Origin of the sequence: Nonomuraea sp. NPDC050643 (assembly GCF_040654715.1) — a bacterium.
Classification (GTDB): Bacteria; Actinomycetota; Actinomycetes; order Streptosporangiales; family Streptosporangiaceae; genus Nonomuraea.
In genome coordinates, this window is sequence record NZ_JBFAIM010000031.1 from 1 (window position 1) to 112219 (window position 112219).

Genomic DNA, 112219 nt, shown 5'->3' on the forward strand with positions numbered 1-112219 from the left:
CGGATGTGGGTGAACGATCCGGCACCCGCAATGGCGGCCAGGACGAGGACCGGGCGCTCGTCCGCCCCGGCCTTGGCCAGCGCGGCGAGCAGCCGCACGTACTCGGCGGCCACGAGATCCTCCGGTGCCCCCGCCTTCAGCGGCGCTCCGGGAACGCGGCTGAGCAGCAGGTACGGCGGCTCGCCCGGCCCGCTCTCCCCCAGCGGCCGAGGAGTCGCGAAGCCGAGATCGAGTTCGGCGAGCACGCGCAGCACCGCCGCCCGCTCCGGCAGCCGGGCCGCCGCCGCGTCGGTACGAGGCAGGCACACGACCGATTCCGCGCCGATCACCACCTGGTGGAACTGACCCTGGTGAACCGTGACGTCCTCCGGCAGCAGCCGGTCCAGCAACGCCTGGTACGTCCGCGGAATCCCCATGTGCCCCGTCTCCCCTCAGCCGGTCCAATCGACGTGAGCGTAGTGAGCCGCCGCCGCGCCGGCCGTAAAGGCCCAGTAGCGGTCGCCGCGGGACCAGTGCCACCACTCGGTCGGATAGTTGACGAACCCGGCCGCCGTCATCGCGTCGGAGAGCAGCCCCCGGTTGGCCCTGACCGTGCCGTCCAGCGACGGGTGGTGGGTGTAGCAGGCCCCGTCGCTCTCCTCGGGGCCGGCGTTGACCGGCGTACCCATGTCCAGTTCGGCGCCGTCGTCCCCGACGAGCGTCAGATCGACGGCGGCGCCGGCGACGTGCGGGGCCACCTCGGGCGGCGCCAGCGAGCGGCTGGCCTGGATGTGCACGAACTCCTCGCTCCACGCCGGGTTGGCGGCGCGGAGCTCATCGGCGTACCGGGAGAAGTAGTGACGTTGCAGCGACAGCGGCCGGTAGCCCTCCACGACCAGCAGCCGCAACCCGTCGGGGAGCATCGCCTGGGCGGTCAGCAACCGATCGACGAGCCCGACGCGCAACTGGGCGTAGGCACCCCGTTCGTCGGCCAGGCGCTGGTCGATCCGCAGGTCCGGCACCTTGCGCAGGTCGAACAGCGGCTCCCCGCAGTCGATCGCCGGGATCGCGGACACCCGCCGGTCGGACATCAGCACGATCGGGGCACCGGTCATTTTCTCCCCACCTCTTCAAAACGGATTCCTCGTGTCCGATCCTGAGGGCGGCTGCTGTAAGTTCTCTGCAATCCCCGTGTAAGAGGTGGCGGTGGAATTTCGGCTGCTCGGCCCGGTCGAGGTCTGGCACGCCGGCCGGCGGCTGCCGGTGGGCGGTCCCAAACCGCGCGCGCTGCTGGCGGCGCTGCTGCTCGGCTCCGGCCGGGTGGTGCCGGTCGATCGGCTGGTGCACCTCATCTGGGGCGACCACGCGCCGGGCACGGCTCGCGCGCTGATCCAGACGTACGTCTCGGCGCTGCGACGCGGCCTGCCGTCCCCCGAGTCGATCGAGACCCGGCCGCCCGGCTACCTGCTGGCGGTGGAGGAGGGGCGGCTGGACCTCACGGTGTTCGAGCGGCTGCTGGCCGAGGGCCGCCGCGCGGCGGGCGCGGGGCGGCACGACGAGGCCGTACGGTCGCTGCGGTCGGCGGAGGCGCTGTGGCGCGGGCCGGCGCTGGGCGGGATCGGCGAGGCGCTGTCGGTGGAGGCCGCCCGCCTCGACGAGCTGCGCCTGGCCGCGATCGAGGAGCGGGTCGCGGGCGAGCTGCTCCTGGACCGGCACGCCGAGCTGGTGCCCGAACTGACCGCCCTGGTCGGCGCCCATCCCACCCGGGAACGGGTACGCGGGCACCTCATGATGGCGCTGTACCGGGAGGGGCGTTCGGCCGAGGCGCTGGCTGTGTACCGGGAGGGGCGGGCGAAGCTGGCCGACGAGCTGGGCATCGACCCGGGGGCGCACTTACAGGAGCTGCACCAGGCGATCCTGCGCGGCGACGCCGCCCTCCTCATCACCCAACCTCCCACCGTCCCACCCCCTCCGCCCGGCACCCGGTACGGCGCACCTCCCCCACCCGGCATTCGGTACGGCGCACCTCCCCCACCCAGCCCGCAGTACGACCCTCCTCCTCCGGCAGGTGTGCGGCTTGACGCGCATTCCCCCACTGCCGACCCGCACGCCGACCCGCACTCACCGCCCCCGGCGCCGCACGACACGCAACCGCCGCCCGCCGTCCCACTTGGCACGCACCCATCGGCCCCAGCTCCGCATCCACCGACCGCCGCCCCGCTTGGCACCGATACCCCGGCCCCCAACCCACACAGCACCCATTCCCGGACCTCCACCCCACCCGGCACGCGTCCCCCAACCCCGGCCGCGCACAGCACGGACCCCTCGATCTCCACCCCAGAGGGCACAAGTCCAGCCCCACACAGCGCGTATCCCCCACGCTCCACCCATTTCTCGACCCTCGCCCAGCACGGGACGCATCCCCCGACCTCCACCCCGCCCGGTACGCGCCCTCCATCCCCCGCACTGCTTGGTGTGCATCCGTCGGTCACCGCATCGGAGAGCGGTCACCCGGTCATGCCCGCCCAACTTCCGCCCGACATATCGGACTTCGCCGGGCGCACCGAGGTAGTCGCGGACCTGGTCCCGCTGCTCACCTCGACGGGCGCCGCCCCACCGGTGCTGGTGGTGTCGGGCAAGGGCGGCGTCGGCAAGAGCACGCTGGCCGTACACGTCGCCCACCGGGCGGCCGGCCACTATCCCGACGGCCAGCTCTACGCCGACCTCCGAGGCACCAGCGACACCCCGGCCACCGCCCACGAGATCCTCGGCCGCTTCCTGCGCTCGCTGGGCATCGAGTCCGCGGCGCTGCCCGAGCAGCCGCAGGACCGGGCCGACCTCTACCGCAGCCTGCTGGCGCAGCGGCGCGTACTGCTGGTCCTCGACGACGCCCGCGCGGAGTGGCAGATCCGCCCGCTGCTGCCCGGCGGCGGGGGTTGCGCGGTGCTCGTCACCTCGCGCGGGCGGCTCGCGGGGCTGGCCGGCGCCCACCTGACCGACCTCGACGTGCTCGACGCCGAGGCCGCGCTCACGCTGCTCGGCTCCATCGCCGGAGCCGACCGGGTGGCCGCCGAGCCCGAGGCGGCACGGGAGATCGTCGATTTGTGCGGGCTGCTGCCCCTCGCTGTCCGTACGGCCGGAGCCCGCCTGGCCACCCGCAGGCACTGGACGCTGGCCACCATGACCGGCCGGCTCGCCGACGAACACCGCCGGCTGGACGAGCTGGCCGCGGGCGACCTGGAGGTGCGGGCCAGCGTCAGCCTGAGCTACCGGCTGCTCGACGAGCAGGCCAAGGCGGCCTTCCGCAGGCTGGGGCTGCTGGGAGTGCCCGACTTCACGTCCTGGATCGTCGCCCCGCTGCTGGACGTGCCCGCCGCCGACGCCGACGACGTGATCGAGCGGCTCGTCGACGCCCAGCTCGTGGACTTCGCCGCGGTGGACGCGACCCGGCAGGCGCGGTATCGGCTGCACGACCTTCTGCGGGTGTTCGCGGCCGAGTGCGCGCAGGCGTACGACAGCGGTCAGGAGCGGAACGAGGCGCTCTCTCGTACGCTCGGGAGCTGGTTGTGGCTGATCACGCAGGCGGGGGCGGCCAGGCCGTCGGGTGAGGTCGAGCTGCGCGGCGAGTACGCCTCGGCCTGCCCGGTGGACGGTCGTGTGGCCGCGCGGGTGCTGGCCGATCCCGGCGCGTGGCTGGAGGCGGAGACGCCCGCGCTGATCGTGGCCGTCGAGCGCGCCGCGGCTTTCGGGCTCGACGTGGCCGCCTGCGACCTGGCGGCGGCGCTGTCGTTCTCGCACGTGTTCGTGGCCAACCGGCTGAACGAGTGGCGTACCAGCCATGACGCCGCGCTGGCGGCCGCGCGCAAGGCGGGCAACCGGCTCGGCGAGGCGGCCCTGCTCGCGGGCCTCGGCCAGATCCATTACAAGCTCGACCGGTTCGAGCAGGTGTACGCGCATCTGTCCCAGGCGCTGCCGCTGTTCACGGAGATGGGTGACGTACGGGGTGAGGCGGTCGTACAGGCCGGGATGGGCAGCGCCTGCCGGGAGCACTGCCGTCTGCGCGAGGGGCTGGACCACCTTGCCAGCTCCGCGGCGATCTTCGACACCCTGGGCGACGACTCGGCCATCGGCTACACCGCCCGGACCTCCGCCGCGATCCACCTCGAACTGGGCGAGTACGACGTCACCTGGCCGCTGCTCGACCGGGCCCTCAAGGCGTACCGTCGGGTGGGCAGCAGACGCGGCGAGGCGCTCACACTACGCACCATCGGCCTCGTCCACCGGGCGCTCGGCAACTACGCGGAGGCCGAACAGCTCAGCGAAGAAGCACTCGCCATCCTGTACGAGACCGGCGACCGGCTGATGATGGCCTTCGGCATACAGGCGCTGGTCAAGGCCCAGATCCGGCAGGGACGCGGCGCCCGCGCACTGCCACTGCTGGTGGACGCGCTGGAGGTCTGCCGACGACATTTCGACCGGTACGGCGAGGCCCTGATGCAGCGCACCATCGGCGAACTGCACCTCGCACACGGCCGGCTCGAGCTCGCCGAGGCCCACCTGACGCGCGCGATCACGATCTCCGAGTCCCTGCACACGCCACTTCCCGCCGCCAGGGCCAGACGCGACCTGGCAGCGGTACGCGCGGCCAGCGGCGACACCGCCGGGGCCGCTGCCCTGACCGCCGCCGCTCTGGCCGTCTTCGTCCGCCATGACGCTCGCGAACAGGACGAACTCACCATCCCCCGCCCCGGCACACCCACCTGAAGCAACCGCTCGAACCCTTCGAGCCCTCCCGCCACCCCTCCGGCTTCCCACCACCACGGCACCTCGCCACGTAAGCCATATCCCCCAGCTCCACGCACGCCTCCCCGCCCCGCCACACCCCCGCGTCGGGCGTCGGGCGTCGGGCGTCGGGCGTCGGGCGTCGGGCGTCGGGCGTCGGGCGTCGGGCGTCGGGCGTCGGGCGTCGGGCGTCGGGCGTCGGCGAAGGATAATAGCCCTCAAGCCACCGCGTCCCACGCAAGCGCCCTCAACCCCCACGCGCGTTCTTCGCCTCTTCAGCCCGGTCCTTCGAAAACTGGAATTCGCAGCCGCATGATCGGACCGCGAAAGGCGAGGTCCGGCCCTCAATAAATGCAGCCCGCCCCGCAGAGACCATGGTGGCCTCGGCAGGGCGGAGTTTGTGATGAAGCGGATTTGTGGCCCCGGGAACTCACTTCACCAGGCGCACCGTGAGCGGATAACGGAAGTTGCCCTCCCCCAGAGCCGACGCGCCGCCAACGATCGCCAGAACGATGGCCGCGACCCAGATGACCGGCACCAGCAGAATGCCGATGAAGGTGAACGGCAGCAGCACTGACGCCCCCACCACCGTGAGCTGGAAGTTCAGCGCTTCCACCGCGTGCTTGCGAATGTAGGGCGAGGTCTTGCCGCCGGTGAGCATGAGGAGCAGCGGGCCGACGATCGGGATGCCGAGGGCCAGCAACGCATGGCCGAGGGCGGCGCCCAGCCGTTCGTTGCTCTCCGGTAGGCGTTCGTCGCGGACCGGACGTGGGAGCGGGGCGAGCTGAGGAACGGACTGGGTGCCGTACAGCTCGGTCATGATGGGCATCAGATCGCCGTGGGTGCGCGCCGTCATGGCCCGCTCCAACCGGTCGTCGAACTCGAACTTGTCGAAGCGGCCCTCCGCGTAAGCCGACTTGACGTGCTCGACCACGTGCTCTCGGTCCTGGGTGGTGACGCGCAGATGAGCTGGCGGCACCTGTCCCGGCCCGGGGGTTTTCGGTACCCCAGCCATAATCGTCATGCCTCTCCTTGGAGAATCGGGCAGTCACCACTCATACTGCGTCGCCGGCGGCTCGAGTGCTATCGGGAGAATCCCGGATCTGTCCCCTAGATCATCCCCGACGCGCGGGCTCCAGACGGTATAAAAAGGATTCATGAGATGGCGAGACCGCTACGGCATTCGTCGACTTCGCGGCCGCAAGATCGCGAAGTTCGACCGTGAGGCGACAGACGCCGACATCGAGGCGCTCATCGCCTTTGCCCGTTCGCGGCGGGGCGTCGAGTTTTATGTCGAACCGGAAACTTTTGCCACCGACACGACCGCAGTGGCGGTGGCCGACGACGGCGAGTGGACCAGGCGAAGGGTCGGCTCACCCGCAGTGATCCACAAGGTTGCCCGCGATCTTGCCCTGCCGGTGTACGACGTTCAACTCACCGGCTACCCGCAACGCATGCGCGCCTACAACGAACGCCGCCGCAGGGAAGAAGGCAGCCTTTGATCTGATCCCCCGTTCACATAATTCCGCCTGCTGGAGCCACCACCGTCGTCACCCAAGTGGCCGCCACCAACGGCCATGACCGACGGTGGCGGCCGGCGGCCGACAACGTGACCCAACGGTCGAGCCCACCGGCTGAGATCGCTGGGCGAGGTCACTGGGCGAGGCAGCCAATGAGGGCCAGTGGTGGAGGTCCTGCGCTCTGGCGGGTGCGGACCCAGACTTGGACGCCCAACCGTGCAGGCTGAGCCGTGCGGGCCGACCGTGCGGGCCGACCGTGCGGGCCGACTGTGATGAGCGGTGGTGGAGGACCAACGGTAGGGCGGGTGCGGCCCAGAATTGGATGCCGAGCCGCACATACCCAACCGTGCAGGCTCAACTGTGCAGGCCCAACCGTGCAGGCCCAACCGTGCACGTAAAGGATCAACCGTGCTTGGTCCGGTGTGGTGCGCGGTGGTGGGCTGCGGTCGGTGGGGGCTGGGCTGCGGGGTCAGGGGCTTCTCGTTGAGCGGGTTGGGTGACGACGGAGCCTGAGTGGTGTTCAGCGAACTCACGGGGGCCTCCGTCTTGGTTGGTGTCGCCGGCCGCCTTACGAGGGTCGAGTGAGATCAGCATGGGGGTTCGGGGACCGACCGAAAATCCTCCTCGTCGAGCAAATTGACCAAGGGCAGGAGCCACGCCGCGTTGACCGGGCCCATGGCGGAGTCCAGTTCGGCGGGGGTTGGTAGGCGGTCTCGGAGGATGGTCGGGGAGAGCAGGTTCTGCAGGGCGTGCATGAGGAGATTGGCCATCGAGTAGTCGGGGTCGGTGGACAGGGCGCGTTCGAGGGCGATGGTGGCCTGGACGTTGTTGCCTGCTCGCCACGCCGCCATGGCCATGAGGGATGCGGCTGGAGGCATGAAACGGGGCTCCAGTCTGCGGGTCAGGTCTTTCCAGAGTGCTGCGTGGGATTCGTGCATGAGGGTCCAGGCCTCGTCGCGGACCCTCATGATCGCCAGATCGAGGCCCAGGCGGGCTGCTTCGGCGTCGTCCAGGCGGCCGCCCTCGGCGTGGGTTCGCAGGGCTGATCGGACTCTGGCGATGCCTTCCGCGACGAATTCCGCTGTGAAGGCGTCCAGGTCTGTCGTGGTCATGAGCCGGGCTCGGACGTCGGCGATGGCGTCCGCTGTGGCGCGGCGCATCGCCATTCGTACGGGGCCGGTGACCGGGGAGACCGTGCGTTCCAGGGCCTCTCGGTCGGGGAGCGCGACAAGGCCGTGCACCGTGGCCTCCGCTGATATCTGGCTGGTGGACAGGTCGTAGGGGGTGCCTTCCGCAGGGCAGCAGGTTGCCAGGTCGCAGACGTACGACCAGTAGCGGCCTTCGTGGGCTCTCAAGGCCTCGCCCACCCGGACTTGGGTCTTGGCCGCCAGCAGTCGTGCCGCGTCCACTGCCGGGGTGACCACGTCGCCGGGTCCGTAGCCGACGATGACCATGTCTGTGACGCCTTCTCGGTCGAAGAGGGGCACCAAAGGGTCGAGGGTGCCGGTTGGGAACGGCAGGCTCCATCGCGCCACCATCTTGGCCTGACCTCGGTCGAGCCCGATGACGATGAGGCTGCGGTGAGGGTGGAACCCGACCAAATAGGGCACGGCGGCCAGGATGTCGGTGGGGGTGCTCAGGGTCAGGCAGGGCTCAGGGGGAAGCTCGGGAATGGGGGCCGAGGAGGTGGCGGTCAACGCCGTGCCAGCCGATGCCGTGCCAGTCGAGGTGGTGACGGGCGAGGGGATGGCGGGCGACGCGGTGGCAGCCGAGGGGGTGGCGGGCGAAGGGGTGGCGGGCGAAGGGGCGACGTCAGTGGAGTGGGCGGCGGTAGCGGCGCACATGGGACTGGCGGCGGGGGTCGGCGTTGAGACTGCCCCGGGGCCAGGGCTGGGAGCCGGCGTTGAGAGGGAGCCGGGACCGGGCGCGGGGATGCCGCTGGCAGAGGGGGTGCGGGAGGGAGTGGAGGTGTCGGCTAGGGCGGGCCTGGGACCAGAGGTGCGAGCGGAGGTGAGGCTGGGACCAGAGGCACCGCTGGGAGTGGGGGCGGGATCCGAGATGCGGGTGGCGGTAGGACTGGACGTGCGAACGGGAGCGGGGCTGAGTCCAGAAGCACCGCTGGAGGTGGGGGCGGGATCCGAGATGCGGGTGGCGGTGGGACTGGAGGGGCGGGTGAGGGTGGGGGGAGGGGTGATGAGGGGCTTGGGGGTGAGGGGAGGTGGCGGGGTGGGGCGGGGGTGGTTGGTCGTCATGGCCCATAGGGTGCCGGGGAGTGAGGTGGCGATTTGGGGCCGAACGGGGTTCTGTGGATGAGCTGGGCGGAGGGCTTGGGGTTGTGGATAAGTGACTCTGGGTGAAACTCGGGGCGCGGTGGGTGCTCTTATGGTGAACGATTCGGCGGACGAGCGATCGGGCGGGGTTCTCTGAGGGTTCACCCCTAGGGGATCCGAGTTGCTCGGGTCGGCGCAGGTGGCCGGATGAGGGCTTCGGCCCGGGGCGATGGCTCAGTTACCGGTCTGGGGAGGGTGCGGCCGGTCCGGGGTGGGAGAGGCAGGAGAGAGGCGGGTGCGTACGAGGAGGGCGGCGCCCGCCACGGCGGCCGGCATGGCGATGACGGCCACGAACGGCACCAGGAACAGCAGGAACGCCGCCACCCCGAACCCCAGCGCGCTCGCCCTGTTGGCGCGCAGCAGGCGGAAGCGGTCCTTGCGGGCCAGCCCGCGGCGTTCCAGGGCCAGGGTGGTGAGCTCAACGGTCAGGAAGAACCCGGACACGGCCGCCCCCAGCACCGGCACCACCGTCTGGCCCACCACGGGCACGAATCCCAGGAAGAACAGCGGGATCGTGAACAGCAGCACGTAGAAGAGGGTGACGAGGCTGTCTCTGATCGAGCGGGGCAGCGTACGCCACCACGGCTGCTCGTGCTCGTTGTCCAGCGGATCGGCCGCCGCCGACAGCTTCTCGTAGAACGGCTCCCCGATCGCCAGCGTCACGGCCACGAACGTCACGACCGCCAGCACCAGCCCCGCGAGGAACAGCACGATGCCCGCCAATGTACGGAACGTCTCCCGCCAGCTCCACGAGTCCGCGAACGGCGTCAGGAACTCGGCCAGCGCGGTGGCGTTCGTACCGAGGAAGATCAGCGCCGCCACGTAGAGGGCGAACGCGATCAGCGCCGGGATCAGCCCGAACAGCCACCAGCGGGTGTTCTTGGCGACCCAGCCGAACCCCTGGAAGAAGAAGCCGACACCGGCCGTGAAGTCGCGCAGTGCTCGCATGCTCGGCAGGCTAGCGCCAGAACGACGTGACCGCGTAGCCGAGATCGGCGAACAGCTCGCGCAGCAGCGGCAGTGAGATGCCCAGCACGTTGCCGTGGTCGCCGTCGATGCCCTCGACGAACCAGCCCCCGCGCCCCTCGATGCTGAACGCCCCGGCCAGGCTGAGCGGCTCTTCGGTGGCGGCGTAGGCGGCGACCTCCTCCTCCGACGGCTGGCCGAAGTGGATCACGGTGGTGGCCACCTCCGCCACCTGCCGGCCGGCGGCCACGTCGATCACGCAGTGGCCGGTGACGAGACGCCCTGTGCGGCCTCGCATGAGGCGCCAGCGCTCGATGGTCTCCTCGTTCGTGGCGGGCTTGCCGTAGGGACGGCCGTCGAGCTCGAGGATGGAGTCGCAGCCGATGACCAGCCCCTCGTCGAGGCCCCCGGCGACCGCCTCCGCCTTGGCCTTGGCCAGCACCAGGCTGAGCGCGGCGGGCGAGTGCGCGGAGAACGCGTCCTCGTCGACCCCACTGACGATCACCTTGGGGTCGAGACCGGCGCTGCGCAGGAGGGCCAGGCGGGCAGTGGAGGCTGAGGCCAGAACGATCACCGGCTTAGCCTACCGGTCACCAGTCGGGGTTCGACGTCCCCGGGGTCACCTCGCGCTCGGGCCGGGCCGAGCCGGGCGAAGGAGCGTACGGGCCGCCCTGTTGCGGCACGGCGCCGCCGAAGATGCCCCCCAGCAGCGCCCCGAGCAGGTCTCCCAGTCCGCCGGGCATCGATGACTGTTCGCGGTTGAGGTCGTCGGCCACGGCGCCGGCGTCCATGTCCCGGCTCACGGCCCGGTTGGCCAGCAATGACATGATCATGGGGGCGATCAGGGGCAGCAGCTTCATGATGGTCCCGGAGTCCACTCCGGCGAGCTGTGACAACCCGGCCGCGGCCTGCTCGGTGCCCTGCCCGCCGAGCACGTGGCCGAGGATGCTGTGCCCGTCGCGGGTCAGCGAGGCCACGTCGCCGTTGAACGGGTCGGCGTCCATGTGGTCGTCCAGCGCCCCGCGCAGGGCGTCGGCGCCGTCCGGGTGCTCCGCGTTACGGGCCAGGCCGCCGACAATGGTGCCCGACACGGCCTCCACGACCTTGCGGGCCGTGAGCGGGTCCGTGCCGAGCATCCCGGCGATCTGTTCCAGTCCTGAGTCTCCGAGCCCGGCGAGCAGCTCGTCAGCCAGTGTCACGACAGTCCCCCGATCGTTGTCGCGGGAGACGTTCCCCTGGTGGGCTCGAGGCAAAGTCCGGGTTGTCCTAATTCTCGGAAAAACCCACCGGCTGGCTGTCGGCGGCGACGCCCTCGGCCGGCCGGTGGCCGTTCGAGTGCGGCTGGTCGTGGACGGACGTGCGCGGGAGCCCGGCGGCGGTGTACGCCCCGGCCTCGTCGAGCGTCTCGTGCTCGAGCAGCGCCGCCACGATCGCGTCCAGCTTGTCGCGGTTGTCGGAGAGGACCTGGATCGCGCGCTCGTAGCACTCGTCCACGATCCGCCGCGCCTCCTCGTCCACCGTGGCGAGCGTGGCGGGCGAGGCCTGCGGCGGCTGGCCGTCGTTGGGCAGGATGGTCAGCGGGCCGACCTTCTCCGACATGCCCCACCGGCCGACCATGCCACGGGCGATCATGGTGACCTGCTCGAGGTCGTTCTCGGCGCCGGTGGTGATGACGCCGTACACGACCTGCTCGGCCGCCATGCCGCCGAGCGCGCCGGTGATGCGGCCGCGCAGGTATTGCTCGTCGTAGGCGTAGCGATCGGTGTCGGGGGTGGACAGCGTGACGCCGAGCGCCCGGCCGCGCGGGATGATGGAGATCTTCCTGACCGGGTCGGCGCCCGGCTGGAGCATCCCGAGCAGCGCGTGGCCGGCCTCGTGGAAGGCGGTCCTGGTGCGCTCCTCCTCCGGCATCACGATGCTGCGGGCCGCGCCGAGCTGGAGCTTCTCCAGCGCGTCGGCGAAGTCGGCCATCGCGACCTTGTCCTTGCCGCGCTTGGCGGCGAGCAGGGCGGCCTCGTTGACCAGGTTGGCCAGGTCGGCGCCGGTCATGCCGGGGGTGGTCTTGGCGAGCTGGTCGAGGCTGATGCCGTCGTCGAGGGGCACGCCGCGCGAGTGCACGGCCAGGATCGCGGTGCGCCCGGCCGCGTCGGGCAGGCCCACCTGGACCGTACGGTCGAAGCGGCCCGGCCGCAGCAGCGCGGGGTCGAGGATCTCGGGCCGGTTCGTGGCCCCGATGACGATCACGCCCTCGGCGCCGGAGAAGCCGTCCATCTCGGTGAGGATCTGGTTGAGCGTCTGCTCGCGCTCGTCGTGCCCGCCGATGCCGCCCGCGCCGCCGCGGGCCCGGCCGATGGCGTCGATCTCGTCGATGAACACGATCGAGGGCGCCACCTTGCGCGCCTCCTCGAACAGGTCGCGGACGCGCGAGGCGCCCACGCCCACGATCATCTCGATGAACTCGGAGGCGCTGGCCGAGAAGTAGGGCACCTTGGCCTCGCCCGCGACCGCCCTGGCCAGCAGCGTCTTACCGGTGCCGGGAGGGCCGGCGAGCAGCACGCCCTTGGGCAGCTTCGCGCCCAGCCTGCGGTATTTGTCGGGGTCCTTCAGGTAGTCGACGATCTCGACGAGCTCGTTCTCGACCTCGTCGATGCCCGCGACGTCCTCGAACGTGACCCGCACCTGCCCGGCCTCGACCGGCTTGGCCGCCTTGGACTTGCCGAGCCCGCCCAGGCCGCCGCCCATCATGCTGGCGCCGCGGCGCATGATCCAGATCCACAGACCGGCCAGCAGCAGCACGGGCAGCAGCGACAGCAGCAGGTTGGAGAAGAAGCCGCGGGTGATGGGCTGCGAGGTGATCTCGACCTGCCCGGTGGCGAGCTGCTGGTCGAGCTGGTCGGTGTTGGCGAAGGCCGGGATCTCGGTCGCGAACTTGCTGTAGGACTCACCGCTCTCGGGGTTCTTCGCCGCCGATCGCAGGTCGCCCTCGACCGACAGGCCCTGGGCGTAGATGTCCTTGACGTTCTTGGAGTTCACCTGCTTGGTGAACTCGGTGTACGAGATCGTCTCGACCGATCCGCTGTCGACGAACGACGACACGACGAAGAAGGCCGCGTACACGACGAGCAGGGTGACGACGAAGCGCCACCAATTGATCTTGGGACGGCCGCCGGACGTGCCGGGCAGGCCCTCCGAGCGCCAGGGCGGCTTGCCCTTGCCCTTGTCCGGTGCCTGGGGCGGTCCAGAGCGTTCCACGGCGTCACTCCCCCACATCGCCGCAATCATGATCTTTCTAGCCTAGAACACGCACCCCTGAGGCCACGCGGCCGATGTCGCGCCACTGCTTGCGCTGCGAGTCAGGCACTGTGACGAACGCCAACCCGGGCTTGCTCATTCCCCCGTCCATGATCACGACGGCCGCGCGGGACGTGTGCTTCCCGTAGGTGACGCGGTAGACGAGCATCCAGCCGCGTTTGACCGGCTGGGAGGCCAGCCAGGTGATCCGGGAGCCCTTGGGGTGGTGGTTGAGCGTCCAGCGGGCGGCCAGCAGCGCCGTGTCGCGGGGGGACTTCTGCTTCAGTATGGGCAGCGGGCAGGTGACGAAGATCCCCCGCAGGGTGGTGTCGCGCTGCCTGGGGAGCACCTGCTTGGTGGTGAACGGCGCCGCCCCGTACGCCTTCCACGGCCGCGACAGCCTCGGCACGGCCAGGCCGCTCCGCCTGTCCTTGATGATCTGCTTGGCCGGGGAGCGCAGGGCCATCCGCTTGAGGCCGCGGGTGAGCCTGGGGACGCGCGGGTCGGCGTACAGGGCCTCCATCGCCGTGTAGCCGGGGGCGAGCGACGGGCTGGGAGAGGGCGTCGCCGTCTCCACGAGGCCCGAGGAGGGCGGCGCGGTCTCCGTGAGGGCGGGCGACGGTGCGGGGCCGGACGAGGGCGGAGGGGCCGGCGGCGCGGTAACCGGCCCCGCCACCACCTCGTCCGGCTCCGACGGGAGCGCCACGGCCAGCGCCACGGCCACGGCCACGACGGCGGCGACCACGGCCAGCCCCCGATACACCACCCGCATCCGTATGTCGCCGATGCGGGAGCGTTTGGGCGGAGAAGCAGGGATCCCAGGCCTGGACGCGGTTCTCACTCCGGAACCCTTGATCTCTTCATCCCCATGGAGCACGACGGGAGCGTACGACATATCCCGCCATTGCGCTCAAGAAGCGACCGAAGTGCAATCATGGCTTCCGTGGAACAGGTTGAGCTGCGATTCGACCACGCCTCGCAAGCGTCTCAAACGCACACGAACCTCTCGGCGATCCGGCAGAGCGCCACCGGCCTCTGGGTGGCCGGCGACGAGACCGCGACCTTCGAGCACCTGACGTGGACGGGCGACCACTACGGCGCCCAGCGCACGTTCCGGCTGACCGACTACGTCAACCTCCCGGCGGGCCCCGAGGACGAGGCCGACATCGAAGGGCTGGCCCGCGCCGACGGCCACCTCTGGCTGGTCGGCTCGCACAGCCTCAAGCGCAGGCGCGGCAAGGCCAAGGACCCCGACAAGGCCGCGGACCGCCTGGCCACGGTGATCAGGGAGGAGAACCGCTACATCCTGGTACGCCTGCCGCTCGGCGACGCGGAGCTCCCCGGCCCCGGCGCGATCATGTCCGGCGGCCACAACCTGACCGCGCACCTGCGCGAGGACCGGCACCTCGCGCCGTTCCTGGCGCTGCCGGGCAAGGACAACGGGTTCGACGTCGAGGGCATCGCCGTCGTGTCCGACCGCGTCTACATCGGCCTGCGCGGTCCTGTGCTGCGGGGCTGGGCGATCGTGCTGGAGCTGCGGCTCGAGGAGAGCGGCAGGGGCCGGCTGCGCGTCCGCGACCTGCGCAAGCACTTCCTCCACCTGCGCGGTCTCGGCGTACGCGACCTGTGCCCCGACGGCGACTCGCTGCTCGTCCTGGCCGGCCCGACCATGGACCTCGACGGTCCGGTACGCGTCCTGCGCTGGCGCCCGGGCAAGAAACGGACCGTCTTCGCCGAGGACGAGCTGGAGATCGTGCGCGAGCTGCCCTACGGCGAGGGCTGCGACCATCCGGAGGGACTGGTACGGCTGTCGGACGGCCGGCTCATGGTCGTGTACGACAGCCCGTCGCCCGCCCGGATCACCCCGGCGGGCGGCGTGCTCGCCGACGTGTTCACCGTCTAGGAAACGGGCTATCGCTCGAAGACGCGCCCGCGCAACCAGGGCGCGTCCGCGACGAACGTGCACGAGCCCGGCTCGATCTCGGTGAAGCCCGCGTCGCGCACCACGGGCAGCCCGGCGGCCACCTTGGCGTCGAAGTCGTCTCGCGCGCCGGCCGTGCGCACGGCCACCGCCAGGCCGCGCTCGCGCCAGGCCGCCCGCTCGCCGTCGTCGCTGGCCCACCAGGCGAGCTGAGCGGCGTGCCCGGCCTGGGCCATGGCCTTGCCCGCGGACATCTCCAGCGACGGGTTGGCCCACAGGATCGGCGGCGGGGCGGGAGGGAGGGCGGCGGTGTCGGCCAGCTCGGTGCCGCCCACCTGCAGCCGTCGCAGGTCGCGGGGCCAGCCGTCGAGCGGCACGGGCGGGTGCACGCGCACCTCGGCCGTGCGGTGCTCGACCGTGCGGCCGGGCAGCGCGACGGCCCTGCGCCACTCGGCGCCCCTGGCCCGGCGCACGACCTTGCGGATCTTGCCGGTGGACTGCCAGGCGCTCAGCTCCTCGGCCCACTCGCCGGGGTCGGCGAGCAGGCTCAGCACGGCCGTCGCGGCCGCCTCCAGCGCGTCGGTGCGTTCGGGGGGCGCGGCCTTCTCGATCCGGACCACCAGCGGCAGGACATAGAGCTCGGAGTCGTTCATCGCCTTCTAGCATGCCCGATGGCCAGCGACATGCCGGCGGCGACGAGGCAGAGGGCTCCGGCGGCGTACCAGGCGAGGTCGTAGGCGCCCAGGTGGTCGCGGGTGAGGCCGGCGCCGACGGCGGCGATCGCGGCGCCGACCTGGTGCGAGCCGAACACCCAGCCGAACACCACGGCGCCGTCGGCCCCGTAGATCCGGCGGCACAGGGCCACCGTGGGCGGCACGGTCGCCACCCAGTCCAGGCCGTAGAAGATGATGAAGATCAGCATGCTGGGCTCGGTCGTGGCCGCGAACAGGCTGGGCAGCACCATCAGCGACAGCCCGCGCAGGCCGTAGTAGACGCCGAGCAGCACCTTGGGGTCGATCTTGTCGCTGAGCCAGCCGGAGGCGATGGTGCCGGCGATGTCGAAGATCCCGATGACCGCCAGCAGCCCGGCGGCGACCGGCTCGGCCATGCCGTGGTCGTGCGCGGCCGGGATGAAGTGGGTGCCGACCAGGCCGTTCGTACTGGCCCCGCAGATCGCGAAGCCGCCCGCGAGCAGCCAGAACGGCCGCGTCCTGGCCGCCGCGGCGAGCACGGTGAGGGCCCTGACGGCCGCGTTCACCCTGCTCGGCTCGGTACGCACCGCGCCCGGCTCCGCGCCGAGCGCCGTCGTGCCCACGTCCTCGGGGCGGTCGCGCAGTAGCCACCACACGAACGGCACCACGGCCAGCGCCGCCACGGCCACGGTCAGAGAGGCGAAGCGCCACCCCGGGCCCTCGGCGAGCTGTGCCAGCACGGGCAGGAAGATGAGCTGCCCGGTGGCGCCGCCCGCGGTGAGCACGCCGGTGACGAGCCCGCGGTGGCGGACGAACCAGCGGTCCACCACGGTCGCGGCGAACACCAGCGCCATCGACCCCGTCCCGAGCCCCACCAGCACGCCCCAGAACAGCAGCAGTTGCCAGCTCGCCGTCATCAGCATGGTCAGCCCGCTGCCCGCGGCGATGAGCAGCAGGGCGAGGGCGACCACGCGCCGCATGCCGAAGCGGTCCATGAGGGCGGCGGCGAAGGGGGCGGTGAGGCCGTAGAGCACCAGGTTGATCGAGACGGCCAGCGAGATCGTGCCCGCCGACCAGCCGAACTCCTCCCGCAGCGGGGTGATCAGCACGCCGGGGGTGGCGCGGAAGCCCGCCGCGCCCAGGATCGCGACGAAGGCCACGGCCGCGACGAACCAGGCGCGATGCAGCCGTCGGCGGGTGGGGGCGGTGGTGCTCAGCGTCATGCGCCAATCCTGCTTTATCCCCTTACAAGGTCACGAGTGGCCGGATAGCCAATATGTGAAAGAATCCGGCCATGGCCCATCGGATCGCGGTCGTCGTGCTCGACCACTTCGCCCCGCTCGACCTCGGGGTGCCCGGCCAGGTGTTCTGGACGGCGGAGACGCCGTCGGGCGAGAAACTGTACGAGGTGGTGACCTGCTCGGAAGGGCGCAGGCCCGTGCGCTGCTCGGCGGGTTACAGCGTGCTGCCCGACCACGACCTCGACGTGCTCGACACGGCCGACACGGTGCTGGTGCCCGGCATCCACGCGGGCCGGGCGCTGAAGGACGGCACGCTCTCCGACCGGCTGCGCGAAGCGCTCCAGGACAGGCCGCGCACGATGTCGATCTGCACGGGCTCGTTCGTGCTGGCGGCGGCGGGCCTGCTCGACGACCGCCCGGCCACCACGCACTGGCGTGAGGCGGCCCGCTTCGCCACGCTGTTCCCGCAGGTCAAGCTGGATCCCGACGTGCTGTTCGTGGACGACGGCGACGTGCTCACCTCGGCCGGAGTGGCGGCGGGCATGGACCTGTGCCTGCACGTGATCCGGCGCGACCACGGCAGCGAGGTGGCCAACCGGGCGGCACGGCGCTGCGTCATGCCGCCGTGGCGCGAGGGCGGCCAGGCCCAGTACATCGACCGCCCCCTCCCGTACGGTGGCGGCGGGGGCACGGCGGCCACCCGCGACTGGATGCTCACCCACCTCGACGCCCCGCTCGACCTGACCGCGCTGGCCGGGCACGCGAGGATGAGCGTGCGCACGTTCACCAGGCGCTTCCGGGAGGAGACCGGCGTGAGCCCGGCCAAGTGGCTGACCGGGCAGCGGGTGCAGCACGCCAGGCGCCTGCTGGAGACGACGGAGCTCGGCGTGGAGGAGGTGGCCAGGCGGGCGGGCTTCGGCACGGCGGTCTCGCTGCGCCAGCACCTGCACGCGGCCGTCGGGGTGTCGCCGCTCGCCTACCGGCACACCTTCCGCCGCACCTGATCGGCCGCTCGTCGCATGACTTGCGGCATCGGTCCCTTTCCTGGCCTAGACTCCGCTCTAAAAGATCAAGGAAAGGGTCGTGACATGACGGAGGCGGACCGCGTACCCGCCGGGGTCAACCCGAACGTGCCCAGCGTCGCCCGCATGTACGACTACTACCTCGGCGGCCGGGACAACTTCGCGGCGGATCGCGAGGCGGCCGAGAAGATGATCGAGATCGGCCGGCGGATGGGCAACGACGCGCGCCAGATCGCCCTGGCCAACCGCGGTTTCCTGGGCCGGGCCGTACGCATGCTCGCCGAGGCGGGCGTGCGCCAGTTCGTGGACATCGGCGCCGGGCTGCCCACACAGGACAACGTGCACCAGGTGGCCAGGCGGCACGCGCCCGGCTCACGCGTCGTCTACGTGGACAACGACCCGATCGTGCTCACCCACGCCCGCGCCCTGCTGGCCCGGGAGCGGGACGTCATCGCGATGGAGGGCGACCTGCGCGACCCCGACGCGATCCTGGACGACCCGCGCGTCACCGCGCACCTCGACCTCAGCCGGCCGTACGCGGTCCTGCTGGTGGCGGTGCTGCACTTCATCCCCGACGACGCCGAGGCCGCCCGCATCACCGCCCGCGTCCGCGAGCGCCTGCGCCCCGGCGGCCACCTGGTGCTCTCCCACCTGTACGCCGGCGACGCCGCCGACGACGTGACCCACGCCGGCCAGCGGGTCTACTCCGGCACCACCTCCGGTGGCCTGGCCCGGCGCGACTACGACCAGATCGCCTCCTTCCTCGACGGCCTCGAACTGCTCGGCCCCGGCGTCGTGCCGGTCGCGGACTGGACCCCCGACGCCTCCCCCGACGGCAAGTACGACCTGATCAGGTCGGGCATCCTCGCCGGCGTCGGCCGCGCGCCGAATTCTCACGGGTAAAGGACTCCCAGGCGTTAGATTGGGAGGATGCCCTCCTCCCTGACCTTGGAATTCGCCGGCACGATCAGGGCCGATCGGTCCGGGCCGATCGACACCCTGGCCGACGCCGACGGCCTGACGCGCTGGGCCCGCGAGCACGCGGCCGCGCTGGGCACCGGTCCGGGTTTCACGGCCTCGGAGGACCTGTGGCGCCAGACGGTACGCCTGCGCCAGGCCGTACGCGCCCTGCTCGCCGAGGCCGTGGCCCCGGAGCCGCCGAGCCGGGCCGACGCGGCCGGCCTGCCCGGCTTCGCGCCGTCGCTGGCCCTGGTCAACGCCACGGCCCTGGCGGCCCCCACGGCCCCGCAGCTCTCCTGGGACGGCACACCCGTCCTCGTCACCGTGCCCGCCCTCGAAACGGACGAGTCCGTACGACTGCGCGCCCGGCTCGCCACGGCGGCCGTCGAGTTCCTCGCGGGCCCGGACCTGGCCCTGCTGCGCACCTGCCAGGCCCCGCGCTGCGTGCTCTATTTCGTCAAGGAACACCCGCGCCAGGAGTGGTGCTCGACCGCCTGCGGCAACCGCGCGCGGGCCGCCAGGCACTACCAGGAGCACAAGAAATGACCACCATCTAACGCCAAGAGAACTGGTTTGCCGTTATAGTCTTTTCTAACGGCAAACCAGTCATGCAAGCGTTAGAGGAGAGCAGGATGTCCTTCCGGACCGGACACGTCGGGCTCAACGTCACCGATCTCGACATCTCCAAGGAGTTCTACGAGCGCGTCTTCGGGTTCACGGTGGCGGGCGAGTCACGGGAGGACGGGCGGCACTACGCGTTCCTGACGCAGGACGGCACGCTGATGCTGACGCTGTGGCAGCAGAGCGAGGGCCGCTTCCCCGGCGGCCTGCCGGGATTGCACCACCTGTCGTTCCAGGTGGCCGACCTGGAGGCGGTGCGACGGGCGGAGGCGGTGATCAGGGAGCTCGGCGCGACCCTGCACCACGACGGCGTCGTACCGCATCGTGAGGGCGCCTCGTCGGGCGGCGTGTTCTTCGAGGACCCCGACGGCATCCGGCTGGAGATCTTCGCCCCGGACGCCGCCGGCGACCGGCCCGCGCCCACCTCGGGCGCGCCGACCTGCGGGTTCTTCTAAATGCGACGGCATCCGGGAGAGGTCGCCGTGCAGCGGCGGCTGGGCGTCCGCCAGGAGGACCACGGCAGCTCCCGCACCCGGCCGGAGATCCCCGAGGTGGCGGCCGGGTTCCTGCGCGCGCAGCGCATGATCGTCGCGGGCGCCGCCGACGACCACGGGCGCCTCTGGGCGGGCGTGCTCACCGGCGCCCCGGGCTTCGCCGACCCGGAGGACGACCGCACGATCGTGCTGCACGCTCTGCCCGCCCCCGCCGATCCGCTGCACGGGCTGTTCGAGCGGGAGCGGGATCTCGCCCTGCTGGCCATCGAGCCGCACACGCGCCGCCGGATGCGCGTGAACGGCACCGCCACCCGGGCCGGGGACGCGCTGGTGGTCTGGACGGAGCAGGTCTACTCCAACTGCCCCAAGTACATCCAGACCCGCGAACCCACCTCCGCCCCCGGCACGCCCACCGGCCTCGGACGTGGCGCCGCGCTGACGGAGCGGCACCGGGAGTGGATCGGCGCGGCGGACACGTTCTTCATCGCCACACGCGCCGAGGGCCACGGTGCCGACGTGTCGCACCGGGGCGGCAACCCCGGCTTCGTCCGGGTCACCGGCCCGCGCTCGCTGGAGTGGCCCGACTACGAGGGCAACGCGATGTACATGACGCTGGGCAACCTGGAGCTGGACCCGGCGGCCGGGCTGCTGTTCGTGGACTGGGAACGCGGCCAGACCCTGCAGCTCACCGGCCGGGCCCGGGTGGAGTGGGGCGCCGGGCGCATGGTGCGGTTCGAGCTGGAGGAGTACGCGCACCTCGCCGGCACCGTCCCCGCCGGCTGGACGGCCCCCGGCTTCCACCGCTTCAATCCGCCCGTGTAGCGACTCAACCGGCGGACGGGCCGGCGTGTCCTTGGGGGGCGGAGGTGGGAGTGAACGATCCAACATTCGAGACCTTCGTCTCGCAGCGTCTGCCGGCGCTGTACCGATACGCCATGGTCCTGACCCAGAACCGGCACGACGCCGAGGACCTGGTGCAGGAGGCGCTCACCCGCACCGGCCTGCGCTGGGCCGGGGTCAAGAACAAGGCCGACCCCGAGGGGTACGTCCGCACCGCCATGATCCGCATCATGGCCAACCGCTGGCGGCGGCCGAAACGCGAGGTGAGCGTCGCGGCGCCCCCTGAACCGGCGGCGCAGGACCTCGGCCTGGAGCGCCTGCTGGACGACGCCGGCGTGCGCTCCAGGATCGCCGAGCTGCCACCGCGCACGCGGGCCGTCCTGGTGCTGCGTTACGTCGAGGAGCGCAGCGACGAGGAGATCGCCCGGCTGCTGGGCTGCAGCCGCGGAAGCGTCAAGAGCCAGGCGTCGCGGGGGCTCGCCCGGCTGCGTGAGGCCGTCACGAACGCGGAGGTTGAGCATGGATGACCTGGAGCACCGCCTGTCCACGCTGCTGAGCGAGCCGCAGGAGGGCGACCCGCCGCCCGGCCTGGCCGGCCGGATCCACCGGTCGGTGGCCGTCCGGCGCAGGAACCGCCGGACGGCATGGCTGGGCCTGGCGGCCTGCGCGACCGCGGTGACGGTGGGGGTGGCGGTGGGGGTGCCGCTCGGCCTGGGCGGCCGTGACGCCGCCACGACGGCCGACCTCAAGCCCGACCCGGCCGTAGTCACCCTGACGGCGACCTCGGACCCGAGCCCTCACCGGCCGACGGCGATGCCCGAACCCACGAGGACGGTGACGGTCACCCCGGCTGAGACGGGCGGCTCGCCCACCGAGAGGATGCTGCGGAGCCTCAACGCCCTCACCGGTGTCACGACCATCGCCGGCCGCACGTCGTCGGGCGAGAGGTTCACCCCGGCCGCGCTGGGCGCCGACGGCACGGTCCTCGGCACCACGGCCGACGGCGCGGTGGCGGAGGTCTCGGCCGGCGGCGGGACCCCTCAGCCGCTGGACGTCACGGCCGGCTCCGGCCTGGGCGTGGACGCGGGGTTCCGCACGTGGACGGAGGACGGGGAGCAGCGGTGCCGTACGACGGACGGGGCCACGCACACGGTCAGCCCGCAGGGGGCCGATCCCCAGGCGCCCGTGTGGGTGGACGGCGGTGTGATCGTGGGCAGCGACGTCATGCGGCAGCCGTACGTGGCCCAGGGCTGCGCGGGGCCCGGCCGGGTCGTCACGGACGGGCAACCGGCGGCCGGGCGGGCGGTGGCGCTGGCCTACCCGTACCTGTTCACCGCGGAGCGGGCCAACGCCGGGAGGCTGCGCCTGGTGGACGTGCGCACGGGGGCGATCGCGGCCGAGCACCCGCTGCCCGAAGGGGTACGCCGCCAGCTCATCGGCGACCCCGACCAGAAGTGGTACGCCGGCGCGTCCGGCACGTGGTTCGCCTGGGTGGCCGACGGGGTGCTGCGTACCGTGGCGCGCGACTCCTGGCGGCCGGCGAGCACACGGGCCGGCATGCCCGCGCCGAGGAAGGGCGAAGCGGCGCGGCTCACCGTGGGCGACAGGTTCGTGGCCTACACCACGGGAACCCTGTCGATCGTGCACGACCCGGTCACGGGCACGACGTTCAAGAGCCCCGGCGTCGTGCTCGCCAAGGGAGACCGGCTGCTGTGGCGGCAGGGCGGGCACTACCGGCTGGCCACGCTCACCGGGTGAGGCGCTTGTCGAACCAGTGATGCGCGTACGGCTCGTCGTTGAAGGCCGCCACCTCCCGGTAGCCGGCGGCGCGGTAGAGGGCGATGGCCTCGGTGAGCGCCCGGTTGGTCTCCAGCCGGAGCGTGCGCACGCCGCCGTCCGCGGCCCGCGCCTCGGCCTCGGCGAGCAGCCGGCGCCCGAGCCCCAGCCCGCGGACGGCGGGATCGACCCACATGCGCTTGATCTCCGCCGTCGCGGCCTCGGGGTGCAGCTTGAGCGCCACGCACCCCACGGGCTCGGCGTGCAGCGTGGCGACCAGCAACCTCCCGGCCGGCGGCCGCAGCTCCTGGTCGCCGGCCGGGAGGCTGCGCGCCGGATCGAAGCCGCCGTCGAAGCGGCGGGCCAGCTCGCCGACGTATGCCTGGAGGCAGTGCCGGGCGCTGGGGTGGCGCGGGTCGAGCACGTCGATGCGCACCATGGAGGCCAGCAGCAGCCGCTCGACCTCGGTCATGGCGCTCACCAGGCGGTCGCGCTGGGGGCCGGAGAGCGGTTCGAGGATCGAGGCCGCCGCCTCGTCGGAGCGGCGGTCGAGCTCCGCGCGCTCGGCGAGCCCGGCCGGGGTGAGCCGGGCCGTGCGGACCCGGCCGTCGGGGCCGTCGCCGTCGACGACGACCAGCCCGTCGGCCTCCAGCGAGCGCAGCAGCCTGCTCAGGTAGCCGGAGTCGAGGTCGAGCCGGGCCCGCAGCGCGCGCACCTCGCTGCCCGCCGCGCCGATCTCCCAGAGCACCCGCGCCTGCCCGAGAGGCCGGTCCCTGGCCAGGAACCTGTCGTCGAGCGCCCCGATCCGCTGGGTCACGGTCCGCTGGAAGCGGCGTACGTGACCGATCGCCGTGCCGTCCATTCTCTGACTTTAGTCAGACAATGGACGGCACGGAAGGGCCGTCACATCAGCGGGTCCGCGAGCGGGACCGTGCTGTAGTCCTCGCCGGCGACGGGACGGATGTCCTCCCAGTGCACCCAGCGCGCGCTCCCCTCGCGCGCCGGCCAGAGCAGATAGCCCCACCGCGCCCCACGGGCGTCATCGCCCCAGGCCAGCAGGTAGCGGGCCGCGCCACCGGGATCGACCGGGGCGTGCTCGACGATCGGCGGCCTCCAGAGCTCGGGCAGTTCCTCAGGCTTGAGATCCATGTCTCCATTATACGAACTGACGTTCGACATCTCCAGCCGACACGCCGAACGCAAAAAAGCCACCCCCGAAGAACGAGAGCGGCTTTGCGATGCTGTGGAGCTATGGGGATTCGAACCCCAGACCTCCTCCATGCCATGGAGGCGCGCTACCAACTGCGCCATAGCCCCTTGTTGCGTGTACGAGTGTAGCCGACTTCCAGGACCCCTACGCACACGTTAAATCCGTCCCACCGGGCGTCAAAGCATTCGCGCAGGTGGCGCCTCAGCCGAAGAGGGTGCGCAGGATGGGCCCGGTGTGCGTCCACAGCAGCGCTCCGCCCACGCCCGGCACGAGGTGCCGGCGCGCCCCGGGGATGCGCCGGCACCTCGTGCCGCACCCCGCAGGCCCCTGCGCGAAAGCCTCTTCCATGGCCCGCCGATATGCGCGCGAGAATTCCGGCTGCTCGTAAATGACGCGATCGGCATAAGGGCTGCCGGCCACGATCGCCATCCGCCGCGCTATCGAGGCGCACGCCAGCGCGAACGGCGCCCCCGGCGCCGAACCCCAGCCACCGGCTCGTGCCCGCCCCCGGGCAGAGCACGACCGGTGTCCCCGTGGGAGACCCCCACTCGGCCCAGCCGAGCGACCGGCCGCCGGGTCTCTCCGAGGCGAGCGGGGGGTTCGATCTCGATGGTCATACCGGCACCCTGCCAGAACGGTCAGCCCACCGACTTGGCCTGCTCGATGAGCTTGGCCAGCTCGGTGACCATGGGATCCTCCGCCGCGTTGACCAGCCGGTCGGCTTGCTCCCGCAACTGGGGCAGGTCCATGCCGAACGCCTGCCGGTCCCGCATGTAGAGCGCGAACGCGGCCACCACCACGTCCACCTGGAGCCGGACCGGCGCCTTTCCCCACATCGTGGGGGCCAGCTCGCCGGCGGTCAGCGACTTGCTCGCCTCGGACGCGCTCCTGGTGTCGGGGTCCTGCCAGCGCACGGTGGCCTGGGCGAGCTGGCCGGTGGCGCCGGGCTTGAGCTTGATGGCGTACAGGGCGGTCACGGAGTGGCCGGGGCCGATCTCCCCGCCGTCCTTGCTGTCGTCGCGGAACTCCTCGGTGGTCAGGGCGCGGTTCTCGTACCCGATGAGCTGGTAGCTCTCCACGACCGACGGGTTGAAGACGACCTGTGCCTTGGCGTCGCGGGCGCGCAGTTCGATGGTGGCGGGAAGCTGGGTGGTGAAGATCTTGGCGGCCTCCTCCTCGGTGCTGACGTACACGGCCATGCCGTCGCCGTTGTCGGCGAGCTGCTCCATCAGCTCGTCGCCGTAGTCGCGGCCGACGCCCACCGTGAGCAGCGTGACCTGCCGGCCCGCGTACTCCTTGGCCTGGGCGAGGATGGCCTGCCACTCGGTGTTGCCCTGGTTGGCCAGGCCGTCGGAGAGCAGGATGACCCGGTTCGTGGCGGCGGCGCGGAACGCCTTCGACGCCTCCTGGTAGCCGGTGACCAGCCCGGCCTCGAGGTTCGTGCCGCCGTCGATCGACAGGCGGCCCACCGCCTCGCGCAGCTCCTCCCTGGCGGTCAGCGGGGTCATCGAGGCCAGCACCGTGGCCTCGTCGCTGAAGGCCACGATCGAGACCTGGTCGCCGGGCGCGAGCTGGTCGAGCAGCGTCAGCAGGGCCGACCTGACCAGGTCGAGCCTGCCGGGCTCGGCCATCGAGCCGGACACGTCCACCACGAACGTCAGGTTGGCCGGGCGCCGCGCGGCCGCCTCCGACGCACGCGTCTGCAGGCCCACGCGCAGGACGGCCTCGTCGCGCGAGGACATGCGCGCGCCGTCCACGTGCACGGTGAACCCGTCGTCGGCCGGCTGCGCGTAGTCCTGCCTGAAGGCGTTGACCCACTCCTCGGGACGGATCTCGGCGGGCGCGGGCCAGCGGCCCTCCTGAAGGGTACGGCGGGCGTAGCCGTACGAGGCGGTGTCCACGTCCAGGGCGAACGTGGAGATCTGGGCCGTGGTCGTGTCCTTCTCGCTGTCCTTGGCGCTGTCCTTGGCGCTGCCTTCCTCGGCGTCGACTTGCTTCTCGGACGACTCCTGGGGGATCACCGGTTGCTGGTTGTTGCCCGCCGCGGGCGCCCGCTCACCGCTCGTCGCGCTGGGACCGCCGCCACACGCGGCGAGGCCCAGCAACGCGGCAAGCCCGACGCCGACCACCAAAGGGCGAAATCTCATCTCAACCACCTCCGAGTCGTACGACGAAAATGCCTCGGAGATGGCCGGGCCGGTGACGCAAGCGAGCGCAAACCGCGATCGAGACGTGATCATTTGTGGCAATTGAGGTATTTGAGGGAGGCGCATTTTCGTCAATCCCCCGAAAAAGAAGTCGATCTGTTATCGACGTTGCCTTTCCCTGGCCGGGACCTCGTCCAGTGCCGCGCTCTCCACGCGAATCCGGACGGTGAGCAGCACCGCGTTCAGCGCCGTGAACACCAGGGCGGTCAGCCAGGCGGTGTGCACGAGCGGCAGCGCGAGCCCCTCCACGACGACGGCCACGTAGTTGGGATGCCGAACCCACCGGTACGGCCCCCGGTCCACCAGCGGCATTCCCGGCACCACGACGACGCGCGTGTTCCACTGCCGCCCCAGCGTGCCGATGCACCACCAGCGCAGCCCCTGGGCCAGCACGACGGCGGCGAGCATGGGCCAGCCGAGCGCGGGGATGAAGGGCCGGCCGAGCAGCCACACCTCGGTGGGCGCCGCGATCAGCAGCGCCACGTGGGCCAGGACGATGAAGGGGTAGTGGCCGGCGCCGTGCTCGACGCCGCCCCTGGACCGGGCCCAGGCGAGGTTGCGGCGGGCCACCACCAGCTCGGCCAGCCGCTCCAGCACGACCAGGCCGATCAGGACCGTGTACGCGATCACCAGTGCAGCAGGAGCAGCTCGGCGGAGAAGCCCGGCCCCAGGGCCATGAGCAGCGCGGGGGCGCCGGCCCGGCCGCGGGTCTCCTGCAGGACGTGCAGGACCGAGACCGACGACAGGTTGCCGTACTCCCGCAGCGAACGCCAGGTCACCTCCAGCGCCCGGGGATTCAGGCCCAGGGTCTCCACGATCTTGTCGATGACCTTCGGCCCTCCGGGATGGCAGATCCAGGTGGCGACCTGGTCGGGGGTCAGGCCGTAGTCCGCCAGGAACGCCCTGATGTCGGCGCCCAGCACCTGCTCCACGAAGGCCGTCAGGTCCGCGTCCAGCACGATGCGGAAGCCGTGGTCGCCCACCTCCCAGCCCATGAGGTGCTCGGTGCCGGGGTACAGGCGGCTGCGGGTGGCGACGACCTCGGGGCCGCGCCCCCGCCCGGTCGCGACGACGGCCGCCGCACCGTCGCCGAACAGGCCGCTGGCCACCAGGTTCGCGATCGAGGTGTCGTCGCGCTGGATGGTCAGCGAGCACAACTCGACGCACACCAGCGCCGCGACGTGGTCGGGCCAGCCGCGCAGGTAGTCGTACAGACGTGAGAGGCCGGCCGCGCCCGCCGCGCAGCCCAGGCCGAACACCGGCACCCGTTTCACGTCGGGACGCAGCCCCATCCGCTGGGCCAGGCGCGCGTCGATCGAGGGCGTGGCCACGCCGGTGGTCGAGCAGAACAGCAGGTGATCGACCTTCTCGGGACGCACTCCGGCCTTGTCCAGCGCGCCGCGCAGCGCCTGCTCGCCCAGGTCGAGCGCGATCTCCGCGTACGTGGTGTTGGCCTTGGCGAAGGAGTCGAGCTTGGTGTAGTCGGCGAGCTGGAGGGCCAGGTTGCGGCCCTGTACGCCCGTGGCCGCGTGGAATCGCCTGAGCTGCTCCTCGTCGCAGTCGGTCAGCCGGGAGAACGCCTCGGTGATCTCCGCCTGCTCGTAGCGGTGATCGGGCAAAACGGTCTGCACTCCCGAAATATGCATATATCTCTCCTGCCGCTGAGAGGCCCCCGCTAACATGCGAACATGCTGCTGCCGTCCCCGACCAGGCCGCATCGGGTGGTCGCGCTGGCGTTCGACGGCATGGCGCCGTTCGAGCTCGGCTGCGTGGTGGAGTTCTTCGGCCTGCCCCGCCCGGAGCTCGACGTCCCCTGGTACGACCTCACGGTGTGCGCCGAGACGCTCGGCCCGCTCAGGGTGGTGGGCGGATTCACCCTCCAGGCGGCGCACGGGCTGGAGGCGCTGGCCGGGGCCGACACGGTGATCGTGCCCGGCGTGGCCGACGTGCGCGGGCCGGTCTCCGGCGCGCTCGTCTCGGCGCTGCGGCGGGCCCACGCGGGCGGCGCGCGGATGGTGTCGATCTGCTCGGGCGCGTTCGCCTTGGCGGCGGCCGGCCTGCTCGACGGCCGCCAGGCGACCACGCACTGGAAATACGCCGAGCTGCTCCAGGAACGCTTCCCCGCCGTCCAGGTCAACCCCTCGGTCCTGTACGTGGACGACGGCGACGTGCTGACCAGCGCCGGCAGCGCCGCCGGCCTCGACCTCCTGGTCCACCTGATCCGCAACGACCACGGCCCGAACGTGGCCAACGCCGTGGCCCGCCGCCTGGTCATCCCGCCGCACCGGGAGGGCGGCCAGGCCCAGTTCATCCAGGCCGCGGTCACGCCGGTCGAGGACGACGACATGGTGGCCAGGGCGATGGCGTGGGCCCTCGACCACCTGGCCGAGCCGATCACCGTGGCCGACCTGGCCGAGGTGGCGCACATGTCGGAGCGCTCGTTCATCAGGCACTTCAAGCGCCAGACCGGGACCAGCCCGCTGCGCTGGGTGATCTCGCAGCGGGTGGCCGCCAGCCTGCCGATGCTCGAGTCGACGGCGGCGCCGGTCGAGGAGATCGGGGCGGCGGTCGGGTTCGAGAGCCCGGTGACGTTCCGGCACCACTTCACGCGCGCGATGCGTACCTCGCCGTCGGCCTACCGCAAGGCGTTCAGCGCCTGAGCCGCCACAGGGAGGTCACCTCGGCGGCGCGGGCCGCGTGCAGCGGGTCGAGCGCGTCGTCGCGGCGGGGGTGCCGCGGCGCGACGTCGAGGCGGCCGGCCACGTTCAGCCCCGCCCGCCCGAACGCCTCCAGCAGCTCGGCGCGCGTGCGCAGCCCGAGGTGCTCGGCCAGGTCGGACAGGACGAGCCAGCCTTCCCCCGCCGGCTCGAGATGCTCGGCGAGCCCGTCGAGGAAGCCGCGGAGCATCCGCCCGCCCGGGTCGTAGACGGCGTGGTCGAGGGACGAGACCGGCTTGGCGGGCAGCCACGGCGGGTTGCAGACGACCAGCGGCGCGCGGCCCGGCGGGAACAGGTCGGTGCGCACGATCTCGACCTGGTCGGCCAGCCCCAGGCGGGCCATGTTGTCGCCGGCGCAGTCGACGGCGCGCTGGTCGAGGTCGGTGGCCACGACGTGGCGGACGCCGCGCCGGGCCAGCACGGCGGCCAGCACGCCGGTGCCGGTGCCGATGTCGAAGGCCAGCCGGTCGCCGGGCAGGGGCGCGCCGGCCACCAGGTCGACGTATTCGCCCCTGATCGGGGAGAACACGCCGTGGTGCGGGTGGACGCGGGCGCCCAGCGCCGGGACGGGCACGCCCTTCGTGCGCCATTCGTGCGCGCCGATCAGGCCGAGCAGCTCGCGGAGCTGGCCGACGCCGGGCGGGGCCCCGGGGCCGTAGACCTCGGCGCAGGCCGCGCGCACGTCGGGCGCGCGGCGCAACGGGATCACGTGGTCGTCCGCGTAGGGGATGAGCAGCATGCCGAGCGTGTGGGCGCGCTGGGCCTGGGCCTGGCGGTGACGGTGGAAACCGCCGCCGGGATCGGCCGGTTTGCAGCGGCGGCCCATCGCGCTGAGGAGCTGGCGGGCGTTGTGGAAGTCACCGCGCCACAGCAGCGCGGTGCCCTCGCAGGCCAGGCGGTAGGCGAGGGCCGCCGTCATCCGGTCGTCGGCGACCAGGACCCGCTCGGGCGGCGGCACGCCCTGCGCCGAGCGCCAGAGCGCCGACCGCTCTTCTCCTGCCTCGGTCCACCTGATCATCGCCACCGACCGTTTCACGGATCGCCCCCGCACGGCCACTTGTTTACGGGCACAGGCCCCTGACGACCCAGTTTACGGGCGTAAATCCATGATGAGACGATTCACGAGCTTAGCCTTCTGACGAGTCGGTTTACGGAAGCAGGCCCTTGACGAGCGCCCGCACCCCTTTGGCGTAGGTGTCCCGCGCGGTCAGCTCCTCCCACCGGCCGCCGATCTCGCCGGCCGTGTAGTGCCAGCCACGGGCAGCCGGTCAGGGCGTCGCGCATGGCCAGGGCGACGGTCAGCCCGGCCACGCCGTCCTGCTCGATCACCCGATGGGCGGCGAGCTCTTCACGCGCCGACGGGTTCCTGATGAGGTCGAGGTCTGAGGGCGTCGAGCATGAGCCGGAAGTGGCGGCGCCACCCCCCGGGGTCCGCCTCGGCCACCCGTGAGACGGCCATCATGAAGTACGCCAGATCGATCGGCCCGACGTCGCCCCGCAGCGCCCCGGCCCGTTGCGCCCGGTCCACGAGCCGTGCGACCAGCCCGTTGACCTCGGACCGCTCGTCCAGGTGCGACAGGCAGACCAGCTCGGTGAAGGCCCGGTCCCTGGCCTGGAGGTCGCACGTCTCCTCCAGGAAGCGCACCAGCCCCTCCCAGGCGTCCCCGGCCTCCAGGGACCGCCTCGCGAGCCCGGCCCAGGCGCTCACCTTCTCCTCCAGGAGCGTGTCGATCAGATCGCCGCGCTCGGGGAAGTGCCGGTAGAGCGTCCCGATCGCGACCCCCGCCCGTTTGGCCACCGCCTCGAGCGGCGCCTCGATGCCGCGTTCGGCCAGCACCTCCCTGGCCGCCGCCACGAGGGCGTCACGGTTGCGGCGGGCGTCACGGCGAAGCGGTCGGTCCATGCCGCCATTCTAGTGAAGTCGAGGGTGGGCCTCAGGTTCGTGCTAACCTGAGGACTACCCTCGACTTAAGGAGACCTGGCATGAGGATCGCCATCATCGGCGCGGGACCCGGCATCGGCCTGGCGGTGGCCCGCCGCTTCGGCAAGGAGGGCTTCGAGGTGTCCCTCGTGGCCAGGGACCAGGACCGCCTGACCGCCCTGGCGGAGCGGCTGACGGCCGAGGGCGTCCGGGCCGGCGCCCACGCCGCCGACCTGACCGACGAGACCTCCCTCACCCGGGCGCTCGACCGGATCGGCCCCGTGGACGTCCTGGTCTACAACGGCGCGGGCACGGCCAGGGCCCGCACCGCCGCGCTCGATGTGACCAGGCAGAGCGCCCAGGACGCCTTCGACGGCGCGGTGCTGGGGGCGATCACGGCGGTCGGCGCGGTTCTGCCGGCCATGCTGGAGCGCGGCTCGGGCGCCCTGCTGTTCACCTCGGGCATCTCCGCCGTCCACCCGCTGCCGTTCCTGGGCAACATCGGCATCGCGGCGGCGGGCCTGCGCAACTACGTCCTGTCCCTGGCCGAGGTCCTGGCCGGGCGTGGCGTGCACGTGGGCCACGTGCCCATCTCCGCCGCGGTGCTGCCCGGCTCCCCCGCCTCGCCGGAGGCCGTGGCGGAGACGCACTGGAGCCTGTACGCCGGGCGCGACCGTACCGAGGTGATCCTCGGCGATCTGGCCACCGTCCAGGCGGCGATCGGGGCGCTGTGACCGTACGGTGAGGGCATGACCTTCGCCGGCACCCCCCGCCCGCGCCCCCGCTGGTACCACGCACGCACCGACCTCGACGACTTCGCCATCGTCAGCTACCGCGTGGACGCCGACGCCCTGGCCCGGCACCTGCCCTGGGGCTTCGCCCCGATGAAGATGACCTTCGCCGACGGCCCCGGCGCCCTGGTCTCCGCCGTCGCGTTCAGGGACCGGGACTTCCACTTCCGCTTCCTGCCGCAGGTGGGCATCGACTGCGGTCAGATCAACTACCGGGCCTACGTCACCGCGCACGGGCGGCCGGGCGTCTGGTTCTTCGGCACCGCCCTCGACCATCCGGTCGTCGCGATCCCTCAATACGTGTGGGGCATGCCGTGGCGCCGCGCCCGCATCCGGATCGAGGCGGACTGGGACGCCGTCCCGGCAAGCTGGCATCTGGAGGCGGGCCCCGCCCACTGCACGGCGGCCGAGCTCCCAGAGCCGCTCGCCCTCCTCGACGGGTTCGCGGGCGAGCCCGACTGGCTGGAACGGCTCACCCACCCCACCCTGGGCTGGTACCGCCGCCGTGACGGGAGGGTGGGCACGTACAGCATCTGGCATCCGGTGATGCGCCCCCGCCACCTCACCGCCACGTCCGCCCGGTTCCCGGTCTTCGAACGCCTCGGACTGATCACCCCGGACACCTCGCCCCACTCGGTCCTGGCCCAGCCCAGCCTGCACTTCGACATCCACACCCCGCCGCACCGGTTCGTCCCGGGCAGGTGAGCGCCAAGACCGTTCAGGGGCGGGCGGCGGGGTTCGGCCCGACGTCCAGGGCCGCGTAGGCGTCGTGGACCCAGTCCGTCAGCGCGGGACGGGTCTCCGCCGGGTCGATGATGTCCTCCACCAGGAACGCCTCAGCGGTTCTGAACGGCGACCTGACCGCCTCCAGGCGTTCGGCGATCTCGGCCTTCAGCGCCGCCGCCTGCGGGCCCGCCTCCGCCAGCAGGCGTTTGAAGGCCACCTCCAGCCCGCCCTCGATCGGCAGTGAGCCCCAGTCGCCGGAGGGCCAGGCCACGCGCAGTCCGTAGCGGTCGTGGGGCCGGTGGGCGGCTCCGGCGACGCCGAAGACGCGGCGGATCAGGACCGAGGCCCACGGGACCGTCGACTGGTAGACGGCCGCCAGCGCGCGGGCCCCGCGCCGGATCGTGCCCGCCCGCTCGGCCGCCGTGCCGATGACGAAGCCGGGCTGGTCCACCAGGTGGACGACGGGGAGGTGGAACGTCTCGGCCAGGTCGATGAAGCGGGCCATCTTGTCGGAGCCCTGGGCCGTCATGCCGCCGCCGTAGACGCGGGGGTCGGAGGCCAGGACCGCCACCGGGCGCCCGTCGAGGCGGGCCAGGGCGGTGATCATGGAGGCGGCGAACCTGCGGCCCAGCTCCGTGACCGTGCCCGTGTCGAAGACCAGGTCCATGATCGCCCGCATGTCGTAGGGGCGGCGGCGGTCGCGGGGGACGAGGGCGCGCAGCTCGGGCGAGGTGCGGCCAGGGTCGTCGGCCGCGGCGGTGACCGGGGGCGGTTGCCAGGCGTTCTGGGGCAGGTAGGACAGCACCCGCCCGGTCAGCTCGAACGCCTCCCGCTCCGAGGCCGCCACCAGGTCCACCGTGCCGGCCGCCGAGACCGTACGCCAGCCGCCGAGCTCCTCCTTGCCCACGCTCTCCCCCATCCCGGCCGCCACCACCGCCGGGCCGGCGATGAAGACCTGGGACAGCTCCTTCACCATGATCGAGACGTGGGAGGTGACCAGGCGGGCCGCGCCGAGACCGGCGACCGGGCCGAGGGCCAGGGCGATCACCGGGATCCGGCCCAGGTTGGCCACCACCTGGTCCCAGCCGGGGTTGTACGGCACGTACGTGCGCCCGTACTCCTCCAACTGCTTGACGCTGCCCCCGCCGCCGGTGCCGTCGATCAGCCGGACGAGCGGCACCCGCATCTCGCCCGCCATGCGCTCGGCCAGGATCTGCTTGTCGTGGATGGCGGCGTCGGCCGCCCCACCGCGCACGGTGAAGTCGTCGCCCGCCACGACCACCCGGCGACCGGCCAGGCGGGCGCGGCCGATGATGACGTTGGAGGGCGTGAAGCCGTCCTCGCCGGTGCGGCCGGTGAGGCCGCCGACCTCCTGCCAGGTGTCGGTGAGGGCCGCGAGGCGTTCGCGGATGGTGAGGCGGCCGGTCGCGTGCTGGCGGGCGACCCGTTCCTCGCCTCCCATCTGCTCGGCCAGCTTCCTGCGGCGCTGCAGTTCGGCGAGTTCGGGGTCCCACACGACGCGCTCCCTCCGACGACGTACCGGCTGGTCGGTACGTTACTGGATCACGCCGGTCAGATCAGCACCCCCGGATTGAGCAGGCCCTGCGGATCGAGCGCCGCCTTGGCGGCCCTGAGCGCGAGGGCGAACGGGTCCGGCCGCTGCCGGTCGTAGAAGGGGCGGTGGTCGCGGCCCACGGCGTGGTGATGGGTGATCGTGCCGCCCATCCGCAGGACGGTCTCCGAGAGGCGGCTCTTGAGGTCGTCCCACTGCGCCAGCTCCCCGCCAGGCACGGCGGGGGCGACGATCGTGTAGTACGGCGCCGGCCCGTCGGGATAGGCGAAGGCCAGGCGGCACGTCGCGCCCTTGTGCTCGGCCATCACGGCCTCGTGCAGGGCCGGGAAACGGTCCCAGGTGACGGCCGTCTCGACGGTCTCGGCCAGCACCCCCAGCCCCGGGTACGCGTTACGCAGGTACGGCATCCGCGTGAACGCCCCCTTCCACGCCTGGTCCTGCCGCGCCTCCCCGGCCACGCCCCCATGCCCCGCGACGATCTCCAGCGCCCGCGACACCCACGCGTCCACGGGATGGTCGGCCGACTCGAAGCCGACGATGAGCACCGCGTGCCGTCCGTCGCCGCCCGAGGTCAGCGCGGCCTCGCGGGCGTCCAGCAGCCGGCAGTTCGACGGGTGCAGACCGGACTGCGCGAGGTCGTGCACGGCGGCCACCCCGGCCGCCCACTCGGCGAACCGCACCGGCAGCGACACCTTGTGCACCGGCCGCCGGTGGACCCGGATCCAGGCGCGGGTGATCACGCCCAAAGCGCCCTCGGAGCCGAGCAGCCAGCGGTCCGGCGACGGGCCCGCGCCAGAGCCCGGCAGCCGGCGCGACTCCCACGCCCCGGCGGGCGCGACGGCCCTGACGGACTCCACCAGGTCGTCGATGTGGGTGTGCAGGGTGGCGAAATGGCCACCGGCCCGGGTGGCGATCCAGCCGCCGAGGGTGGAGAACTCGTACGACTGCGGGAAGAAGCGCAGTTGCAGCCCGCCGAGCAGCCGCGCGTTGATCTCGGGCCCCGACGCGCCCGCCTCCACCAGCGCCGCCTGCGAGGTCTCGTCCACCTCCAGGACCCGGTTCATGCGGCGCAGGTCGAGGCAGACGGAGGGGCCGTCGAAGCGGGACTCGACGCCGCCCACGACGCTCGTCCCGCCGCCCCTGGGCACCACCGCCACCCCGTGAGCCGAGGCCCACTCCAGGACCCGCTCGATCTCGTCCTCGTCGCCCGGCAGTGCCACCAGGTCGGGGGCGTGGGCGAAGTCGCCCCGGTAGGCGCGGATCAGGTCGCGGTAGGCCTGGCCGTAGGTTCGCACGGCCCGCTCGAACGGGTCGGCCGTGCAGAACGGCAGCGGCGGGACGGCGAGCCGGGGCTCGGGCACCAGCTCCGGGGAGAAGGGCACGGGCGGCTCCCACGCGGCCGGGTCGCCCAGCCCCGTGTGCTCGCTGAACAACCGGGCGATCTCCCGTAATTCGGACTCGTCCGGCTCCGGGCCCCAGGCCCAGTGACTTGTCGGCATAGGACGATTGTCAGACCGCGACCCTCCGACCGCGACTGCCTGACCGAGACCGATGGCGTCAGAGGGTGTAGTCGAAGGTGTAGGAGTGGCCGCCGTCGGGGGTGATGGCGATGCCCATCTCGCCCCGCAGCCCGCGCAGCTCCCCGGTCGCCGAGTCCGCGACCACCCTGACGCGCAGCGACTGCTCGCCGGCGTCGCTGGTGGCGTCGCTGGTGGCGTCGTGCTGGACGACGAAACTGCCCGAGCGCCCGTCCAGGGTCCCCTCGACGCGCTCGAGCGCCACGTAGGAGCGCGACGCCTCCACGGGGGTGGTCGCGATCATCATGGTGACGACGCTGGTGCCGGTCAGGTCACCGTGGAAGGTCTTGTCCAGGGTCACGAGCCCGAGCGTGACGCCGTCGCGGTCGTCGAAGGGCGGCTGGGGAGTCCAGTTGGCGGTGTCGAAGGTTCCCTTGGCGGTCATGGCGACCATCGTGGCAGGCGTACCTGTCAGGTCCTGTCAGGTACCGGCGAGCCTTTCCACGACCGGCGCGAAGTCGTCCATGAACTGGGCGTTCACCGACACGTACGAGATTCCGAGCCGCTCCCTGCGCCGGAGCAGCGTGTCGGCCATCTCCCGGGGCGTGCCGGTCAGGATGCCGACCCCGCTGCGGCCGAAGCGGCTGAGCGCCCACTCCGGGGGCTCGGCGCCGGCGCAGGCCAGGTTCAGGTTGAGCTCGAGGGTGTTGAAGCGGTCGCCGGCCAGCTCGTACAGCTCGTCCAGTTTGGCCGCGAGCTGCTCCTCGGTGTGGTGCGGCGGGACGCCGAGGGCGACCGTGCCGGCCTTCTCCGCGGCCAGCCGCAGCAGCCGGGTGCCGGCGGCGGCCACCATGACGCGCACGTCCTTGACCGCGTCGATGATCTGGGAGATCCGCTCGATGCGCTCGCCGGGCGTGCCGTAGCGCACGCCGAGCGTGGCCGCGTCCCGCTCGGCGTCCGGCCGCCCGGCGCCCAGGCCCAGCTCGAAGCGGCCGTCGGTGAGGGTCTGCAGGGTGGAGGTCTCCCACGCGACGGCCTCGGGGGTGCGGTTGGCGGCGCTCAGGACGTAGGTGCCGACGCGCAGGGTCGTCGTGGCCGTCGCGGCGACGGCGGCGGCGGTGAACGGCGACAGCGTGCCCAGCGTGTCGGGCACCAGGAGGGTCGCGTAGCCGAGGCGCTCCGCCCGGCGGGCCAGGCCGGTCCACACGCCGGCGTCGGGGGCTTGTCCGGCGACCGCGCCGAACCTGAACGGGTGATCGGTCATGCCCCCAACGATGTCCGACGTGCGGCCCCGGCACATCGTCCCCCGGACCGGTGATCCGCTACATCCGGGGGCGCAAGCCTTCGAGGGCGCCCTACTCCCCCAGCAGTATCCGGGTGAAGTCGCCGCCGAACTTGCCCTCGGGGTCGAACCGGCGCACCAGCGCGCGGAAGCGGTCGGGGCAGGCGGGCCAGCGGGTGAACAGCTTGCCCCAGTGCGGCAGCGGCTCGTACGGCGCCAGCGTCTCCTCCACCAGCCGCAGCACCGGCATCACGGTGGGGACGTCGCGCACCCAGGTGAAGTGGATGCCCACGCTGTCCCGGCCGTGGAAGGGGCTGAGCCACAGGTCGTCGGCGGCGATCGAGCGGACCTCGGAGATCTGCAGGGCCGGGCGGATGCGGTCGCCGATCGCGAACAGCTCGCGCAGCGCCTTGACCGCGTGCTCCCTGGGCAGCAGCAGCTCCGACTGCAGCTCGTCGCCCGCACCGCTGGGCGGGAAGTCGGGGCGGAAGTGCGGCAGCCGCTCGAACCACGGGCCGGGCACGCCCATCTGGACCGTGCAACTGTCGGCCGGCATGTCGGGCAGCGGGTGACGGGGGCGGTCGGCGGGGGTCGTGCCGTACCAGTCGGGGTCGGTCAGCTCCTCCTCGCGCTTCACCCAGACGCGGGTGTCGCGGTAGTCGGTGAAGAGGCTGACGCTGTAGCCGCTGGACATGATGGCGTCGAAGTCGGCCAGGGCGTCCGCGGACAGGCCCTCGCGGACGTACTGGCGCAACTCGAAGGCGGGCACCAGGTCGAGCGTGAGCGAGGTGACGATGCCGAGCGCGCCCAGCGACACCACCGCGCCGGGGAAGTCGGCGTCCCCGCGCGAGAGTGACAGGGTCGAGCCGTCGGCGGTGACCAGGTCGAGGCCGGACACGGCGGCCGCCAGGCTTCGCACGGCGTCGCCGGAGCCGTGGGTGCCCGTCGCGACGGAGCCGGCGATGGAGATGTGCGGCAGCGAGGCCATGTTGGCCAGCGCGAAGCCGGCCTGGTGCAGCAGCGGCGCGAGGCGCGCGTACGTCATGCCCGCGCCGGCCCGTACCGTGCCCGCGGCGCTGTCGATCTCCACCAGGTCCGGCATCCGGTCCAGCACCACGAGGTCGCCGGTGGTGTCGGCGACGTGGTTGAAGGAGTGCGCGCTCCCCAGCGCCCGCACCCGCGCGCTGCCCGCCACGAGCCGCCGGAGCTCGTCGAGGGAGGCCGGGTGGTGCACGTCTTCTGCGTGGAATGTGGTGTTTCCAGCCCAATTGGTCAACGTCACGGCTTTACCTTCCCACAGCTTCGCCTTGTCAGCCCGGCCGGGTACCGCTAGTTTCAGGTGCCGCTGACGGAGGTGTGCCGTGCTGTATCTGTCCCAGGTCATGGGCCTGGTCACGCTCGCGCTCTGGCTTTACTGTCTCTTCGACGTGATCACCACGCCCGAGGCGCTCTGCCGCAACCTGCCGAAGCTCGGCTGGTTGGTCGTCGTGGTGATCCTCCCATTGCTCGGGTCGCTGCTCTGGCTGGTGGCGGGGCGGCCTCAGCGTGTCCCGGGCACCGCCACCCAGCCCAGCGCGTTCCCCGAGTACGACCGTCCCGGCCGCTTCGCCGCCACCAACCCGGACGACGACGAGGAGTTCCTGCGCCGCTGCCGCGAACGCGCCGAGGAACAGCGCAGGAACGCCCCCAAGAAACCCGCCGACGAGGACTAGAAGCCGGCTAGAAACCCTGGGCCAGGCGGTAGTACGCCTGGTTCCAGCGCAGCTCCTTGGCGAAGCGCTCAGTCGTGGTGCCGGCGTCGATGACCACCAGCTCCACGCCCAGCATGTCGGCCAGGTCGGTCAGCTCCTCCCGGCCCACGGCCTGCGACAGCACCGTGTGGTGCGGCGCGCCCGCGGTCAGCCACGACTCGGTGGAGGTGCGCAGGTTGGGCCGGGGGCTCCACACGGCGCGGGCCACGGGCAGCTTGGGCAGCGGCTGGGGCGGCGACACGACGTCGATCTCGTTGGCCACCAGGCGGAACCGGTCGCCCATGTCGGCCAGGCCGACCACGATGCCGGGGCCGGGCTCGGCATCGAACACGAGCCGGACCGGGTCCTCCCGGCCGCCGATGCTCAGCGGGTGGATCTCGCACGACGGCGTCCCGGCCGCGATGGACGGGCAGACCTCCAGCATGTGCGCGCCCAGGATGAGCTCCTCGCCGGGCGTCAGGTGGTAGGTGTAGTCCTCCATGAACGAGGTGCCACCCGGCGCCATCGCCTTGAGGGTGCGCAGCAGGACCGAGGTCTTCCAGTCGCCCTCGCCGCCGAAGCCGTAGCCGTCGGCCATGAGCCGCTGCACGGCCAGGCCGGGGAGCTGGCGCAGGCCGCCGAGGTCCTCGAAGTTCGTGGTGAACGCCTTGAAGCCGCCCGCCTCCAGGAAGCCGCGCAGGCCCAGCTCGATCCGGGCCGCGTAGCGCAGCGAGTCGTTGCGCTCGCCGAGCAGCTCGGGGGCCACGGTGTACTGCTCGGCGTACTCCTTGACCAGCGCCGTCACGTCGGCGTCGGAGGCGGCGTCCACGACCTCGACCAGGTCGTTGACGCCGTAGGTGTTGACCGAGACGCCGAAACGGAGCTGCGCCTCGACCTTGTCGCCCTCGGTGACGGCCACGTCGCGCATGTTGTCGCCGAAGCGGGCCAGCTTCAGCGTGCGCACCTCGGCCAGGCCCTTGGCGGCACGCTCCCAGACCAGGATGCGCTCGCCCACGGCCGGGTCGCTGACGTGCCCGGCCACCGTCTTGCGCGGCACGCCGAGCCGGGTCTGGATGTGCCCGAACTCGCGGTCGCCGTGCGCGGCCTGGTTGAGGTTCATGAAGTCCATGTCGATGGAGCTCCACGGCAGCTCCACGTTGGCCTGCGTGTGCAGGTGCAGCAGCGGCTTGCGCAGCGCGTCGAGCCCGGCGATCCACATCTTGGCCGGGGAGAACGTGTGCATCCACGCGATCACGCCGGCGCACGAGTCGTCGGCGTTGGCCTCGAGCATGATCCGCCGGATGGCCGCGGCGTCGGTCAGCACGGGCTTCCAGTCCACGGACACGGGCAGTTGCTCCGCGATCCGCTGGGACTGCTCGGCCACCTGGCGCAGTGTGTCCTCGCCGTACAGTCCCTGGCTGCCGGTCAGAAACCAGATGTTCAACGCGGGCTCCTCTGTCCGTAGACGTTCTGATAGCGGTCGTACAGGCGGTCGATGTCGTCCTGCGCGATGGGCAGCGGGTCGCCGAGCTGGCGGGCCACGTGGACGGTACGCGCGACGTCCTCGCACATGACGGCGGCCTTCACCGCGGCCTTCGGGTCCTTGCCGATGCTGAAGACGCCGTGGTTCTGCATGAGCACGGCCTTCGAGCGGTGCCCCTTGAGCGTCTCGACGATGCCCTGGCCGATCGAGTCGTCGCCGATCAGCGCGAACGGGCCGAGCGGGATCTCGCCGCCGAACTCGTCGGCCATCGCGGTCAGCACGCACGGGATGGCCTCGCCGCGGGCCGCCCAGGCGGAGGCGTACGTCGAGTGGGTGTGCACGACGCCGCCGACGTCGGGCATGTTGCGGTAGACGTAGGCGTGCGCCGCCGTGTCGCTGGACGGCGAGTGCTCGCCCTCCACCAGGTTGCCGTCGAGGTCGCACACCACCATGTTCTCCGGCGTCAGCTCGTCGTAGGAGACCCCGGAGGGCTTGATGACGAACAGGTCCTCGCCCGGCACCCGGCCCGAGACGTTGCCCGCCGTCCAGACCACCAGGTTGTAGCGGACCAGCTCGGCGTGCAGGTCGGCGACGATCTTCCTCATGCCTGGGCCTCGTTCCTGATCGCGCGCAGCGTGTGCAGCGTCTGTCCGTCTCCGAAGAAGTCGTGGAGCCTGCGGTACTCGGCGTAGAGCCGGTCGTAGGCGTCGGCGCGTGCCTCGTCGGGCACGTACGCGTTCTCGGTGCGCTTGCCCATGGCCGCGGCGGCCTCCTCGATGGAGGGGTAGGCGCCGGCGGCGACCGCCGCGTGGATGGCCGAGCCGAGCGCGGGACCCTGGTCGGAGCCGATGACCGACAGCGGGCGGCGCAGCACGTCGGCGTAGACCTGCATGAGGAAGCGGTTCTTCAGCAGCCCGCCCGCGACGATGAACTCCTCGACCGGCACGCCCGACTTCTCGAACGTCTCCACGATCATCCGCGCGCCGAACGCCGTGGACTCGATGAGCGCCCGGTAGACGTCCTCCTGCCTGGTCGCCAGCGTCTGGCCGATGATCACGCCGGACAGGTTGTGGTCGACCAGCACCGAGCGGTTGCCGCCGAACCAGTCGAGGGCGACCAGGCCGTGCTGGCCCACCGCCTGCCGCTCGGCCTTCGCGGTGAGCTCTTCGTGCCCTTCGGAGCCGAAGGTGTCGACGAACCAGGCGAAGATGTCGCCGACCGCCGACTGCCCGGCCTCGTAGCCCCACAGGCCCGGCACGATGCCGTCGCGGACGACGCCGCACATGCCGGGCACCTCGGCGAGCTGGTCGCTGGGCATGATGTGGCAGGTGGAGGTGCCCATGATGGCCACCATCTGGCCGGGCCTGACGGCGTCGGCGGCGGCGGAGGTGACGTGGGCGTCCACGTTGCCGACGGCCACGGCCGCGCCCTCGGGCAGGCCGGTCCACGCGGCGGCCTGGGCGGTCAGGCGCCCGGCGAGGCCGCCCAGCGGGGCCAGCGTGGTGCCGTTGACGTCCTCGCCGACCTGGCCGGTGGCGAGCTTGCCGGCGAACCCGGTGAAGCCGGGGTTGAGCTCGGCCAGGAACTCCTCCGACGGGTAGCTCCCGTCCTGGAAGACGCCCTTGTAGCCGACGGTGCAGATGTTGCGGCTCTCGACGCCGGTGAGCCGCCAGATGATCCAGTCGGCGGCCTCGATCCAGCGCTCGGCCCTGGCGTACACCTCGGGGGCCTCCTCCAGGACCTGAAGGCCCTTGGCGAACTCCCACTCGGAGGAGATCTTGCCGCCGTAGCGCGGCAGCCAGCTCTCGCCGCGGCGCGCGGCCAGCTCGTTGATCCGGTCGGCGTGCGACTGGGCGGCGTGGTGCTTCCAGAGCTTGGGCCAGGCGTGCGGCTCGCCGGGCGTCTGCTCGCACAGCGGCGTGCCGTCGGCCGTGGTGGGCATCACGGTGCAGGCGGTGAAGTCGGTGCCGATGCCGACGATCTCCTCGGGCGGCACGCCCGCGGCGGCCACGGCCCGCGGCACCGCGATCTTGAGCACGTCGATCCAGTCCTGCGGCGACTGCAGGGCCCAGTCGGGGCCGAGGCGCACGTCGGAGCCGGGGAGCGTCTGCTCGATGACCCGGTGGGTGTATTCGTGGACGGCGCTGCCCAGCTCGGCGCCGTCGCTGACGCGCACGACGACGGCACGCCCAGAGAGCGTGCCGAAGTCCACTCCGACCACGTAATTGTTAGCGTTCACATTGAACTCCAGGAGGTTCCGGGGGCATGCCAATCATCTACCTGACGGGAGCCGTACTCGACCTCACCACGAAGCTGGGCCGTACGACCAGGCGCTCGTACGCGGTGACACCCCCATCGATCTGCCGCAGCAGCACCTCGATGCAGTGCCTGCCCACCACGTCGAAGTCCTGCCTGACCGTGGTGAGCGGCGGCGAGAAGAACTCCGACTCGGGGATGTCGTCGAATCCCACCACACTCATCTGCTCGGGAACGCGCACCCCCGTCTCCGACAGGGCGCGCAGCACGCCGAGCGCCATCTGGTCGTTGGCCGTGAAGACGGCCGTGACGCCGTCCATCGCGGCCAGGCTCTTGCCCGCCTCGTAGCCGGCGCGCGGGCTCCAGTCGCCGGCCAGCGGCTCGGGCACCGGCCGGCCCGCCTCCAGCAGCGCGGCCCGCCAGCCCTCGATCCTGCCCTCGGTCTCCAGCCAGTCGCTCGGGCCGCTGACGTGCCAGACGGTCTCGTGGCCCTGCTGGAGCAGGTGCCGCGTGGCCAGCCTGGCGCCCTCCACCTGGTCGATGCAGACCACCGACACGCTGGCGTTGTGCGTGCCCTCGACCGCCACCGCCGGCATGCCGGTGGGCAGCCGGTCCAGGGCGCGCGCGGCCGAGCGCTGCGGCGCGACCACCACGACCCCGTCGACGCCCTGCTCGGCGAGGTAGTCGATGGCGTCGCGCACGCCGGCCGCGTCGATGGACTTCAGGCTCACGATGCTGACGAAGTAGCCCGCGGTCCTGGCCGCCTGCTCGATGCCGTAGATCGTGCTGGCCGGGCCGTACAGCGTGGTGTCGAAGCTGACCACGCCGAGGGTCCTCGACCGCTTGGTGACCAGTGCGCGGGCGACCAGGTTGCGCCGGTAGCCCAGCCGGGTGATGGCCTCCTCCACCCGGGCCCGGGTGTCGGCCCGGACGTTCGGATGGTCGTTGAGCACCCGGGAGACCGTCTGATGCGACACGCCCGCCTCTTTGGCCACGTCGGCCATCACCGGCAGGCGGCGCTTGGGGGTGGTCACGGTCTCTCCTCTCGGCTGGGCTCTCGGGATCCTATTAGCGCGTGACGCCGGACCTGCGCTTGGTCCACACGTCGAACGCGACGGCGGCCAGGAGCACGGCGCCCTTGACGAGCATGACCCGCTCGCTGGGCGAGCCGATCAGGGACATGCCGTTGTTGATGACCGCCATGATCAGACCGCCGGTGATGGCGCCGACGACCTTGCCGACGCCGCCCTGGACGGCCGCGCCGCCGATGAAGGCCGCCGCGATGGCGTCCAACTCGAAGCTGTTACCGGCTGTGGGGCCCGCCTGGTTGAGCCGGCCGGCGAAGATGATGCCGGCGATGGCCGAGAGCACGCCCATGTTGACGAAGATCCAGAAGACCACCGACTTGACCTTCACGCCGGACATGACGGCCGCCTGGAGGTTGCCGCCGATGGCGTAGATCTGCCGGCCGAACACCGTCCGGTTGGCCATCAGCGAGTACGCCAGCACGAGGATCGCCAGCAGCACCAGCACCCACGGCAGGTTCTTGAACCGGGCGAGCTGCACGACCAGGAACAGGATCAGCGCGGCGCCCGCCGCCATCTTCAGCACGAACAGCGCCATCGGCTCGACCGCCTGGCCGTAACCCTTGCGCGCACCCCGGGTACGCCACTGGGAGGCCACCATGCCCGCGATCGCCACGATGCCGATCAGCAGGCTGAACAGGTCGGCGCCGCCGAGCGGGCCGAGGCCGATGTTGCCGAGGTAGCCGTTGGTGAAGCCGTTGGCCAGCGTACGGACCTGGTCCGGGAACGGGCCGATGCCCTGGTTGCCCAGGACGGTCAGGGTCAGCGCCCGGAACAGCAGCATGCCGGCCAGCGTCACGATGAACGCCGGGATGCCGAAGTAGGCGATCCAGTAGCCCTGCCAGGCTCCGATGAGCGCGCCGGCCACCAGCGTGGTGAGCAGGGCCAGCGGCCATGGCCAGCCCATGTTCACCATGAGCACCGCGGCCAGCGCTCCCGTGACCGCCACCACCGAGCCGACCGACAGGTCGATGTGCCCGGCGATGATGATCAGGATCATCCCGATCGCGAGGATCAGGACGTAGGAGTTCTGGACGATGATGTTCGAGATGTTCTGCGGCGTGAGCAGCGCACCGTCGGTCAGCACCGAGAACAGCACGATGATCAGCGCGAAGGCGATGTAGATGCCACTGGATCGCAGGTTGAGCGAGATGCCGCCGAGCGACACCCGGCCCGGCTGCCGTGGCCCTCCACCGTCGCCCTTGGCGCCGACCTTCACGTCGGCGGGCGTGATGCTGCTCATCAGAGCTACTCCTGTCCCTTGGTCATGAGGTGCATGAGGCGTTCCTGGGTGGCCTCCTGGCGGAGGACCTCGCCGGTGATGCGACCTTCGGAGAGTGTGTAGATGCGGTCGCACAGGCCGAGCAGCTCAGGCAACTCAGAGGAGATCACCAGCACGGCCTTGCCCTCGTCGGCCAGGCGGTTGATGATCGTGTAGATCTCGTACTTGGCGCCGACGTCGATGCCCCGGGTGGGCTCGTCGAGGATGAGCACGTCAGGCTCGGTCAGGATCCACTTCGAGAGCACGACCTTCTGCTGGTTGCCGCCGCTCAGCTTGCCGACGACGCTGTTGACGCTGGGCGCCTTGATGTTCATGCTCTTGTGGAACTGCTCGGCGACGCGATATTCCTCGTTCTCGTTCACCCAGCCGTTCTTGGCCAGGCCCTTGAGCCCGGCCGCGCTGATGTTGCGCTTGATGTCCTCAATGAGGTTGAGCCCGTAGCGCTTGCGGTCCTCGGTGGCGTAGGCGATGCCGTGCCTGATCGCGTCCTGGACGTGGTTGATCTCGATCGGCTTGCCGTCCTTGAAGACCTTGCCGGAGATGTGCACCCCGTACGCGCGCCCGAACACGCTCATCGCCAGCTCGGTGCGCCCGGCGCCCATCAGCCCCGCCAGGCCCACGATCTCGCCGCGCCGCAGCGTCAGCGCGGCCCGGTCGACCACCTTCCGGCCGGGCTGGCTCGGGCTGTAGACCGTCCAGTCCTCGATCCGCAGCGCCTCGTCGCCGATCGTCGGCTCGTGGGGCGGGAAGCGGTTGTCGAGGGCGCGCCCGACCATGCCGGCGATGATGCGGTCCTCGGTGACGTCGTCGGTGGCCATCTCCAGCGTCTCGATCGTCCGGCCGTCGCGGATGATCGTGACGGAGTCGGCGATCGCGGTCACCTCGTTGAGCTTGTGGGAGATGATCACGCAGGTGATGCCCTCGTCCCGCAGCCCGCGCAGCAGGTCGAGCAGGTGCGCCGAGTCGTCGTCGTTGAGCGCGGCGGTCGGCTCGTCGAGGATGAGCAGCTTCACCTCTTTCGACAGCGCCTTGGCGATCTCGACGAGCTGCTGCTTGCCGACGCCGATGTCGGCGATCGGCGTCGTCGGGTTCTCACGCAGCCCGACCCGCCGCATGAGCGCGGCGGCCTCGAAGTTGGTGCGGTTCCAGTCGATGATGCCGCGCTTGGCGCGCTCGTTGCCGAGGAAGATGTTCTCCGCGATCGACAGTTGCGGGCTGAGCGCCAGCTCCTGATGGATGATGACGATGCCGGCGTGCTCGCTGTCGCGGATGCCGCCGAACACGCAGCGCTCGCCCTCGAAGGTGATCTCGCCTTCGTACTCGCCGTGCGGGTAGACCCCGGACAGCACCTTCATCAGCGTCGACTTGCCAGCGCCGTTCTCACCACAAATAGCGTGGATCTCGCCCCGTCGTACCGACAGGTTGACGTCCTGCAGCGCCTTGACACCGGGGAACGTCTTGGTGATCCCGCTCATCCGCAAGATGTGCTCGGTCATATGCCCCTCGCTCAGAGCGCCCCGGGAGGACGCCTGTCCTCCCGGGGCGAGCCCTTACTTGAGCTGGTCCTCGGTGTAGTAGTTGCCGCCGACGATGACTTCCTTGTAGTTGCTCTTGTCCACGATCACCGGGTCGAGCAGGTACGAGGGCACGACCTTGTTGCCGTTGTCGTAGTCCTTGGTGTTGTTCACCTCGGGCTGGGCGCCCTTGAGCACGGCGTCGGCCATCTTCACCGTCTGCTCGGCGAGCTTGCGGGTGTCCTTGAAGATGGTGGAGTACTGCTCGTCGGCGATGATCGACTTGACCGACGCGAGCTCGGCGTCCTGGCCGGTCACGGTCGGGTACGGCTGGCCGCTGGTGCCGTAGCCGGAGCTCTTGAGCGCCGACAGGATGCCGATGGACAGACCGTCGTACGGCGACAGCACGCCGTCCACCTTGGTGCCCCCGGTGTAGGTCTTGGTGAGGATGTCCTCCATGCGCTTCTGCGCGGTGGCCGGGTCCCAGCGCAGGATGGCGGCGGTCTTGAAGTCGGTCTGGCCGCTCGCGACCTTCAGGGTGCCGTCGTCGATCTTCGGCTTCAGCACCGACATCGCGCCCTCCCAGAAGAAGGTGGCGTTGTTGTCGTCAGGCGAGCCGCCGAACAGCTCGACGTTGAACGGGCCCTTCTTGCCGTCCTCGACGCCGAGGCCCTTGAGCAGCGAGGTCGCCTGCTGCACGCCCACCTTGAAGTTGTCGAAGGTGGCGTAGTAGTCGACGTTCGGGCTGTTGCGGATCAGCCGGTCGTAGGCGATGACCGGGATCTTGGCGTCGGCGGCCTGCTGGAGCTGGGAGGTGATGGCGGTGCCGTCGATCGAGGCGATGATCAGGAGCTTGGCGCCCTTGGTGATCTGGTTCTCGATCTGGTTGGCCTGCGTCGGGATGTCGTTCTCGGCGTACTGGAGGTCCACCTTGTAGCCGAGCTTCTCGAGCTGCTGCTTGACGTTGTCACCGTCATGGATCCAGCGCTCGGAGGACTTCGTCGGCATGGTGACGCCGATGAGGGCGCCCGCGTTACCGGCGGCGGCCGAGGCGGATGCCTCGGTGTCGACGGTCTTCGTGCTCGAGCCACAGGCCGTCATGGTCGCGGCGAGCGCGATGGCGGACACCACGCCCCCGATTCGTCCCAACCTCATGTGCATCCCTTTCCATGGGGGTCGCGGCAGCGCAGGACGCGGCGGCTGCCGATAGAGCGAAAAATTCGATCACCGAACGTGACGAATCAGAACAAAGTTCGCGCGTATCCGCCGATTGTTATCGCTAACAAAGCTTATGTCAACACTCGGACATAACCGACCGGTAACTTTCCGGAAACCTGCGGCAGGCCGCCGCCACCGCGCCTACCAGGCACAACGGCGGAGTGGCAGGCCAATGGGCAGGTTTCTTGCCGATTTCGCCGAGGTCAGCGGCGCGATCGGGCCGAGAAGAGCCGCTGCAGCAGGATGAAGACGAAGAGCAACATTCCGATGAAGATCTTGGTCCACCACGAGGAGAGCGTCCCTTCGAAACTGATGATCGTCTGGATCAGCCCGAGCACGAGCACGCCGAGCACGGTCCCGAGCAGGAAGCCGCTGCCACCCGTGAGCAGCGTGCCGCCGATCACGACCGCCGCGATCGCGTCCAGTTCCATCCCCACGGCGTGCAAGCCGTAGCCCGAGAGCATGTAGAACGACAGCAGCACCCCGCCCAGCGCCGAGCAGAACCCGCTGACGGTGTAGACCGTGATCTTCGTCCGCCCCACGGGCAGCCCCATCAGCAGCGCCGACTGCTCGCTGCCGCCGGTGGCGTAGACGGACCGGCCGAAGCGGGTGTAGTGCAGCACGTACGCCGCCACCCCCACGACCACCAGCGCGATGATCACACTCGGCGAGACCCACATGCCGGCGAACAGGTCGACCTTGGTCTGCGCGAACGCCGTGAACGTCGGGTCGTCGATCGGGATCGAGTCGGTCGCGATCGTGTAGCACAGCCCCCGGGCCAGGAACATGCCCGCCAGCGTCACGATGAACGGCTGGATGTCGAAGGCGTGCACGATGTACCCCATCACCAGCCCCAGCCCCGACCCGATGGCCAGCACCAGCGGGATCACCAGGTACGGCGGCCACCCCGGCCCCTCCATGAGACTGGCCGAGATCATCGTGGACAGCGCCACCACCGACCCCACCGACAGGTCGATGCCCCCGGTGAGGATCACGAACGTCATCCCGACCGCCACCACCAGCAGGAAGGCGTTGTCGATGAAGACGTTCAGGACCACCTGACCGCTGGCGAACCCCTCGTAGCGGATCCCGCCCACCACGAACATCGCCAGGAACAGGCACCCCGTCACGAGCACCGGCAGGTACTTGGTCGGAACGGCCGTCCGGCCGAGCGTCATCGTGGTCATGTGGTCACCCGCACCTTCTCCTCGGGCACCGCGCTGGGCACGGGCCGCCCGCGCCGGCGGAACACCTTCTCGCGGAAGGACGGCGACTGGATGAGGCAGACCGCCGTCACGACCAGCGCCTTGAACAGCAGCGTGGTCTCCGGCGGCACGCCGATCGAGTAGATCGTCGTGGTCAGGGTCTGGATGATGAGCGCGCCCAGCACGGTGCCGCCCAGCGAGAACCGCCCGCCCGACAGCGACGTGCCGCCGATCACCACGGCCAGGATCGCGTCCAGCTCGATCCACAGGCCGGCGTTGTTGCCGTCGGCGCTGGAGACGTTCGAGCTGATCATCAGACCGGCCACGCCCGCGCACAGGGCGGCGAACGCGTAGACCATGATGATGATCCCGCGCGACCTGATGCCCGCCAGCCTGCTCGCCTCGGCGTTGCCGCCGACCGACTCGATCAGCATGCCCAGCGCCAGCCGCCTGGTCAGGAACGCGGTGACGGCCAGCACGCCGATGACGATGAGGATGCCGAACGGCACCGTCAGCCAGTAGCCGCCGCCGATCACCTTGTACGCCGGGCTGTTGACGGTGATGATCTGCCCGTCGGTGATGAGCTGGGCCAGACCGCGCCCGGCCACCATGAGGATGAGCGTGGCGATGATCGGCTGGATCCCGATCCCCGCGACCAGGAACCCGTTCCAGGCCCCGAGCACCAGGCACAGCCCGAGCGCAAGCGCCACGGCGGTGAACACGCCGGCGTCCTGGCTGATCTGCAGGCAGGCCAGCGCGCCCGCGATCGCCACCACCGAGCCCACCGACAGGTCGATGCCGCCGGTCGCGATGACCAGCGTCATGCCCAGCGACACCAGGATCAGCGGCGCGCCGAAGCGCAGAATGTCGATCAGGCTGCCGTACAGGTGGCCGTCCCTGACCTGGATCGAGAAGAAGGTGGGCGTGAAGAGCACGTTCAGGATCAGCAGCAGCGCCAGGACCACGAAGGGCCACAGCAGGCGTCTCACGAGGCTCGCCCTCCGCTCGCGATCATGTTGCTCGCCCTCCGCTCGCGATGGTCTCCATCAGGACGTCCGTGGTGAGCCGGTCGTCGTTGGGCAGCTCGGCCACCAGCCGGCGGTCGCGCAGCACCTCGACCTTGTGGCTGAGCCTCAGCACCTCCTCCAGCTCGGCGGAGATGAACAGCACCGCCATGCCACCGTCGGACAGCTCCGCCACCAGCCGCTGGATCTCGGTCTTCGCCCCGACGTCGATGCCCCGGGTGGGCTCGTCCAGGATGAGCAGCCGGGGCTCCAGGATCAGCCACCTGGCCAGCACGACCTTCTGCTGGTTGCCGCCGCTGAGGTTGCGTACCAGGTGCTCGGGGTTGGGCGGGCTGATCTTCAGGGCCTTGATGTACCTGTCGACCAGCTCGTCCTGCTGCTCGCGCGGCACCGGCCTGGTCCACCCCCGGGTGGCCTGCAGGGCCAGGATGATGTTCTCGCGCAGGGTCAGGTCCGGGATCAGCCCGTCGGCCTTGCGGTTCTCCGAGCAGAACGCGATCCGCTGCGTCATCGCCGCGCGCGGCGTGCGCAACGACGACGGCGACCCGCCGACCACGATCTCCCCGGTGCTCGCGTGGTCGGCGCCGAACAGCAGCCGGGCGACCTCCGTACGGCCCGAGCCGAGCAGCCCCGCCAGGCCCACGACCTCGCCCTCGTGGATGGTCAGGCTGAACGGCTCGATGGCCCCGGTGCGGCCGACCTCACGGGCCTGCACCAGGGGCCGGTCGAACACCTTCGCCTCACCGTGCAGCCGTTCGAGCGCCGCCAGCTCCTGGCCGATCATCTTGGCGACCAGCTCGACCTGCGGGAGCTCGGCCGTGAGGTACTCGCCCACGAGCCGGCCGTTGCGCAGGATCGTCATGCGGTCCGAGATCTCGTAGATCTGGTCGAGGAAGTGGGAGACGAAGAGGATCGCGATGCCCTCCTCCTTGAGCCGCCGCATCACCCTGAAGAGCTGCGCGACCTCGTCGGCGTCCAGGCTGGAGGTGGGCTCGTCGAGGATCAGCACCCGGGCGTCGATGTCGATCGCCCGCGCGATGGCCACCATCTGCTGGATCGCCAGCGAGTACGACGACAGCGGCGCCGACACCTCCAGGCTCAGCTCCAGCCGCGACAGCAGTTCCCCCGCCCTGGCCCGCATGCGCTTCCAGTCGATGCGGCCCCGGCGGCGCGGCTCGCGGCCGAGCAGGATGTTCTCGGCCACCGAGAGGTTCGTGCAGAGGTTGACCTCCTGGTAGACCGTGCTGATGCCGGCCTGCTGCGCCTCCAGGGGGCTGCCGAACGCGACGGGCGCGCCGCCCAGCTCGATGGTGCCCGCGTCGGCGGGGTGGACGCCGGTGAGCACCTTGATCAGAGTGGACTTGCCCGCGCCGTTCTCTCCCATGAGCGCGTGCACCTCGCCGGGCAGCAGCCGCAGGTCCACGCCGTCCAGGGCCCTCACCCCCGGAAACTGTTTGCCGATCCCGCTCATCGTCAGGACCGGCGCGGGTACAGCCATTCGTCCTTCCCTTCCACTGGCGTCCTCCTCGCCCGTCCGGGGGACCCCGCGCTTCGGCGGGAGGTCCCCCGGAACGGGGTGGATCAGTACTGACGGGTCGACAGGACCTGCTTGGCCTGCTCCTGGGTGAACGTGGTCTCCTCGGTCACCACGCGGGGCGGCACCTGCTCACCCTTGAGGACCTTCTTGGCCAGGTCCATGAGCTGCGGGCCGAGCAGCGGCGAGCACTCGACGATGAAGTTGATCTTCCCGTCGGCGAGCGCCTGCATGCCGTCCTTGACCGCGTCCACGGTGATGATCTTGATGTCCTTGCCGGGCACCTTGCCCGCGCCCTCGATCGCCTCGATGGCGCCCAGGCCCATGTCGTCGTTGTGCGCGTAGAGCACGTCGATGTCGGGGTTGGACTTCAGGAAGGCCTCCATGACCTCCTTGCCCTTGGCCCGGGTGAAGTCGCCGGTCTGCGAGGCCACGACCTTGAACTTCGACTCCGCCCCGATGACCTCGGCGAAGCCGGCCTTGCGGTCGTTGGCCGGCGCCGAGCCGGTCGTGCCCTGCAGTTCGACGATGTTGACCGGATCGGTGGCGTCTTTGTACTCCTCGACCAGCCACTGCCCGGCCTTCTTGCCCTCCTCGACGAAGTCCGAGCCCAGGAAGGTCTTGTAGAGGCTCGTGTCCGGGGAGTCCACGGCGCGGTCGGTCAGGATGACCGGGATCTTCGCGTCCTTGGCCTCCTTGAGCACCGTTTCCCAGCCCGACTCCACCACCGGCGAGAAGGCGATGATGTCCACCTTCTGCTGGATGTAGGAGCGGATGGCCTTGATCTGGTTCTCCTGCTTCTGCTGGGCGTCGGAGAACTTGAGCGTGACGCCCGCGTTCTTGGCCGAGTCCTGGACGGACTTGGTGTTCGCGGTCCGCCAGCCGCTCTCCGCGCCGACCTGGGAGAAGCCCATGGTGATCGAGTCACCGCCGCCGCTCGTACCGCCGCTGCCACCGCTGCCGCTGCCGCATGCCGCCACCGACATCGCGGTGAGCCCGGCCACCACGAGCGCCGAGATCCTCTTTAACACGTGGGGGGTTCCCTTCTGATGTGAACGCTAACATCCCAGGGCGGGCGCCAGCGCTACCTGCCTTCCTGTACGGCACTAAGCCCGGGCCGTGCTGACCCTGGCGACGAACGTGGGCGGCACCACGAGCCGCTCCCGTTCCTGTGGACCGCCTTCGAGCTGCCGCACGAGCACCTCGATGCTGTGTCTGCCCACCGCGTCGAAGTCCTGCCTGATGGTCGTGAGCGGCGGCGAGAAGAACTCCGACTCGGGGATGTCGTCGAAACCGACCACGCTCACCTGTTCGGGCACTCTCACCCCCTGCTCGATGAACGCCCGCAGCACGCCCAGCGCCATCTGGTCGTTGGCGACGAACACCGCCGTGACGTTCCTCAGGCTCGCCAGGCTCCGGCCCGCCTCGTATCCCGAGCGCGGACTCCAGTCCCCGGCGAGCGGTCGCGGGGCCTCGCGGCCCGCCTGCTCCAGCGCGGCCCGCCACCCGGCCACGCGCCCTTCCGCCTCCAGCCAGTCGGAGGGACCGCTGACGTGCCAGACCGTCTCGTGGCCCAGCGACAGCAGATGCTCGGTGGCGAGCCTGCCTCCCGCGACCTGGTCCACGCAGACCACGGAGACGTCGCCCGCCTCGCCGCCCTCGACGGCCACGGTGGGCACGCCGAGCGGCAGGTCGGCCAGCGCCTGGGCGGCCGAGCGCTGCGGCGCGACCACCACGATCCCGTCCACGCCCTGGTCGGCCAGGTAGTCGAGGGCATCGCGCACGCCGGCCTTGTCGATGGACTTGAGGCTGACGATGCTGACGAAGTAGCCGGCCGCCCTGGCCGCCCGCTCGATGCCGTAGACCGTGCTGGCCGGGCCGTACAGCGTGGTGTCGAAGCTGACCACTCCGAGCGTTCTGGAGTGCTTGGTGACCAGTGCGCGGGCGACGAGGTTGCGGCGGTAGCCGAGCTTGTCGATCGCCTCGAGCACCCGCGTCCGGGTCTCGCTGCGCACATTCGGATGATCGTTGAGCACACGGGAGACCGTCTGATGCGACACGCCCGCCTCCTTGGCCACATCGGCCATGACCGGCAGTCGGCGCTCCAGGCTGGATCCCACAGCCGTGCTCCTTTCCTGGCTTGGCCCCGACTGTGAACGTTAACAACGGGTCCCGTCAAGGGGCCCTTCATTACGGTCGGGTTACGCGCCCAACCCCTTGACGGGGCCGGTGTGCGGTCCTTAACTTGTCGCGGATCGCCGTTGTTAACGCTCACTTCTATGTTAACGCTAACAACTCTTGAGGAGCCCCCCAACTCATGTCGCGAATCGCCTTATCGGCCCTGCTCCTGGCGGGTCTGATGGTGGCTCAGCCGGCCGCCGCGCTGGCCGAGCCCATTCCCGAAGGGGCCGTCGTGGACCAGTTCGACGGCACCACGCTCGGCGAGGACTGGACGGTGCTGTCGCCCGACAGCTCGCGCTGGAGCCTGTCGGGCGGCGCGCTCCACCTGGACACGCTGACCGGCGACACCCACCAGGCCACCAACAACGCCAGGAACCTCTTCCTCGTGGACGTCCCCGACGGCGACTTCGAGGTGGTCACCAGGCTCAGCGCGCCGGTCACGCTCGACTACCAGAGCGCGGGCCTGCTGGCCTGGCAGGACTGGGACAACTACGTCCGCGCGGGGCCGGCCCACGTCGGGTTCGCCGGCGGGCCGGTGATCGAGACGGCCACCGAGGTGGGCGCGGCCTTCAGCTCGGCCTTCGCGGCCAGGCCCGGCTCCACCGCCGAGATCATCAAGCTGGCCAGGACCGGTGACGAGTTCGTCTCCTCCTACTGGGACGGCGCGGCCTGGGTGCAGGCGTCCAGGATGACCGCCGCGCTCACGGTCGGGCAGGTCGGCCTGTTCGGGCTGTCTGCGCAGAACGGCACGTCCATGCGGGCGGACTTCGACTACCTCGCGATCAAGGCGGCGGCGGGCGAGACGGTGGTGCCGGCGGGGCCGTTCACGTTGCGGGCGGCGACGCTGCCGTACCTGTCGGCCGACAGGTCGGGGGCGGTGCGGGCCTCGGCGAAGGCGGGGATGACCAACCTGGCCTTCACCGCCGAGCCCGGCACCGGCGGGGTGCGGCTCAAGGACCTGGCGAGCGGCAAGTACCTGGAGGCGGCGGGCACAGCGGCGGGCACAGCGGCGGGCACAGCTTCTGCCACTGTTCGGCTGGGCGGGACCGGGTCGGTCTTCGAGCTCAGGGACGCGGGCGGCGGCAAGGTCACGGTGTCCTACGGCGGGCGGAACGTCGCGATCAGCGACGGTCGGCTGGTCATGGGGACGGAGGCGGCCAGGTTCCGGATCGAGGGCTACGGCACGGGCGAGCTCACCGTGGACACCAGGGCCAAGGGCACCAAGGTCGGCCCCGACCTGTACGGCGTCTTCTACGAGGACATCAACCACGCGGCCGACGGCGGGCTCTACGCCGAGCTGGTGCAGAACCGCTCGTTCGAGTTCAACGCCGTCGACGAGCCCTCCTACACCGGGCTGACCGCGTGGAGCAAGGCCGAGCGCGGCGCGACCGTCACCCCGGCGGTCACCGGCGAGGACCCGCTGAACACCGGCAACCGCAACTACCTGCGACTCGAGGTGGCGGGCGACGGCACGGCCGGGATGAGCAACGCCGGGTTCAACCGCGGCGTGCCGCTGAAGGCCGGCGAGCGGTACGACCTGTCGCTGTGGGCCCGCCGCGCGCAGGCGGCCCCGCTGACGGTGACCGTCGAGAGCGGCACGGCCGTGCTCGGCAGGGCCATCCTCCAGGTCAAGGCGGGCGGCTGGGCCAGGTACCGGGCCTCGTTCACGGCGTCGGCCACCACCGACGCGGGCCGGCTCGTGGTGCAGGCGCCGGCCGGGCGGACCGACCTGGACATGGTGTCGCTGTTCCCGCGTGAGACGTACAAGGGGCATGGCATGCGGAGCGACCTGGCCGAGATGATCGCGGACCTGAAGCCGCGATTCCTGCGCTTCCCCGGCGGCTGCGTGACCAACGTGGGCACGTACGAGCCCTACGCCGAGACCGGCGACCGGCGCCGCATCTACCAGTGGAAGGAGACGATCGGCCCGGTCGAGGAGCGGCCCACGAACTTCAACTTCTGGGGCTACAACCAGAGCTACGGCATCGGCTACTACGAGTACTTCCAGTTCGCCGAGGACATCGGGGCCGAGGCGCTGCCGGTGCTGTCGGTGGGCGTGAACGGCTGCGGTGAGAACCGGCCGCTGACCGACGAGGCCAAGCTGGCCCGGTGGGTGCAGGACACGCTGGACCTGATCGAGTTCGCCAACGGGCCCGTGACGTCGGAGTGGGGCAAGAAGCGGGCCCGGCTCGGGCATCCACGGCCGTTCGGGCTGGAGTACATCGGGCTCGGGAACGAGGAGATCTATCCCGAGTTCTTCACCAACTATCCGAAGTTCGCGAACGCGATCAGGGCGAAGCACCCGTCCATCAAGATCATCAGCAACTCCGGCCAGACGTCGCAGGGCGCCTGGTTCGACCGGATGTGGCAGTTCGCCCGCGACCAGAAGGCCGACCTGGTCGACGAGCACTACTACAACAGCCCGAGCTGGTTCCTGGCCAACAACCACCGCTACGACACCTATGACCGCGCCGGGCCCAAGGTGTTCGTGGGCGAGTACGCCTCCCGGGGCAACGCCTTCTCCAACGCGCTGGCGGAGGCGTCGTTCATGACGGGCCTGGAGCGCAACTCGGACGTGGTCGAGCTGACGTCGTACGCGCCGCTGCTGGCCAACGTGGACTACGTGGACTGGACGCCGGACCTCATCTGGTTCGACAACGACCAGGCGTACGGGTCGCCGAGCTACCACGTCCAGCGCCTGTTCTCCACCAACGTGGGCGACCGGGTGCTGCCGAGCACGTTCGAGGGCGAGGCTCGGCCCGTCGAGGACATCAAGGGCGCGGTCGGCCTCGGCGCGTGGAACACCGCCGTCAGGTACGACGATGTGCGGGTCACCGCGGCCGACGGCACCGTGCTGCTGTCGGACGACTTCGCCGCGGGCGCGTCCCGGTGGACGCCCGGCCTGGGCGCCTGGGCCGTACAGGACGGGGCCTACGCGCAGACGGCGCTCGTCGAGGACGCCCGCTCCACGACGGGCTCGGCCGACTGGTCGAACTACACGATGGAGGTGACCGCGAGGAAGACCTCCGGCGCGGAGGGCTTCCTGGTGATGTTCGGGGTGCGCGACACCGGCAACTTCTACTGGTGGAACGTCGGCGGCTGGGGCAACACCCAGTCGGCTATCGAGAAGGCCGTCAACGGCGGCAAGTCCTCGATCGCCACCTCGGCCCACACCGTCGAGACCGGCCGCGACTACCGGCTCAGGATCCAGGTCAGCGGACGCAGGATCACGACCTGGATCGACGGGCAGCAGGTCAACGAGTTCATCGACAGCGCCACGGTAGAGCCGCTCTACCAGGTGGTGTCCAGGGACGGGAAGAACGTGACGCTGAAGGTCGTCAACGCGCAGGACACCGCGGTACGCGGCAGCGTGGACCTCGGCGCCGCGCGCGTCCGGTCCACGGCCACGGTCACCACGCTGACCGGCGAGCCGTCCGACACGAACTCGATCGCCGAGCCCGACCGGGTGGCGCCGGTGGAGCGGCGGATGGACGGCTTCTCCGCGGCCTTCACCTACGACTTCCCCGCCCACTCGGTGACGTTCGTCAAGCTCACCGAACGCTGACCGCCCAGGGCGGGCCTCCTCCGATGGAGGCCCGCCCCCTACGGGACCACGCGGTAGTGGGTGGTCATCCGGCCCCCGTCGTCGAGCACGTGGAACGCGATCAGCGGCGGCCATTCGTAGTCGGCGCACGCGCCGATCGTCGTGCCGCCCTCCCACGGCAGCTTCAGCGTGGACACCACGCCCCCGCCCACCAGCAGCGGACGCCCCGCGAACGTGGTCGCGGCGGCCGTGTGGGCGTGGCCGACGAGCACGGCGCGCACGTTGGAGTGGTCCGCGATCAGCTCTTCGAGGCGCTCGTGCCGGTGCAGCCTGATCTCGTCGACCAGGCTGTGCAGGAGCACCGGCGGATGGTGGAACGCCACGAACACCGGCAGTTCCGTGCCGCCGAGCACGCCCTCCAGCCAGGCGAGCGTCTCGTCCTCCAGATGGCCCGCGGGCTGCCCCGGGATGGACGAGTCGCACATCGCGTAGACGGCGCCGGCCGTGCGGAGCACCTGGTTGACGGGGCCGACGGCCGGCTCCTCGCCGAGCAGGACCCGGCGGAACTCGCCCCTGACGTCGTGGTTGCCGGGGCCGACCAGGACGGGGTGGCGGGAGGTGAGCACCTTGGCGGCGCTCTCGTACTCCTCGGCCAGCCCGTGGTCGGCGATGTCGCCGGTGACGAGGACGGCGTCGAGGTCGCCGGGCAGGGCATCGAGGTAACGCATGACGGCGTCGGCGCGGCCCACGCTCTCGGGGGTGGCGCCGATGTGGATGTCACTCAGGTGAGCGATCACGATCATGAAGGTGATCCTTCCTTTTCCGCCCACGGTAGGCGCCTTCCGGACCACACGTAAGATCCGGTTTCATGACGAAAGATTGGGCCGGTTCCGGGGTGGACCTGCATCTGGAGCCGGCCTCGTGGGGCGGGCGGCGGCGGGCGCTCGAGGACGCGCTGCGGCAGGCGGTCAGGGACGGGCGGCTGCCGCGCGGCACCCGGCTGCCCTCCACCCGGGCGCTGGCCGCCGAGCTGCGGCTGTCGCGCGGCACGGTGAGCGCGGCGTACGACCAGCTCGTCGCGGAGGGCTATCTGGCGACCCGGCCCGGCTCGGCGACGGAGGTCGTGGGCGGGGCGTACCCGCCCACCGGCTCCTGCGCCGGTGCCGAGGAACCGGCCGCGCCCGTGCACGACCTGCGCCCGGGGCGGCCCGACGTGTCCGCCTTCCCGGCCCGCGCCTGGTTGCGCGCCACCCGCCACGTGCTCGCGACCTCGCCGGCCGAGGTCTTCGGCCTCTGCGACCCGCGCGGCCGGATCGAGTTGCGGGCGGCGCTCACCGGCTACCTGGCCAGGACCCGCGGGGTCGTCACCACGCCGGACCTGATCCTGGTCACCACGGGCTTCGTCCAGGCCCTCAACCTCCTGGCCGCCGTCGTCGAGGGCCCGATCGCGATGGAGGACCCGGGGCACGACTTCTACCGCGAGGTGGTCCGCCGTACCGGGCACGACGTCGTCCCACTGCCGGTGGACGAGCTGGGCGCGCGGGCCGAGACGCTCACCTCCGCCACGGCGGCGGCGATCGTGACGCCCGCGCACCAGTACCCGATGGGCGTCCCCCTGCACCCGCGCCGCCGCCACGCGCTGCGCGAGTGGGGCGGCCTGGTCGTCGAGGACGACTACGACGGGGAGTTCCGCTACGACCGCCAGCCTGTCGGCGCGCTCCAGGGCACCGCCCCCGACCAGGTCGTCTACTTCGGCACCACCTCCGAGACGCTCGCCCCCGCGCTGCGCCTGGCCTGGATGGCGGTGCCGCGCGCCCTGATCGGCCCGCTCACCGAGGCCAAGCTGCACGCCGACATCCACACCGAGGCGCTCGGCCAGCTCGTCCTGGCCAGGCTGATCGAGACCCACGCCTACGACCGGCACGTCCGCGCCGCCCGCCTGCGCTACCGGCGCCGCCGCGACCTGCTGCGCGCCCGCCTCGCCGCGGCCCTGCCGGACGCGGAGCTGCCCGGCGTGGCGGCCGGGCTCCGCGGTCTCTTCCTCCTGCCCGAGGCCGGGCCGGGCGAGTCCGTGCTGCTCGACGCCTGCGAGCGCCGCGGCATCGCCCTGCGCCCCGCCTCCCCGCTCTGGCACGAACGGGGGCGACCGGGCCTGCTCATCGGGTACGCCGCCCCCTCCGAACGCGCCTACCCGGCCGCGCTCGACGCCCTGACCGAAGCGATCGCGGAGGCCGGGCGACCCTGACCGAAGCGAACACCGGCGCCGGGAACTCGGCCATCGTGCCGGCCGTTGTCCAGGGTGAGCGCACGATCCCAGATCGGGGGGCGGAGGAGGGACATGGGCTGGCACTACCGCAAGTCAATCAAGGTCGGGCCGTTCCGGATCAACCTGTCGCGGCACGGTGTCGGCCACAGCTACGGCAACCGGCGTTTCCATGTCTCGACCACCCCCGACGGCCGCCGTCACGTCACGGTCCGCCTGCCCGGCGGCTTCCATGTCGGCAAGACGTTCGGCGGCGGGCGCTACCCGCGGCACTACTGACACTCGGCGGTCTCACGACCGCTTGAGATAGAACGGGCCGGAGGTGGAAGCCTCCGGCCCGTCCACTTTTCCCCCTTTCGCGATGCCCGTGGCGGGATCAGAGTGGGCGAATGAGCCCTCACATGACTCCTGAGGAGTTCCGCCGCCACGGCAGGCAGGTCGTCGACTGGATCGCCGACTACCTCGCGGGCATCGAGTCCTATCCAGTGATGTCCCAGGTCAAGCCCGATGAGATCCGCCGCGCGCTGCCGTCGGGGCCGCCCGAGCGGGGCGAGCCCTTCGAGGCCGTGCTGGCGGATCTGGAGCGGATCCTGCTGCCCGGGGTCACGCACTGGCAGCATCCCGGCTTCTTCGGCTACTTCCCCTCCAACAGCAGCGGCCCCGCCATCCTGGGCGACCTGCTGTCCAGCGGGCTCGGCGTGCAGGGCATGCTCTGGGTGACCAGCCCGGCGTGCACGGAGCTGGAGACCGTGGTGGTGGACTGGCTGGCCGAGTTGCTGGGCCTGCCGGCGCACTTCCGCACCGACGCGAGGGGCGGCGGCGTCATCCAGGACTCGGCGTCGAGCGCGTGCCTGGTCGCGCTGCTCGCGGCGCTGCACCGGGCCGGCGGCGGGCGGGTCGCCGCCGAGGGGATCGACCGGCGCTACACGCTGTACGTCACCTCCCAGACGCACTCGTCACTGGAGAAGGCGGCTCGGATCGCGGGGCTGGGGGCGGCCGGTGTACGGGTGGTGGACGTCGATCCGGTCACGCTGGCCATGGACCCCGGCCGGCTGCGTACGGCGCTGGCCGAGGACGAGGCGGCGGGCACCGTACCGGCCATGGTGTGCGCCACGGTGGGCACCACCTCCACCACGGCCATCGACCCGGTGCCGGCCATCGGCGAGGTGTGCCGCGAGCGCGGCCTCTGGCTGCACGTCGACGCGGCCTACGCCGGGGTCGCGGCCGTCTGCCCCGAGTTCCGCTGGCTGAACGACGGCGTGGGCGAGCACGCCGACTCCTACTCGACCAACCCGCACAAGTGGCTGCTCACCAACTTCGACTGCACCGTGCTCTGGACCGCCGACCGGGCCCCGCTGCTGGGCGCGCTGTCCATTCTGCCCGAATACCTCAGGAACACCGCCACCTCGGCCGGCTCCGTCGTCGACTACCGGGACTGGCAGGTGCCGCTGGGCCGGCGCTTCAGGGCGCTGAAGCTGTGGTCGGTGATCCGCTGGTACGGGGCCGAGGGGCTGCGCGAGCACATCCGCAAGAGTGTCGGCCTGGCTCAGGAGCTGGCGTCGTGGATCGCCGCCGACCCCGGGTTCGACCTGCACGAGCCGCACCCGCTCGGGCTCGTGTGCTTCCGCCCGGTGTGGCCGGGGCTCGGGCCGGACGAGGCGGACCGGGCCACGACGCGGCTGATGGAGCTGCTCAACGCGAGCGGATCTCTCTACCTGACCCACACCAGGGTCGCGGGCCGGGTGGTGCTGCGCGTGGCCGTCGGGGGCACGGCGACGGAGCGGCGGCACGTGGAGCAGGCGTGGGAGCAGATCCGCTGGGAGCACGCGGCCCTGTCGGCCTCACTCCCGTGAGGGCTATCCGTAGCGCCCGGCCAGCTCCCGCCCGATCCTGGCCAGCTCGGCCCTGACCTCCTCCGGCTCCACCACCTCCACCCGCGCGCCCCAGCCGGCGAGCTGCTCGGCGATCGTCAGCGGCATCGGCGCCGCCACCCGCGCCCTGACCCGTCCGTCCGCCTCCTCGCCTTCGACGTGGCAGTGGCGGCCGAAGTGGTCTCGCAGGATCGGCAGGAACCGGGCGGAGATCAGCACGGTGGCGGAGACCGTCGAGCGCCGCCGCTCCATCTCGTCCACGACGCGCTCCCAGGCCCGCGTGAGCTCGAAGTCGCCGGGCCGCTCGAACTCCGTCTCCAGCACGGTGGCCCCGGAGATCCGATCGACCCGGAAGGTCCGCTGGCCCCGCTCGGTCCCGGCCAGCAGATACCAGACGTCGTCCTTGTCCACCAGCCCCCAGGGATCGACCACCCGCTCGGTACGCTCGCCGCGGCGCCCCTCGTACCCGATCCTGACCTGGCGGCGCCGCACGGTGGCCGCCTGCAGCACCTCCACCAGCTCGGGCCGCCCCTTCTCCGGCTCGCCCCAGCGCGCGGGATCGACCACCACGGCCGCGGCGGCCACCTCCGCGTCGGCCCTGAACGTCTGCGGCAGCGCCCGCAGCAGCTTCCGCAGGGCGGACTTGACCTCGGGGGCGGCGGCCGCGGCCGGGCCGGCGAGCAGGAACAGCGCCTGCGCCTCGTGCGCGGTGAGCCCGGTCAGATCGGTACGGGCACCGCCCAGCAGCGACCACCCGCCACCCCGCCCCGCCTGCGGATACACCGGGATCCCGGCAGCGGACAACGCCTCGAGGTCCCGCCGGGCGGTGGCGACGGACACCTCCAGCTCCTCGGCCAGCTCCCCCGCCGTCACCCGCCCCCGCGCCTGCATCAGCAGCAGGACGGCCACCAGTCGATCAGCTCGCATACCGGCGATTCTCCCGCACAAAGCGCTCACTCTGTGAGCACTTTGCTGGCCCACCTCTCGGCGGTTCTGTCATCCTGGAGCCGTGTCGCGGCCGCGCATCCTCCTCACCGCCCCGCCCCGGACCGGCAAGACCACGGTGATCCGCCGCCTCGCCGGGCTGCTGCGCGAGGCGGGCACACCGGTCTGCGGTTTCCTCAGCGACGAAATACGCGAGCACGGGCAGCGGACGGGCTTCGCCGTGGCGGACTTCGCCGGCCACCGGGCCGTCATGGCCCACCGCTCCTGGGTCTCCGGTCCCCGGATCGGGCGCTACGGCGTCAACGTGCCCGCCTTCGAACGCATCGCGCTGCCGGCCATGGAGCAGGCGCTGGAGGCGAAGGGCGCGGTCACGCTCATCGACGAGATCGGCCCGATGGAGCTGCTGTCACCGGCCTTCATGCCCCAGTGCGCAGCCCTGTTCGCGGCCGGGCTCCCGATCGTCGCCACGGTCCACCAGCGCACCCGCCCGCGCCTGGAGGCCGACCTGGTCGAGGTCACGCCGCAGAACCGCGACGACCTCCCGGAGACGCTCAGCCGGCTTCTCCTACCCTGACCCTCAGGGGTCGTCCACGCGCAGCCCGAACGCCGACAGCCCCTGCTCGTGATGCTCGATCATCCCGAGCCGCCGGTAGAAGGCGTGGTTGGCCGGCCCTTCCGGGGTCGACTCGTGATCGGTGGTGAGCATGAAGTAGCGGCAGTGCGCGTAGCGCTCCATCAGGTGCCCGAGCAGCCGCCGCCCGATGCCCTGACCGTGAAACCCCTTGTCGACCAGCAGCTCCTGGACGTAGCAGATCATCTCATCGTCGGACACGGTCCGGGCCAGGCCGAGCAGCCGCCCGGATTCGTCCCTGGCGGTGATGACGAGATGCGAGTTCGACAGGCTCCGGCACACTCGGGAGATGTCCCGGGTCCAGACGCTCCAGCCGACCGAGTCGTACAGCGCGAAGATCTCGGCTTCGTCGAACGACGTCTCCTGAGCGATGATCACCAATTACGAGGCTCCTGCCATCGAGACCTTGGGCACCGAAAGGTACCGTATGCCCGCATCCCGCCTCATCCTGCTCTGCGGCCTGCCCGGCGCGGGCAAGACCACCCTCGCCCGCCACCTGGCCGTCCGCGCATTGGGGGCGGCCGTGGAGCTGCGCTATCTGGAGGTCCCGATGGAGGAGCTGTGACGCCGCCTGAAGCACCGTAACGAGAGCGGCGCCCCCGGCACGGTACCGATCACCCGGGAGCTGCTCGAACGCTGGACGCCTGTCTTCGAGGCCCCTGACGAGGAAGAGCTCGCGTTGTACGACGAGCCCGTGTGCTGAGCGAGAAAGGGGTGGAGCTATGGGGATTCGAACCCCAGACCTCCTCCATGCCATGGAGGCGCGCTACCAACTGCGCCATAGCCCCTTGCGATCACCAAGTGTATCGGAGTCCCGGAGGGTTCGTGTCACGCCCAGGCCCCGTGGTACGTCTTAGGGTCTATGCCGACCTTTGAGGACCACCGAAGCCTGCTGATCGGAGTCGCCTACCGCATCCTCGGCAGCGTCGCCGACGCCGAGGACGTCGTTCAGGAGGCCTGGCTGCGGTGGTCGGGAGTGGACCAGGAGGGCGTCGAGGATCCCAAGGCGTACCTGGTCAGGGTGACCTCGCGGCTGGCCATCGACCGGCTGCGGTGGGTCAGGTCGCGGCGGGAGTCGTACGTGGGGCCCTGGCTGCCCGAGCCGATCAGCACCGGGCCCGACGGCGCCGAGCGGGCCGAGCTGGCCGATTCGGTGGAGCTGGCGCTGCTGGTCGTGCTGGAGACGTTGTCACCGCTGGAGCGGGCCGTGTTCGTGCTGCGGGAGGCGTTCGACCTGCCGTTCGCCGAGATCGCGGAGATCATCGGGCGGGCCGAGCCGGCCACCAGGCAACTGGCGCGGCGGGCGCGGGACCACGTACGCGACAAGCGACCCCGGTTCGAGGTGGACAGGGGCGAGCGGCGGCGGATGACCGAGCGGTTCATCAGCGCGTCGACCGGCGGCGACCTCGACGCCCTGATCGCGCTGTTCGCCGACCAGGTGACGGTCGTCAGCGACGGCGGAGGCAAGGCCAGGGCGGCGCTGCGGGTCATCACCGGCGCCGAGAACGTCGGCCGCTACCTGATGTCCATCAACACGCCCACGAACATCGCCCGCTTCATGGCCTCCATCGGCATGGCGGACATCGAGGGGCTGTCGATCGGGACGGCCGTGGTGAACAACGCCCCGGCCGTCGTCATCTCGGCCGGCGGGCGGGTGATCACGGTCATCTCGCTGATGGTGCTCGACGGGAGGATCGAGACGATCTACCTGCTCGCCAACCCGGAGAAGATCGGCCACCTCACGCCCGTCTGAGGCTCGGGCGGCCGGCCCTGCGGCTCGGGCGGCCGGCCCTGCGGCTCGGGCGGCCGGCCTCGCGGACCTGCGGCTCAGGCGGCCTGGCGGGCCAGGATGCCGGCCTCGCGGACCAGCCGCCGCAGGTTCACGCCGGAGTCGTACAGGATCCTGGCGGCGCCGTTGGAGTGGTCGGCGAGCAGGCCCCACAGCAGCCGCTCCCCGGTGACCGGGCCCGGCCGGCACCTCGCCACCTCGATCACCTTTCTGGCGTGCATGGCCAGCGGGATCTCCCCGAGCGGCCCGTACAGGGTCACGCGGAGCGGGCGTACGCGGGAGCGGCGCAGGCGCCACAGGCCGGGGTCGTCCGCGCCGGCCCGGGTACGGCGGCGCACCTCGTCGAGGTCGATGCCCAGCGTGGCGAGCAGGGCGCGCGCGTCACCGGGGGCCACGCGCTCGCGCACGTCGGCCGCCGAGACGGTGAAGGACGGCAGCGAGAACGGCCTGACCTCGGCCAGCCCCAGCAGCATGAGATCGGCCTCCAGCGCCGGTCGTCCCGCGTCGAGCGCGTGGATCCCCGCTCTGACCACCGCCCGGCGGGCGTCCTGTGTGAACCTGGCGAACATCACCTGCTCCTACCTCCCCGTCCTGCGCGCGTGCTTGCGGTGGGCGGACTGCCGCCGGACCCCGAGCGCGTCGGCGATCTGCTCCCACGACCAGCCCTGGGCGCGGGCGTTCGACACGTGCATCGCCTCGAGCTCCTCCAGCAGGGCCCGGAGCGCGGCGACCGCAGCCAGGCCGGTCCCGGGGTCGTGGTCGGTGGCCGCCTCGGCGAGTTGCGTTGCCTTCATGGGCGTCAGCATGTGCTGACAAGCACCCGCTTGTCAACACATGCTGACGGATTCGTCCGGCCTGGTTCAGTTCCCGCAGGTGGTGCGCATGGTCAGGGCCGCGTCCTCCAGCGACAACGCGACCTCCACCCGGCCCAGCTCCGCCGTGCCGCTCACATGGGTGCCGCCGCACGGGATCGACGCCTCACCCTCGGGCAGCGAGCATCGCCACGTACGGCGGGCCGTCAGTCCCGGCCCCGGCACGTCGACCCGCACCGGGGCGTCGGCGGCCACCCATGCCTCCAGCCGGTCGTTCACCTGCCGCGCCACCTGCGCCGGGTCCAGGTCGTCGCCCGAGAAGCCCTTCTTGCGCAGCGACTTGCCCAGCCGGTAGACGTCCACGCTCCCGTGCGGCCCGATCCGCGACGAGGTGATCGCCGCCTGGTCGAAGTCGGGATGCCCGAGCGCGTCGGGCCTGACGTCCTTGCGCCAGCGGCCGGCCAGGGCGGCGTTGAGGGCGAGAGCGGCCAGGTGGCAGGCCGTGTGGCCGGCCGAGAGCGCGGCGCGGAAGTCCGCGTCCACCTCCAGGTCCACCTCGGACCCCACGGGCAGCGGGGCCGGCGTCACGTGGACCACCAGCCACTCCCAGTCCTCGTCGCCGCGCCTGGCCGGCACCGCCTCGCCGAGGAGGACCTCACCGGTCTTCGACTGGGCCCCTGTAACGCAGTCGACGACCGGCAGGCCCCCGATCGTGCCCCGGTCGGCGGGCTGGTCGGGCCAGGTGTGGTCGAGGGGATGGAAGGGTGTCTCGGCTACGACGAGACCGTGCAGGCCCCCCACCGGCACGGTCCCGACGATCGGGGAGCGGCCGCTGGTCCGGCCGCCGGGGAAGGTGACGAGGGTCGAGTTCACCCGGTCATCCTCGCAGCAGGCGTTCGTCCTCCAGGTAGCGGTCGCGGCCGGCGTACAGGCCGGTGAGGAGCTGGGCGACGAGGACCACGAAGATCAGCGCGTACGGCAGCGCCCACCCTCCGGTCGCCTGGTGCAGCACGCCCACCAGCAGCGGGCCGGCCCCGGCGATGAGGTATCCGGCGCTCTGCCCGAAGGCCGACAGCGCGGCCGTGGTCTCCGGCGTACGGGTGCGCAGCGCCAGCATCATCAGCGCCAGCGGGAACGACCCCATCCCCACGGCCACGAACACCACCCACACCATCGCCGTGGACGCCGGCGCCAGCCACAGCCCCAGGAACCCGACCGCGTAGAAGGCGACGAGCCCGACCACCATGGGACGCTGGTCGCGGAAGCGCGAGGCGATCATGGGGACGGCGATCGAGACGGGGATGTTGAGCGCGGTGAACACGCCGAGGACGAGCCCGGCCTGCGGGGTGGTGTAGCCGCCGTCGGTGAGGATGGTGGCGAGCCAGCCGAACATGATGTACGCGATCATCGACTGCGTGCCGAAGTAGACCGCGATCATCCAGGCCAGCCTGCTGCCCACCATCTGCCGCAGGCCCGCGTCCCGGCCGCCCGTGTCCCGCTCCGGCTCACTGCGCAGCAGCGCAAGCCACGGAATGACGGCGACGGCGGCCAGGGCCGCCCACACGCCGAGCGCGATGTGCCAGTCCCCCGACGCGCGCTCGATCGGCACGGTCGCGGCGGCGGCCAGCATGGTGCCCGCCGCCAGGGCCGTGGTGTAGACGGTGGTCATGATCCCGGTGCGAGCCGGGAAGTGACGCTTGATCAGCGTCGGGATCAGCACGTTGCCCACGGCGCCGCCGGACAGCGCCACCGCGCTGCTCAGCAGGAACACGGGGGCCGAGTCGACCAGCGACCTGACCAGCAGGCCCGCGCCCAGCGTGACCAGGGCGAGCAGCAGCAGCCGGTGCTCGCCGATCCGCCGGGCCAGGGTGGGCGTGACCGCGCCTACACTGGCGAAGGCCAGGACGGGCAGCGTGGTCAGCAGGCCCGTGCCCACGCTCGTCATGCCGAGCGCGCCGGAGAGCTGGTCGAGCAGCGGCCCCACACTGGTGACGGCCGTGCGCAGGTTGAGCGCGGCGAGGACGATCCCCAGCACGAGGAGCCAGGCGAGGGGCGTGGTTCTGCCTCGGGACTCTTGGGCGAGCACAGTCATGCGGGGGAAATCCTCCACTCATCAAATCATGGGACGAATCACCACCTTAACAGGACCGAAATGTCCATTTATTCCTGGGCATGGCAAGACCCCCGGAACCGGGTTCCGGGGGTCTCGTGGACATCACAGGACGGGGCGGGGGCCCTCCGGCGGCTCGTTGCGCGGGGGCACGGGGCCGGGAGGCGGGAGCGTTCCACCGGGGTGGAGGTCGTTGCCGCCCACGGTGCCGGGCGGGACCCGGTCGTCGCCGTCGCCGTACATGGAGCCGCGCTCGTGCTTGCCGGGCACGTCGCCGCGCTGGTGCGGGCCGGGCACGTCGCCGCGCCAGGCGCCGGTCTCTCCGCCGCGCGACTCGACGAACTCCTTGAAGCGCTTGAGGTCGCCGACGACGCGCAGGCGGACGAGCTGCAGCCAGTCGCCCGCGGTCTCGACGAAGCCCTCGGGGTCGTACTCCATCTGGAGCGTGACCCGGGTCGTGCCGTCGCTGATCCGGTGGAAGGTCACCACACCGGCGTGATGCGGCCGCTCGGCGGAGCGCCAGGCGATCCGCTCGTCCGGGTGCTGCTCGGTGATCTCGGCGTCGAACTCGCGCTTCACGCCGGCGATCTCCGCCACCCAGTGCGTACGGGTGTCGCTGATCTGTTTGACCAGTTCGACGCCCTCCATGAACTCGGGAAAGCTCTCGAACTGCGTCCACTGGTCATAGGCGACCTTGATGGGGACGTTGACATCTTCGGAGTGCTCGATCGTGCTCATGGGATCAGCCACTGCCCGCGTACGCCGCCGGTTAACGCCGCCGCCACAGCCAGTAGAGGCCCACGAGGGGCAGCACGAGCGGGATGAACAGGTAACCCTTGCCGTAAGCGGACCACACGGTCTCGTCGGGGAAGGCGGCCCGATCGAGGACGCTGGCGGTGCCGATGATCAGCACACCGGCCAGTTCGATGCCCAGCGCGACCAGCGCGAGCCGGCGCGCGCCGCGCCAGAGGGCGACGGTGAGCACGATGTAGACGAGCGCCGCGAACGCCGACAGCGCGTACGCCAGCGGCGCCTCCCCGAACCTCGTGGCGATCTGCACGCCCGCCCGCGCCCCGGCGGCCAGCGAGAACAGCCCGTAGACCGCGATCAGGGCACGACCGGGCCCGGCGCCGATGGAGGTGGTCATGCCACGCCCTGCCAGATCTGCAGCAGCCGGGCGTTCATCACCGCGACCGCGAACCCCGCGACGACCAGGATCGCCGGCCCCCACCTGCTCCGCTCGGCCAGCCCCAGGAACACCCCGGCGGGCGGGATCAGCGCCTCGCCGATGAGATAGCCGAACAGCGTGGCCTTCTCGTCAGGCCCCTGACCGCCCGACACCGCCACGATCACGAAGCCGGCCTGCACCAGCACCGCCACCTCGAGCAGCGCGAAGCCGACCAGCAGCACCATGCCCATCGGGCGGTCGCGAACGGCGACGATCAGGCTCGCCAGCATGAGCAGCAGCGCACCGGCGATGACGATCGTGGAGACGACGGTGTTCATCAGGGGCCAAGGCTATCGCCCGCCGGGGCCGCCCTCGTTTCCGGGCAGTCCGCCCTGGATGCCGTCGAGCACCCAGTTGAGCCCGCGCTCGAAGTTGTCGTCGGCCCCCCACACCCCCTGCTCGATCATCGGCGCCAGCCGCGGCAACCGGCCCTCCTCGACCAGCTCCTTGATGTACGGCTCCGCCACCGCCACCCGCTCGGCCTCGTTGATCCCCTTCTCCCGGGGCGCCCCCCGCTCCACCGCCTCCCTGACCACGAACCCGGTCATGTAGTCGTTGAAGGCGGCCAGGAACCGCCAGGCCGTCAGCGGCTCCACCCCGAGCCCGTCGAAGGCCGCCAGCTTCTGCTCCACGTGCCGCAGCCCGTTCGGCCCCACGGCCACCCGCTGCGTGATCAGGTCGACCCGCCAGGGATGCCGCCGCACCAGCTCGCGCTCGCGCCGGGCCATCAGCAGCAGCGCCTCCCGCCAGTGCGCCGGCAGCGGCTCCTCGACGAGCACCTCGGCGGCGACCTCGTCGAGCATCAGCGCCAGCAGGTCCTCCTTGCGCTCGATGTAGGAGTACAGCGTCATCGCCCGCGCGTCCAGCGCGGCGGCCACGCGCCGGATGGAGACCGCGGGCAACCCTTCCGCGTCGGCGATCGCGATGGCCGCCGCCACGATCGCCTCCCGGGTCAGCGCGGGCCGGCGGGGCGGCGAGGGTCTCGACCATATGGAGCTCACAGGGGACAGCGTACGGAGATGATACGGTGTACGACATGCGATACAGCGTACGAACCACAGGTCTGGTGGTCCTCCTGGGCGTCGTCATGACGATGCTGGACACCACGATCGTCAACGTCGCACTCGAAACCCTGTCCCGCGACTTCGGCGCCACGCTGGCCACCGCGCAGTGGGCGGTCACCGGCTACCTGCTGGCCCTGTCGATGACGGTCCCGGTCACCGGCTGGGCGGTGGGCAGGTTCGGCACGAGGAACGTCTGGTTGCTCTCGCTGGTGCTGTTCGTCGCGGGCTCCGCTCTGTGCGCCGCCGCCTGGTCGGTGGGCAGCCTGGTCGCCTTCCGCGCCGTGCAGGGGCTGGGCGGGGGCCTGCTGCTGCCGGTCGGCCAGATGATGCTGGCCCAGGCGGCCGGCCGGGAGCGGATGGGCCGCGCCATGGCCCTGATCTCGATCCCCGCGATGCTGGCGCCCGTGCTCGGGCCGCCGCTCGGCGGCGTGATCGTGGAGGGCCTCGGCTGGCGCTGGCTCTTCCTGATCAACGTGCCGATCTGCGCGGCGGCGCTGGCGGCGGCGTTCCTGCTGCTGCCCCGCGAGCCGGGCGCGGCCCCGCGGAGCCTCGACGTGCCCGGCCTGGCGCTGCTCTCCCCCGGCCTGGCCGCGGTGGTCTACGGGCTGTCGGAGGTGGGCAACGGGGCCTCTCCCCTGCACCCCGCGCCGTGGATCGGCGTGGCGCTGGTGACGGCGTTCGTGGTGCGGGCGCTGCGCACCTCGGGGACGCTGCTGGACCTGCGGTTGTTCGGCGACCGCGGGTTCGCCGCGGCGGTGGCCGCGATGGTGTGCTACTCGACCGCCATGTTCGGTTTCACCGTGCTCGTCCCCCTCTACAGCCAGCTCGCCGAGGGCGGGACCGCGCTCGACGCCGGGGTGCTGCTCGCCCCGATGGGCGTCGGCGCGGCGATCACGATGCCGATCGCGGGCAAGCTCACCGACAGCCGGGGGCCGCGCGGCGTCGGAGCGGCGGGCGTCGTGCTGGCGGTGGCCGGGATCGTGGCGTTCGTGCTGCTCGGCGGGGGTCTGGCGCCGATGTTCGTGCTCGGGCTCGGCCACGGGCTGGTCTCGACGTCGGTGATGGCCGCCGCGTTCAAGACCCTGGAGCGGGCCGCGATCCCGGCGGCGACCACGCTGAGCACCATCGCGGTACGGCTCGCCGCGCCGTTCGGCGTCGCGCTGCTGACCGTGCTGCTGCAGACGGTCACCCGGGTCGGCGTGGAGCGGCCCTTCACCTACGCCTTCTGCGCCGCGATCGCCCTGGCCGCGGTCTCGCTGGTGCCGATCGCGCTCATAGGATCGAAGGCGTGGAGAGGATCCTCGTCAGCGCCTGCCTGATGGGCCGCAGGGTGCGTTACGACGGCGGCGCGAAGACCAGTTCCGACGCCTGGCTGGCCGGCTGGCGGGAGGAGGGGCGGCTGGTGCCGTTCTGTCCCGAGGTGGAGGGCGGGCTGCCGATCCCCCGCCCGGCCGCCGAGATCGAGGGCGGGGCGGGCGGGGCCGCCGTGCTGTCCGGCGCGGCCCGCGTGCTGGCGACCGACGGGTCCGACGTGACGGCCGAGTTCCTGTCGGGCGCGCGGGCGGCGCTCGAGACCGCGCGCTCGCACGGCATCCGGCTGGCGGTGCTCAAGGAGGGCAGCCCCTCGTGCGGCGCGCTGGCCGTCTACGACGGCTCCTTCGAGGGGCGCCGGGTCCCCGGGCAGGGCGTCACGACGGCGCTGCTGGAGCGCAACGGGATCCGGGTGTTCAGCGAGGAGCAGGTCCCGCAGGCCGCCGACTATCTGCGCACCCTGGAGACGTAGAACGCTCCGGCCAGCCCGGTGGCGAGCAGGGTCGCCATGATGCCGTGATACCAGGTGAGCAGCGCGGTGGCCTCGCCACTGCCGAACGCCAGCGCCAGGATCCCCAGCAGCACCCCGCCCAGCGCGGCGGCGTGACTGTAGATGAGCCCGTCCCAGGCCCAGTGCCGGCCGGTGAGGGCGCCGTACGCGCCGGCCAGCATGGCTCCCACGCACAGCGTCTCCACGATCGCGGCCGGGACGATCACGGGTTCGCGCACCGGCCCGAGCGGGATTCCGGCGTGCATGAGCGCGAACCCGAAGAAGATCAGCGCGTAGAGCAGCGCGAGCCCGCCCAGTGCCCTGCGGAGTGCGTCCATGCCCCTACGGTCCCACCGCGCGAGGGCGGCGCAATCGTCCCTAGGGAGACGGCGGGCCTACGCCGTCCGCAGTAGGCAGCAGCCGTCTCACCAGGCGGATCACCTCGTCGATCGTCACCTTGGCGTCCTCGTCGGACTCGCAGGCGGCCACCTCGCGCCCCGCCTCGCCCATCATCGTGGTGAGCAGCACCACGAGCACGTGGCTCTCCCGCGTGTCCGCCAGGCCGAGCAGGCGCTTGTTGCCGCCGATCCAGTCCCACCCGCGCTGCCTGCGCAGCGTGGTGAACTCGGCGGGCCCGTCGTTCTCCAGGAACAGCCTGGCCACCTCGCGCTGCTCCCACGAGCCCTCCAGGTACGCCCGGGCGCCGGCCAGGAAGCGCTCGCCCGTGCCCGCGGTGGCCTTGGCCGCCCTGGAGGTGCGCTCCTCCTGGCCCCGCATGAACTGCTCCCACAGTGCCAGGAACAGGCCCGGCTTGCCCCCGAAGTGGTGGTACAGGCTGCCGACGCTGATCCCCGAGGTCTCCACGATGTCGGCGACGGTGGCCTCGGCGTACCCCTTGGCCAGGAAGACGTCGCGGGCCGCGCTCAGCAGGGTGTCCCGCGTGCCGCTCGAACGGCTCCAGCGTCGGCTCTTCATCAGTACTCCCAGGTGTCGGTGCGCTGCTCGTGGCTGATGCAGAACACCCCCGTGCCGTGGCCGCCCTTGGCCAGGTCCACCCGGATCCAGCCGTCGGCGCGGGCGACCTTGGCGGTGTAGCCGCTGACCGGGGTGGCCGACACCAGGCGGCAGCCTTCGGGGCCGAGCGTGAACACGACCTCGCCGCCTTTCACGGTGATGACTTTCGGCGGTTTCCTGGGCGTCGGCGCGGAGGTTTTGCTAGTTGTCGGCTTTATCGTCGTACGGCGGGGAGTGGGAGTAGAAGTCGGTTTTGGAGTGGGTGTCGGTTTTTGCGTCGGTTTTGGTGGCGGAACCACGCGCGGCGCATTGTCGTCCGCCGCGATCGTCTGCGCCAGAAAAGGCTCGACGTTCACATCGTCCACGAACTCGTTACGCAGCACGCCACGCACGCCGAACCACGAGACCGACACGGCGACCACGGTGGCCCCGCACCAGATCGCGGCATATCTCAGGGTTCGACGCATGAGAGGCATTATGTACGGCCCCAGTACGGTAGGTGCCCATGGCGACGGTTCTCGTAGTCGAAGACGACGAATTCGTGAGATCGGCGATCATTCACGAGCTCGGCCGGCGGCAGCACGCCGTCCGCAGCGCGGGCTGCGCCCTCGACGCGCTCAGGGAGATCTCCCAGAGCCCGCCGGACGCCGTCATCCTCGACCTCGGCCTGCCCGACCTGGACGGCTCCGAGGCGCTGCGCATGGTCCGCGGCATCTCCGACGTACCGGTCATCGTGGCCACGGCCCGCGACGACGAGGCCGAGATCGTCCGGCTGCTGCGCGCGGGCGCCGACGACTACCTGGTCAAGCCGTTCTCCGGCGACCACCTCAGCGCCCGGCTGGACGCCGTGCTGCGCCGCGCCAGGTCCGCGCCCGCGCCGCGGCTGCTCCAGGTCGGCGGCCTGGTCGTGGACGCGGACCGGCGCGAGGCCGCGCTCGACGGCGGCCCGCTCTCGCTCACCAGGCGCGAGTTCGACCTGCTCGCCTACCTCGCCGCGCGGGCCGACCGGGTCGTGACCCGCAAGGAGTTGCTGGCGGAGGTCTGGCGGGTGGCCTACGGCGACGACCAGACGATCGACGTGCACCTGTCGTGGTTACGCCGCAAGCTCGGCGAGAGCGCCGCGCGGCCCCGCTACCTGCACACCGTGCGCGGCGTCGGCTTCATGCTGTCGGCGCCCCGATGAGAGGGCCGCGATGAGAGGGCCGCGATGAGAGGGCCGCGATGAGGAGGACGCTGGCGGTGCTGATGGTCGCCGTCACCTCGATGGTCGCGCTGGCCTTCCTGGTGCCGCTCGCGCTGATCGTCAGGGAGACCGCGCAGACCAGGGCGGTGGCCGCCGCCGAGCGGCAGGCGTCGGCGCTGGTGCCGGTGCTGGCCCTGACGACCAGGGACGCCGATCTCGGGCTCGCGATGGCCCGCACCGAGGCGGGGCGGCGCGGCCTGCTGGCCATCCACGTCAAGGGCGGTGCGACGGCGGGCGCCGGCCGCGCCCCGGCGGCGGAGGTGGCCAGGGCCGCCGAGCAGACCAGGGCGAGCACGGTCGAGCTGGGCGGCGGTTACGTGCTGCTGCGGCCCGTCGCCCTGGACGGCGGCAGAGGCGCGGTGATCGAGGTGTTCGTCCCCGCCGACGATCTCAACCGGGGCGTCCTGACCTCGTGGGCGGTGCTGACCGGGGTGGCCGTGGTGCTGGTGCTCGGCTCCGTGCTGGTGGGCGACCGCCTCGGGGCCCGGGTCGTACGGGCCACGCGCCGGCTCGGCACGGCCGCCACCGCGCTCGGCTCAGGCGACCTGCGCGAGCGCATCTATCCCGACGGGCCGCCCGAGCTCAAGGCCGCCGCGACCGCGTTCAACGCCATGGCGAACCGCGTCACCCACCTCCTGGCGGCCGAGCGGGAGCTGGCCGCCGACCTCTCCCACCGGCTGCGCACGCCGCTCACCGCGCTCAAGCTCAGCCTGGACCAGCTCGGGCCGCAGGCGGAGCCCAGCAGGCAGGCGCTGGCCCGGCTGGAGAGCGAGGTCACCACGATCATCTCCGCGGCCCGGCGACCGGCGCGGGCGGCCTCGCCCTTCGGCGGGGCGTACGGAGCCTCGTCTTCCGGCGGGGCGTACGGGGTTTCGTGCGACGCGGCGGAGGTGCTGCGCGAGCGGCTGACGTTCTGGTCGGCGCTGGCCGAGGACCAGCGGCGGCCGTGGGAGCTGGTCGGGGCCACGCTGCCGGTGCGGGTGCCCGTAGCGGCAGGCGAGCTGACCGCGGTGGTGGACGCGCTGCTCGGCAACGTCTTCCGGCACACGCCGGAGGGGACGGCGTTCAGCGTCACGCTGCACGAGGGCCAGGACACCGTGGGGGTGCTGGTAGCCGACGCGGGACCGGGCATCCCGGATCCGGCGGCGGCGCTGGAGCGGGGCAGCAGCGGGAGCGGGTCCACGGGGCTGGGGCTGGACATCGCGCGCCGGCTGGCCGAGTCGACCGGCGGGGTGCTGCGGGTGGATCGGTCGTCGCTGGGCGGGGCTCAGGTGCAGGTCTGGTTGCGGCCTGAAAAGGTGTCTAAGGCAGCCTTAAAGGAGGCTTAAGGGCGATATTTCGTGCTTTCGGGTGCTCCAATGTGGGCTGCATGCAGATCAACCGCAAGGCGTTCGTCGCCACCACCCTGGCCGCCCCCACGCTCCTCGTGCTCGCCGTCGCCCCTGGCACGGCCCTCGCGCACGGCACCATGAGCAACCCGCCCAGCCGGACCATGGTCTGCTACAGCGAGGGCCCGGAGAACCCCAGGTCGGCCGCCTGCAAGCAGGCCGTCGCGACCGGCGGCACCCAGCCCCTCTACGACTGGAACGAGGTCAACATCGCCGACGCGGCGGGCCGGCACCGCGAGATCATCCCCGACGGCAAGCTGTGCAGCGCGGGCCGGGACAAGTATCGCGGCTTCGACCAGGCCAGGGCCGACTGGCCGGCCACGACCATGACGAGCGGCGCCACGCACACGTTCCGGTACCGCGCGACCGCCCCGCACAAGGGCGCCTTCGAGCTCTACATGACCAAGGACGGCTACGACCCCACCCGGCCGCTGAAGTGGTCGGATCTGGAGGCCAAGCCGTTCCACACCATGCAGAACCCGGCGGTGACCGACGGCCACTACACGATGACGGCCAAGCTCCCCGCCCGCCAGGGACGCCACCTGATCTACGCCATCTGGCAGCGCGGCGACAGCCCCGAAGCGTTCTACTCCTGCTCGGACGTGGTCTTCGGGCAGAGCAACCCCGCCCCCGCCCCGACGCCGACCGGCACCCCGACCGCCACCCCTAAGCCGACCCCGACCCCGACTGCGACCGCGACCGCCACCCCCAAGCCGACGCCGACCGCCACCCAGCAGCCCGGTGACGGCGCCGCCCTGTCGGCGATCAACGCGGGCGTCGGCGTGGCCCCCGCCACCGCCAGGCTGGGCGCGCAGGTGAAGGTGACGGCCGTGTGCGGCGGCTCCCAGGTACGCGACGTCACCTCGAACGCCTTCACCACGGCACGTACCCGGCCCGCCGCCACCACGGCCGCGTGGTCGCCGAATCTGCGGACGGCCAGGGCCGGGACGTTCGCCGTGACCGTGCGCTGTGTGAACGGCGGCATGGCGAGAACCGCCCTGACCGTCAATTGATCGGGAAATCCAACCTGCCTCTTTTCCAGGAAACTTTCCCGCCCTTCCGGGAGTCGTACAGACGGGCGCGTTGAAAGACCGGGGATTCGTGGGGAGCGATTCACCGGAAGACGCGCAAGGGGGCCCGATTTCATCGGGAAACGGGGAAAGGATTCGGCAATGCCGGTCGATCTGAACAATGCACGACCCCTGGCCTGGGACTCGGCCACGCTCGACGCGGACACCAAGGCGATGCTCGACGATCTCCAGCCGAACATCCTGCGCGCGCACGTACGCGAGCACCTGTCCGTGCTGTTCGTCCGGTTCAACGACGTGGCCGAGGGCAAGGCGTTCCTCCGCCACGTCGCGACCACCAAGATGAAGTCGGCCCGCAGGCACCTGGAGGAGGTGCGCGACTTCGCGGCCGGGCGCCGCCGCGGCACTCCATACGTGGGCATCGGCATCAGCAAGGCCGGCTACCGCGACCTCGGCCACTCGGTCGAGGACGTGCGCAGGTTCGGCGACCCGGCCTTCCGCGACGGCATGAAGCGGCGGGTCGGCCTGGTCGACGACCCGAAGGTGGAGGAGTGGGAGCGCGTCTACCAGCGTGAGATCCACGCCGTCATCCTGATCGGCGACGCCGACCCGGGCCCCGTCGGCAGGCTGCGCGAGGAGATCCTCGGCGCGCTGCCCGACAGCGCCAGGCTCCTCGGCGAGGAGACCGGCCAGGGCATGCGCAACCCGGCGGGCGACGGCATCGAGCACTTCGGCTATGTCGACGGCCGCAGCCAGCCGCTGTTCCTCAAGGACGAGGTGGACAGGGAGCCGAAGGAGCACTGGGACCCGGCGTTCCCGCTGAGCAACGTCCTGGTCCCCGACCCCTTCGCGCCCGACCCCGTCCGCCACCACGGCAGCTACCTGGTGTTCAGGAAGCTGGAGCAGAACGTGCGGGCGTTCAAGGAGATCGAGCGCGACCTGGCCGACGGCCTGGGCCTGACCGGCGCCGACCGCGACCGGGCGGGCGCCATGCTCGTCGGCCGCTTCAAGGACGGCACCCCCCTGACCAGCAGGCGCAGGGCGGCCGGCGGGCCGGTGGGCAACGACTTCACCTTCGACGGCGACGACGGGTCCAAGTGCCCGTTCAGCGGGCACGTCAGGAAGACGAACCCGCGCTCGTTCGGGCGCGAGGTGCTGATGGCCCGGCGCGGGCAGACCTACGGCGAGCGCGCCGACGCGCCGTGGGACGACTCGCCGCCGGAGGACCGGCCGAGCGGGGAGGTCGGGCTGCTGTTCATGGCGTTCAACTCCAGCCTGCTCGACCAGTTCGAGTTCACGCAGCAGAGCTGGGCGAACAACGCGGACTTCGAGAACCCGGCGACCGGCCACGACCCGGTCATCGGGCAGGGCGAGCGCGACATCAAGGTGACCTTCCCCAAAGTGTGGGGCAAGCCGGAGATGTCGCTCCCGCAGGCCCAGGTGGCGCAGACCGTCATCATGAAGGGCGGCGAATACTTCTTCGCCCCCTCCCTGGCCTACCTGCGCGACCTCTGAGGCCCGGCCGGGGACGGCGCGCCCGTCCCCGGCCGTCTCCCCCGGCCATCTCCCCCGGGCCGTCTCAGCAGAAGGATGTACACCGGTTTCAGCCCGCTGGAGGAGGAACCGCCCGGCTGCGCCCAGCATGATCGGTACATGACCCTCGGACTGCTGCTCACCCTCGCCGCCCTGGCGATCGTCGACAGCACCAGCTTCGGCACCCTCGGCATCCCCGTCTTCCTGCTGCTGACCTCGGACAGGTCGCGGACGTCGCGGTTACTGATCTACCTGGCCACCTTGGCGGGCTTCTACTTCCTGGTGGGGGTGGCGCTCATGCTGGGACTGTCCACGGTGATGGACCGCTTCGGCGACGCGCTGCACAGCCGGCCCGCGTACATGGTGCAGCTCGCCGTGGGCGTGGGGCTGTTCCTGCTGAGCTGGCGGTTCGACCCGAAGTGGCGGGCGAAGCGGGGCAAGCCGGCGCGCCGGTTCGAGCCGCGGGTGGGCGGTCCTCGGGTGATGGTGCTGCTGGGGCTGACCGCGGGGGCGCTCGAGGTGGCCACGATGGTGCCGTACCTGGCCGCGATCGGCATGATGACGACCTCCGGGCTGGCCGCCGGGCAGTGGTTGCCGCTGCTGGCGGCGTACGTGCTGGTCATGTTCCTGCCGCCGCTGGCGCTCATGGCGCTGCGCGGGGTGGCGGGCGCCTGGCTGGAGCCGAAGCTGGAGTGGTTGCGCGCGTGGCTGAGCAAGCACGCGGAGTCGGCGGTGAGCTGGCTGATCGCGATCGTCGGGTTTCTGCTGGCCCGCGACGCGGCGTACTACCTGTTCTTCACCTGACCTGGCCGTACCTGGTCGGTGGCCGCGAGGCGGGCGGTCATAAGATCGGATCTCCGGGGGGAGATCTGTCATGTTGCGGGCGTTCCTGAGGACCGAGGCGGGCAGCACCAGCGTGCTGCTCGTCGCCACCGTGCTGGCCCTGCTGTGGGCGAACTCGCCGTGGGCCGAGACCTACGAGGCCTTCTGGCACACGCCGATGGGGCTCTCCTTCGGCGACGCCACGTTCTCGCTGGACCTGCGGCACTGGGTCAACGACGGGCTGATGAGCATCTTCTTCTTCCTCATCGGGCTCGAGGTCTCCTACGAGGTGCGGCTGGGGCAGCTCAGGGACCGGCGGCTGATCGCCGTCCCGGCGGTCGCGGCGCTCGGCGGGATGATCGTGCCGGCCGGGGTCTACCTGCTGCTCAACTTCGGCGGGGCCGGGGCCGGTGGGTGGGGGGTGCCGATCGCCACCGACACCGCGTTCGTGCTGGGCCTGCTCGCCGTCGTCGGGGCCCGCTGTCCCGATCCGCTGCGGGCGTTCCTGCTGACGCTGGCCATCGTGGACGACGTGCTGGCGATCATGATCATCGCGTTCTTCTACACCGCCAGCCTCTCCGTGCCCGCGCTGCTCACGGCCGCACTGCTGCTGGCCGCCATCGTGACCCTGCGGTGGCTGAAGATCTGGCGGGCGCCGGCGTACATCGTGCTGGGGTTCGCGCTCTGGGTGGCGACGCTGGAGAGCGGCATCCATCCCACGCTGGTCGGCATCGCGCTGGGGATCCTCGTCTTCGTGTACGCCCCCACCGACCAGAAGCTGCTGCTGGCCGGCGAGGCGATGCAGGAGTTCACCAGCGAGCCCAGCGCGCAGGCCGCCAGGGAGGCCACGCGGCGCGTGCAGCGGGCCGTCTCCGTGAACGAGCGGCTGCAGCTCCGCCTGCACCCGTGGAGCAGCTACGTCATCGTGCCGATCTTCGCCCTGGCCAACGCCGGGGTGCGGCTCGACGGCGAGACCCTGCGGGCGGCGGCCACCTCACCGGTCGCGATCGGGGTGGCGCTGGGCCTGCTGCTGGGCAAGTTCGTCGGGATCTCCCTGGGCACGTGGCTGCCGCTGCGGCTCGGGTGGGGGATCCTGCCCGGCAACCTGGTGTGGGGGCAGTTGCTGGGCGGGGCCGCCGTGTCCGGGATCGGGTTCACGGTGGCACTGTTCATCGTGGACCTGGCCTTCGAGGACTCGGCGCTGCACGATCAGGCGAAGATCGGGATCCTGGCGGGGTCGCTGCTGTCCGCCGTGCTGGGGTGGGTGATCTTCCGGCTGGCGTGGGACAGGGGCGGGGTGTGCGCGCCTCCCGACGCCGAGCCCGCCGAGGACCTGCCCACCCTCCTCGCCGAACCGGTCGGCCCCGAAGACCACGTACGCGGGCCCGAGCACGCCAAGGTGACGATCGTCGAATACGGCGACTTCGAGTGCCCCTACTGCGGGCGGCTGCACCCGATCCTGGAGGAGCTGCGCAGGAAGGAGCCGGACGTGCGGCTGGTGTTCCGGCACTTCCCGCTGCGCACCCTGCACCCGCGGGCCGCGGCCGCCGCGATCGTGGCCGAGGCCGCGGCCGACCAGGGGCGGTTCTGGGAGATGCACGACATCCTCTACGACAACCAGCGCTTCCTCACCGACGCCGACCTCGAGCATTACGCCGCCGAGCTGGACGTCGACCCCTGGGCCGACGTGCCCCGCCACGTCGCCAGGATCGGGCGCGACGAGGAGTCCGGCCGGGCGGGCGGCGTACGCGGCACCCCGACGCTCTTCCTGAACGGCGTGCGCTATGAGGGCGGGCTGGACCTGGGTTCGATCACCCGAGCGGTGGAAGAACTACGCCAGTCGTCGTAGCGTAACGAATCGCGTTTCCTATCCCCCCTTGGAGTTGTCTCTCAGATGGCCTTCTCCGTCATCATCAACATCCTCATCATGATCGTGCTGGGCTTCGTGCTGCTCGGAGGCGCCGGCCTGATGCTCGCGCGCAGGCGGGAGCACGGCCGCGGCGCCATGCTGGGCGTGGCGGGCTGTGTCGTGCTCCTGCTGGGCGTGCTGTTCAGCGGCTTGGGCGCCCTCTGGCTGCCGAGGATCATCCAGGAGCTCGGCGCCGGATCCGAGACGGTCATCGTGCTCTACAACCTGGTCAGCGTGCTCTTCCAGGCCACGGGGACGGCGTTGCTGATCTTCGCGGTGGTCGCCCGGCGGAACCCGCCCCAGCAGCCCGAGGGCCAGTGGCCCGGCCAGCCACAGCCCGAGTGGAACCAGCCCCCGTCCCACCAGCCCCCGTCCCACCAGCCCCCGTCCCACCAGCAGCCTCCCGGCTGGCAGACGCCGCCGCGGCCGCCCTTCGGCGACGGCCAGGGGTAGCCGGCCTGGGCTGGACGGCCGGAATCGGACAGCCGGGGCTGGACGCCCTGGGTCAGACGGCCCTGGGCAAGACGGCCCCGGGTTGGACGACCCCGGGTTGGACGGCCCCAGGTTGGACGGCCGGGGTCAGCGGCCGCTCAGGTAGTCGCTCCATGTGATCTCGCCCGACCTGGCCTTCGTGGTCAGGTGGCCCGCTCTGAAGGCGCGGCCGAGCGCGCCGGGCAGGCGCAGCCGGAGCACGGGCCTGCGCAGCCCGCGGGCCTGGAGCCAGCCTCCGGCCGCCTCGGCCATCGTCAGCACCTCCGGCCCGCCGAACTCCACCGTCCCGCCGGGCTCCCGCTCCACCAGCGCCGCCAGGTACGCCGCCACGTCCCGCACGTCCACCGGCTGCGCCGGGATCCCCGGATCGGCGACCAGCACCCCGACCCGCGCCAGGCCACGGAACGCCTGGTCGACGAACTCGTGGAACTGCGTCGCTCGCACGACGGTCCAGGGCACGCCACCGGCCTGGACGAGCCGCTCGGCGCGGGCCTTCGTCCGGAAATATCCCCAGGGCACCCGGTCCACGCCCACGATCGACACGTAGACCAGGTGCCGTACGCCGGCCCGCCGAGCCGCCGCGAGCAGCGCCGACGTGCCGCCGAGTTCAACCTTGAGCGTGTAGCGGCCCCGGTAGGGCGCCGTCGCCAGGTGCAGGACCACGTCCACGCCGGTCACGGCCTCGGCCACGCCCTGCCCGGTGGCCAGGTCGGCCGTCACCCAGCGCACGCCGCCCGCCGGGGCACGCGGCGCGCGGCTGACCGCCCGCACCTCGTGTCCCGCCCCGGCCAGCCTGTCCAGCACCGCGCGGCCGAGCCGCCCACTGCCTCCTGTTACGAGTACGGATGTCATGTCACCTGGACGGCGGGGCAGGGGGAAGTGTGACAATGGTGGCGTTATTCGCCACACTCCGCAGCGGGTCTGAGGGGATCATGAATCGCGAGCAGCACGGCCGGCCAGAACCGGATCCCAACCAGACGATCAGGCACCGCTACCCGCACCCCGGCCCGACACCTCCGCAAAGCCCACCGCCGCGTCACCAGCAAGATCCTCAGCAGGGCCCGGCGGACGCGCCCTACACGCAGCGGCTTCCGTACACGCCGGACATGCTGCCCGACGTTCCCCTCTATGAGGCCAAGCCGCAGAGGTCGGGCTGGTGGTGGGTGATCGTGGCCGGTGGTCTCGTGCTGCTCATCGCGGTGGTGGCCGTGGTGGCGATCCTGTTCGTACGGAGCAACGCCGGCACCGGCTCGCGGGCCCTCCAGGCCGAGACCGTCACACTCGGGTGAAGTCCATCGTCCAGTTCGTCTCCCACGTCTCCCCGTCGTCGTCGCTGTAGGCCTGCTCCCACCGGGCGGCGTCCTCACCCTGCACCGTCCAGACGAACCGGCAGCGCACCGGCGCGCCCTCGTGGGTCTCCTCCCCGTAGAACTCGCCCCTGCCGTCTTCCCACGAGCCCACCATCGGCCGGGTGTCGAGCATGCCCCTGGAGCTGCTGGCCCAGTAGATGGACCACTGCCGGGTCACCGGGTTGAACACGCGCACGGTCAGCCCCTTGAACCCCTTGGTCGGGAACGCGACCTCGTCGAAGCTGGCGCCGCCGTCGAAGTGCCGGGTGGCGACCGACTCGCCGGGGAACTCGTCCCATTCGTCACTGCCCGCGAGAGGCTTCACGAGCCGGCGGCTGAGGACGTTCCAGTGGCCGGCGAAGAAGTCGAAGTCGTTCATGGGGAGAACCGTAAGCCCGGGTCACTGACAGGTAGTGTCAGTGATTATGCGTGCTTCCCGCCTGGTCTCGATCCTCCTGCTGCTGCAGACGCGCGGCCGGATGACCGCGCAGGAGCTGGCCGGGCGCCTGGAGGTCTCCGTACGCACCATCTACCGCGACGTCGACTCCCTCCACTCGGCCGGCATCCCCCTCTACGGCGACGCGGGCCCCAGGGGCGGCTACCAGCTCCTCGACGGCTACCGCACCAGGCTCACCGGGCTGACCTCCGACGAGGCGGAGTCCCTGTTCCTGGCCGGTCTGCCCGGTCCGGCGGCCGAGCTGGGCCTGGGCGCGGTGGTGACGGCGGCGCAGCTCAAGCTGATGGCCGCACTGCCCGTCGAGCTGCGTGACCGGGCGGGGCGCATCCAGGAGCGCTTCCACCTCGACGCGCCCACCTGGTACCGGGATCAGGAGCCGGTGACCTATCTGCCCGCCGTGGCGGACGCGGTCTGGAACGAGCGGCGGATCCAGGTCCGATACCGCCGGTGGAAGGCGCCGCAGGAGGTGGAGCGGCGGCTGGAGCCGTACGGGCTGGTGGTGAAGGCCGGGCGGTGGTATCTCGTGGCGGGGGTCAACGGAGAGGCGCGGACCTACCGCGTCTCGCAGATCCTCGACCTGCACCCGCTGGCCGAGGGCTTCACCCGGCCGGCGGGGTTCGATCTGGCGGCCTACTGGCAGGGCTACCTGGCCGAGTTCGAGGCCCGGCTGCGGTGGGGTGAGGCGGTGCTGCGGCTGTCGCCGCGCGGGATCCAGCGGCTGGCCGACCTCATGACGCCGGGGATGGTGACGGCCGCCAGGGAGAGTGCGCAGCCGCCCGACGAGGAGGGGTGGACCCGGGTGACAGTGCCGATCGAGTCGATCGAGCACGCGCTGGGCGAGTTCCTGCGGCTGGGCCTGGACGTCGAGGTGCTCTCCCCCGCCGAGCTGCGTGAGCGCCTGGGCGCCACCACACGGGAGCTCGCCGAGCGTTATCGCTGAATTCTGGGGATATCTCCTGCGAAGGCATCCCCCGCAGAGAGCACGCGCCATGGAGCTCCACGAGCGCCTGCTGGTCCAGGTCAGTGCCAGGGACGTCTACGACGCGGTGGCGCTGGCCGGGAGTCCCGGCTCCGGCCTGGTCTTCAGCGGCCAGGCCGCGCACGACGCGGTCCGCATGGTGCGCCGGCACGGCTACGACGGCCCCGTCCTGGCCGACCGCCGCCGGTACGCCGGGTCGGCGCGGGTCCGGGGCACGGCGCGGCTGTCGGCCGACTGGATCGCCGACCAGGTGGAGTCGGGGGTGACGACCCCGCTCACCGATTCCGGATATATCGGCAAAGGGGACCAGGAAGCGCTGCACGCCGTCCTGGAGCAGGCCGTGCAGTGGGAGGGCGTCATCGCGGTGCTGCCCCTGCACGCGCGGTGGCTGGCCGAGGACCGGACGACGCTCACGAGGACGGTCACCGACTACGGCGTGCCGGTGGCGCTGGTCGTCGAGGACGGGCCGGCGTACCGGCCGCTGCCGTTGCCGCTCCTGTCGGCCGGGGTGGAGGCGCTGGCGGCGCTGGCGTACGGGGCGGAGTGGGCCGCGGTCGGCGTGCGGGAGGTGCTGCGGCACCTGTACCCGGAGCCGCACGAGGCGCGCGGCGGCTGGCGGCGGGGCGGGGCGCGCAGCGCGTTCGTGCCCGAGCGGCTGGCGTTCGTGCCGGTCGAGCGGCTCGGGGAGGGCACGTGCGGCTGCTCCGCCTGCCACGGCCGCCCGCTGCGCCATCTGTCCGGGGCCGAGGAACTGGTGGTGAACACGCACAACGCCAGAGTCCTGCACCGCCTGCACAACCGCCTGCTCCGCTCCACCCACCGCGAGCAGTGGTGGCACGACCTCATGGCGGCGGCGCTCACGGCGTGAGCGTGGCCGCCTCCTGCCAGCAGTGGGTCCAGCGGCCCTCGCCCAGCTCCGTACGCCCCGGCGCCTCGGTCGAGCACACCGGCAGCGCCACCGGGCAGCGCGGATGGAACCGGCACCCGCCCGGCGGGTCGATCAGGCTGGGCGGCTCCCCGTGCCGTTCGCCGGCGGGCGGACGGACCCGGTCGGGATCGGGCGCCGACTCCAGCAGCAGCCGCGTGTACGGATGCCGCGCCCCCTGCGTGAGCGCCTCGCCAGGCCCGCTCTCGATCAGCCGCCCCGCGTACATGACCGTGATGTCCTCGGCGAAGTACCGGGCGCTGGCGATGTCGTGCGTGATGTACAGCAGCGCCAGCCCGCTCTCCCTGGCCAGCCCCTCCAGCAGTCGCAGCACCCCGAGCCTGATCGACACGTCCAGCATCGACACGGGCTCGTCGGCGATCAGCGCGAGGGGCCGCACCGCCAGCGCCCGCGCGATCGCCACCCGCTGCCGCTGCCCGCCGGACAGCTCGTGCGGCAGCTTGTCCATGAACTGCTCGACCGGCGTGAGGCTGACGCGCTCGAGCAGTTCGGCGATCAGCTCCCGCTCGTGGGCCTCGGACCGGGCGTGCCCGTGCACGCGCAGCGGCCTGGCCAGGTGGTAGCGCACGCGGTGGAAGGGGTTCAGCGAGGCGAAGGGGTCCTGGAAGACGAGCTGGACCTGGCGCCGGTAGTCCTTGAAGGCGGCGCCGCGGTGGGCGCGTACCGGCTCGCCGCGCAGCAGCACCTCACCTGAGGTGGCCGGATAGACCTGCGCGAGCAGCCGCGCCACCGTGCTCTTGCCGCAGCCGCTCTCCCCGACGAGCGCCGTCACCGAGCCCGCCCGCAGCGCGATCGACACGTCGTCCACGGCACGCACCGGTGGCCGTCTGCCGAACCGGCCGCGAGGGCCGCGCGCGGCGGTGAAGTGCTTGGTGAGGTTCCGGCCCTCCAGGATGATCATGACACTCCCGTCCCGTCGTTCAGCAGGCACGCCACCCCGTCGCCGAGCACGGGCACGACCGACGAGCACGCCGCGACCGACACCCCGCACCGGGGGTGGAAGGCACAGCCCGGAGGCGGTGACCGCAGGTCGGGCGGGGTGCCGGGGATGCCGAGCAGCTCCTCGCGGGGCCCGTGCAGGCGAGGGAACGAGCGCAGCAGCCCCACCGTGTACGGATGCCGCGCCCCCTCGTGCAGCCCCCTGGCGGTGCCGATCTCCACGACCCGGCCCGCGTACATGATGGCGATCCTGTCGGAGATCTCCATGAGCAGCGACAGGTCGTGGGTGATGAAGACGACCGCGAAGCCGTACTCCTCCCGCAGTGCCCTGATCTCGTGGAGGATGTCGCGCTGCACCACCACGTCGAGCGCGGTCGTCGGCTCGTCCATGATGATGACCTCGGGGTTGAGCGCGAGCGCGATGGCGATCGCGGCCCGCTGCCGCATGCCGCCCGACAGCTCGTGCGGGTAGGACCGGCGCCGGTCGGCGCTGATGCCGACGCGCCGCAGCAGCTCCGCCGTCCGCTCCGCGCGCTCGTCCCGTGACATGCGCGGCGCGTGCGCGCGCAGCACGTCGTCGATCTGGGCGCCGACGGTCCCGACCGGGTTGAGCGAGTTCATCGCGCTCTGGAAGACCACGGCCAGCTCCTTCCAGCGGAAGGCGCGCAGCTCGTTCTTCTGAAGGGTGAGCACGTCCACGGCCGTGCCGTCCTGGCGGTGGTAGACGACCGACCCCGAGGTGATCGCGGCGGGCGGGCGCAGCAGCCGGGCCACGGCGCCCGCGAGCGTGGACTTGCCGCTGCCGCTCTCCCCTGCCAGCCCGAGGATCTCGCCGCGCCGCAGGTCGAGCGAGACGCCGGTGACGGCGTGCACGGTGCCGCTGCCGGACAGGTAGTCGACGCCGAGGTCGCGGATCTCCAGGACGTTCATGCGCGAGCCTTCCGGGGGACCTTGATCGTACGCAGCCGGGGGTTGGCGATCTCGTCGATGCCGAAGTTCACCAGGGCGAGGCCGGTGCCGATGAGGGCGATGCAGAGCCCCGGCGGGATGAACCACCACCAGGCCCCGATGAGCAGCGCCTGCCCGTTCTGGGCGAAGTAGAGCATGCTGCCCCAGCTCACGGTGGACAGGTCGGCCAGGCCGAGGAACGACAGCCCGGCCTCGGCCAGGATCGCCGCGACCACGGTGGCCAGGAAGCTGGTGGCGATGACGGGCAGCAGCACGGGCAGGATCTCGAAGAAGACGATCCGCAGCGGCCCCTCGCCGGTGGCCCTGGCGGCCTGGACGAAGTCGCGCCGCCGTACGGACAGGGTCTGGGCGCGCATCACCCGGGCGCCCCAGGCCCAGCCGGTCACCGCGATCACCACGGCCACGGAGGCGACGCCGCGCTGCGGCAGGTAGCCGGCCAGCACGATGATCAGCGGCAGCGCGGGCAGCACGAGGAAGATGTTGGTCAGCACGGACAGCACCTCGTCCACCACGCCGCCGACATAGCCGCCGACCAGGCCGACCGCGACCGCCAGCACGGTGGCGATGACGGCGGAGAGCAGGCCGACACCGAGCGAGACGCGCGCGCCGTACACGATCTGGACGAGGACGTCCTGCCCGGTCTGGGTGGTGCCGAGCCAGTGCGCGGCGGACGGGCCCTGCAGACCGGCCTCGCTGGTGGCGGCGGGGTCGGCGCCGATGAGCGCCGGCCCGGCGATCGCCATGAGCGCGAAGAAGGCGAGGATCCCGGCGCCGATCTTGATCTTCATTCGGACTCCTGCCTGGTCCGGGGGTCGAGCAGCACGTACGCCAGGTCGGCCAGGAAGTTCGCGACGAGCACGGCCAGCGAGATGACGAGGAAGATGCCCTGCATGAGCGGGAAGTCCTCGTTCTCCACGCCCTTGAGGAGCATCGACCCGATCCCCGGGTAGGAGAACACGATCTCCGTCAGCACCGAGCCGCCCACCACGAAGCCGAGCGAGAGGGCGAAGCTGGTGATGTTGGGCAGGATCGCGTTGCGGGCGGCGTAGGCCCACATGACCCTGCGCGAGGTCAGCCCCTTGGCCTCGGCCATCACCACGTAGTCCTCGCCGAGCGTGGTCACCATGACGTTGCGCATGCCGAGGATCCGGTCGGCCATCGAGGCCACCACGATCGTGACGGCGGGCAGCGCCGCGTGGTAGGCCACGCTGCCCGCGAACTCGCCGGTCAGGCCCGGCATCACGTCCAGCCCGTACGCCCGGCTGGCCGGGAACCACTGCAGCGTCACCCCGAAGACGAACACCAGCGCCAGCGCCACCCAGAAGTACGGCACCGCGTGCATGAACGTGGCCGCCGGCAGCACCCCGTCCAGCCAGGTGCCCCGCTTCCAGGCCAGCAGCACGCCCAGCGAGGTGCCGATCAGGTAGCTGATCAGCGTGGCCACGCCGACGAGCCCGACCGTCCACGGCAGGCTCTCGGCGATGACCGTGGACACCTCGGCCGGGAAGAACGTGATCGACCGCCCCAGCTCTCCTCGCGCGAGGTTGCCCAGGTAGTCCAGGTACTGCTGCCACAGGCTCGCGTCGCTGAGCCCGAACGCCCGGCGCATCGCGTCGATCGCGGCCGGTTCCACGTTGCCCTTCATCCTGGCCACCAGCAGCTCCACCGGATCGCCCGGCATGAGCCGGGGGATCAGGAAGTTGAGCGTGACGGCGGCCCAGGCCGTGAGCAGGTAGAACCCGAGCCGCCTGGCCAGGAACCTCACTTCTGGGCCGGCTTCAGGTGCAGGAGCACCACGGCCGCGTCGGGCGAGGTGTACGGCGACGGCATCGCGTACGGGTCCTGCTCCGACGGCCAGCCCACGTATTTACCCGTCCGGTACTGCGCCCACGACGGGCTGTAGAACAGCGGCAGCGCCGGCGCCTTCTCCACCATGATCCTGCCGAGCCCCTGCGTGGCGCGCTGCTGCTCGGCCTCGTCCTCGGTGGCGGCGTACGCGTCGATCAGCCGGTCGGTCTCGACGTCCTTCCACCGCTGGTAGTTGCCCGTCGCCGCCTCACCGACCGGCTCGGCCAGCCCGCCGAAGAGCATCGAGCGCATCTGGTAGTACGGCGTCGGCCCCGACGCGGTGGCCCGGATCGACAGCTCGAAATTGCCCTTGCCGACCTTGGACACCCAGTCCTGGAACGCCACGCCCCTGGTCTCGACCGTGATGCCGACCTTGGCCAGGTCCTCGCGGATGAGCTGGGCGGCGTTGACCCAGTCCGTGAACGGCGACGGCACCAGCAGGGTGAACTTGAGCTGCGCCGGATCGACGCCCTTGAGCAGCTCCTTGGCCTTCTCGACGTCCACCTTGAACGCGGCGCCCCGGTATTCGGGCGGCACGTACGCCTCCCCGCCCGGCATCGGCACCCCGGTCGGGTGCGCGACCTTCGTGTACCCGCGCTCGGCCACCCGGACGATCTTGTCCCGGTCGATGGCGAGGCTGATGGCGTGCCGCACCTCGGGCTTGGCCAGCACCGGGTTCGTCAGGTTCGGCAGCAGCGTCACCACGCCCTCGGGCGGGAAGTAGAACTTGTTCAGCTCAGGCTTGCCCTGCACGTAGATCTTCTGGATGTCCGGCACGAACGCGCCCGCCCAGTCCACCTCGCCCTGCTGCAGCGCCGTCTGCACGGCGTTGGCCGTGTACGCCGGGAACCGCAGCACCGGCACCTCGGGCTTGCCCGGCTGCCAGTAGGACGGGTTCTTCTCCATCTCGTAGAGCTGCGCGGAGAACTTCGACAGCTTGTAGGGCCCGGTGCCGACCGGCTTCGGGTTGGTGAAGGTGACCGGGTCCGCCTGCTTGTCCCACAGGTGCTTCGGCACGATCGGCGAGTTGCCGGCGATGTTGAACAGCTTGGCGTAGGAGGTGTTCTCGAAGTCGACGCGCACCCGGTCCGGCGCCAGCGCCCGCGCCGCCTCGATCTCCAGCGCGTTCCTGTTGAGCTGCGGGTGCTCCTTCAGCATCTGGAACGTGAACGCCACGTCGTCGGCGGTGAACGGCTGCCCGTCCGACCACTTCACCCCCTGGCGCAGGGTGAACGTCACCGATTTGCCGTTGTTCGACCAGGCGTGGTCGAGCGCCAGCCAGGGCGTGATCTCGCCGGGCCTGAGCTTGTTGAAGTACAGCAGGGTCTCGTGGATCATCCCGCTGGTGCCGAAGTTCACGCCTTCGAGGTGGTAGGGGTTGAAGTCCTCCTGGAACGTGCCCGCGTCCACGGCGTGGATCACCAGGGGTGGCGCGCTCGTGCCGCCTGGTCCGGAGGGTGCGCTGCTCGAACAACCGGCGACGGTCAGCGCCGCCAGGACCGCCACGATGCGTTTCATGAGGGGGTCGCCTTTCCGAAATACCTCGTCCGGAGATCGCGCGAGCCCCTGGGAGCGGCGAAGGCCTGGGCGCGCTCGAATCCGGCTGGTGCGCCGCGCACGGTCGTCAGCGCACGGTAGTAGTCGACGTACGGGAAGCCGTAGGTCTCGCCTCTGGCGTAGGCGTAGCAGGTGATGGCCCGCGACCAGATCTCGTACGCCTCCTCGGTCAGCTCGACGAACACGTCGGGCACGTAGCCCTCGGCGTCCTCCCAGTTGTCGGCGTAGTAGAGCTCGCCCGCCCAGGAGGCGGGGAGCTCACGTTCGAGGGTCTTCAGCCCGCCGTAGAAGCGGGCGTCCTCGACGATCCGGTGGGTACGCGCGTGGTCCTTGTGGATGGACGCGCTCCAGTGGGTCAGGATCACCTCCGGCCGCAGCTCCCTGATGAGGTCGCCGACACGCATCTTGACCTCCTCGTCCTCGGGCAGCAGGCCGTCCTCGTAGTCGAGGAACCTGACCCCGGCGCCGATGCGGCCGGCGAACGTCTCGGCCTCCTCGCGCTTCTGCTTGGCGTAGTCGGCGACGGACAGGCGGGGATGGCCGCGCTCGCCGAGCGTCAGATGCAGGAGCGTGGCCCGGTCGCCGCGCAGGACGTGCTGAGCGAGCACCGCGCCCGCCGTCAGGTCGAGGTCGCCCGCGTGGGCGCCGATGGCCAGGACGTGGGTCATGCCGTGCTCCGCCTCATCACGTGGAACCGTCTGGTGATCGTGTAGCCCGCCTTGGTGTAGAGCCGGCCCGCCGGGCTGGTCTCGCCGGTCCACAGGAACCACGCCGAGTGCAGCCCCTCGGCCCGCATCCTGGTCATGGTGAGATGGAGCAGGATCTTGCCCAGGCCGGTGCCGCGCTGACCGGGGTCGACACCGAAGGGGCCGAAGCGCTCGGGGATGCCGCGGTAGGCCGCGTACAGGGCGAAGCCCACCAGGTGCTCTTTTGTCGCGATGACGATGCGTTCGGGGTCGTGGTGCCGCCTGATCGCCTCTCCCCAGTCGGGGTTGAAGACGTCGGCCGCGTAGCGGATCAGCTCGGGCAGTTCGCCCACGGCGGGGCTGCGGAAGGCGTACCCGGCCGCCTCCCGCTCGGCGCGCAGCGCGTGCACCTCGGCCGGGGTCCGGTAGCCGACGAGCGTCCCGTCCATGGCGACCGGCGAGTACAGCGTCCGGAACCCCAGCCCTTCCAGCAGCCGGTACGCGTCCGGGTAGAGCTCGACGTCGATCCCGGGCAGCACATAGTTCGGCGTATAGGACGAAAAATCGACCTTCGTCCGGCCAAGGCCCTCCAGGAACGCCAGCGCCTCCGTCACCAGCCGCCGCCCGAGCCCGCCGCCGCGGTGCCCGGGGACGACGAAGAAGAACGGGATCCAGCCGGTGTCCGGCTCCAGGTCAGTGCCGGGGGCCAGGGGGACGAGGCGGCGGACCGCGTACGCGCAGCCGGCCACCCGCCCGTCCGCCACGGCCACGCGCAGGCCCTCGGGGTCGAAGTTGGGGTCGAGCAGCACACAGTCCCGGAACCAGCCGGACGTGGTCGGGTCGCCGGGCATGCTGCGGTTCCAGGCGTCGACCAAGGACGTCTCGTCGCCGGACACGAAGGCGCGGACAGTGACCATGGGGGTGGTCCTTTCACCTGCGGCTCTCCTGCCACAGCTTTCCCACTGTCAACCGCCCAGGTCAAGACGATTCGGTAGAAATTTTCTCCTTTTACGGAGATTTTGGAAATTTCTTTCGGCTGCGGTATGTATGGAATCTTGCGCCCGGTCATCGGCGATTAGGACGATCATGGGCTGGAAATAAGCCCTGTCGGAAGAATTTGGGAGCGCTCCCGAATGCCCTCCCCCTCTGACCGAAAGGGCATCCCTTGTCCCCTTTACCCACCCGGCTGGCCGCGGCCTTATCCGGCTTCGCCCTGGTGCTCACCCTCGGCGCCACACCCAGCGCCGCCGAGCCTCCCGGACCTTCCGGCCCCGGCGGTTCCGCCGCGGCCGGGCCCCCGCCCGCCGGCCAACCGGCCGGGACCGGGCCCGTGACGGAGGCCGAGCCCTCCGGCCCGGTCACCCTCACCCTCATCACCGGCGACGTCGTCGAGTACACGCCCGCGCGAGACGGCGGCGTGCCCTCGGTCGCCATCAGGGAGGCGACCGGGCCGGACCGCACGGACGTCACGTTCGCCACCCTGCCGAGCAAGGACGGCGGCTACCTCGTCCTGCCCTCCGACGCCGCGGCCATGGTCGCCGCGGGCGCGCTCGACGAGGAACTGTTCGACGTCGAGACGCTGGCCCGCGAGCGGCGCGCCGACGCCATCCCGCTGCTCGTCACGTACGCGGGCGACCCGGCCCCGGCCGCGCTCGCCAGGTCCGCGCAGGCCCTGCCCGCCGGTGAGAACGTGCGCGTGCTCGACAGCGTCAACGGCGCCGCGATGACCGTGCGCGCCGGGGAGACGGTCGCGTTCTGGGCCGGGCTCCGTACCGACCGGAAGGCGGCGCGCTCGGTCAGCGGGATCGCCAAGGTCTGGCTCGACCGCAAGACGCGCGTGTCCCTGGACCAGAGCGTGCCCCTGATCGGCGCGCCCACCGGCTGGGAGAAGGGGTACGACGGCAAGGGCGTCAAGGTCGCCGTCCTCGACACCGGCATCGACGTGAACCACCCCGACTTCGTCGGCCGCATCCTGGCCACCGAGAACTTCTCCGACGCCCCCGGCATCGCGGACAGGAAGGGGCACGGCACCCACGTGGCCTCGACGATCGCCGGCGGGGGCGCGACCTACAAGGGCGTGGCGCCCGCCGCGTCGCTGCTGGTGGGCAAGGTGCTCGGCGACGGCGGCAACGGGGAGTGGTCGTGGGCCATCGCCGGCATGGAGTGGGCCGCCGCGCAGGGCGCCGACGTGGTCAACATGAGCCTCGGCAGTTGCTGCGGCAACGGCACCGACCCGATGAGCCTGGCCGTGAACGAGCTGACGAAAAGGCACGGGACGCTGTTCGTGGCAGCCGCTGGCAACGAGTCCGACCCGCTCACCGTGAGCGTCCCCGCGGCGGCCGACGAGGCGCTCGCGGTGGGCGCGGTCGACAAGACGACGGGCACGACGCTGGCCGGCTTCTCCAGCAGGGGGCCGAGGCTGGACGACGCGGCGGTCAAGCCGAACATCGTCGCCCCCGGCGTGGACATCGTCGCCGCCCGCTCGGCCGACTCCGCGCTGCCGGGGATTCCAGGCGACGCCGCGTACACGGGGTTCAGCGGCACCTCGATGGCGACCCCGCACGTGGCGGGGGCGGCGGCCATCCTGGCCCAGCAGCATCCGGGCTGGCGGGCCGGTGAGCTGCGGGACGCGCTGACCTCGACCGCCGTGCGCAACGACGGGCACAACTGGTACGAGGAGGGCAGCGGCCGGGTGGACGTGGCGCGGGCGGTGACCCAGACCGTGTTCGCGACGTCGGCGGTGGACTTCCGCCTGCTCGGCGAGACGGCCACGCGGCAGGTGACGTACCGCAACACGGGCGCGGCGGCGGTCACGCTGTCGGTCTCGCTGGAGACGCGCGGGTGGAGCGGCAGGCCCGCCCCCGGCAAGGCGGTCCGGCTCGGCGCCGGGACCGTCACCGTGCCCGCGAACGGCACGGCCACGGTCGGCCTCACCGTGGACCCGTCGGCGGGCGAGGTGGGCGCGTACGGCGGCTGGGTGACGGCGAGCGGCGGCGACGCGCGACTGGTGACGCCGTTCAGCTACTACACGGGCCCGGCCACGCACCGGCTCGGGGTGTCGCTGGTCAACTCCTACGGCACCAAGGAGTTCTTCCCCGGCTACCAGGCCGAGCCCATCGTGTACGCGATCCCGCTGAAGCGCGGCAACAGCCCCGAGGACCCCTTCAATCCCTACGGCTACTACTACCTGCGCACCGACTACGCGGGCGCCGGCGAGTTCTACCTGCCCGCCGGCGACTACGAGGTCATCGGCGTGCTGCCCGAGAGCCGGCTCGCCAACCGCAGTAGCTGGGTGATCGAGACGGTCACCCTCGACGGGGACGAGACGGTCACCCTGGACGCCCGCAAGACCGTCCGCGTCAGGCCGGACGTCGCGAGCCCCGCCGACGGCGCCGGCCACGCCTACTACGTGCGCACCTTCACGGATCGCACGCTGCCGGTCTCCGTCTACGGGGGCGCGGTGGGCGGCGGCCACGACCTGTACGTCACGCCGGTCTCCGCGCCCAAGGCCGGCAAGGTGCGCCTGACCCACCAGTGGGACCTGGAGCCACCGGTCCTCACCTCCGCCACGGCGGGGGACCTACGGCTGCGGCCCGCGTACGACATGGAGTCCATGCGCGGCCTCTCCTCCGTCTCGTCGTACCCGATCGTGTCCGTGGGGCGGGGGCGGCCGGAGGACTTCGCGGGCGTGGACGTGGCCGGCAAGGTCGTCCTGGCCGGGGTCCCGGTCGAGAGCGGCGTCAGGCCGTACGTGACGGCCGGCGCGCTGCTGGACGAGGCGGGCCAGAACGCGTCACGGCGCGGGGCGGCGGGCATCCTCGCCTACCTCGACGTGGACGGCGGGCAGGCGCGGGTGCCGTCCGGGGGCTCGTTCCACCGCCTCGGCCTGAGCGCGGACGAGGGCCGCGCCGTCCGGGCCGCCCTGGCCAAGGGGCCGCTCTCCCTGCACCTGGAGCCGTACGCGGGGCCGGAGGTGGTCTACCACCTGCGATTCGACGCGCGGGGCAAGGTGCCGGCCAAGCCGGAGCGGGTGGAGCCGGGGCATCTGGTACGCGTTGACGCCGCGTACCACGCCGACAAGCCCGACACGTTCGGCTGGGAGTACGGGGAGTCGACGGCCGGCGAGGAGCCGGGGCGGCTCGTGTACGGCGGGGCGCTGCGGATGCCCGTGGCCCGCACCGAGTACTTCGGGCCCATGTCGGACGACGTGGTGTGGTCGCGCACGATCACGAACGGGGGCCTGGACCTGCGCTCGGACGACCGGTTCACCCGCCGGGACCGGCAACGTTCTGAGCGGTGGTTCAAGGCGCCGCTGGTGCCCGGGGCCGCGGACGTGCCGTCGGGCTATCCGGTCAGGCTGCCGTGCGCGCTGTGCCGGGACGGGGACCGGTTCGTACCGGGTGAGCAGTGGCGTGACTCGGATCCGCGCCACTACAGCGGCCTGGGACCGGTGACGTCGGTGCCGCGCCTGTTCGCCGCGGATCAGGAGATTCCGGTGCAGGGCCGGCGCCCGCGCTCGTTCACGGTGCCGGCGGGGACGGCTCCGTACCGGCTGGAGACGGTGGACACCACCGACCGCCCGCTGTCCAGAAAGGTCACCACGACCTCCCGCTTCACCTCCTCACCGCCGGGCTCCGGGACGCCCGCCGGATACACCTGCACTTTCGGCACGTCCTGCGCCTTCCAGCCCGTGCCGCAGCTCACCTACGACCTGCCGCTCGACCTGCTGAACCGGGCGGCCGCCGGCGAGCCGTACGCCTTCGACCTGCGGGCGGCCACCCGCTCGGGCACATCCGCCGTCACCGAGGTCAAGGTCGAGTACTCGTCGAACGACGGGACGACTTGGCAGACCGCGTCGAAGGTCAGAAAACTGGGCGCGGACCGGTACTGGGTGGAGCTGACCCACCCGCCACTACCCCAGACCAGCGGTCACGTGTCGCTGCGAGTCACCGCCACGGACAAGGCAGGCGCCTCCACCACCCAGACCATCGACAGAGCGTATGCCCTGCGATAACCCCCTGAAGTAGCGCCGAACCGGACGGCCAAGGAGCTCAACCCTCCTTGGCCGTCCGCTTTTCACAGAACACCTTTTCCACAGGACAAACCCACCCCCGCCCCCACCCTCCACAGAACCCGATTCGGCCCCACACCCCCCACCCCCGGCAAAGCATCCTCATCCCACGCCCACGCCCACACCCACACCCACACCGCGAGAAAGGGACCGCAGGATGCCCGGAGGCCCGCCCACACTGGGATTCAGCCTGATCATCTACGCCGCAGTCGGCCTCATCGCCCTGGTCACCCTCAAGCTGAGGGGGCGGCGCAGGTGACCAGACCTCCCGCCCTCACCCTCACCGTCATCGTCCCCGCCCACAACGAGGAACGCGGCCTGCCCGCCACCCTCGACTCCCTCAGATGCCAGTCGATCCCGCCCGAGCAGATCATCGTCGTGGACGACGGCTCAACGGACCGCACGAGCGAGGTCGCCGCCTCCTACGGCGTGACCGTCCTGCGCCCACCCCGCAACCTCGGCAGCAAGGCCAAAGCCCAGAACCACGCGCTCCCGCACTGCACCACGGATCTGGTCCTGGCCGTCGACGCCGACACGGTCCTCGCCCCCGACTACATCGAGCGCGTCATGCCCGTCTTCGACGACCCCGACGTGCACGTGGCGGCCGGCAACGTCCAGACGAGGTTCACCCGAACGCCGTGGGAGCGCGGCAGATCCACCGAATACCTCTTCGGCTTCCACTGGCACCGCCCGATCCAGCACCTGGCCAACAGCCCCATGGTCTGCTCGGGCTGCTGCTCGGTGTTCAGGCGCACCACGCTGGCCGACTTCGGCGGCTTCCCCGAGCGCACGATCGTCGAGGACATGGACTACACGTGGAGCCAGCAGTCGGCGGGCCACCGGGCGGTCTACGTCTCCGACGCCACGGCCTGGGCCGCCGACCCGGAAACCCTCACCTACCTGCGCAAGCAGGTGTGGCGCTGGATGGCGGGCTTCATGCAGAACGTCCGCCTCCACCTCCCCCGCCTGCTCACCCGCAAGCCCATGCTGGCCACCTGGATCATCGTGGCCCTGCTGGAGATCCTCATGGCCCCGCTGTGGTGGGCGACCCCTCTGATCCTCACGCTTACCTTGCAGCGATCAGTGGCCCCCACGCTGGCCTGGTGGCTCGGCGGCGAACTCCTGCTGACCGTCCCCACCCTCCTCTACGCCGCCAGACGCCGCCACCTCCCAGTGGCCAAGGTCCTCCTCAACCTCCCCTTCGTCTACCTCAACAAGACCGTCAACCTCTATTACGCCTGGAAGGCCCTGATAGTAGAGCTCATCCTGGTCCCCCTCCACCTCTCCCAAGGCCTCCTCATCTACGAAAAAGGCCGCTAACCCACCCCACGCACCCACCCACCCGACCAACGACCAACGACCAACGACCCAACCACCCCCTGGCTACTCCAACCGACCACCCACCCCACCCGACCCGCCCCGACCCCAGCCCGGCTCCACCCGCCCCGACCCCACCCAGCCCGACCCGACCCGGCGCGGCATGGCCCGGCCCAACCAGTCACTCACCCAATCGATCCGACCGCCAACCACGCCCGACCGACCCCGACCCGAACCGACCGACGCCAAGCCCGACTGGCTAACCCCCACCCACCGGTCACTCACTCGGCTGGCGGGACGCTAACGTGACTCGACGCAAAAGCCAGCGATCCCGGCGACGATGCTCCCACGATGATCGATGACATCCTCCCCGCCTGGGTCGCCACCGCTGAGGAGTTCGCCGACCCACCCCACGTGACCCTCTTCCCCGAGGAGGAGGCCCTGATCACCCGTGCGGCGGACAAGCGCCGCCACGAGTTCCGAACCTCCCGCCACTGCGCCCACAGGGCACTGCTCCTACTCGACATGACCCCCCAGCCCATTCTCCGAGGGGATCGCGGTGCCCCGGCCTGGCCACCGGGCATCACCGGCAGCATCACCCACTGTCCCGGCTACCGAGCCGCAGCCGTGGCCCGCGACGCCCTGGCGATCGGCATAGACGCCGAACCCTACGCCCCAGCCCCCGAAGGCATCCTTCACCGCATCGCCACCCCCACCGAGATCGCCGCCCTCCACCGAACCGGCCTCCCCACCCCCGACCGACTCCTGTTCAGCGCAAAAGAGGCCATCTACAAGACCTGGTTCCCCCTCACCGGCCACCACCTGACCTTCAGACAAGCCACCGTGACCTTCACCCTCTCCACCCCACCCACACTCCCGACCCCCACCACAACCATCCAACCCCCCTCCCACGAAACCCGACCTCCGCTCACCCACCGCGCACCCCACCAAACAGCAAACGCAACCACCCACCCCGCACCTCACCAAACAGAACGCTCAACCACCCACTCCACCTCTCACGACCCATCACGCCCAAGCACCCATCCCACGCCCCACCGAACAGAACGCTCGACCGCTCACCCCACACCCCACGACACACCACTCCCAGCCACGCACCTCACACCTCACGACACAGAACGCTCACCCGCTCACGTCACACCCCACGACACAGGACACCCAACAGGTCACGTCACACCCGAGGAAACGACGCCCTCAATCGCCCAGCTCCGCTGCTACCCGACACCACCCCAGGCCCAGCCCACCCTGCACCGGACATCCCCTCACCCGCCCGAGTCCACCTCCCATCGGCCGCCGGCCCTCACCCACCAGCCCTCAGCCTTCGCCGACCACCCCACCTCCGCCCCCGCGCCACCTCGCCTCGCTTCAACCTCGCCCACCAGCATCTACGCAACCGGGACCTTCGAGGCCGAAATCGCGGTCCACGGCCCCGGCTGGCCCACTCACCTGTCCGGCCGCTGGCTGATCAGCAACGGCTTGATCGTAACTGCCATCGTCATCCGCGCCCCCGGACCCGCTGCCCGAAGCCAACCCTGAACCCACCCATCTCCGAACCCCACCCGACCTTGCACTCGACCAGCCCGATCCCCGACGCAGCCTTGCACGCGACCCAACCTTGAGCCTGAACCAACCTTGAGCCTGAGCCTGAGCCCGCCCTGAGCCTGGTTCAGCCCCCGGGCCTGACACCAGCCCCTTGGTCTGTGCCCAAACCACCCACTGCGCCCGCCACCAACCCTCGGAGCACCCCGGAGCACCCCGGGCCACCTCCGGGGCGCCCCCGGGGCGCCACGGACCACTCCCGGCCCCACCCTCTGACATGCCCTGAGTCCACCCCTGATGCCCGAAACCAAACCCCAGGCCCAGACATACCACCCCAGCACAGAACTCGGCGTCCACGCGCGTACAGGCCGCCCAGGGCCCCAAAAAGAACTAGGCGGGCCAAAAGAGGCCCGCCTAGGAACAACACCATCAGGGTGGAGCTATGGGGATTCGAACCCCAGACCTCCTCCATGCCATGGAGGCGCGCTACCAACTGCGCCATAGCCCCTGGTCACCGCTTCGAGTCCACCCGTTGCGGCGCTCCGAGAGCATATAGCCATCCGCCCTCATTCGCCTAATCGCGCCGCCCGTCCCGCGCCCTCGCCACCAACACCGCCATCCCATCGAGCTGCCGCCGCAATCCGAACTCCAAAAGCGTGTCCAGCCCGGCCTCCCCGACCACCTTGGCCAGAACGGCAAGGGCGCCAAAATCGAACAACTCCCCCAACTCGGCCTCCCGGGCCCGCATCCACTCGTCCTCCGTGATCCCCGTCTCCGTACGAGCCTGCTCCTCCGCCCCCAGACTCACCGCAACCCCTCCGGACGAACTTCACCAACGACACAGCGGCGTGCAGCATCGTGTTCGCGCCAGCCCCAGCCCCTCAAACCGCCGCCCGCAACAGCCGGTCCGTGCGAGCCATCCCATCGCGTACGAGCTGAGGCCGCCTCAGCGACACGGCGTGAGCCAGCCAGGGATGCCGCCGGCAGATACGCCACCATCATGAGCACCGGCGGCCAGACCAGGGCCTCGCTCGACTTCGCCGCGCCCCCGCTGCCCTACGACCACCGCGACCGCGCCCAGCACCACGCCCCTGGTCTAGAGCGCTTTCCAGGGCCTCGGCTGGGAGATCCCGTCCCTGCTCAGACGGATGCGCGAGGCGGACGGCCTCTACTTCACCCCGACGGCCCAGGTCGTCCTACCGCGCTACCCCTCCGGCAGGATCGTCCTGCTGGGCGACGCGGGCCACGCCCCGGGCCTGGGGGGCATGGGCACGGGCCTGGCCCTGATCGCCGCGTACGTCCTGGCCGGCGAACTGCCCGAGGCCGACGACCACCCGACCGCCTTCGACACCCACGAAAGCCGTATAAGGCCATTTGTCGACGTCTGCCAGCGCCAAGCCAAAGGTGCCGACATATACCTCGTCCCCACGAAAAAGTCCCGAATATGGCGGCGCAACCAGATCATGCGGATGCTGCCGTACATGCCAGGAAAAGCATGATCAAACGCATGACCGACCGCGCCGCCTCAGCCATCACCCTCAAGGACTACGACGCGCCCCCAGATCATCCTCCACAGGCTCCGGCCCCGCCACGATCCGGCTCCGCTGCAGGCCCAGCAGTTCCACGCTGATCGTCACCGTGTCGCCCGGCGCGAGCGGCGCGTGCGCCTCGAACCCCAGGCGTCCCCACAGCTCGGCCAGGCACCCGCCACCGCACGTGCCGGACCCGAGCACGTCCCCGGCCCGCACCTCGCTCCCCCGGGACGCGTACGCGATCATCTGCGGATACGAGAACGCCATGTTGCTCCACCGGTCCCCGCCCACGGTCAGCCCGTTGACCGCCGCGGTCATCGGCAGGTCGAAGGCGTTGCCCGACCGGTACGGCTCCAGCTCGTCCGGCGTGACCAGCACGGGCCCGAACGTCGTGGCGGTGTCCTTGCCCTTCACTGGCCCCAGCCGCACCTCCATCTCGGCGACCTGGATGTCGCGGGCCGACCAGTCGTTCATGAGCATGTACCCCGCGATGTGCCCCGCGGCCTCCGCAACGCCCAAGTCCCGTCCGCCGCGCCCGATCACCGCGGCGACCTCGAGCTCGAAGTCGAACACCACGCACCCCGGCGGCACCGGCACGTCGTCGTGCGGCCCGATCACGGCGTAGGGGCTGGTGAAGTAGAAGGCCGGCGCCGCGTACCACTGGTCGGGCACCGGCAGCCCCATCAGCTTGGCCACACCCTCGACGTGCTGCTCGAACGTCATGAAGTCGCGCACGGTGGGCGGGTCGGGAATGGGCGACCGCAGCCGTACGGACTCCAGCGGCACGACCTCGGCGGGGTCGCGCAGCGCGGCCGCACCGGCGCCCGGCAGGTCGTCGAGCAGATCGACCAGCCGCACCCCCGGCGGCAGGGCGTACACCTCTTCGGCGACGACCACTCCGGCCCGGTCGCCCTCGGGTCCCGCGTAGGTGACGAATCTCATCGGTGCCCCCTCATACCGACGTCGGAAATGGGCCGCGGTTCCAGGCGACCGCGTCCGTGAAGGCGGACGGGAGGTCCACCTCGGCGCCCGCCGCGTCCGCGTACACGCGGTGCAGGTTGAGCACGAGCCGCTCAGGATCGGCCCAGCCCTCGAAGTCCCGCAGGTCGACGTGCCGGGCGGCGTCGAGCGGGCTCAGCCCCCGATCCATCCCGGCCCGCGCGGTGTCGAGCACGAAGCGGTAGTAACGCTCGTGGTCGGCCAGGATGCCCGGCAGGTCGGCACCCCTGGCCAGGGGCCCGTGACCGGGCACGATGTGCTCGGCGCCGAAGCCCGCCAGCCAGTCCAGCGAGCGCAGCGCCCCCTCGGCCGAGCCCATCACGATCAGCGGCGTGAGGCCGTGGAAGAGCAGGTCGCCGGTGAACAGCACGCGTTCCTCCGGCAGCCAGGCCACCACGTCACCTGCCGTGTGCGCCGCATGGCCGGGATAGAGCAGGTCGATACGCCGCCCGCCGCTGTAGAGCGTCAGCTCCGAGCGGAACACGAGCGCCGGCGGCCGCCTCGACACCGCCCCCCATTCGGGCACCGGCGACCAGAACGGCGGGCACCCGTCGATGACGAAGTCGGCCAGCACCGCCGCCCGGACGCTCTCGTGGCCGACGATCACCGCCTGCTCGGGAAGCAGGCTGTTGCCGTAGGTGTGGTCGCCGTGCTGGTGCGTGTTCACCGCCGCCCGGATGGGCGCGTCGCCGGTGGCCGTGGCCAGCGCCGTCAAGAATCTCCGGGTACGTTCCTCGGTGGCGCAGGTGTCGATGACGACCGTGCCGTCGTCCCCCGTCACCGCGCCCGCGTTGTTGACCCACCAGGTGCCGTCGGGCTGCACCCATGCGTGCACCCCTGGCACGATCTCGTGCAATGCCGCCGCTTCGAGCCTGCTGTTCACCCGCCTGGCGTCGTTGGTGTGCTTGTTTGCCATGCGTACGATGCCACCACGGACCCCGCGGGGTCATCATCAGCGGGAACGGTTACGATCACCCCCCACCCCGTCGTGAGGCCCGTCGTACGACGTGTCGGCGCGAGCCAGCTCCGCCAGCCCGTCCACCGCGGCCAGCACCCTGCGGGCCTCCGCGACCACCCGCTCCCCCGCGGGCGTCAGCGCGACCCGGCGGCTCGTCCGTTCGAACAGCCGCTGCCCGACCTCGCGCTCCAGTCGCTGGATGTGGCGCCCGAACGGCTGGGCGGCGATGAAATGCCGCTGCGCGGCGCGGCCGAAATGCAACTCCTCTGCGAGCGTGACCGCATAGCGTAATGACCGAATCTCCATCGGCGAACCTTCCCCGACGCCGGCGGCCTGCCGTCCCAGGCCACCGCGGTGTCTGTCGCGGAATGATTCGTCCGAGATCGCCCGTCGTATGTCGGCAGGTTTCGAGCCGCACGGCCCCCGAGCCGTGCGAGCCGTCCTAGGCCTGTCCTAAGCCTCCGCGTCGGGCCGGTCGTCGCTGTTCACCGGTTCGGGCAGGGTGCCGGCGTTGTGCTCGAGCAGCCGCCACCCCCTGCGCCCTTCCTGCAGCACGGACCAGGAGCAGTTGCCCAGCCCGCCCAGCGTGGGCCACAGCTCCTCGGGCAGGCCGAGCAGCTCGCAGATGCCGAGCCGCAGCGCGGCCCCATGGGAGGCCACGACCAGGAGCCCGTGGTCGTCGAGCCGGGCGGCCCACCGCCGCATGGCCCCGGCCACCCGGGCGGCCACGTCGGTGACGGGCTCTCCGTCCGGCGCCTCCCAGGCCGCGTACTCCTGGGGCCACTGCGCGGCGATCTCGTCGCGCGTCAGCCCTTCCCACTGACCCCCGCCGCGCTCGCGGAAGTCCTTGTCGACCGCCACGTCGAGCCCCACGACCCGCCCGAGCGCCAGGGCCGTGTCGTTGGCGCGCTGGAGGTCGGAGGAGACGATGAGGGTCGGCCGTAGCGAGGCCAGCAACGACGCGGCCCTGGCGGCCTGCGCGACGCCGGTCTCGTCGAGGGGAATGTCGGAGTGTCCCTGGAAACGCTGTTCGACGTTCCACAACGTCTGCCCGTGCCGCAGACACACGATGCGTCTGGTCAAGTGCGGGCCCGCTGCAGGTTGGCCTGCATGACGCTCTCCGGCAGCGCGATGGCCGGGCAGTCCTTCCACAGGCGCTCGAGCGCGTAGAATGTGCGGTCCTCCTCGTGCTGCACGTGCACGACGATCTCGAGGTAGTCGAGCAGCACCCAGCGGCCCTCGCGCTCGCCCTCGCGGCGCACGGGCTTGGCGTCGGCCTCGATGCGCAGCCGGTCTTCGATCTCGTCGACGATGGCGCGGACCTGGCGGTCGTTGGTGGCGGAGCAGAGCAGGAAGGCGTCGGTGATGACGAGCTGTTCGCTCACGTCGTAGGCGAGGATGTCATCGGCCAGCTTGTCGGCCGCCGCCTCCGCGGCGATGCGCACGAGCTGGACGGCTCTGTCAGATGCGGTCACGATGCGGGTCTGTCCTCCTGTGTCGGCAGCATGCCCATATGTTGAGGGTACCCTTCCAGGCCGAAACCCCTCACGTACGGCACGAATACCTTAGCCAGTGGCCTGATACATCCCTCGTTTGTTGATGTACTGGACGATGCCGTCGGGCACCAAATACCAAATCGGTTCTCCCTTGGCCACCCGCTGACGGCACTCGGACGACGAAATGGCCAGTGCGGGAATTTCCAGCAACGTGACCCGGCCCTCGGGCAGCCCGGGATCGTGCAAGGTGTGCCCCGGGCGCGTGCAACCGACGAAATGGGCCAGCTCGAACAGTTCGTCGGCGTCCTGCCAGCCGAGAATGGCGCCGAGCGCGTCGGCGCCGGTGATGAAGTACAGCTCGACCTCGGGACCGTAGATCTCCGCGATGTCGCGCAAAGTATCGATCGTGAACGTCGGCCCGGGCCGATCCACGTCCGCCCTGCTCACGGAGAAGCGGGGATTGGACGCGGTCGCGATGACCGTCATCAAATAGCGATCCTCCGGGGCCGACACCTCACGCCCCGACTTCTGGTACGGCCGTCCAGTCGGCACGAAGACGACCTCGTCGAGCTGGAAGTGATGGGCCACTTCGCTGGCGGCGACGAGGTGGCCGTGGTGGATGGGATCGAACGTCCCACCCATCACACCTACTCGCCGCATCCCCTGCACACCAGGCGCGTTCATCATGAAACGGACCTTACGCGGACGCGTCGCCACAACATGATGGGACCCCCCTTGATGATGTCCGCGCATCACTTCCGTTGCGGACGTAGCATGCCGGGCATGACGACCACCCCGGACCGCAACCGCGTCCAACTGCCCGGCATATCGTCCCGAGCCTACGAACACCCCGCAGACCGGTCCGCCCTGGTCGCTCTGCGTAAGTTGAGTGGGTTCGACACGGTTCTCAAGCAGATGTCTGGTCTCGTCAGCGAGCGCCGCCTCCGCCTCATGTACCTGGCCTCGGCAGTCCGCGTCAGCGAGACCCAGTTCCGCTCCCTGTACGACATGGGGCGAGACGCCGCCTACATCCTCGACCTTCACCGGATCCCCGAGATCTACGTCCAGCAGGACCCTCGGGTCCAGGCCAAGGCCATCGGCTTCGATGACCCGTTCATCGTCGTGACCACCGGCCTCCTCAACCTCATGGACGAGGAGGAGCAGCGCTTCGTCATCGGCCACGAGACCTCGCACATCCTGTCGGGGCACGCGGTCTACCGGACGATGCTCGACATCCTCACCACCCTCGCCGCCCGCGTCGCCTGGATCCCGCTCGGCTACATCGGCCTGCGCGCGATCGTCGCCGGCCTGGAGGAGTGGTACCGCAAGTCCGAGCTCTCCTCCGACCGCGGCGGCCTGCTGACGGGGCAGAACCCCGACTCGGCCAAGCGCGCGCTGATGAAGCTCGCCGGCGGCGACTACACCCACGAGATGAACATCGAGGCGTTCCTGGAGCAGTACCAGGAATACGACACCGCGGGCGACCTGCGCGACGGCTTCCTCAAGGTCCTCAACCTGCTCGGCACCACACACCCCTTCGCGGTCGTGCGCGTGGCGGAGCTCGACAGGTGGCAGCGCAGCGGCGAGTACGACCGGATCCTCGGCGGCGACTACCCGCGCCGGGAAGACGACCCCAACGCACGAGTGACCGACGAGATCAAGGCGGCGGCCGAGTCCTACCGCGCGTCCTGGTCGCAGTCGCAGGACCCGTTCATCGGCGTCCTGCGCGACGTGGCCGAAGGCGCGGTCAACGCGGGCGAGCGCATCTTCAACCGCTTCTCCCGCCGCGACGGCGGCCAGGGCTGAGCCGGCTCCGCCAGCCGCGGCCAGATCCGCTTGATCGGCCGCGATGACCCGCCGTGGTGGGCACCGGCGGGTCAGAGCAGGAGGGCGATGGCGCGCACGGCGGCCGCGCACAGGGCGACGAACCCGCCCAGCACGGCCAGTGCGCGCAGCCCCTCCCTACGCAGGTCGGGCAGCCGATGCCCGATCCGCTCGATCTCCCGTCCGGTGATGCCGCCGCACAGCATCCCGAACACCACGGCCGCCACCGTCACGGGCGCGGGCTGCTGCCACCAGTCGGTCTCGATCTGACCGCCGCCCGTCGCCCACAGCGCTCCGCCCGACGCCACCGCGACGGGCACGCCCGGCCACACGACGGCGGTCGCCGCCGCCCCGGTCAGCGCGAGCGGGAAGAGCAACACCCGCAGCGCCACCCGCGTACGCCGCGAGCTGCGATTCCTGACCATCCAGTGGCCCATCCACAAGGTCCTGGTCAGCACCACGAACGCCGTGGTGATCGCGATCGAGGCGATCGGCCAGATCACCGAGGCCACCACGCACGGCACGGCCAGCACCGCGAGCAGCAGCAGCGCGCCGTTGCCCGCGGGCAGCGTGGTCGCCGACTCGGCCCGCAGCCCGGCTCTGCGCCGGTCCTGCGGCTTGGCCACCGCCGTCCGGCTCCTGACGGCCGCCGCCGTACGCTGGCGCGTGGTTCCGACCTTCGGCCGGGGCCCGGTGTTCTTGCCGTCGGTGCCCGCCCGGCTCCGCGGCGCGGGCACCTTCCCCTCCGCCGCCGGACGACCGCGCGCCGCGGCCCCCTCAGCCCCGCTGCGGCCGCGCGCCGCGGCCCCGTCCGCACTCGTACGGTTCCGCGCCGCCGCGCCCTTCCCGTCGGGAACGACCCTGCCGCCCGCCCGCCCGTCGGGAACGGCCCGGCCGGACGCACGCCCGCGCGGCGCCGGCACCTTCCCCTCGGCGGGCACGACGTTGGGCCGGCTGCGCGCGGACTTGGCCTCGCCACGGGCGGCCTCCTCGGCCGTCCTGCTCCGCACCGCCGTGCCCTTGCCGGATTCCTCGACCGCGTCGGCGGCGCGCGCCCCGGCGGGCGGCGACTCGGGCTCGGCCGCGCTGGTGGCCTTGGCCAGCCTCGACAGCCGGTCGGCCAGCAGCGCCGCCGTGGGCCGTTTGCCCGGCTCCCGGTTGAGTGCCGCGCGTACCAGCGGCAGCAGCTCCACGGGCACGCCCTTGAGGTCGGCCTGACCGTTCAGCACCGCGTACATCTGCGCCTCGGCCGTCCCACGCCCGAACGTCGGCCGCCCGGTCGCCGCGAACGCCACCGTGGCCGCCCACGCGTGCACGTCGGCGGGCGAGTCCACGTTCTCGTCGGCGAAGATCTCCGGCGCGGTGTAGCCGGGCGTGCCGAGGAACGTGCCCGTCATGGTGAGCCGCGTCGCGTCGAGCACCTGGGCGATGCCGAAGTCGATCAGCACCGGCCCCTCGGTGCCCATGATGATGTTGCCGGGCTTCAGGTCGCGGTGCACGACGCCGGCCGCGTGGATGATCGCGAGGGCGGCGGCGATGCCCTGGGCCATGTCCACGAGCTGGGACACGTCGAGGGGGCCGCTCTGGCGTACACGTTCGAGCAGCGTGGCGCCCTCGATGTGCTCCATGACCAGGTAGGGACGGCTGTGGTCGAGGTCGGCGTCGAGCACCTTGGCCACGTAGGGGCTCTCGACCCTGCGCAGCGCGCGGACCTCTCGCTCCAGCCGGATGCGCGAGGTCTCGTCCTCGGCCAGGTCATGAAGGACTTTGAGGGCGACGTGCTCGCTGCGGCGGGTGCTGGCGAGGTAGACCTCACCCATCCCGCCCCGGCCGAGCCGCTCGATCAGGGTGTACGGCCCGACCTTGCCGAGCTTGCTCACCGTCCCTCCCCGCCCGGCGCGCCCATAAGGGACACAAATCTAGCGCCGGGACACGAGTTGCCGCTTGAGGCACGCCGAAGGTTTATCTGCGTGTGTGATCGGACAGCATGGCATCGAGCCCTGTCGTGGGCTCCTCGGACAGCCGTCTGCGGCCCTTCCTGCGCCAGTTGACATGGCCCCGGCTCTCCAGCCAGAGCAGCAGCCGATCGGCGCCGAACAGCACCGCGGCCGAGAAGACGAGGGCGACGACGATTTCCATGTCTCCCAGTCAAACCACGGCCCGCGGTGCGGGTCAGGCCGACACGCCGATCAACCGGCCACCACCGTGCCCTCTGACGTGCGCAAATGCCCCTCACCGGTATAGACCCACTTGGTCGAGGTCAGCTCGGGCAGGCCCATGGGCCCCCGCGAATGCAGCTTCTGGGTGGAGATGCCTATCTCCGCACCGAATCCGAACTCCCCTCCATCGGTGAACCTGGTCGAGGCGTTGACCGCCACGGCCGCCGAGTCGACCAGCGCGACGAACCGCCGGGCGGCCCGCTGCGACCGGGTGACGATGGCGTCGGTGTGGCCGGAGCCGTAGCGCCTGATGTGCGCCACCGCGTCCTCCAGCGAGCCGACGACGGCGGCGGCGATGTCGAGCGAGAGATATTCGGCGTAGAAGTCGTCCTCGGTGACGGGCACCACGTCGGCGGCGTAGCCGGCGATCCGCGTGTCACCGTGCACGGTCACCCCGGCCTCCCGCAGCGCCTCCAGCGCCCTGGGCACGAACGCGTCGGCGACGCCCTCGTGCACCAGGAACGTCTCGGCGGCGTTGCACACCGACGGCCGCTGCGCCTTGGCGTTGACCAGGATCTGCACGGCCAGCTCCACGTCGGCCTCGGCGTCGACGTAGACGTGGCAGTTGCCCACGCCGGTCTCGATCACCGGCACCGTGGACTCCTCCACCACCGAGTTGATCAGCGAGGCGCCGCCGCGCGGGATCAGCACGTCGACCAGGCCGCGGGCCCGCATGAGCTCCTTGACCGAGTCACGGCTCTGCCCGGGGACGAGCTGGACGGCCCCGGCGGGCACCTCGGTCTCCGCCAGCGCGCCCTGCATGATCTTCACCAGGGCGGTGTTGGAGGAGTAGGCGCTGGACGAGCCGCGCAGCAGCACCGCGTTGCCGCTCTTGAGGCAGAGCGCGGCGGCGTCGACGGTGACGTTGGGGCGGCCTTCGTAGATGATGCCGATCACGCCCAGCGGGACCCTGAGCTGGCGTAGCTCTAGCCCGTTGGGCAGCGTGCTCCCCCGGACGACCTCGCCGACCGGGTCGGGCAGATCGGCCACCTGCCGCACGGCCTCGGCGATGGCCGCGATCCTGGCCTCGTCGAGCCGCAGCCGGTCGATCATCGCCTCGGACGTGCCCTGGGCCCTGGCCTGCTCGACGTCCTTGGCGTTGGCCTCGACGATCTCGGCGGCGTGCGCGACCAGGGCGTCGGCGACGGTGCGCAGCGCCCGGTCCTTGGGCGCCCGCGGCAGCGGGGCCAGCTCGGCGGCGGCCTCACGTGCCGCACGGGCGACCTTCAAGAACTCTTCGGACATCGCGCGCTCCTCGTCGGGCTTCAGCTGTGGGATTCCAGTATGACGATGTCGTCGCGGTGGATCAGCTCACGTTCATATTCCGGACCGAGCGCGCTCGCCAGCTCCTTGGTGGAGCGCCCGAGCAGGCCGGGGATCTCGGTGGCGTCGAAGTTCACCAGGCCGCGGGCCACGACGAGCCCCTGAGGCCCGCACAGGTCGACGGGGTCGCCCGCGGCGAACTCGCCCTCCACGGACGTCACCCCGGCCGGCAGCAGCGACTTGCGCCGTCCCACGATGGCCTCCACCGCGCCCTGGTCGAGGTGGAGACGGCCGCGCCCGGTGGTGGCGTGCGCGAGCCAGAGCAGCCGCGTGCCGGGATGGCGGCCACCGGGGTGGAAGTAGGTGCCCACGTCGGCCCCGCTGAGCGCCTGGGCCGCGTGAGCGGCCGCGGTGAGCACCACGGGCACCCCGGCGCCGGTGGCGATCCTGGCGGCCTGCACCTTCGTCACCATGCCGCCGGTGCCGACGGCCGCGCCGTTCTTGCCCAGCTCGACGCCGACCAGATCTTCGGGCCCGCGGATCTCCGCCAGCCGCCGCGAGCCGCTGCGGCTGGGCGGGCCGTCGTAGAGCGCGTCGACGTCCGACAGCAGCACGAGGGCGTCCGCGTGGATGAGGTGCGACACCAGCGCCGCCAGCCGGTCGTTGTCGCCGAAGCGGATCTCGTCGGTGGCGACGGTGTCGTTCTCGTTGACGATGGGCACGATGCCCAGCTCCAGCAGCCGGGCCAGGGTGCGCTGGGCGTTGGCGTGGTGGGCGCGGCGCATCATGTCGTCGGCGGTCAGCAGCACCTGGCCGACGCGTAGGGAGTAGCGGGCGAAGGAGGAGGTGTAGCGGGCGACCAGCACGCCCTGCCCGACGGACGCCGCCGCCTGCTGGGTGGCCAGGTCACGCGGTCGCGCGCTCAGCCCGAGCGGGCCGAGGCCCGCCGCGATGGCTCCCGAGGAGACCAGCACGATCTGCGTCCCGGTACGGCGCCGCGCCGCCAGCACGTCCACCAGGGCGTCCACGCGATCGACGTCGATCATGCCCTGGGGGGTCGTGAGCGAGGAGGAGCCGACCTTGACGACGACCTTCGACGCTGAGCTGATCTGTTCCCGCACGACAGGCAGCCTATCCGTTCCGCGGCGGGTCAGGAGATTCGCTACATTGACTGCATCACTACATTCGATGTAGTTATTCTGCCATGGAAATCCGTACTTATGTCGTCACGGGCGCCGCATCTGGCATCGGCGCGGCCACCGCCGACCATCTGGAGCAGGCGGGCGCGCGAGTGATCCGCTGCGATGTGCACGAGGCCGACCTGACCACCCCGGAAGGCCGCGAAACCCTGGTGGCGCACGTCACGAACGCGTCGGGCGGCCGGATCGACGGCCTCATCGCCGTCGCGGGCCTCGGCGTCCCCTCCGAGCTGACGGTCAGGCTCAACTTCTTCGGCACCGTCGCCACCCTGGAGGGCCTGCGCCCCCTCCTGCTGGCCTCCGACCGCCCCAGCGCGGTCGTGGTGTCCTCGCTCAGCGCGATCGTGGCCGCCGACGAGGGCATCGTGAGCGCCTGCCTGTCCATGGACGAGGAGAGCGCCGTCGCCGCGGCGCGCACGGCCATCGGCGAAGGGCGCGGCCGCATCGTCTACCCGTCGTCCAAGGCGGCGCTCGACCGCTGGCTGCGCCGCGCCGCCGTGACCCCCGACTGGGCCGGGGCCGGCATCCCGCTCAACGCGGTGGCGCCCGGCGTCGTGGACACGGACACGGCCAGGAAGCTCATCCTGTCCGACCGTACGACCCGCGACCTCGTGTCCACCGCCATGCCCCAGCCGCTGGGCTTCCCCGGCCCGGCGGACGCGATCGCGTCCCTCCTGGCCTGGCTGGCCGGCCCGGCCAACACCTTCACGACCGGCCAGATCATCTACGCCGACGGCGGCGCCGAGGCCACCCTGCGCCCCTGACCACCGCGGAGCCGCCCCTGCCCCGGAGACCTGCCGGGCGGAGATCCACCCGCCCCGGCGTCCCCGGTGCGGCGGTCACGCGAAGCGGTTGTCGGACCCCCGCGGCCCCTGCCGCACCGACTCGGCGTTCAGCGTGGGCTGCCAGTCGAAGACGTAGCCACCCTCCATCGGCCCGATGACCACCTCGGCGCCCGCCTTGGCCCCGGCCTTGGCCAGCTCCTGCTCGACCCCCAGCCGCTCGAGCCGGTCGGCGAGATATCCGACCGCCTCGTCGTTGGTGAAGTCGGTCTGCCTGATCCACCGCTCCGGCTTCTCACCGGTGATCTGGAACAGGTTCTCGTTGACCCGCCGCACCTTGAACCCGGTGTCCCCGAGCTGCTTGGGCCGGATGACCAGCCGCGTCGGCTCCTCGACCGGCTTGTTGGCCCTGGCCGCCGCCACCCACTCGCCCATCGCGAACGTGAGCTCCCGCAACCCGTCATGCGTGGCGGCCGAGATCGTGAAGACCTTCAGCCCCCGCTCCTCGAACTCGGGCGCGACCAGTTCGGCCAGCTCCCGGGCGTCGGGGACGTCGGCCTTGTTCAGCACCACCAGCCGCGGCCGGTCCTCGAGCTTCCCGTACGCCCGCAGCTCCGCCTCGATCACCTCGTAGTCCGTGACCGGGTCACGCCCGGGCTCCATGGTCGCGCAGTCGATGACGTGCACGAGCATGTCGCACCGCTCGACGTGCCGCAGGAACTCGTGCCCGAGCCCCTTGCCCTGGGACGCGCCCGGGATCAGCCCCGGCACGTCGGCGACGGTGAACACGTTGTCCCCCGCCGTCACCACGCCCAGGTTGGGGATCAGCGTGGTGAACGGATAGTCCGCGATCTTCGGCTTGGCCGCGCTGAGCGCCGCGATCAGCGAGGACTTCCCGGCGCTGGGGAACCCGACCAGCGCCACGTCCGCGACGCTCTTGAGCTCCAGCATGACGTCGAGCCCGTCGCCCGGCTCGCCGAGCAGCGCGAACCCGGGCGCCTTGCGCTTGGTGCTGGCCAGGGCCGCGTTGCCGAGCCCGCCGTGACCGCCCTGGGCGATCACGTACCGGGTGCCGGCCCCCACGAGGTCGACCAGCACCTCACCCGTGTCGGCGTCCTTCACCACCGTCCCGTTGGGCACGGCCAGGATCACGTCGCCGCCGTTGGCCCCGTCGCGGTTGGAACCCTGCCCCTGCTTGCCGTTCTCGGCGTTGCGGTGCGGGCGGCGGTGGTAGTCGAGCAGGGTCGCCGTGTTGGGATCGACCTCGAGCACGACGTCACCGCCCCGCCCGCCGTTCCCGCCGTCGGGCCCGCCGAGCGGCTTGAACTTCTCCCGGTGGATGGAGGCACACCCATTTCCCCCGTCACCGGCCCTGATGTGCAGGACCACCTGGTCCACAAAGTCCGGCATGCCGTATTCCTCCATCGCCCCACCAGGGGCATCTCATTCCAACACCCGGGCCCCCAAAGGCCTCACCGGGCTCATGCGACGGCCCTACCCACCCAAACGGCCCAGCCTTCGACCAGGGCCCGTACCGGCTGGAACAGCCACGAAAAACGCCAAAGGGCGGATCGACGAGCGATCCACCCTTTGAACCAACGCTTAGGAGAAGGAGGAAACCTTACTCCGCGACAGGAACGATGCTGACGGCGCGGCGGCCGCGCTTGACACCGAACTGCACGTGACCGGCGGCCAGCGCGAACAGCGTGTCATCGCCACCGCGGCCCACGTTGTCGCCAGGGTGGAAGTGGGTGCCACGCTGACGGACGATGATCTCGCCCGCGTTGACCAGCTGGCCACCGAAGCGCTTGACGCCCAGACGCTGGGCGTTGGAGTCACGACCGTTCCGGGTGGACGACGCGCCCTTCTTGTGTGCCATCTCTCAAACTCCCG

At 71.3% G+C, this 112219-nt stretch carries 111 protein-coding genes and 3 tRNA genes; 39 read left to right on the forward strand and 75 right to left on the reverse strand.

From position 1 onward, the window contains the following. Together AB0I15_RS34630 and AB0I15_RS34635 are read right to left on the reverse strand one after the other, a co-directional pair. Positions 1–416 (reverse strand): phosphotransferase (locus tag AB0I15_RS34630; RefSeq protein WP_358104862.1); only part of this gene is annotated, 416 nt, incomplete at its 3' end. Positions 417–431: 15 nt separating this feature from the next. Next, positions 432–1094, reverse strand: coding sequence for a M15 family metallopeptidase (locus AB0I15_RS34635; protein ID WP_358104865.1), 663 nt, complete (start codon positions 1092–1094; stop codon positions 432–434). Between the two features lie 91 nt (positions 1095–1185). Between AB0I15_RS34635 and AB0I15_RS34640 the strand changes: the two genes are divergently transcribed. After that, the gene (locus tag AB0I15_RS34640) at positions 1186–4743 is read left to right on the forward strand and encodes a BTAD domain-containing putative transcriptional regulator (RefSeq protein ID WP_358104868.1); all 3558 of its coding nucleotides are present in this window, start codon (positions 1186–1188) and stop codon (positions 4741–4743) included. A gap of 448 nt (positions 4744–5191) precedes the next feature. On the opposite strand, the gene AB0I15_RS34645 is transcribed toward AB0I15_RS34640, so the two are convergent. Continuing rightward, positions 5192–5785 (reverse strand): DUF1707 and DUF4870 domain-containing protein, encoded by a 594-nt coding sequence (locus AB0I15_RS34645; protein WP_358104871.1) that lies wholly within the window; start codon positions 5783–5785, stop codon positions 5192–5194. A gap of 133 nt (positions 5786–5918) precedes the next feature. Between AB0I15_RS34645 and AB0I15_RS34650 the strand changes: the two genes are divergently transcribed. Continuing rightward, positions 5919–6263 carry a hypothetical protein gene (locus AB0I15_RS34650; protein ID WP_358104874.1) on the forward strand — a complete coding sequence of 115 codons (345 nt, stop codon included), beginning with the start codon at positions 5919–5921 and terminating at the stop codon, positions 6261–6263. A 605-nt stretch (positions 6264–6868) separates the two neighbouring features. On the opposite strand, the gene AB0I15_RS34655 is transcribed toward AB0I15_RS34650, so the two are convergent. The 6 genes from AB0I15_RS34655 to AB0I15_RS34680 form a co-directional block, all read right to left on the reverse strand. Beyond that, positions 6869–7978, reverse strand: coding sequence for a DUF4192 domain-containing protein (locus AB0I15_RS34655; protein ID WP_358104877.1), 1110 nt, complete (start codon positions 7976–7978; stop codon positions 6869–6871). An 807-nt stretch (positions 7979–8785) separates the two neighbouring features. After that, entirely contained in the window at positions 8786–9559 is a 774-nt protein-coding gene (locus AB0I15_RS34660; RefSeq protein WP_358104880.1) for an EI24 domain-containing protein, read from the reverse strand. 10 nt (positions 9560–9569) lie between these two features. Beyond that, positions 9570–10151 (reverse strand): nucleoside triphosphate pyrophosphatase, encoded by a 582-nt coding sequence (locus tag AB0I15_RS34665; RefSeq protein WP_358104883.1) that lies wholly within the window; start codon positions 10149–10151, stop codon positions 9570–9572. Positions 10152–10167: 16 nt separating this feature from the next. Beyond that, positions 10168–10776 (reverse strand): DUF937 domain-containing protein, encoded by a 609-nt coding sequence (locus tag AB0I15_RS34670; RefSeq protein WP_358104886.1) that lies wholly within the window; start codon positions 10774–10776, stop codon positions 10168–10170. A gap of 67 nt (positions 10777–10843) precedes the next feature. After that, the gene (gene ftsH / locus AB0I15_RS34675) at positions 10844–12829 is read right to left on the reverse strand and encodes an ATP-dependent zinc metalloprotease FtsH (RefSeq protein ID WP_358104889.1); all 1986 of its coding nucleotides are present in this window, start codon (positions 12827–12829) and stop codon (positions 10844–10846) included. A 37-nt stretch (positions 12830–12866) separates the two neighbouring features. Next, positions 12867–13640 carry a hypothetical protein gene (locus tag AB0I15_RS34680; RefSeq protein WP_358104892.1) on the reverse strand — a complete coding sequence of 258 codons (774 nt, stop codon included), beginning with the start codon at positions 13638–13640 and terminating at the stop codon, positions 12867–12869. A 171-nt stretch (positions 13641–13811) separates the two neighbouring features. On the opposite strand from AB0I15_RS34680, the gene AB0I15_RS34685 reads away from it, so the two are divergent. Further along, on the forward strand, positions 13812–14771 hold the full coding sequence (locus tag AB0I15_RS34685; RefSeq protein WP_358104895.1) for a DUF3616 domain-containing protein: 960 nt from the start codon (positions 13812–13814) through the stop codon (positions 14769–14771). A gap of 8 nt (positions 14772–14779) precedes the next feature. On the opposite strand, the gene AB0I15_RS34690 is transcribed toward AB0I15_RS34685, so the two are convergent. Both AB0I15_RS34690 and AB0I15_RS34695 read right to left on the reverse strand, forming a co-directional pair. After that, complete coding sequence (locus tag AB0I15_RS34690; protein ID WP_358104898.1) at positions 14780–15442, reverse strand: aminoacyl-tRNA hydrolase; 663 nt, start codon at positions 15440–15442, stop codon at positions 14780–14782. Further along, a complete protein-coding gene (locus AB0I15_RS34695) occupies positions 15439–16704 on the reverse strand; it encodes an MFS transporter (protein ID WP_358104901.1) in 1266 nt (421 codons plus the stop codon). Before AB0I15_RS34695 ends, AB0I15_RS34690 begins: the two co-directional genes overlap by 4 nt. Positions 16705–16775: 71 nt before the next feature. On the opposite strand from AB0I15_RS34695, the gene AB0I15_RS34700 reads away from it, so the two are divergent. The 7 genes from AB0I15_RS34700 (at position 16776) to AB0I15_RS34730 (ending at position 22417) form a co-directional block, all read left to right on the forward strand. Next, positions 16776–17726 carry a helix-turn-helix domain-containing protein gene (locus AB0I15_RS34700; RefSeq protein ID WP_358104904.1) on the forward strand — a complete coding sequence of 317 codons (951 nt, stop codon included), beginning with the start codon at positions 16776–16778 and terminating at the stop codon, positions 17724–17726. 84 nt (positions 17727–17810) lie between these two features. Further along, on the forward strand, positions 17811–18647 hold the full coding sequence (locus AB0I15_RS34705) for an SAM-dependent methyltransferase (protein ID WP_358104907.1): 837 nt from the start codon (positions 17811–17813) through the stop codon (positions 18645–18647). Positions 18648–18674: 27 nt separating this feature from the next. After that, positions 18675–19250, forward strand: coding sequence for an ABATE domain-containing protein (locus AB0I15_RS34710; protein ID WP_358104910.1), 576 nt, complete (start codon positions 18675–18677; stop codon positions 19248–19250). Between the two features lie 86 nt (positions 19251–19336). After that, the gene (locus AB0I15_RS34715) at positions 19337–19780 is read left to right on the forward strand and encodes a VOC family protein (protein WP_358104913.1); all 444 of its coding nucleotides are present in this window, start codon (positions 19337–19339) and stop codon (positions 19778–19780) included. Further along, positions 19781–20641, forward strand: coding sequence for a pyridoxamine 5'-phosphate oxidase family protein (locus tag AB0I15_RS34720; RefSeq protein ID WP_358104916.1), 861 nt, complete (start codon positions 19781–19783; stop codon positions 20639–20641). It abuts the gene before it with no gap. Positions 20642–20691: 50 nt separating this feature from the next. Then, positions 20692–21186, forward strand: coding sequence for a SigE family RNA polymerase sigma factor (locus tag AB0I15_RS34725; protein WP_358104919.1), 495 nt, complete (start codon positions 20692–20694; stop codon positions 21184–21186). Next, the gene (locus tag AB0I15_RS34730) at positions 21179–22417 is read left to right on the forward strand and encodes a hypothetical protein (protein WP_358104922.1); all 1239 of its coding nucleotides are present in this window, start codon (positions 21179–21181) and stop codon (positions 22415–22417) included. The genes AB0I15_RS34725 and AB0I15_RS34730 overlap by 8 nt, the downstream gene beginning before the upstream one ends. Here AB0I15_RS34730 and AB0I15_RS34735 read toward each other — a convergent pair. The 7 genes from AB0I15_RS34735 to AB0I15_RS34765 form a co-directional block, all read right to left on the reverse strand. Continuing rightward, positions 22407–23297 carry a MarR family winged helix-turn-helix transcriptional regulator gene (locus AB0I15_RS34735; protein WP_358104925.1) on the reverse strand — a complete coding sequence of 297 codons (891 nt, stop codon included), beginning with the start codon at positions 23295–23297 and terminating at the stop codon, positions 22407–22409. The two genes, AB0I15_RS34730 and AB0I15_RS34735, sit on opposite strands and share 11 nt — an antisense overlap. Before the next feature lie 41 nt (positions 23298–23338). Next, on the reverse strand, positions 23339–23584 hold the full coding sequence (locus tag AB0I15_RS34740) for a hypothetical protein (protein ID WP_358104928.1): 246 nt from the start codon (positions 23582–23584) through the stop codon (positions 23339–23341). A 95-nt stretch (positions 23585–23679) separates the two neighbouring features. Continuing rightward, positions 23680–23752 (reverse strand) — tRNA-Ala (locus AB0I15_RS34745). Between the two features lie 94 nt (positions 23753–23846). Beyond that, positions 23847–23993 (reverse strand): hypothetical protein, encoded by a 147-nt coding sequence (locus tag AB0I15_RS34750; protein WP_358104931.1) that lies wholly within the window; start codon positions 23991–23993, stop codon positions 23847–23849. Positions 23994–24283: 290 nt separating this feature from the next. After that, positions 24284–25792: a von Willebrand factor type A domain-containing protein gene (locus AB0I15_RS34755; RefSeq protein WP_358104934.1), complete on the reverse strand. Its 1509-nt coding sequence runs from the start codon at positions 25790–25792 to the stop codon at positions 24284–24286. Between the two features lie 159 nt (positions 25793–25951). After that, positions 25952–26482, reverse strand: a complete 531-nt coding sequence (locus AB0I15_RS34760) for an isoprenylcysteine carboxyl methyltransferase family protein (RefSeq protein ID WP_358104937.1) — start codon at positions 26480–26482, stop codon at positions 25952–25954. Beyond that, positions 26479–27570 carry a 3-oxoacyl-[acyl-carrier-protein] synthase III C-terminal domain-containing protein gene (locus tag AB0I15_RS34765; protein ID WP_358104941.1) on the reverse strand — a complete coding sequence of 364 codons (1092 nt, stop codon included), beginning with the start codon at positions 27568–27570 and terminating at the stop codon, positions 26479–26481. The genes AB0I15_RS34760 and AB0I15_RS34765 overlap by 4 nt, the downstream gene beginning before the upstream one ends. On the opposite strand from AB0I15_RS34765, the gene AB0I15_RS34770 reads away from it, so the two are divergent. Next, a complete protein-coding gene (locus AB0I15_RS34770) occupies positions 27541–28512 on the forward strand; it encodes a helix-turn-helix domain-containing protein (protein ID WP_358104944.1) in 972 nt (323 codons plus the stop codon). The genes AB0I15_RS34765 and AB0I15_RS34770 overlap by 30 nt on opposite strands. Here AB0I15_RS34770 and AB0I15_RS34775 read toward each other — a convergent pair. Both AB0I15_RS34775 and AB0I15_RS34780 read right to left on the reverse strand, forming a co-directional pair. After that, positions 28502–29587 (reverse strand): class I SAM-dependent methyltransferase, encoded by a 1086-nt coding sequence (locus tag AB0I15_RS34775; protein ID WP_358104947.1) that lies wholly within the window; start codon positions 29585–29587, stop codon positions 28502–28504. The genes AB0I15_RS34770 and AB0I15_RS34775 overlap by 11 nt on opposite strands. Positions 29588–29917: 330 nt before the next feature. Next, positions 29918–30472, reverse strand: a complete 555-nt coding sequence (locus tag AB0I15_RS34780; protein WP_358104950.1) for a helix-turn-helix domain-containing protein — start codon at positions 30470–30472, stop codon at positions 29918–29920. An 80-nt stretch (positions 30473–30552) separates the two neighbouring features. Here AB0I15_RS34780 and AB0I15_RS34785 point away from each other — a divergent pair, with 80 nt between their 5' ends. Further along, positions 30553–31224: an SDR family NAD(P)-dependent oxidoreductase gene (locus AB0I15_RS34785; protein WP_358104953.1), complete on the forward strand. Its 672-nt coding sequence runs from the start codon at positions 30553–30555 to the stop codon at positions 31222–31224. A gap of 15 nt (positions 31225–31239) precedes the next feature. After that, complete coding sequence (locus tag AB0I15_RS34790) at positions 31240–31986, forward strand: DUF2071 domain-containing protein (RefSeq protein WP_358104956.1); 747 nt, start codon at positions 31240–31242, stop codon at positions 31984–31986. Positions 31987–31999: 13 nt separating this feature from the next. On the opposite strand, the gene AB0I15_RS34795 is transcribed toward AB0I15_RS34790, so the two are convergent. The 5 genes from AB0I15_RS34795 to AB0I15_RS34815 form a co-directional block, all read right to left on the reverse strand. Further along, the gene (locus AB0I15_RS34795; protein WP_358104959.1) at positions 32000–33523 is read right to left on the reverse strand and encodes a carboxyl transferase domain-containing protein; all 1524 of its coding nucleotides are present in this window, start codon (positions 33521–33523) and stop codon (positions 32000–32002) included. 56 nt (positions 33524–33579) lie between these two features. Next, the gene (locus AB0I15_RS34800) at positions 33580–35079 is read right to left on the reverse strand and encodes an FAD-binding oxidoreductase (protein ID WP_358104962.1); all 1500 of its coding nucleotides are present in this window, start codon (positions 35077–35079) and stop codon (positions 33580–33582) included. A 58-nt stretch (positions 35080–35137) separates the two neighbouring features. Next, on the reverse strand, positions 35138–35542 hold the full coding sequence (locus AB0I15_RS34805; protein WP_358104965.1) for a DUF3224 domain-containing protein: 405 nt from the start codon (positions 35540–35542) through the stop codon (positions 35138–35140). A 36-nt stretch (positions 35543–35578) separates the two neighbouring features. Then, positions 35579–36361: an LLM class flavin-dependent oxidoreductase gene (locus AB0I15_RS34810; protein WP_358104968.1), complete on the reverse strand. Its 783-nt coding sequence runs from the start codon at positions 36359–36361 to the stop codon at positions 35579–35581. A 91-nt stretch (positions 36362–36452) separates the two neighbouring features. After that, positions 36453–37661: an FAD-binding protein gene (locus AB0I15_RS34815; protein WP_358104971.1), complete on the reverse strand. Its 1209-nt coding sequence runs from the start codon at positions 37659–37661 to the stop codon at positions 36453–36455. A gap of 79 nt (positions 37662–37740) precedes the next feature. Between AB0I15_RS34815 and AB0I15_RS34820 the strand changes: the two genes are divergently transcribed. Further along, positions 37741–38091, forward strand: coding sequence for a PLDc N-terminal domain-containing protein (locus tag AB0I15_RS34820; protein ID WP_358104974.1), 351 nt, complete (start codon positions 37741–37743; stop codon positions 38089–38091). Positions 38092–38098: 7 nt separating this feature from the next. On the opposite strand, the gene araA is transcribed toward AB0I15_RS34820, so the two are convergent. The 12 genes from araA to AB0I15_RS34880 all read right to left on the reverse strand — a co-directional run bounded on the left by araA (position 38099) and on the right by AB0I15_RS34880 (position 52798). Continuing rightward, positions 38099–39553: an L-arabinose isomerase gene (gene araA / locus AB0I15_RS34825; RefSeq protein WP_358104977.1), complete on the reverse strand. Its 1455-nt coding sequence runs from the start codon at positions 39551–39553 to the stop codon at positions 38099–38101. Further along, positions 39550–40197 carry an L-ribulose-5-phosphate 4-epimerase gene (locus AB0I15_RS34830; protein WP_358104980.1) on the reverse strand — a complete coding sequence of 216 codons (648 nt, stop codon included), beginning with the start codon at positions 40195–40197 and terminating at the stop codon, positions 39550–39552. Before AB0I15_RS34830 ends, araA begins: the two co-directional genes overlap by 4 nt. After that, positions 40194–41813, reverse strand: coding sequence for a ribulokinase (gene araB / locus AB0I15_RS34835; protein ID WP_358105217.1), 1620 nt, complete (start codon positions 41811–41813; stop codon positions 40194–40196). The genes AB0I15_RS34830 and araB overlap by 4 nt, the downstream gene beginning before the upstream one ends. Before the next feature lie 55 nt (positions 41814–41868). Then, a complete protein-coding gene (locus AB0I15_RS34840; protein WP_358104983.1) occupies positions 41869–42882 on the reverse strand; it encodes a LacI family DNA-binding transcriptional regulator in 1014 nt (337 codons plus the stop codon). A gap of 34 nt (positions 42883–42916) precedes the next feature. Further along, positions 42917–44176, reverse strand: a complete 1260-nt coding sequence (gene mmsB / locus AB0I15_RS34845) for a multiple monosaccharide ABC transporter permease (RefSeq protein ID WP_358104986.1) — start codon at positions 44174–44176, stop codon at positions 42917–42919. Positions 44177–44181: 5 nt separating this feature from the next. Beyond that, entirely contained in the window at positions 44182–45711 is a 1530-nt protein-coding gene (gene mmsA / locus AB0I15_RS34850; protein ID WP_358104989.1) for a multiple monosaccharide ABC transporter ATP-binding protein, read from the reverse strand. Between the two features lie 54 nt (positions 45712–45765). Next, complete coding sequence (gene chvE, locus AB0I15_RS34855; protein ID WP_358104992.1) at positions 45766–46884, reverse strand: multiple monosaccharide ABC transporter substrate-binding protein; 1119 nt, start codon at positions 46882–46884, stop codon at positions 45766–45768. A gap of 266 nt (positions 46885–47150) precedes the next feature. Continuing rightward, positions 47151–48134, reverse strand: a complete 984-nt coding sequence (gene yjfF / locus AB0I15_RS34860) for a galactofuranose ABC transporter, permease protein YjfF (RefSeq protein WP_358104995.1) — start codon at positions 48132–48134, stop codon at positions 47151–47153. Further along, the gene (locus tag AB0I15_RS34865; protein WP_358104998.1) at positions 48131–49141 is read right to left on the reverse strand and encodes an ABC transporter permease; all 1011 of its coding nucleotides are present in this window, start codon (positions 49139–49141) and stop codon (positions 48131–48133) included. Before AB0I15_RS34865 ends, yjfF begins: the two co-directional genes overlap by 4 nt. Before the next feature lie 22 nt (positions 49142–49163). Next, positions 49164–50675 carry a sugar ABC transporter ATP-binding protein gene (locus AB0I15_RS34870; RefSeq protein WP_358105001.1) on the reverse strand — a complete coding sequence of 504 codons (1512 nt, stop codon included), beginning with the start codon at positions 50673–50675 and terminating at the stop codon, positions 49164–49166. 83 nt (positions 50676–50758) lie between these two features. Then, positions 50759–51742, reverse strand: coding sequence for an ABC transporter substrate-binding protein (locus tag AB0I15_RS34875; RefSeq protein ID WP_358105004.1), 984 nt, complete (start codon positions 51740–51742; stop codon positions 50759–50761). Between the two features lie 75 nt (positions 51743–51817). After that, positions 51818–52798: a LacI family DNA-binding transcriptional regulator gene (locus AB0I15_RS34880; RefSeq protein WP_358105220.1), complete on the reverse strand. Its 981-nt coding sequence runs from the start codon at positions 52796–52798 to the stop codon at positions 51818–51820. Between the two features lie 230 nt (positions 52799–53028). On the opposite strand from AB0I15_RS34880, the gene AB0I15_RS34885 reads away from it, so the two are divergent. After that, entirely contained in the window at positions 53029–56457 is a 3429-nt protein-coding gene (locus AB0I15_RS34885) for an alpha-L-arabinofuranosidase C-terminal domain-containing protein (RefSeq protein ID WP_358105007.1), read from the forward strand. 38 nt (positions 56458–56495) lie between these two features. Here AB0I15_RS34885 and AB0I15_RS34890 read toward each other — a convergent pair whose 3' ends face one another. Further along, complete coding sequence (locus tag AB0I15_RS34890; protein WP_358105010.1) at positions 56496–57239, reverse strand: metallophosphoesterase; 744 nt, start codon at positions 57237–57239, stop codon at positions 56496–56498. Between the two features lie 65 nt (positions 57240–57304). Here AB0I15_RS34890 and AB0I15_RS34895 point away from each other — a divergent pair, with 65 nt between their 5' ends. The 3 genes from AB0I15_RS34895 (at position 57305) to AB0I15_RS34905 (ending at position 60552) form a co-directional block, all read left to right on the forward strand. Further along, positions 57305–58681 carry a PLP-dependent aminotransferase family protein gene (locus tag AB0I15_RS34895; protein ID WP_358105013.1) on the forward strand — a complete coding sequence of 459 codons (1377 nt, stop codon included), beginning with the start codon at positions 57305–57307 and terminating at the stop codon, positions 58679–58681. A gap of 93 nt (positions 58682–58774) precedes the next feature. Next, positions 58775–58978 carry a DUF4236 domain-containing protein gene (locus tag AB0I15_RS34900; RefSeq protein WP_358105016.1) on the forward strand — a complete coding sequence of 68 codons (204 nt, stop codon included), beginning with the start codon at positions 58775–58777 and terminating at the stop codon, positions 58976–58978. 122 nt (positions 58979–59100) lie between these two features. Beyond that, positions 59101–60552, forward strand: a complete 1452-nt coding sequence (locus tag AB0I15_RS34905; RefSeq protein ID WP_358105019.1) for a pyridoxal-dependent decarboxylase — start codon at positions 59101–59103, stop codon at positions 60550–60552. Between the two features lie 3 nt (positions 60553–60555). On the opposite strand, the gene AB0I15_RS34910 is transcribed toward AB0I15_RS34905, so the two are convergent. Then, a complete protein-coding gene (locus tag AB0I15_RS34910; protein ID WP_358105022.1) occupies positions 60556–61497 on the reverse strand; it encodes a WYL domain-containing protein in 942 nt (313 codons plus the stop codon). A gap of 82 nt (positions 61498–61579) precedes the next feature. On the opposite strand from AB0I15_RS34910, the gene AB0I15_RS34915 reads away from it, so the two are divergent. Continuing rightward, on the forward strand, positions 61580–62089 hold the full coding sequence (locus AB0I15_RS34915; RefSeq protein WP_358105025.1) for a nucleoside-triphosphatase: 510 nt from the start codon (positions 61580–61582) through the stop codon (positions 62087–62089). A gap of 3 nt (positions 62090–62092) precedes the next feature. Here the strand turns inward: AB0I15_RS34915 and AB0I15_RS34920 are convergent, their stop codons facing one another. Continuing rightward, a complete protein-coding gene (locus AB0I15_RS34920; RefSeq protein ID WP_358105222.1) occupies positions 62093–62524 on the reverse strand; it encodes a GNAT family N-acetyltransferase in 432 nt (143 codons plus the stop codon). Positions 62525–62573: 49 nt separating this feature from the next. Between AB0I15_RS34920 and AB0I15_RS34925 the strand changes: the two genes are divergently transcribed. Next, complete coding sequence (locus AB0I15_RS34925) at positions 62574–62711, forward strand: AAA family ATPase (RefSeq protein WP_358105028.1); 138 nt, start codon at positions 62574–62576, stop codon at positions 62709–62711. A 150-nt stretch (positions 62712–62861) separates the two neighbouring features. On the opposite strand, the gene AB0I15_RS34930 is transcribed toward AB0I15_RS34925, so the two are convergent. Further along, positions 62862–62934, reverse strand: a tRNA-Ala gene (locus tag AB0I15_RS34930). A gap of 74 nt (positions 62935–63008) precedes the next feature. Here AB0I15_RS34930 and sigJ point away from each other — a divergent pair. After that, the gene (gene sigJ, locus AB0I15_RS34935; RefSeq protein WP_358105032.1) at positions 63009–63899 is read left to right on the forward strand and encodes an RNA polymerase sigma factor SigJ; all 891 of its coding nucleotides are present in this window, start codon (positions 63009–63011) and stop codon (positions 63897–63899) included. Positions 63900–63973: 74 nt separating this feature from the next. Here the strand turns inward: sigJ and AB0I15_RS34940 are convergent, their stop codons facing one another. The 8 genes from AB0I15_RS34940 to AB0I15_RS34975 form a co-directional block, all read right to left on the reverse strand. Further along, the gene (locus AB0I15_RS34940) at positions 63974–64504 is read right to left on the reverse strand and encodes a Clp protease N-terminal domain-containing protein (protein WP_358105035.1); all 531 of its coding nucleotides are present in this window, start codon (positions 64502–64504) and stop codon (positions 63974–63976) included. A 9-nt stretch (positions 64505–64513) separates the two neighbouring features. After that, entirely contained in the window at positions 64514–64729 is a 216-nt protein-coding gene (locus AB0I15_RS34945) for a helix-turn-helix domain-containing protein (protein WP_358105038.1), read from the reverse strand. Positions 64730–64795: 66 nt separating this feature from the next. Beyond that, positions 64796–65620 carry a metal-dependent hydrolase gene (locus AB0I15_RS34950; RefSeq protein ID WP_358105041.1) on the reverse strand — a complete coding sequence of 275 codons (825 nt, stop codon included), beginning with the start codon at positions 65618–65620 and terminating at the stop codon, positions 64796–64798. Between the two features lie 4 nt (positions 65621–65624). Next, the gene (locus tag AB0I15_RS34955) at positions 65625–66839 is read right to left on the reverse strand and encodes an MFS transporter (RefSeq protein WP_358105044.1); all 1215 of its coding nucleotides are present in this window, start codon (positions 66837–66839) and stop codon (positions 65625–65627) included. A gap of 123 nt (positions 66840–66962) precedes the next feature. After that, positions 66963–67595 (reverse strand): SRPBCC family protein, encoded by a 633-nt coding sequence (locus AB0I15_RS34960; RefSeq protein ID WP_358105048.1) that lies wholly within the window; start codon positions 67593–67595, stop codon positions 66963–66965. A 31-nt stretch (positions 67596–67626) separates the two neighbouring features. Next, positions 67627–68004: a hypothetical protein gene (locus tag AB0I15_RS34965; RefSeq protein ID WP_358105051.1), complete on the reverse strand. Its 378-nt coding sequence runs from the start codon at positions 68002–68004 to the stop codon at positions 67627–67629. After that, positions 68001–68363 (reverse strand): hypothetical protein, encoded by a 363-nt coding sequence (locus AB0I15_RS34970; RefSeq protein ID WP_358105054.1) that lies wholly within the window; start codon positions 68361–68363, stop codon positions 68001–68003. The genes AB0I15_RS34965 and AB0I15_RS34970 overlap by 4 nt, the downstream gene beginning before the upstream one ends. 12 nt (positions 68364–68375) lie before the next feature. Next, positions 68376–69086 (reverse strand): TetR/AcrR family transcriptional regulator, encoded by a 711-nt coding sequence (locus AB0I15_RS34975; protein WP_358105057.1) that lies wholly within the window; start codon positions 69084–69086, stop codon positions 68376–68378. A gap of 35 nt (positions 69087–69121) precedes the next feature. Between AB0I15_RS34975 and AB0I15_RS34980 the strand changes: the two genes are divergently transcribed. Together AB0I15_RS34980 and AB0I15_RS34985 are read left to right on the forward strand one after the other, a co-directional pair. Further along, positions 69122–70468: a DHA2 family efflux MFS transporter permease subunit gene (locus tag AB0I15_RS34980; RefSeq protein WP_358105060.1), complete on the forward strand. Its 1347-nt coding sequence runs from the start codon at positions 69122–69124 to the stop codon at positions 70466–70468. Continuing rightward, on the forward strand, positions 70438–70932 hold the full coding sequence (locus tag AB0I15_RS34985; RefSeq protein WP_358105062.1) for a DUF523 domain-containing protein: 495 nt from the start codon (positions 70438–70440) through the stop codon (positions 70930–70932). Before AB0I15_RS34980 ends, AB0I15_RS34985 begins: the two co-directional genes overlap by 31 nt. Here the strand turns inward: AB0I15_RS34985 and AB0I15_RS34990 are convergent. From AB0I15_RS34990 to AB0I15_RS35000, 3 genes are read right to left on the reverse strand one after another with little or no spacing between them, the layout of a single operon-like run. After that, on the reverse strand, positions 70908–71288 hold the full coding sequence (locus AB0I15_RS34990) for a hypothetical protein (RefSeq protein WP_358105064.1): 381 nt from the start codon (positions 71286–71288) through the stop codon (positions 70908–70910). The genes AB0I15_RS34985 and AB0I15_RS34990 overlap by 25 nt on opposite strands. Before the next feature lie 40 nt (positions 71289–71328). Then, positions 71329–71925 (reverse strand): TetR/AcrR family transcriptional regulator, encoded by a 597-nt coding sequence (locus AB0I15_RS34995; RefSeq protein WP_358105067.1) that lies wholly within the window; start codon positions 71923–71925, stop codon positions 71329–71331. Next, complete coding sequence (locus tag AB0I15_RS35000; RefSeq protein WP_358105070.1) at positions 71925–72431, reverse strand: hypothetical protein; 507 nt, start codon at positions 72429–72431, stop codon at positions 71925–71927. The genes AB0I15_RS34995 and AB0I15_RS35000 overlap by 1 nt, the downstream gene beginning before the upstream one ends. A gap of 38 nt (positions 72432–72469) precedes the next feature. Here AB0I15_RS35000 and AB0I15_RS35005 point away from each other — a divergent pair, with 38 nt between their 5' ends. The 7 genes from AB0I15_RS35005 to AB0I15_RS35035 all read left to right on the forward strand — a co-directional run bounded on the left by AB0I15_RS35005 (position 72470) and on the right by AB0I15_RS35035 (position 80340). Beyond that, on the forward strand, positions 72470–73147 hold the full coding sequence (locus AB0I15_RS35005; protein WP_358105073.1) for a response regulator transcription factor: 678 nt from the start codon (positions 72470–72472) through the stop codon (positions 73145–73147). 38 nt (positions 73148–73185) lie between these two features. Further along, the gene (locus tag AB0I15_RS35010) at positions 73186–74535 is read left to right on the forward strand and encodes a HAMP domain-containing sensor histidine kinase (protein WP_358105076.1); all 1350 of its coding nucleotides are present in this window, start codon (positions 73186–73188) and stop codon (positions 74533–74535) included. A gap of 41 nt (positions 74536–74576) precedes the next feature. Continuing rightward, positions 74577–75608, forward strand: coding sequence for a lytic polysaccharide monooxygenase (locus tag AB0I15_RS35015; RefSeq protein ID WP_358105079.1), 1032 nt, complete (start codon positions 74577–74579; stop codon positions 75606–75608). A gap of 159 nt (positions 75609–75767) precedes the next feature. Next, positions 75768–77138: a Dyp-type peroxidase gene (locus AB0I15_RS35020; protein ID WP_358105082.1), complete on the forward strand. Its 1371-nt coding sequence runs from the start codon at positions 75768–75770 to the stop codon at positions 77136–77138. Positions 77139–77276: 138 nt separating this feature from the next. Then, the gene (locus tag AB0I15_RS35025; protein WP_358105086.1) at positions 77277–77960 is read left to right on the forward strand and encodes a GAP family protein; all 684 of its coding nucleotides are present in this window, start codon (positions 77277–77279) and stop codon (positions 77958–77960) included. A 70-nt stretch (positions 77961–78030) separates the two neighbouring features. Next, on the forward strand, positions 78031–79827 hold the full coding sequence (nhaA, locus tag AB0I15_RS35030; protein ID WP_358105089.1) for a Na+/H+ antiporter NhaA: 1797 nt from the start codon (positions 78031–78033) through the stop codon (positions 79825–79827). Positions 79828–79872: 45 nt separating this feature from the next. Beyond that, entirely contained in the window at positions 79873–80340 is a 468-nt protein-coding gene (locus AB0I15_RS35035) for an LPXTG cell wall anchor domain-containing protein (protein WP_358105092.1), read from the forward strand. A gap of 126 nt (positions 80341–80466) precedes the next feature. Here the strand turns inward: AB0I15_RS35035 and AB0I15_RS35040 are convergent, their stop codons facing one another. After that, positions 80467–81231, reverse strand: coding sequence for an NAD(P)H-binding protein (locus tag AB0I15_RS35040; protein ID WP_358105095.1), 765 nt, complete (start codon positions 81229–81231; stop codon positions 80467–80469). A gap of 80 nt (positions 81232–81311) precedes the next feature. On the opposite strand from AB0I15_RS35040, the gene AB0I15_RS35045 reads away from it, so the two are divergent. After that, entirely contained in the window at positions 81312–81668 is a 357-nt protein-coding gene (locus tag AB0I15_RS35045; protein ID WP_358105098.1) for a hypothetical protein, read from the forward strand. Here the strand turns inward: AB0I15_RS35045 and AB0I15_RS35050 are convergent. After that, positions 81655–82107: a hypothetical protein gene (locus tag AB0I15_RS35050; protein WP_358105101.1), complete on the reverse strand. Its 453-nt coding sequence runs from the start codon at positions 82105–82107 to the stop codon at positions 81655–81657. The two genes, AB0I15_RS35045 and AB0I15_RS35050, sit on opposite strands and share 14 nt — an antisense overlap. A gap of 46 nt (positions 82108–82153) precedes the next feature. On the opposite strand from AB0I15_RS35050, the gene AB0I15_RS35055 reads away from it, so the two are divergent. Together AB0I15_RS35055 and AB0I15_RS35060 are read left to right on the forward strand one after the other, a co-directional pair. Then, positions 82154–83125: a YafY family protein gene (locus AB0I15_RS35055; RefSeq protein ID WP_358105104.1), complete on the forward strand. Its 972-nt coding sequence runs from the start codon at positions 82154–82156 to the stop codon at positions 83123–83125. Between the two features lie 49 nt (positions 83126–83174). After that, positions 83175–84032, forward strand: a complete 858-nt coding sequence (locus AB0I15_RS35060) for a hypothetical protein (protein ID WP_358105107.1) — start codon at positions 83175–83177, stop codon at positions 84030–84032. Here AB0I15_RS35060 and AB0I15_RS35065 read toward each other — a convergent pair. The 7 genes from AB0I15_RS35065 to AB0I15_RS35095 are packed head-to-tail and all read right to left on the reverse strand — an operon-like array spanning position 84022 to position 91026. After that, the gene (locus tag AB0I15_RS35065; RefSeq protein WP_358105110.1) at positions 84022–85011 is read right to left on the reverse strand and encodes an ABC transporter ATP-binding protein; all 990 of its coding nucleotides are present in this window, start codon (positions 85009–85011) and stop codon (positions 84022–84024) included. The two genes, AB0I15_RS35060 and AB0I15_RS35065, sit on opposite strands and share 11 nt — an antisense overlap. Continuing rightward, on the reverse strand, positions 85008–85979 hold the full coding sequence (locus AB0I15_RS35070; protein ID WP_358105113.1) for an ABC transporter ATP-binding protein: 972 nt from the start codon (positions 85977–85979) through the stop codon (positions 85008–85010). Before AB0I15_RS35070 ends, AB0I15_RS35065 begins: the two co-directional genes overlap by 4 nt. Continuing rightward, positions 85976–86806 carry an ABC transporter permease gene (locus tag AB0I15_RS35075; RefSeq protein WP_358105115.1) on the reverse strand — a complete coding sequence of 277 codons (831 nt, stop codon included), beginning with the start codon at positions 86804–86806 and terminating at the stop codon, positions 85976–85978. Before AB0I15_RS35075 ends, AB0I15_RS35070 begins: the two co-directional genes overlap by 4 nt. Beyond that, positions 86803–87783: an ABC transporter permease gene (locus AB0I15_RS35080; RefSeq protein ID WP_358105117.1), complete on the reverse strand. Its 981-nt coding sequence runs from the start codon at positions 87781–87783 to the stop codon at positions 86803–86805. The genes AB0I15_RS35075 and AB0I15_RS35080 overlap by 4 nt, the downstream gene beginning before the upstream one ends. Further along, the gene (locus AB0I15_RS35085) at positions 87780–89384 is read right to left on the reverse strand and encodes an ABC transporter substrate-binding protein (protein WP_358105120.1); all 1605 of its coding nucleotides are present in this window, start codon (positions 89382–89384) and stop codon (positions 87780–87782) included. Before AB0I15_RS35085 ends, AB0I15_RS35080 begins: the two co-directional genes overlap by 4 nt. Next, positions 89381–90091: a PIG-L deacetylase family protein gene (locus tag AB0I15_RS35090; RefSeq protein ID WP_358105123.1), complete on the reverse strand. Its 711-nt coding sequence runs from the start codon at positions 90089–90091 to the stop codon at positions 89381–89383. Before AB0I15_RS35090 ends, AB0I15_RS35085 begins: the two co-directional genes overlap by 4 nt. After that, positions 90088–91026, reverse strand: a complete 939-nt coding sequence (locus tag AB0I15_RS35095; protein WP_358105125.1) for a GNAT family N-acetyltransferase — start codon at positions 91024–91026, stop codon at positions 90088–90090. The genes AB0I15_RS35090 and AB0I15_RS35095 overlap by 4 nt, the downstream gene beginning before the upstream one ends. A gap of 248 nt (positions 91027–91274) precedes the next feature. Here AB0I15_RS35095 and AB0I15_RS35100 point away from each other — a divergent pair, with 248 nt between their 5' ends. The 3 genes from AB0I15_RS35100 to AB0I15_RS35110 all read left to right on the forward strand — a co-directional run bounded on the left by AB0I15_RS35100 (position 91275) and on the right by AB0I15_RS35110 (position 98051). After that, positions 91275–95123: a S8 family serine peptidase gene (locus AB0I15_RS35100; protein ID WP_358105128.1), complete on the forward strand. Its 3849-nt coding sequence runs from the start codon at positions 91275–91277 to the stop codon at positions 95121–95123. A 312-nt stretch (positions 95124–95435) separates the two neighbouring features. Then, positions 95436–96500, forward strand: coding sequence for a glycosyltransferase family 2 protein (locus AB0I15_RS35105; protein ID WP_358105131.1), 1065 nt, complete (start codon positions 95436–95438; stop codon positions 96498–96500). Positions 96501–96848: 348 nt separating this feature from the next. Continuing rightward, positions 96849–98051, forward strand: coding sequence for a 4'-phosphopantetheinyl transferase superfamily protein (locus tag AB0I15_RS35110; RefSeq protein WP_358105134.1), 1203 nt, complete (start codon positions 96849–96851; stop codon positions 98049–98051). A 438-nt stretch (positions 98052–98489) separates the two neighbouring features. Here the strand turns inward: AB0I15_RS35110 and AB0I15_RS35115 are convergent. Continuing rightward, a tRNA-Ala gene (locus tag AB0I15_RS35115) sits at positions 98490–98562 on the reverse strand. Positions 98563–98628: 66 nt separating this feature from the next. Continuing rightward, positions 98629–98862, reverse strand: a complete 234-nt coding sequence (locus AB0I15_RS35120; RefSeq protein ID WP_358105137.1) for a hypothetical protein — start codon at positions 98860–98862, stop codon at positions 98629–98631. 340 nt (positions 98863–99202) lie between these two features. On the opposite strand from AB0I15_RS35120, the gene AB0I15_RS35125 reads away from it, so the two are divergent. Then, positions 99203–99553, forward strand: coding sequence for a hypothetical protein (locus AB0I15_RS35125; protein WP_358105140.1), 351 nt, complete (start codon positions 99203–99205; stop codon positions 99551–99553). Between the two features lie 39 nt (positions 99554–99592). On the opposite strand, the gene AB0I15_RS35130 is transcribed toward AB0I15_RS35125, so the two are convergent. The 6 genes from AB0I15_RS35130 to nadD form a co-directional block, all read right to left on the reverse strand. Next, positions 99593–100528 carry a fumarylacetoacetate hydrolase family protein gene (locus AB0I15_RS35130; protein WP_358105143.1) on the reverse strand — a complete coding sequence of 312 codons (936 nt, stop codon included), beginning with the start codon at positions 100526–100528 and terminating at the stop codon, positions 99593–99595. 10 nt (positions 100529–100538) lie between these two features. Beyond that, positions 100539–101501: an MBL fold metallo-hydrolase gene (locus AB0I15_RS35135; RefSeq protein WP_358105145.1), complete on the reverse strand. Its 963-nt coding sequence runs from the start codon at positions 101499–101501 to the stop codon at positions 100539–100541. Between the two features lie 36 nt (positions 101502–101537). Continuing rightward, on the reverse strand, positions 101538–101849 hold the full coding sequence (locus AB0I15_RS35140) for a LysR family transcriptional regulator (protein ID WP_358105148.1): 312 nt from the start codon (positions 101847–101849) through the stop codon (positions 101538–101540). Positions 101850–101996: 147 nt separating this feature from the next. After that, on the reverse strand, positions 101997–102626 hold the full coding sequence (locus tag AB0I15_RS35145; protein WP_358105151.1) for a histidine phosphatase family protein: 630 nt from the start codon (positions 102624–102626) through the stop codon (positions 101997–101999). Further along, complete coding sequence (rsfS, locus tag AB0I15_RS35150) at positions 102623–103018, reverse strand: ribosome silencing factor (RefSeq protein WP_358105154.1); 396 nt, start codon at positions 103016–103018, stop codon at positions 102623–102625. Before rsfS ends, AB0I15_RS35145 begins: the two co-directional genes overlap by 4 nt. Before the next feature lie 90 nt (positions 103019–103108). Then, positions 103109–103726, reverse strand: a complete 618-nt coding sequence (gene nadD, locus AB0I15_RS35155; protein ID WP_358105157.1) for a nicotinate-nucleotide adenylyltransferase — start codon at positions 103724–103726, stop codon at positions 103109–103111. 87 nt (positions 103727–103813) lie between these two features. Between nadD and AB0I15_RS35160 the strand changes: the two genes are divergently transcribed. After that, positions 103814–104845, forward strand: a complete 1032-nt coding sequence (locus AB0I15_RS35160; protein WP_358105160.1) for a M48 family metallopeptidase — start codon at positions 103814–103816, stop codon at positions 104843–104845. Positions 104846–104916: 71 nt separating this feature from the next. On the opposite strand, the gene AB0I15_RS35165 is transcribed toward AB0I15_RS35160, so the two are convergent. From AB0I15_RS35165 to proB, 4 genes are all read right to left on the reverse strand, one after another. Further along, on the reverse strand, positions 104917–106743 hold the full coding sequence (locus tag AB0I15_RS35165) for a protein kinase (RefSeq protein ID WP_358105163.1): 1827 nt from the start codon (positions 106741–106743) through the stop codon (positions 104917–104919). A gap of 82 nt (positions 106744–106825) precedes the next feature. Continuing rightward, complete coding sequence (locus AB0I15_RS35170) at positions 106826–107002, reverse strand: hypothetical protein (protein ID WP_358105167.1); 177 nt, start codon at positions 107000–107002, stop codon at positions 106826–106828. A 50-nt stretch (positions 107003–107052) separates the two neighbouring features. Beyond that, complete coding sequence (locus AB0I15_RS35175) at positions 107053–108327, reverse strand: glutamate-5-semialdehyde dehydrogenase (protein WP_358105169.1); 1275 nt, start codon at positions 108325–108327, stop codon at positions 107053–107055. A gap of 20 nt (positions 108328–108347) precedes the next feature. After that, positions 108348–109475 (reverse strand): glutamate 5-kinase, encoded by a 1128-nt coding sequence (gene proB, locus AB0I15_RS35180; protein WP_358105225.1) that lies wholly within the window; start codon positions 109473–109475, stop codon positions 108348–108350. Between the two features lie 74 nt (positions 109476–109549). Here proB and AB0I15_RS35185 point away from each other — a divergent pair, with 74 nt between their 5' ends. Continuing rightward, the gene (locus tag AB0I15_RS35185; protein WP_358105172.1) at positions 109550–110308 is read left to right on the forward strand and encodes an SDR family oxidoreductase; all 759 of its coding nucleotides are present in this window, start codon (positions 109550–109552) and stop codon (positions 110306–110308) included. 75 nt (positions 110309–110383) lie between these two features. Here AB0I15_RS35185 and obgE read toward each other — a convergent pair whose 3' ends face one another. Both obgE and rpmA read right to left on the reverse strand, forming a co-directional pair. Then, a complete protein-coding gene (gene obgE / locus AB0I15_RS35190; protein WP_358105175.1) occupies positions 110384–111736 on the reverse strand; it encodes a GTPase ObgE in 1353 nt (450 codons plus the stop codon). Positions 111737–111947: 211 nt separating this feature from the next. Beyond that, on the reverse strand, positions 111948–112205 hold the full coding sequence (rpmA, locus tag AB0I15_RS35195; RefSeq protein ID WP_012893687.1) for a 50S ribosomal protein L27: 258 nt from the start codon (positions 112203–112205) through the stop codon (positions 111948–111950). Positions 112206–112219: the final 14 nt, after the last annotated feature.

Coding starts and splice junctions, on each gene's coding strand:
- AB0I15_RS34635 (WP_358104865.1), bottom strand. CDS start 1,094: ATGACCGGTGCCCCGATCGTGCTGATGTCCGACCGGCGGGTGTCCGCG.
- AB0I15_RS34645 (WP_358104871.1), bottom strand. CDS start 5,785: ATGACGATTATGGCTGGGGTACCGAAAACCCCCGGGCCGGGACAGGTG.
- AB0I15_RS34650 (WP_358104874.1), top strand. CDS start 5,919: ATGAGATGGCGAGACCGCTACGGCATTCGTCGACTTCGCGGCCGCAAG.
- AB0I15_RS34660 (WP_358104880.1), bottom strand. CDS start 9,559: ATGCGAGCACTGCGCGACTTCACGGCCGGTGTCGGCTTCTTCTTCCAG.
- AB0I15_RS34680 (WP_358104892.1), bottom strand. CDS start 13,640: ATGCGGGTGGTGTATCGGGGGCTGGCCGTGGTCGCCGCCGTCGTGGCC.
- AB0I15_RS34690 (WP_358104898.1), bottom strand. CDS start 15,442: ATGAACGACTCCGAGCTCTATGTCCTGCCGCTGGTGGTCCGGATCGAG.
- AB0I15_RS34695 (WP_358104901.1), bottom strand. CDS start 16,704: ATGACGCTGAGCACCACCGCCCCCACCCGCCGACGGCTGCATCGCGCC.
- AB0I15_RS34700 (WP_358104904.1), top strand. CDS start 16,776: ATGGCCCATCGGATCGCGGTCGTCGTGCTCGACCACTTCGCCCCGCTC.
- AB0I15_RS34705 (WP_358104907.1), top strand. CDS start 17,811: ATGACGGAGGCGGACCGCGTACCCGCCGGGGTCAACCCGAACGTGCCC.
- AB0I15_RS34710 (WP_358104910.1), top strand. CDS start 18,675: ATGCCCTCCTCCCTGACCTTGGAATTCGCCGGCACGATCAGGGCCGAT.
- AB0I15_RS34715 (WP_358104913.1), top strand. CDS start 19,337: ATGTCCTTCCGGACCGGACACGTCGGGCTCAACGTCACCGATCTCGAC.
- AB0I15_RS34720 (WP_358104916.1), top strand. CDS start 19,781: ATGCGACGGCATCCGGGAGAGGTCGCCGTGCAGCGGCGGCTGGGCGTC.
- AB0I15_RS34730 (WP_358104922.1), top strand. CDS start 21,179: ATGGATGACCTGGAGCACCGCCTGTCCACGCTGCTGAGCGAGCCGCAG.
- AB0I15_RS34735 (WP_358104925.1), bottom strand. CDS start 23,297: ATGGACGGCACGGCGATCGGTCACGTACGCCGCTTCCAGCGGACCGTG.
- AB0I15_RS34740 (WP_358104928.1), bottom strand. CDS start 23,584: ATGGATCTCAAGCCTGAGGAACTGCCCGAGCTCTGGAGGCCGCCGATC.
- AB0I15_RS34750 (WP_358104931.1), bottom strand. CDS start 23,993: ATGGAAGAGGCTTTCGCGCAGGGGCCTGCGGGGTGCGGCACGAGGTGC.
- AB0I15_RS34755 (WP_358104934.1), bottom strand. CDS start 25,792: ATGAGATTTCGCCCTTTGGTGGTCGGCGTCGGGCTTGCCGCGTTGCTG.
- AB0I15_RS34770 (WP_358104944.1), top strand. CDS start 27,541: ATGCTGCTGCCGTCCCCGACCAGGCCGCATCGGGTGGTCGCGCTGGCG.
- AB0I15_RS34765 (WP_358104941.1), bottom strand. CDS start 27,570: ATGCGGCCTGGTCGGGGACGGCAGCAGCATGTTCGCATGTTAGCGGGG.
- AB0I15_RS34775 (WP_358104947.1), bottom strand. CDS start 29,587: ATGATCAGGTGGACCGAGGCAGGAGAAGAGCGGTCGGCGCTCTGGCGC.
- AB0I15_RS34780 (WP_358104950.1), bottom strand. CDS start 30,472: ATGGACCGACCGCTTCGCCGTGACGCCCGCCGCAACCGTGACGCCCTC.
- AB0I15_RS34785 (WP_358104953.1), top strand. CDS start 30,553: ATGAGGATCGCCATCATCGGCGCGGGACCCGGCATCGGCCTGGCGGTG.
- AB0I15_RS34790 (WP_358104956.1), top strand. CDS start 31,240: ATGACCTTCGCCGGCACCCCCCGCCCGCGCCCCCGCTGGTACCACGCA.
- AB0I15_RS34800 (WP_358104962.1), bottom strand. CDS start 35,079: ATGCCGACAAGTCACTGGGCCTGGGGCCCGGAGCCGGACGAGTCCGAA.
- AB0I15_RS34805 (WP_358104965.1), bottom strand. CDS start 35,542: ATGACCGCCAAGGGAACCTTCGACACCGCCAACTGGACTCCCCAGCCG.
- AB0I15_RS34810 (WP_358104968.1), bottom strand. CDS start 36,361: ATGACCGATCACCCGTTCAGGTTCGGCGCGGTCGCCGGACAAGCCCCC.
- AB0I15_RS34830 (WP_358104980.1), bottom strand. CDS start 40,197: ATGAGGAAGATCGTCGCCGACCTGCACGCCGAGCTGGTCCGCTACAAC.
- mmsB (WP_358104986.1), bottom strand. CDS start 44,176: ATGAGCAGCATCACGCCCGCCGACGTGAAGGTCGGCGCCAAGGGCGAC.
- mmsA (WP_358104989.1), bottom strand. CDS start 45,711: ATGACCGAGCACATCTTGCGGATGAGCGGGATCACCAAGACGTTCCCC.
- chvE (WP_358104992.1), bottom strand. CDS start 46,884: ATGAGGTTGGGACGAATCGGGGGCGTGGTGTCCGCCATCGCGCTCGCC.
- yjfF (WP_358104995.1), bottom strand. CDS start 48,134: ATGACCACGATGACGCTCGGCCGGACGGCCGTTCCGACCAAGTACCTG.
- AB0I15_RS34870 (WP_358105001.1), bottom strand. CDS start 50,675: ATGGCTGTACCCGCGCCGGTCCTGACGATGAGCGGGATCGGCAAACAG.
- AB0I15_RS34880 (WP_358105220.1), bottom strand. CDS start 52,798: ATGGCCGATGTGGCCAAGGAGGCGGGCGTGTCGCATCAGACGGTCTCC.
- AB0I15_RS34885 (WP_358105007.1), top strand. CDS start 53,029: ATGTCGCGAATCGCCTTATCGGCCCTGCTCCTGGCGGGTCTGATGGTG.
- AB0I15_RS34890 (WP_358105010.1), bottom strand. CDS start 57,239: ATGATCGTGATCGCTCACCTGAGTGACATCCACATCGGCGCCACCCCC.
- AB0I15_RS34895 (WP_358105013.1), top strand. CDS start 57,305: ATGACGAAAGATTGGGCCGGTTCCGGGGTGGACCTGCATCTGGAGCCG.
- AB0I15_RS34900 (WP_358105016.1), top strand. CDS start 58,775: ATGGGCTGGCACTACCGCAAGTCAATCAAGGTCGGGCCGTTCCGGATC.
- AB0I15_RS34905 (WP_358105019.1), top strand. CDS start 59,101: ATGACTCCTGAGGAGTTCCGCCGCCACGGCAGGCAGGTCGTCGACTGG.
- AB0I15_RS34910 (WP_358105022.1), bottom strand. CDS start 61,497: ATGCGAGCTGATCGACTGGTGGCCGTCCTGCTGCTGATGCAGGCGCGG.
- AB0I15_RS34925 (WP_358105028.1), top strand. CDS start 62,574: ATGCCCGCATCCCGCCTCATCCTGCTCTGCGGCCTGCCCGGCGCGGGC.
- sigJ (WP_358105032.1), top strand. CDS start 63,009: ATGCCGACCTTTGAGGACCACCGAAGCCTGCTGATCGGAGTCGCCTAC.
- AB0I15_RS34940 (WP_358105035.1), bottom strand. CDS start 64,504: ATGTTCGCCAGGTTCACACAGGACGCCCGCCGGGCGGTGGTCAGAGCG.
- AB0I15_RS34945 (WP_358105038.1), bottom strand. CDS start 64,729: ATGAAGGCAACGCAACTCGCCGAGGCGGCCACCGACCACGACCCCGGG.
- AB0I15_RS34955 (WP_358105044.1), bottom strand. CDS start 66,839: ATGACTGTGCTCGCCCAAGAGTCCCGAGGCAGAACCACGCCCCTCGCC.
- AB0I15_RS34960 (WP_358105048.1), bottom strand. CDS start 67,595: ATGAGCACGATCGAGCACTCCGAAGATGTCAACGTCCCCATCAAGGTC.
- AB0I15_RS34965 (WP_358105051.1), bottom strand. CDS start 68,004: ATGACCACCTCCATCGGCGCCGGGCCCGGTCGTGCCCTGATCGCGGTC.
- AB0I15_RS34970 (WP_358105054.1), bottom strand. CDS start 68,363: ATGAACACCGTCGTCTCCACGATCGTCATCGCCGGTGCGCTGCTGCTC.
- AB0I15_RS34980 (WP_358105060.1), top strand. CDS start 69,122: ATGCGATACAGCGTACGAACCACAGGTCTGGTGGTCCTCCTGGGCGTC.
- AB0I15_RS34990 (WP_358105064.1), bottom strand. CDS start 71,288: ATGGACGCACTCCGCAGGGCACTGGGCGGGCTCGCGCTGCTCTACGCG.
- AB0I15_RS34995 (WP_358105067.1), bottom strand. CDS start 71,925: ATGAAGAGCCGACGCTGGAGCCGTTCGAGCGGCACGCGGGACACCCTG.
- AB0I15_RS35000 (WP_358105070.1), bottom strand. CDS start 72,431: ATGCGTCGAACCCTGAGATATGCCGCGATCTGGTGCGGGGCCACCGTG.
- AB0I15_RS35005 (WP_358105073.1), top strand. CDS start 72,470: ATGGCGACGGTTCTCGTAGTCGAAGACGACGAATTCGTGAGATCGGCG.
- AB0I15_RS35010 (WP_358105076.1), top strand. CDS start 73,186: ATGAGGAGGACGCTGGCGGTGCTGATGGTCGCCGTCACCTCGATGGTC.
- AB0I15_RS35015 (WP_358105079.1), top strand. CDS start 74,577: ATGCAGATCAACCGCAAGGCGTTCGTCGCCACCACCCTGGCCGCCCCC.
- AB0I15_RS35020 (WP_358105082.1), top strand. CDS start 75,768: ATGCCGGTCGATCTGAACAATGCACGACCCCTGGCCTGGGACTCGGCC.
- AB0I15_RS35025 (WP_358105086.1), top strand. CDS start 77,277: ATGACCCTCGGACTGCTGCTCACCCTCGCCGCCCTGGCGATCGTCGAC.
- nhaA (WP_358105089.1), top strand. CDS start 78,031: ATGTTGCGGGCGTTCCTGAGGACCGAGGCGGGCAGCACCAGCGTGCTG.
- AB0I15_RS35035 (WP_358105092.1), top strand. CDS start 79,873: ATGGCCTTCTCCGTCATCATCAACATCCTCATCATGATCGTGCTGGGC.
- AB0I15_RS35040 (WP_358105095.1), bottom strand. CDS start 81,231: ATGACATCCGTACTCGTAACAGGAGGCAGTGGGCGGCTCGGCCGCGCG.
- AB0I15_RS35045 (WP_358105098.1), top strand. CDS start 81,312: ATGAATCGCGAGCAGCACGGCCGGCCAGAACCGGATCCCAACCAGACG.
- AB0I15_RS35050 (WP_358105101.1), bottom strand. CDS start 82,107: ATGAACGACTTCGACTTCTTCGCCGGCCACTGGAACGTCCTCAGCCGC.
- AB0I15_RS35055 (WP_358105104.1), top strand. CDS start 82,154: ATGCGTGCTTCCCGCCTGGTCTCGATCCTCCTGCTGCTGCAGACGCGC.
- AB0I15_RS35060 (WP_358105107.1), top strand. CDS start 83,175: ATGGAGCTCCACGAGCGCCTGCTGGTCCAGGTCAGTGCCAGGGACGTC.
- AB0I15_RS35065 (WP_358105110.1), bottom strand. CDS start 85,011: ATGATCATCCTGGAGGGCCGGAACCTCACCAAGCACTTCACCGCCGCG.
- AB0I15_RS35070 (WP_358105113.1), bottom strand. CDS start 85,979: ATGAACGTCCTGGAGATCCGCGACCTCGGCGTCGACTACCTGTCCGGC.
- AB0I15_RS35075 (WP_358105115.1), bottom strand. CDS start 86,806: ATGAAGATCAAGATCGGCGCCGGGATCCTCGCCTTCTTCGCGCTCATG.
- AB0I15_RS35085 (WP_358105120.1), bottom strand. CDS start 89,384: ATGAAACGCATCGTGGCGGTCCTGGCGGCGCTGACCGTCGCCGGTTGT.
- AB0I15_RS35090 (WP_358105123.1), bottom strand. CDS start 90,091: ATGACCCACGTCCTGGCCATCGGCGCCCACGCGGGCGACCTCGACCTG.
- AB0I15_RS35095 (WP_358105125.1), bottom strand. CDS start 91,026: ATGGTCACTGTCCGCGCCTTCGTGTCCGGCGACGAGACGTCCTTGGTC.
- AB0I15_RS35110 (WP_358105134.1), top strand. CDS start 96,849: ATGATCGATGACATCCTCCCCGCCTGGGTCGCCACCGCTGAGGAGTTC.
- AB0I15_RS35125 (WP_358105140.1), top strand. CDS start 99,203: ATGCGCGAGGCGGACGGCCTCTACTTCACCCCGACGGCCCAGGTCGTC.
- AB0I15_RS35130 (WP_358105143.1), bottom strand. CDS start 100,528: ATGAGATTCGTCACCTACGCGGGACCCGAGGGCGACCGGGCCGGAGTG.
- AB0I15_RS35135 (WP_358105145.1), bottom strand. CDS start 101,501: ATGGCAAACAAGCACACCAACGACGCCAGGCGGGTGAACAGCAGGCTC.
- AB0I15_RS35140 (WP_358105148.1), bottom strand. CDS start 101,849: ATGGAGATTCGGTCATTACGCTATGCGGTCACGCTCGCAGAGGAGTTG.
- nadD (WP_358105157.1), bottom strand. CDS start 103,726: ATGATGAACGCGCCTGGTGTGCAGGGGATGCGGCGAGTAGGTGTGATG.
- AB0I15_RS35160 (WP_358105160.1), top strand. CDS start 103,814: ATGCCGGGCATGACGACCACCCCGGACCGCAACCGCGTCCAACTGCCC.
- AB0I15_RS35170 (WP_358105167.1), bottom strand. CDS start 107,002: ATGGAAATCGTCGTCGCCCTCGTCTTCTCGGCCGCGGTGCTGTTCGGC.
- AB0I15_RS35175 (WP_358105169.1), bottom strand. CDS start 108,327: ATGTCCGAAGAGTTCTTGAAGGTCGCCCGTGCGGCACGTGAGGCCGCC.
- AB0I15_RS35185 (WP_358105172.1), top strand. CDS start 109,550: ATGGAAATCCGTACTTATGTCGTCACGGGCGCCGCATCTGGCATCGGC.
- obgE (WP_358105175.1), bottom strand. CDS start 111,736: ATGCCGGACTTTGTGGACCAGGTGGTCCTGCACATCAGGGCCGGTGAC.
- rpmA (WP_012893687.1), bottom strand. CDS start 112,205: ATGGCACACAAGAAGGGCGCGTCGTCCACCCGGAACGGTCGTGACTCC.